Origin of the sequence: Alteromonas sp. MB-3u-76 (assembly GCF_002831605.1) — a bacterium.
Taxonomy (GTDB): Bacteria; Pseudomonadota; Gammaproteobacteria; order Enterobacterales; family Alteromonadaceae; genus Alteromonas; species Alteromonas hispanica.
In genome coordinates this window covers 1,672,471-1,787,813 of record NZ_CP025115.1, presented here as the reverse complement: position 1 = coordinate 1,787,813, position 115,343 = coordinate 1,672,471, and the positions used below count along the sequence as shown (strand labels likewise).

Annotated in this window: 91 protein-coding genes, 1 tRNA gene and 1 pseudogene (2 of these 93 only partly in view); 35 read left to right on the top strand and 58 right to left on the bottom strand. The window is 43.7% G+C overall.

What is annotated here, in order from left to right:
* Together CW735_RS07965 and CW735_RS07960 are read left to right on the top strand one after the other, a co-directional pair.
* Positions 1-694: the 3' portion of a citrate synthase gene (locus tag CW735_RS07965; RefSeq protein ID WP_071979760.1), read on the top strand. Its footprint begins 584 nt before the window's first position; 694 of the gene's 1,278 nt are visible here — the last part of the coding sequence; its start codon lies beyond the left edge, outside the window; it ends in the stop codon at positions 692-694.
* A gap of 88 nt (positions 695-782) precedes the next feature.
* On the top strand, positions 783-1,205 hold the full coding sequence (locus CW735_RS07960) for a DUF3429 domain-containing protein (RefSeq protein ID WP_100971632.1): 423 nt from the start codon (positions 783-785) through the stop codon (positions 1,203-1,205).
* A gap of 163 nt (positions 1,206-1,368) precedes the next feature.
* On the opposite strand, the gene CW735_RS07955 is transcribed toward CW735_RS07960, so the two are convergent.
* On the bottom strand, positions 1,369-2,256 hold the full coding sequence (locus CW735_RS07955) for a pirin family protein (RefSeq protein ID WP_100973211.1): 888 nt from the start codon (positions 2,254-2,256) through the stop codon (positions 1,369-1,371).
* 53 nt (positions 2,257-2,309) lie between these two features.
* Positions 2,310-3,272, bottom strand: coding sequence for a glutathione S-transferase family protein (locus CW735_RS07950; protein WP_071979762.1), 963 nt, complete (start codon positions 3,270-3,272; stop codon positions 2,310-2,312).
* 328 nt (positions 3,273-3,600) lie between these two features.
* Here CW735_RS07950 and tcdA point away from each other — a divergent pair, with 328 nt between their 5' ends.
* Positions 3,601-4,377: a tRNA cyclic N6-threonylcarbamoyladenosine(37) synthase TcdA gene (tcdA, locus tag CW735_RS07945; RefSeq protein WP_100971630.1), complete on the top strand. Its 777-nt coding sequence runs from the start codon at positions 3,601-3,603 to the stop codon at positions 4,375-4,377.
* Between the two features lie 115 nt (positions 4,378-4,492).
* The gene (locus CW735_RS07940) at positions 4,493-4,900 is read left to right on the top strand and encodes a hypothetical protein (protein WP_100971628.1); all 408 of its coding nucleotides are present in this window, start codon (positions 4,493-4,495) and stop codon (positions 4,898-4,900) included.
* A 130-nt stretch (positions 4,901-5,030) separates the two neighbouring features.
* On the opposite strand, the gene CW735_RS07935 is transcribed toward CW735_RS07940, so the two are convergent.
* The gene (locus CW735_RS07935) at positions 5,031-5,564 is read right to left on the bottom strand and encodes a DUF2919 family protein (protein WP_100971626.1); all 534 of its coding nucleotides are present in this window, start codon (positions 5,562-5,564) and stop codon (positions 5,031-5,033) included.
* Between the two features lie 425 nt (positions 5,565-5,989).
* On the opposite strand from CW735_RS07935, the gene rimO reads away from it, so the two are divergent.
* Positions 5,990-7,429, top strand: a complete 1,440-nt coding sequence (rimO, locus tag CW735_RS07925; protein ID WP_071979765.1) for a 30S ribosomal protein S12 methylthiotransferase RimO — start codon at positions 5,990-5,992, stop codon at positions 7,427-7,429.
* A gap of 97 nt (positions 7,430-7,526) precedes the next feature.
* Here the strand turns inward: rimO and CW735_RS07920 are convergent, their stop codons facing one another.
* The 6 genes from CW735_RS07920 to CW735_RS07895 form a co-directional block, all read right to left on the bottom strand.
* On the bottom strand, positions 7,527-8,186 hold the full coding sequence (locus CW735_RS07920) for an SDR family oxidoreductase (protein WP_100971624.1): 660 nt from the start codon (positions 8,184-8,186) through the stop codon (positions 7,527-7,529).
* Positions 8,187-8,340: 154 nt separating this feature from the next.
* Entirely contained in the window at positions 8,341-9,090 is a 750-nt protein-coding gene (gene kdsB / locus CW735_RS07915) for a 3-deoxy-manno-octulosonate cytidylyltransferase (protein WP_100971622.1), read from the bottom strand.
* A gap of 12 nt (positions 9,091-9,102) precedes the next feature.
* Positions 9,103-9,297, bottom strand: a complete 195-nt coding sequence (locus CW735_RS07910; RefSeq protein WP_071979768.1) for a Trm112 family protein — start codon at positions 9,295-9,297, stop codon at positions 9,103-9,105.
* Entirely contained in the window at positions 9,287-10,318 is a 1,032-nt protein-coding gene (gene lpxK, locus CW735_RS07905) for a tetraacyldisaccharide 4'-kinase (RefSeq protein WP_100971620.1), read from the bottom strand. Before lpxK ends, CW735_RS07910 begins: the two co-directional genes overlap by 11 nt.
* On the bottom strand, positions 10,315-12,063 hold the full coding sequence (gene msbA / locus CW735_RS07900) for a lipid A export permease/ATP-binding protein MsbA (RefSeq protein ID WP_100971618.1): 1,749 nt from the start codon (positions 12,061-12,063) through the stop codon (positions 10,315-10,317). Before msbA ends, lpxK begins: the two co-directional genes overlap by 4 nt.
* Before the next feature lie 193 nt (positions 12,064-12,256).
* Entirely contained in the window at positions 12,257-15,103 is a 2,847-nt protein-coding gene (locus CW735_RS07895; RefSeq protein ID WP_100971616.1) for a DNA internalization-related competence protein ComEC/Rec2, read from the bottom strand.
* 249 nt (positions 15,104-15,352) lie between these two features.
* On the opposite strand from CW735_RS07895, the gene CW735_RS07890 reads away from it, so the two are divergent.
* A complete protein-coding gene (locus CW735_RS07890; RefSeq protein ID WP_071979772.1) occupies positions 15,353-15,877 on the top strand; it encodes a DUF2062 domain-containing protein in 525 nt (174 codons plus the stop codon).
* Between the two features lie 192 nt (positions 15,878-16,069).
* Here CW735_RS07890 and ligA read toward each other — a convergent pair whose 3' ends face one another.
* From ligA to smc, 3 genes are all read right to left on the bottom strand, one after another.
* Positions 16,070-18,106, bottom strand: coding sequence for an NAD-dependent DNA ligase LigA (gene ligA / locus CW735_RS07885; protein WP_100971614.1), 2,037 nt, complete (start codon positions 18,104-18,106; stop codon positions 16,070-16,072).
* Positions 18,107-18,279: 173 nt separating this feature from the next.
* Positions 18,280-19,815, bottom strand: a complete 1,536-nt coding sequence (gene zipA / locus CW735_RS07880; RefSeq protein ID WP_100971612.1) for a cell division protein ZipA — start codon at positions 19,813-19,815, stop codon at positions 18,280-18,282.
* 19 nt (positions 19,816-19,834) lie between these two features.
* On the bottom strand, positions 19,835-23,332 hold the full coding sequence (smc, locus tag CW735_RS07875) for a chromosome segregation protein SMC (protein ID WP_071979775.1): 3,498 nt from the start codon (positions 23,330-23,332) through the stop codon (positions 19,835-19,837).
* A 308-nt stretch (positions 23,333-23,640) separates the two neighbouring features.
* Here smc and cysZ point away from each other — a divergent pair, with 308 nt between their 5' ends.
* Complete coding sequence (gene cysZ, locus CW735_RS07870; RefSeq protein WP_071979776.1) at positions 23,641-24,372, top strand: sulfate transporter CysZ; 732 nt, start codon at positions 23,641-23,643, stop codon at positions 24,370-24,372.
* 57 nt (positions 24,373-24,429) lie between these two features.
* Here the strand turns inward: cysZ and CW735_RS07865 are convergent, their stop codons facing one another.
* Both CW735_RS07865 and nlpI read right to left on the bottom strand, forming a co-directional pair.
* Complete coding sequence (locus CW735_RS07865; RefSeq protein ID WP_100971610.1) at positions 24,430-26,139, bottom strand: hypothetical protein; 1,710 nt, start codon at positions 26,137-26,139, stop codon at positions 24,430-24,432.
* A gap of 12 nt (positions 26,140-26,151) precedes the next feature.
* The gene (gene nlpI / locus CW735_RS07860; protein ID WP_071979778.1) at positions 26,152-27,054 is read right to left on the bottom strand and encodes a lipoprotein NlpI; all 903 of its coding nucleotides are present in this window, start codon (positions 27,052-27,054) and stop codon (positions 26,152-26,154) included.
* Positions 27,055-27,188: 134 nt separating this feature from the next.
* On the opposite strand from nlpI, the gene cdd reads away from it, so the two are divergent.
* Entirely contained in the window at positions 27,189-27,596 is a 408-nt protein-coding gene (gene cdd / locus CW735_RS07855) for a cytidine deaminase (RefSeq protein WP_100971608.1), read from the top strand.
* Between the two features lie 17 nt (positions 27,597-27,613).
* Here the strand turns inward: cdd and CW735_RS20005 are convergent, their stop codons facing one another.
* The 3 genes from CW735_RS20005 to CW735_RS07845 all read right to left on the bottom strand — a co-directional run bounded on the left by CW735_RS20005 (position 27,614) and on the right by CW735_RS07845 (position 30,411).
* Entirely contained in the window at positions 27,614-27,745 is a 132-nt protein-coding gene (locus CW735_RS20005) for a hypothetical protein (RefSeq protein WP_269748044.1), read from the bottom strand.
* A gap of 129 nt (positions 27,746-27,874) precedes the next feature.
* Complete coding sequence (gene ggt, locus CW735_RS07850) at positions 27,875-29,632, bottom strand: gamma-glutamyltransferase (RefSeq protein ID WP_100971606.1); 1,758 nt, start codon at positions 29,630-29,632, stop codon at positions 27,875-27,877.
* 14 nt (positions 29,633-29,646) lie between these two features.
* Entirely contained in the window at positions 29,647-30,411 is a 765-nt protein-coding gene (locus tag CW735_RS07845; RefSeq protein ID WP_071979781.1) for an enoyl-CoA hydratase, read from the bottom strand.
* A gap of 114 nt (positions 30,412-30,525) precedes the next feature.
* Here CW735_RS07845 and rrtA point away from each other — a divergent pair, with 114 nt between their 5' ends.
* The 3 genes from rrtA to CW735_RS07830 all read left to right on the top strand — a co-directional run bounded on the left by rrtA (position 30,526) and on the right by CW735_RS07830 (position 32,353).
* Positions 30,526-31,110: a rhombosortase gene (gene rrtA, locus CW735_RS07840; protein WP_100971604.1), complete on the top strand. Its 585-nt coding sequence runs from the start codon at positions 30,526-30,528 to the stop codon at positions 31,108-31,110.
* A 519-nt stretch (positions 31,111-31,629) separates the two neighbouring features.
* Positions 31,630-32,130: a hypothetical protein gene (locus CW735_RS07835; RefSeq protein WP_100971603.1), complete on the top strand. Its 501-nt coding sequence runs from the start codon at positions 31,630-31,632 to the stop codon at positions 32,128-32,130.
* Between the two features lie 19 nt (positions 32,131-32,149).
* Positions 32,150-32,353, top strand: coding sequence for a helix-turn-helix transcriptional regulator (locus CW735_RS07830; protein WP_100971601.1), 204 nt, complete (start codon positions 32,150-32,152; stop codon positions 32,351-32,353).
* Between the two features lie 168 nt (positions 32,354-32,521).
* On the opposite strand, the gene CW735_RS07825 is transcribed toward CW735_RS07830, so the two are convergent.
* Positions 32,522-35,017, bottom strand: a complete 2,496-nt coding sequence (locus tag CW735_RS07825; RefSeq protein ID WP_100973210.1) for a S9 family peptidase — start codon at positions 35,015-35,017, stop codon at positions 32,522-32,524.
* Between the two features lie 456 nt (positions 35,018-35,473).
* Here CW735_RS07825 and CW735_RS07820 point away from each other — a divergent pair, with 456 nt between their 5' ends.
* From CW735_RS07820 to CW735_RS07810, 3 genes are all read left to right on the top strand, one after another.
* Complete coding sequence (locus CW735_RS07820) at positions 35,474-36,508, top strand: IS110 family transposase (protein ID WP_100970735.1); 1,035 nt, start codon at positions 35,474-35,476, stop codon at positions 36,506-36,508.
* Between the two features lie 376 nt (positions 36,509-36,884).
* A complete protein-coding gene (locus tag CW735_RS07815) occupies positions 36,885-37,439 on the top strand; it encodes a glutathione peroxidase (protein ID WP_100971599.1) in 555 nt (184 codons plus the stop codon).
* A 437-nt stretch (positions 37,440-37,876) separates the two neighbouring features.
* Positions 37,877-40,339, top strand: coding sequence for a CHRD domain-containing protein (locus CW735_RS07810; RefSeq protein ID WP_100971597.1), 2,463 nt, complete (start codon positions 37,877-37,879; stop codon positions 40,337-40,339).
* Positions 40,340-40,466: 127 nt separating this feature from the next.
* Here CW735_RS07810 and CW735_RS07805 read toward each other — a convergent pair whose 3' ends face one another.
* Together CW735_RS07805 and CW735_RS07800 are read right to left on the bottom strand one after the other, a co-directional pair.
* Positions 40,467-41,714: a cystathionine gamma-synthase family protein gene (locus tag CW735_RS07805; protein ID WP_100973209.1), complete on the bottom strand. Its 1,248-nt coding sequence runs from the start codon at positions 41,712-41,714 to the stop codon at positions 40,467-40,469.
* Between the two features lie 99 nt (positions 41,715-41,813).
* Positions 41,814-42,452, bottom strand: coding sequence for a 1-acyl-sn-glycerol-3-phosphate acyltransferase (locus tag CW735_RS07800; protein WP_100971595.1), 639 nt, complete (start codon positions 42,450-42,452; stop codon positions 41,814-41,816).
* A gap of 144 nt (positions 42,453-42,596) precedes the next feature.
* Here CW735_RS07800 and CW735_RS07795 point away from each other — a divergent pair, with 144 nt between their 5' ends.
* Together CW735_RS07795 and CW735_RS07790 are read left to right on the top strand one after the other, a co-directional pair.
* Positions 42,597-43,379 carry an NRDE family protein gene (locus tag CW735_RS07795; RefSeq protein ID WP_100973208.1) on the top strand — a complete coding sequence of 261 codons (783 nt, stop codon included), beginning with the start codon at positions 42,597-42,599 and terminating at the stop codon, positions 43,377-43,379.
* A 171-nt stretch (positions 43,380-43,550) separates the two neighbouring features.
* Positions 43,551-44,741: an amino acid aminotransferase gene (locus CW735_RS07790; protein ID WP_071979054.1), complete on the top strand. Its 1,191-nt coding sequence runs from the start codon at positions 43,551-43,553 to the stop codon at positions 44,739-44,741.
* Positions 44,742-45,498: 757 nt separating this feature from the next.
* On the opposite strand, the gene ltrA is transcribed toward CW735_RS07790, so the two are convergent.
* Positions 45,499-46,848: a group II intron reverse transcriptase/maturase gene (gene ltrA / locus CW735_RS07785; protein WP_100970866.1), complete on the bottom strand. Its 1,350-nt coding sequence runs from the start codon at positions 46,846-46,848 to the stop codon at positions 45,499-45,501.
* A 623-nt stretch (positions 46,849-47,471) separates the two neighbouring features.
* A complete protein-coding gene (locus CW735_RS07780) occupies positions 47,472-48,092 on the bottom strand; it encodes a BON domain-containing protein (protein ID WP_100971593.1) in 621 nt (206 codons plus the stop codon).
* Between the two features lie 419 nt (positions 48,093-48,511).
* Here CW735_RS07780 and CW735_RS07775 point away from each other — a divergent pair, with 419 nt between their 5' ends.
* Positions 48,512-49,501: an endonuclease/exonuclease/phosphatase family protein gene (locus CW735_RS07775; protein ID WP_071979902.1), complete on the top strand. Its 990-nt coding sequence runs from the start codon at positions 48,512-48,514 to the stop codon at positions 49,499-49,501.
* A 67-nt stretch (positions 49,502-49,568) separates the two neighbouring features.
* Here CW735_RS07775 and CW735_RS07770 read toward each other — a convergent pair whose 3' ends face one another.
* Positions 49,569-50,108 (bottom strand): hypothetical protein, encoded by a 540-nt coding sequence (locus tag CW735_RS07770; RefSeq protein WP_071979903.1) that lies wholly within the window; start codon positions 50,106-50,108, stop codon positions 49,569-49,571.
* Between the two features lie 528 nt (positions 50,109-50,636).
* Between CW735_RS07770 and CW735_RS07765 the strand changes: the two genes are divergently transcribed.
* Complete coding sequence (locus tag CW735_RS07765) at positions 50,637-51,758, top strand: glycosyltransferase family 2 protein (RefSeq protein ID WP_071979904.1); 1,122 nt, start codon at positions 50,637-50,639, stop codon at positions 51,756-51,758.
* Here the strand turns inward: CW735_RS07765 and CW735_RS07760 are convergent.
* Positions 51,676-52,560, bottom strand: coding sequence for a WYL domain-containing protein (locus tag CW735_RS07760; RefSeq protein WP_071979905.1), 885 nt, complete (start codon positions 52,558-52,560; stop codon positions 51,676-51,678). The two genes, CW735_RS07765 and CW735_RS07760, sit on opposite strands and share 83 nt — an antisense overlap.
* An 83-nt stretch (positions 52,561-52,643) precedes the next feature.
* On the opposite strand from CW735_RS07760, the gene CW735_RS07755 reads away from it, so the two are divergent.
* A complete protein-coding gene (locus tag CW735_RS07755; protein WP_157812624.1) occupies positions 52,644-53,600 on the top strand; it encodes an IS1595 family transposase in 957 nt (318 codons plus the stop codon).
* Positions 53,601-54,046: 446 nt separating this feature from the next.
* Here the strand turns inward: CW735_RS07755 and CW735_RS07750 are convergent, their stop codons facing one another.
* Positions 54,047-54,253 (bottom strand): hypothetical protein, encoded by a 207-nt coding sequence (locus tag CW735_RS07750; protein ID WP_015068459.1) that lies wholly within the window; start codon positions 54,251-54,253, stop codon positions 54,047-54,049.
* On the opposite strand from CW735_RS07750, the gene CW735_RS19545 reads away from it, so the two are divergent.
* Positions 54,254-54,661 (top strand): hypothetical protein, encoded by a 408-nt coding sequence (locus CW735_RS19545; protein ID WP_157812663.1) that lies wholly within the window; start codon positions 54,254-54,256, stop codon positions 54,659-54,661.
* On the opposite strand, the gene CW735_RS07740 is transcribed toward CW735_RS19545, so the two are convergent.
* From CW735_RS07740 to CW735_RS07730, 3 genes are all read right to left on the bottom strand, one after another.
* Positions 54,649-57,255 (bottom strand): M1 family metallopeptidase, encoded by a 2,607-nt coding sequence (locus tag CW735_RS07740; protein WP_442857506.1) that lies wholly within the window; start codon positions 57,253-57,255, stop codon positions 54,649-54,651. The genes CW735_RS19545 and CW735_RS07740 overlap by 13 nt on opposite strands.
* 182 nt (positions 57,256-57,437) lie before the next feature.
* Entirely contained in the window at positions 57,438-59,357 is a 1,920-nt protein-coding gene (locus tag CW735_RS07735) for a methyl-accepting chemotaxis protein (RefSeq protein WP_100971589.1), read from the bottom strand.
* 107 nt (positions 59,358-59,464) lie between these two features.
* Positions 59,465-59,716 (bottom strand): hypothetical protein, encoded by a 252-nt coding sequence (locus tag CW735_RS07730; RefSeq protein ID WP_100971587.1) that lies wholly within the window; start codon positions 59,714-59,716, stop codon positions 59,465-59,467.
* A gap of 193 nt (positions 59,717-59,909) precedes the next feature.
* Here CW735_RS07730 and CW735_RS07725 point away from each other — a divergent pair, with 193 nt between their 5' ends.
* Positions 59,910-60,314: a phosphate ABC transporter substrate-binding protein gene (locus tag CW735_RS07725; RefSeq protein ID WP_100971585.1), complete on the top strand. Its 405-nt coding sequence runs from the start codon at positions 59,910-59,912 to the stop codon at positions 60,312-60,314.
* Positions 60,315-60,454: 140 nt separating this feature from the next.
* Here the strand turns inward: CW735_RS07725 and CW735_RS07720 are convergent, their stop codons facing one another.
* A complete protein-coding gene (locus CW735_RS07720) occupies positions 60,455-61,363 on the bottom strand; it encodes a LysR family transcriptional regulator (protein WP_100971583.1) in 909 nt (302 codons plus the stop codon).
* A 105-nt stretch (positions 61,364-61,468) separates the two neighbouring features.
* Between CW735_RS07720 and CW735_RS07715 the strand changes: the two genes are divergently transcribed.
* From CW735_RS07715 to idi, 4 genes are all read left to right on the top strand, one after another.
* On the top strand, positions 61,469-62,332 hold the full coding sequence (locus CW735_RS07715; RefSeq protein WP_232368389.1) for a type 1 glutamine amidotransferase domain-containing protein: 864 nt from the start codon (positions 61,469-61,471) through the stop codon (positions 62,330-62,332).
* Between the two features lie 17 nt (positions 62,333-62,349).
* Entirely contained in the window at positions 62,350-63,504 is a 1,155-nt protein-coding gene (locus CW735_RS07710) for an iron-containing alcohol dehydrogenase (RefSeq protein ID WP_100971581.1), read from the top strand.
* Positions 63,505-63,750: 246 nt separating this feature from the next.
* Positions 63,751-65,676, top strand: a complete 1,926-nt coding sequence (locus tag CW735_RS07705; protein ID WP_100971579.1) for a putative bifunctional diguanylate cyclase/phosphodiesterase — start codon at positions 63,751-63,753, stop codon at positions 65,674-65,676.
* A 144-nt stretch (positions 65,677-65,820) separates the two neighbouring features.
* Positions 65,821-66,378, top strand: a complete 558-nt coding sequence (gene idi, locus CW735_RS07700; protein WP_100971572.1) for an isopentenyl-diphosphate Delta-isomerase — start codon at positions 65,821-65,823, stop codon at positions 66,376-66,378.
* Between the two features lie 31 nt (positions 66,379-66,409).
* Here the strand turns inward: idi and CW735_RS07695 are convergent, their stop codons facing one another.
* From CW735_RS07695 to CW735_RS07670, 6 genes are all read right to left on the bottom strand, one after another.
* Positions 66,410-67,339, bottom strand: coding sequence for a Brp/Blh family beta-carotene 15,15'-dioxygenase (locus CW735_RS07695; protein WP_100971570.1), 930 nt, complete (start codon positions 67,337-67,339; stop codon positions 66,410-66,412).
* Positions 67,340-68,590, bottom strand: a complete 1,251-nt coding sequence (locus CW735_RS07690; RefSeq protein ID WP_100971567.1) for a lycopene cyclase family protein — start codon at positions 68,588-68,590, stop codon at positions 67,340-67,342.
* A gap of 20 nt (positions 68,591-68,610) precedes the next feature.
* Positions 68,611-69,537 (bottom strand): phytoene/squalene synthase family protein, encoded by a 927-nt coding sequence (locus CW735_RS07685; RefSeq protein WP_100971565.1) that lies wholly within the window; start codon positions 69,535-69,537, stop codon positions 68,611-68,613.
* Entirely contained in the window at positions 69,527-71,086 is a 1,560-nt protein-coding gene (gene crtI / locus CW735_RS07680; protein ID WP_100971563.1) for a phytoene desaturase family protein, read from the bottom strand. The genes CW735_RS07685 and crtI overlap by 11 nt, the downstream gene beginning before the upstream one ends.
* Entirely contained in the window at positions 71,079-71,936 is an 858-nt protein-coding gene (locus CW735_RS07675) for a polyprenyl synthetase family protein (protein WP_157812662.1), read from the bottom strand. Before CW735_RS07675 ends, crtI begins: the two co-directional genes overlap by 8 nt.
* Before the next feature lie 96 nt (positions 71,937-72,032).
* Entirely contained in the window at positions 72,033-72,851 is an 819-nt protein-coding gene (locus CW735_RS07670) for a bacteriorhodopsin-like (protein WP_100971559.1), read from the bottom strand.
* A gap of 201 nt (positions 72,852-73,052) precedes the next feature.
* Here CW735_RS07670 and CW735_RS19540 point away from each other — a divergent pair, with 201 nt between their 5' ends.
* On the top strand, positions 73,053-73,217 hold the full coding sequence (locus CW735_RS19540; protein WP_157812661.1) for a hypothetical protein: 165 nt from the start codon (positions 73,053-73,055) through the stop codon (positions 73,215-73,217).
* A gap of 58 nt (positions 73,218-73,275) precedes the next feature.
* Here the strand turns inward: CW735_RS19540 and CW735_RS07665 are convergent, their stop codons facing one another.
* The 5 genes from CW735_RS07665 to CW735_RS07645 form a co-directional block, all read right to left on the bottom strand.
* Entirely contained in the window at positions 73,276-73,950 is a 675-nt protein-coding gene (locus CW735_RS07665; protein ID WP_100971557.1) for a nitroreductase, read from the bottom strand.
* 168 nt (positions 73,951-74,118) lie between these two features.
* Positions 74,119-76,074 (bottom strand): methyl-accepting chemotaxis protein, encoded by a 1,956-nt coding sequence (locus tag CW735_RS07660; RefSeq protein WP_100971555.1) that lies wholly within the window; start codon positions 76,072-76,074, stop codon positions 74,119-74,121.
* A 397-nt stretch (positions 76,075-76,471) separates the two neighbouring features.
* On the bottom strand, positions 76,472-79,591 hold the full coding sequence (locus CW735_RS07655) for an efflux RND transporter permease subunit (protein ID WP_100971553.1): 3,120 nt from the start codon (positions 79,589-79,591) through the stop codon (positions 76,472-76,474).
* A gap of 11 nt (positions 79,592-79,602) precedes the next feature.
* Entirely contained in the window at positions 79,603-80,922 is a 1,320-nt protein-coding gene (locus CW735_RS07650; RefSeq protein ID WP_100971551.1) for an efflux RND transporter periplasmic adaptor subunit, read from the bottom strand.
* 138 nt (positions 80,923-81,060) lie between these two features.
* Entirely contained in the window at positions 81,061-81,438 is a 378-nt protein-coding gene (locus CW735_RS07645; protein ID WP_100971549.1) for a hypothetical protein, read from the bottom strand.
* A 316-nt stretch (positions 81,439-81,754) separates the two neighbouring features.
* On the opposite strand from CW735_RS07645, the gene CW735_RS07640 reads away from it, so the two are divergent.
* On the top strand, positions 81,755-81,976 hold the full coding sequence (locus CW735_RS07640; protein ID WP_071979910.1) for a hypothetical protein: 222 nt from the start codon (positions 81,755-81,757) through the stop codon (positions 81,974-81,976).
* A gap of 178 nt (positions 81,977-82,154) precedes the next feature.
* Here CW735_RS07640 and CW735_RS07635 read toward each other — a convergent pair whose 3' ends face one another.
* Entirely contained in the window at positions 82,155-82,733 is a 579-nt protein-coding gene (locus tag CW735_RS07635; protein ID WP_100971547.1) for an FMN-dependent NADH-azoreductase, read from the bottom strand.
* A 248-nt stretch (positions 82,734-82,981) separates the two neighbouring features.
* Here CW735_RS07635 and CW735_RS07630 point away from each other — a divergent pair, with 248 nt between their 5' ends.
* Together CW735_RS07630 and CW735_RS07625 are read left to right on the top strand one after the other, a co-directional pair.
* On the top strand, positions 82,982-83,680 hold the full coding sequence (locus CW735_RS07630) for a pirin family protein (protein ID WP_100971545.1): 699 nt from the start codon (positions 82,982-82,984) through the stop codon (positions 83,678-83,680).
* A gap of 450 nt (positions 83,681-84,130) precedes the next feature.
* Complete coding sequence (locus tag CW735_RS07625; protein WP_100971543.1) at positions 84,131-86,524, top strand: fatty acid cis/trans isomerase; 2,394 nt, start codon at positions 84,131-84,133, stop codon at positions 86,522-86,524.
* Here the strand turns inward: CW735_RS07625 and CW735_RS07620 are convergent, their stop codons facing one another.
* The 5 genes from CW735_RS07620 to CW735_RS07600 form a co-directional block, all read right to left on the bottom strand.
* The gene (locus tag CW735_RS07620; protein WP_332310105.1) at positions 86,525-87,622 is read right to left on the bottom strand and encodes a mechanosensitive ion channel family protein; all 1,098 of its coding nucleotides are present in this window, start codon (positions 87,620-87,622) and stop codon (positions 86,525-86,527) included.
* Between the two features lie 189 nt (positions 87,623-87,811).
* On the bottom strand, positions 87,812-90,922 hold the full coding sequence (locus CW735_RS07615) for an efflux RND transporter permease subunit (RefSeq protein WP_100971539.1): 3,111 nt from the start codon (positions 90,920-90,922) through the stop codon (positions 87,812-87,814).
* A 2-nt stretch (positions 90,923-90,924) separates the two neighbouring features.
* Positions 90,925-91,551: an efflux RND transporter periplasmic adaptor subunit gene (locus CW735_RS07610; protein ID WP_157812660.1), complete on the bottom strand. Its 627-nt coding sequence runs from the start codon at positions 91,549-91,551 to the stop codon at positions 90,925-90,927.
* Positions 91,552-91,558: 7 nt separating this feature from the next.
* The gene (gene tnpC / locus CW735_RS07605) at positions 91,559-92,968 is read right to left on the bottom strand and encodes an IS66 family transposase (protein WP_100970864.1); all 1,410 of its coding nucleotides are present in this window, start codon (positions 92,966-92,968) and stop codon (positions 91,559-91,561) included.
* A 96-nt stretch (positions 92,969-93,064) separates the two neighbouring features.
* A complete protein-coding gene (locus CW735_RS07600) occupies positions 93,065-93,709 on the bottom strand; it encodes an efflux RND transporter periplasmic adaptor subunit (protein WP_100971535.1) in 645 nt (214 codons plus the stop codon).
* Positions 93,710-93,969: 260 nt separating this feature from the next.
* On the opposite strand from CW735_RS07600, the gene CW735_RS07595 reads away from it, so the two are divergent.
* On the top strand, positions 93,970-94,644 hold the full coding sequence (locus CW735_RS07595; RefSeq protein ID WP_100971533.1) for a potassium transporter TrkG: 675 nt from the start codon (positions 93,970-93,972) through the stop codon (positions 94,642-94,644).
* Here the strand turns inward: CW735_RS07595 and CW735_RS07590 are convergent.
* The 7 genes from CW735_RS07590 to CW735_RS07560 form a co-directional block, all read right to left on the bottom strand.
* On the bottom strand, positions 94,622-94,882 hold the full coding sequence (locus tag CW735_RS07590; RefSeq protein WP_083595269.1) for a nucleotidyl transferase AbiEii/AbiGii toxin family protein: 261 nt from the start codon (positions 94,880-94,882) through the stop codon (positions 94,622-94,624). The two genes, CW735_RS07595 and CW735_RS07590, sit on opposite strands and share 23 nt — an antisense overlap.
* Entirely contained in the window at positions 94,863-95,267 is a 405-nt protein-coding gene (locus tag CW735_RS07585; protein WP_071979919.1) for a DUF6088 family protein, read from the bottom strand. The genes CW735_RS07590 and CW735_RS07585 overlap by 20 nt, the downstream gene beginning before the upstream one ends.
* 449 nt (positions 95,268-95,716) lie before the next feature.
* Positions 95,717-97,060 (bottom strand): restriction endonuclease subunit S, encoded by a 1,344-nt coding sequence (locus tag CW735_RS07580; RefSeq protein WP_071979920.1) that lies wholly within the window; start codon positions 97,058-97,060, stop codon positions 95,717-95,719.
* On the bottom strand, positions 97,060-98,670 hold the full coding sequence (locus CW735_RS07575; protein ID WP_071979921.1) for a class I SAM-dependent DNA methyltransferase: 1,611 nt from the start codon (positions 98,668-98,670) through the stop codon (positions 97,060-97,062). Before CW735_RS07575 ends, CW735_RS07580 begins: the two co-directional genes overlap by 1 nt.
* A gap of 28 nt (positions 98,671-98,698) precedes the next feature.
* Positions 98,699-99,778, bottom strand: a complete 1,080-nt coding sequence (locus CW735_RS07570; RefSeq protein WP_071979922.1) for a Fic family protein — start codon at positions 99,776-99,778, stop codon at positions 98,699-98,701.
* Between the two features lie 116 nt (positions 99,779-99,894).
* Positions 99,895-103,416, bottom strand: coding sequence for a type I restriction-modification system endonuclease (hsdR, locus tag CW735_RS07565; protein ID WP_071979923.1), 3,522 nt, complete (start codon positions 103,414-103,416; stop codon positions 99,895-99,897).
* 278 nt (positions 103,417-103,694) lie between these two features.
* Positions 103,695-104,651: an IS1595 family transposase gene (locus CW735_RS07560; protein ID WP_157812624.1), complete on the bottom strand. Its 957-nt coding sequence runs from the start codon at positions 104,649-104,651 to the stop codon at positions 103,695-103,697.
* Positions 104,652-105,609: 958 nt separating this feature from the next.
* Here CW735_RS07560 and CW735_RS07555 point away from each other — a divergent pair.
* Positions 105,610-105,819: pseudogene (locus CW735_RS07555) on the top strand (transposase); the annotation flags it as partial.
* A gap of 77 nt (positions 105,820-105,896) precedes the next feature.
* On the opposite strand, the gene CW735_RS07550 reads toward CW735_RS07555, so the two are convergent.
* The 3 genes from CW735_RS07550 to dcd form a co-directional block, all read right to left on the bottom strand.
* Positions 105,897-105,973: transfer RNA gene (locus CW735_RS07550), tRNA-Pro, on the bottom strand.
* Between the two features lie 103 nt (positions 105,974-106,076).
* Complete coding sequence (locus CW735_RS07545) at positions 106,077-107,516, bottom strand: SLC13 family permease (protein ID WP_100971531.1); 1,440 nt, start codon at positions 107,514-107,516, stop codon at positions 106,077-106,079.
* 147 nt (positions 107,517-107,663) lie between these two features.
* Positions 107,664-108,257, bottom strand: coding sequence for a dCTP deaminase (gene dcd, locus CW735_RS07540; protein WP_071979939.1), 594 nt, complete (start codon positions 108,255-108,257; stop codon positions 107,664-107,666).
* Between the two features lie 179 nt (positions 108,258-108,436).
* Between dcd and CW735_RS07535 the strand changes: the two genes are divergently transcribed.
* Complete coding sequence (locus CW735_RS07535; RefSeq protein ID WP_071979940.1) at positions 108,437-109,285, top strand: EamA family transporter; 849 nt, start codon at positions 108,437-108,439, stop codon at positions 109,283-109,285.
* Position 109,286: 1 nt separating this feature from the next.
* Here the strand turns inward: CW735_RS07535 and apbC are convergent, their stop codons facing one another.
* Positions 109,287-110,438: an iron-sulfur cluster carrier protein ApbC gene (gene apbC / locus CW735_RS07530; protein ID WP_100971529.1), complete on the bottom strand. Its 1,152-nt coding sequence runs from the start codon at positions 110,436-110,438 to the stop codon at positions 109,287-109,289.
* Between the two features lie 108 nt (positions 110,439-110,546).
* Between apbC and metG the strand changes: the two genes are divergently transcribed.
* Positions 110,547-112,574 carry a methionine--tRNA ligase gene (gene metG, locus CW735_RS07525; RefSeq protein ID WP_100971527.1) on the top strand — a complete coding sequence of 676 codons (2,028 nt, stop codon included), beginning with the start codon at positions 110,547-110,549 and terminating at the stop codon, positions 112,572-112,574.
* Positions 112,575-112,655: 81 nt separating this feature from the next.
* Here the strand turns inward: metG and CW735_RS07520 are convergent, their stop codons facing one another.
* A complete protein-coding gene (locus CW735_RS07520; protein ID WP_100971525.1) occupies positions 112,656-113,501 on the bottom strand; it encodes a class I SAM-dependent methyltransferase in 846 nt (281 codons plus the stop codon).
* A gap of 85 nt (positions 113,502-113,586) precedes the next feature.
* Here CW735_RS07520 and gloB point away from each other — a divergent pair, with 85 nt between their 5' ends.
* Both gloB and CW735_RS07510 read left to right on the top strand, forming a co-directional pair.
* The gene (gene gloB, locus CW735_RS07515; protein WP_100971523.1) at positions 113,587-114,378 is read left to right on the top strand and encodes a hydroxyacylglutathione hydrolase; all 792 of its coding nucleotides are present in this window, start codon (positions 113,587-113,589) and stop codon (positions 114,376-114,378) included.
* 65 nt (positions 114,379-114,443) lie between these two features.
* Positions 114,444-115,343: the 5' portion of a lytic transglycosylase gene (locus CW735_RS07510; RefSeq protein WP_100971521.1), read on the top strand. It continues 765 nt past the right edge of the window; the window shows 900 of its 1,665 coding nt (coding positions 1-900); the start codon lies at positions 114,444-114,446; the stop codon falls past the right edge of the window.

Below are 115,343 nucleotides of genomic sequence, written 5' to 3'. Positions count from 1 at the left end.
TAACTTCTTAAACATGATGTTCTCTGTACCAGCTGAAGAGTACCAAATCAGTCCTGCTGTTGAACGTGCAATGGACCGTATCTTTACGCTTCATGCTGACCACGAGCAAAATGCTTCTACGTCTACAGTTCGCTTAGCCGGTTCTTCTGGTGCTAACCCTTATGCATGCATCGCAGCTGGTGTTGCATCACTCTGGGGACCTGCGCACGGTGGTGCTAATGAAGCATGCCTTAACATGCTAGAAGAAATTGGTACTGTTGATCGCATTCCTGAGTTTATCGCACGAGCGAAAGACAAGTCTGACCCGTTCCGTTTAATGGGCTTTGGTCATCGTGTTTATAAAAATCACGATCCTCGAGCTACCGTTATGCGTGAGAGCTGTCATGAAGTTCTTAGTGAGTTGAACGTTAAAGATCCTTTGTTAGAAGTAGCAATGGAATTAGAAAAAATAGCGTTGAGCGACCCGTACTTCGCAGAAAAGAAATTGTTCCCTAACGTAGATTTCTACTCTGGTATCGTGCTTAAAGCTATTGGTATTCCAACTAACATGTTTACGTGTATCTTTGCACTTTCTCGCACAGTAGGTTGGATTTCACATTGGCATGAAATGATGAGCGACCCCAAGCAAAAGATTGGTCGTCCTCGTCAGCTTTACACTGGTCACAGCCAAAGAAAATACACACCTATTAAGTAGTTTGAACTAACTGTCTTTTTAGATTGTAAAAATAGCGCCATGTTTGGCGCTATTTTTGTTTACGGCGTATCTTTTGAGAGGAGTATCCATGCCCTATTCTGCCCTTGGCTTAGGTATAGCAGGTTTAATACCGTTTATTGCTATGCCGCTAGCCTATCAACTTAACCTTCTTTCAATATCAGAAAGCGCAACATATTTTGTTCAGTATTCCGCTGTGTTGCTCTCTTTTTTTGGTGGTGTTCACTGGTGGGATGCGATTAGCAATCAGCGATATGATAAACAAATGTACATAGCCATGCTGCCCACTATTGTTGGATGGCTATGCCTAGTGTTTGCAAGTGATGTAAAAGTGCTTGGCGTACTGTCAATAAGCTATGTAGCCGTGTTGCTATACGACAAATTCACCCTAAGTTTGCCAAAAGACCAAATTGTAAGTTATATAGGACTACGAATGGGTTTAACGACCGTAGCGGTAATAAGCCATGCTTGGATGATACTTATACTTTCCTAGTCAGTGGCAACTAATAACAAAAATAGCAACCTAATGACGAGTACCGCTCCTGCACAATGCAGAAGCGGTATTTTTCTTATAGGCGACCATGCTTTAACTTGAAAGCTAGCCGCCCTGTTCTTTAATTTTGTTACCCCAAAAGCTTATTTAAACAGGATTCAGCTTATTTAGTCAGCGAGCCGTTTTTATACGCTTCGAAGGCGTCCATTATCTCCTGCTGTGTGTTCATAACAAACGGTCCATACTGAACTACAGGCTCCTTAATAGGCTCTCCCAAAACAACAATACATTTGCATCCTCTCTTGGCCTCTAATGTTAACGTGGAGTCACCAAGAGGGGCTGGCGATAATACTCCGAGCTCGCCTTTACCAAGTTCATTATTAGTATTTGGTGCCTCGCAATTCACGGTTAAGATACCCTCATAAACATAAATAAAGCCTTCGTGGTTACTTTCTATGTCTATAGATACCGTTGCCGATTTAGAAGTTTCAGGCGCAAGCGCTACATCATAAAACGAAGGAGCAACAGCAGTGGTTTTTACGGGGCCTTTAACACCTTCGAACTCACCTGCAAGTACTTTTACTTTTACTCCTGGCTTTTCTACCTCAGGTACATCTGATGGCGGTATATCCTGATAATTTGGCGGTGACATTTTCTCATGCGACGGCAGGTTTACCCAAAGCTGAAAACCTTTCAGAAGCCCCTCTTCCTGCTCGGGCATTTCTTCATGAATTATTCCTTTGCCGGCATTCATCCATTGAATACCGCCAGCCTCTATAACCCCCTCGTTACCTACCGAATCTTTGTGACGCATTTTGCCAGCCAGCATGTAGGTTACAGTCTGAAATCCTCTATGGGGGTGTGCGGGAAACCCTGATAAGTATTCAGCGGGTTTATCAGAGCCAAAAAAATCTAACATCAGAAAAGGGTCGAGCCTGGGTAGTATAGGCTGACCGATGATACGGGTTAGTGAAACTCCGGCACCATCGCTGGTTGCCACACCCTTTACCCTCTTCGCAATTGACCGTTGGACATTATCAGTTTGTTGCATATCAGAAGCACTTTGAGATTCAATATCTGATTTCATATCGTATACACCCTTATTTATTTGCCAACGTTCTCTCTGCCGTGGGCAGACATCAAATCCTGCGAAGGTCCTACAGGAATAACCTGAGTTGGGTTGATCATTGTATGGCTGTAATAATAGTGACGTTTGATATGGTCAAAGTTTACGGTTTCAGCTATGCCGGGTATTTGGTAAAGCTCTTTCATATAACCGTACAAATTGGGATAGTCGGCTATCTGCTTTTTATTACATTTAAAGTGACCGTGATAGACAGGATCGAAACGAATCAGGGTAGTAAACAGCCGCCAGTCCGCTTCCGTAATCGCCTCTCCTACGAGGTAACGTGAATCAGCTAAGCGAGTTTCAACCACATCAAGTGCATTGAAAACCGCGTTAAATGCTTCTTCGTATGCCTCTTGCGTGGTCGCAAAGCCAGTTTTATACACTCCGTTGTTGATATTGTGGTAAACCAACTCGTTAACGGTATCAATTTCAGTACGGAGAGATTCTGGATAATAGTCATCTGTGTTCCCCGTCAGAGAATTAAAATCACTGTTTAAAATTCGGATGATATCTGCCGACTCATTGTTAACAATGGTGTTGTGCTTAGTATCCCAAAGAATTGGAACCGTAACTCGCGTAGTGATAGTAGAATCAACATGGGTATAGAGTTGGTGAGCAAAGTCGAAATCAAACAGCTTGTCTTTTGTCGAGCCTGGGTAGTTGCCAAACTCCCAGCCCTTATCCAACATTTCAGGATGTACGACAGACACGTCTATATGGGATTCCAGCCCTTTTAGCTTGCGAAATATAAGCGTTCTATGTGCCCACGGACACGCCAAAGATACATAAAGATGATAACGACCACTCTCAGGTTGGAATTTGTCATGGTCTTCGCTAATACGGTCGCGAAATTTACTCGCCTGACGCTCAAATTTACCGCCGCTTTTATCCGTGTCGTACCATTTGTCTTGCCATTTACCGTCTACTAAAAGTCCCATTGCAATACCTTTCTGTGATTTCAGTTTTTAACAGCGTATATTTTTACATGTATTAAGTAGAACGTATGTTGACTTAATACGGATTTATTATTCGAAAAAAGCTCAAATAGAAAGGTAAAAACCAAGCGTATTGCAATATTATATGGCGCAACTTTTTAGTTTTTAGCGTTGGTTAATATTCTACGCAACTTGCAAATTTACGTCGTTTTGCTTATTTTGCTCGGCTTTAAAAGTGGGTGGGGCCAATCATATTGTCTTTAATTGTAATTAACACGTTTGGTTTGCGCTAAAAACACTTTCACGACTAATCTTTATTATTGGAAATAACATGTCTGAAGATCCTCGCCTTGGCGGCATTGTTCGTCTATATGGTGCAGAAAACACAAATGTTCTCGCTAACAGTCACGTTGCCGTTGTCGGCATTGGCGGTGTGGGCAGCTGGACTGCAGAAGCACTGGCCCGCTCGGGCATTGGCACAATTACACTTGTGGATTTAGATGACGTATGTGTCACCAATACTAATCGCCAGATTCACGCATTAGACAATACAGTTGGCGAGCCCAAAGTGGAGGTTATGGCAGCGCGAATTAAGCAAATAAACCCATCGTGCTGTGTAAATATCATCGAAGATTTTGTTACCCCAGACAATACGCCAGAGCTGATCACGAAGAACATGCACATGGTGGTAGACGCTACAGATAGTATTCGCGCCAAAGCGGCGATGATAGCGCATTGTAAACGCAATAAAATTCCTATCGTTACTGTTGGTGGAGCTGGCGGGCAGATAGATCCAACGCAGGTTACTCGCGGCGATTTAGCAAAAGCTACGCAGGATCCTCTGGCCGCAAAGTTACGCAGTGAGCTACGGCGAAATTATAATTTCAGTAAAAACCCAAAACGTCGTTTTGGTGTTGAATGTATATATTCTACAGAGCAGCTTCGTTACCCCCAGCCAGACGGCTCGGTATGTTTCAGTAAATCTGCAATGGAAGGCGGCACCCGTCTTGATTGTGCAGGCGGCTTCGGTGCGGTGGTAACGGTAACCGCTACGTTTGGTATGTTTGCGGCTGCTAGCGTGGTTAATCGATTAACAGGTCAAAAATAAATACGAATTATCAAGTTACGTTACTACGCACAACCTGATATATTTTTCTATTATATGCTTCAAATGATAAGAACATGATACATCCACTAGCTGTATCGTTAATAAGGAGAAAGCTTTGTCACCTGAAGAACTCGAGAAACTCATGGCTGATTGTGCAGCCGACGCTAAAGTAGTCGCATCAACAGAGTTTGACGTTACGCTTGATGACACACCAGAAAGTATTTCGGCAGTCGATGATATCTTACTTAGTTTTATAGACAAATTTCACGATCAGGCGCTGGAAGATGAGGCGGTGTTTACTATCTGTAATATCTTTGGGGCCTATGTAGGTGAGATCCTAAAAGCGCAGCTCGATGGCGAATGGATATATGACCAATCAAATCCACAAGCGCCGGCGGTATTTTTACGCGTTGGAACAAATACCTACGCCCTTGCAGGTATTTGTTACGAGCGCTTAGTGAATGATAGTCAAGTGAGTGTCCATTCATACTATGAGCAAGCGCTGGAAAACCACAAGCACTAACGCAGCGTTAATGAAAACTTATTAGTGAGTTCCTTACAAGGGCGTGCTGGTAAGTTTTCAGATTGTGAGTTAGCGATTTTTATTTAGCTGGTGTGATCTAGCTAGTATTAATTCAAGAATTACAGCTAGTCTATTTTAGCGCATCGTCGAAACTGTTATCCTCACCTTTACTTTGTGTATCCTTTTCATCTTTTCCCACTTCAGGTGTGGCCCAATCTTCGATCATCCACTTAAGATGTCTACTACGGGTAACGACATAAAGTGTTATTGTATAAAGCAATATCTTTAATGCGGTCACCAATTCAAACCCCCAGTGATGATGCATTAGGTAATACATCTGACCTGTCAGCAACACAAGAACCCCAACTTGTATAAAAGGCAGCACAAAATGTCGCCAGCCTAGCCAATTCCGCTTCCAGAGACGCTCTCGTTGGCTTATTAGCACTAAGCTTGTTAGTACAGGTAAACTGGCTACTAGGTTAAGACCAAGCGCTTCTTTTTGTGGATAGAAAAATGCCAGCAACTCTGTGGTTTGTGACCGTGATACCACGGAGAAGATAAACACCAGCCAATCTACGCACAGCAGTAACAATAGGAAATATAACCATGATGGAGCGAGAATGCGTCCCGATTCATCGTAGTGTTTAAGCGGTAGTTTTAGCATTTTTCGTCCGGGTCTTTTGATTTATGTCTTATGGCTTATGGCTTATGGCTTATGGCTTATGGCTTATGGCTTATGGCTTATGGCTTATGGCTTATGGCTTATAAAGTGTTGTGTTTATTTAAGAAGTAATAGCATCACCGAAAGGTTGTGGTTACATACTCGAATATTTCAAATTTGTTGCCCGTGATGAGCTTTCCCGCTTGCGCGTGTTTCATCGCGTTTGATAAAAGAAAGTGGGGTTATTTTCTCAAAAACAAAGCACAAACCTGTGAGAATCTGTTTTCAGTAGTAAAACTGTCGTTAATGCTTAACCTCAGTTTACTAAATTAATTAAATAATGAGGCATTCTGTACTGTGTTATGAAAAGACTTGCTGTATAATTCTCGCCCATTTTAAGCACAGTCATTGGCTAGGTGAAATTTTAGATGACAGTAGAAACGTTTAATCCGAATAAAGTGACCAACAGCACTACAACGCTTGAAACGCCTGTTAAGGTGTTGCAAGAATCAACGCCAAAAAATACCAGTAATGGAAGTCGCATCGGTTTCGTCTCGTTAGGTTGTCCGAAGAACCTAGTTGACTCAGAGCGTATTCTTACACAACTTCGTACTGAAGGTTATGATGTTGTGCCCACATACAACGATGCAGACTTAGTGATTGTAAATACCTGCGGCTTTATCGATGCTGCGGTTGAAGAGTCACTCGATACCATTGGTGAGGCGCTTAAGGAAAATGGTAAAGTTATTGTAACCGGTTGCTTAGGCATTAAAGAAGATGAAATACGTGAGGTTCATCCTAATGTTTTGGCTATCACTGGTCCACACGCTTATGAAACTGTGGTAGAACAAGTACATGAACACCTACCAAAGCCATCCCATAATCCTTTTGCAGACCTTGTACCCGATCACGGTGTGAAATTGACCCCTCGTCATTATGCGTACCTGAAAATATCTGAAGGCTGCAATCACAGATGCACGTTTTGTATTATTCCTTCAATGCGCGGCGACCTTGTAAGCCGTCCTGTAGGTAATGTACTTGACGAAGCAAAGCGCTTGAAAGATGCCGGTGTAAAAGAGCTGCTGGTTATCTCGCAAGATACCAGTGCATACGGTGTGGATGTGAAGCACAGAACTGGCTTTTGGAACGGAATGCCGGTAAAAACACACATGCAGCAACTCTGCGAAAAGCTAGGCGAAATTGGTATTTGGGTACGGTTACATTACGTATATCCCTACCCTCATGTTGATGAGCTTATCCCGCTAATGAATGAGGGAAAAATTCTTCCCTATCTCGACATTCCGTTTCAGCATGCAAACAAGCGTATTCTTCGCCTCATGAAGCGTCCTGGCAGTGCCGAACGTGTACTTGAAAGAGTTAAAAAGTGGCGTGAACAGTGCCCTTCATTGGTAATACGCTCCACGTTTATTGTCGGGTTCCCGGGTGAAACGGAAGAAGAGTTTGAGGAACTACTCGAATTCCTGAGGGAAGCGCAGCTAGATCGCGTAGGCGCTTTTGCATACTCCCCAGTCGAGGGTGCAAGGGCCAATGATCTTCCCGACCCAGTTCCAGAAGACATCAAACAACAGCGTTTGGCTCGTTTTATGGAAGTTCAGGGCGAAATAAGTGCTGCCCGTTTACAAGCACGCATTGGCAATGAATATCAGGTTGTTATCGATTCTGTAGACAGCGAAGGAGCCGTGGGGCGAACCTATGCCGATGCGCCTGAAGTTGACGGCTTAGTGCACCTTAACGGCGTTTACGATGTTAAACCGGGCGAGAGAGTCTGGGCAGAAGTCATTCATGCAAACGAACACGACGTTTGGGCTGTGCTCTCTGAAGACCAAGATGAAGAGCACACTGAATAGAGCTTGCTTAACACAGAAACAAAAATAAGGCGCTTTTAAGCGCCTTATTAATATCAGTTTACCTCTCTCAAACGGTGTAGCTAGATAGCAAAGTTAACTACCAGGGTAAAGTTTCACCGTTGGAATGCACAAACCGCCCAGTTGTCTCAATCGACAGTTCTGCTATTCTTTCAACAAGTCGCTCGGCGCAAGTGGTGGTGTCTATATCGCCCGCACCACCCACCATGTCAGTTTGCACAAACCCTGGGTGTAAAAGCGCTACCGCTATCCCTTTCGGCTTAAGGTCGTTAGCCAGGGAGACGCCAGCTGCATTTAACGCTGCTTTCGACATTCTATACCCATAATAATTGCCTGAGCTATTGTCAGCCATCGATCCCATTCTGCTGGTGATAAGCGCAACCTTGCTACCTGATGCTAGGTTTGGCAGTAGAGTTTGAGTAACGAGAAGCGGGCCAAGAGCATTAACTCTGAATTGATAATCGATGGTATTTGGGTCCCAGTCTTCTATGGACTCTCTACCTAAAACGCCTGCGTTATTGATTAATAGATCAATGTTCACATCAGCAAGAGGCGCTAGTTGTTCCGCAAGCGTGTCTGGTTGCGATACGTCAACGCCACTTATAACGTTCACGCCTGCGCTGTTCAGATCATCACAACTGTTACGACATGTCGCATACACTTTTGCACCCTGAGCTTTGTACTGCTTCGCAAGCGCTAGCCCTATCCCTCTGTTACCGCCAGTAATGACAACATTCATAATAGCTCCTTAAATGTGTATGTGTTTTATATCAGTGATTTGTTTGTGTGTATTTCATCAATGCTGGGGGCATGCCTATCTCTTTGTTTTTTAAGTAAATTTACGTAAATTTAAGTAAAACATTGTTACTAAAAAGCCGCCCCCCTATTTTTCATCAGTTTAATGTTGTGAGTAAACGTTCGAGATCTTCTGGGGTATCGATGCCAATGGGTGGCGATGCGACAGCCTGCTGACAGTGGATGCTGTCGCCATACCACAAGGCTCGCAGTTGCTCTAACGACTCTATTTGCTCTAGCGCGCTTGGTTTATAATTTATGTATTGCTGAATATATCGTGCCCGGTAAGCATAAATACCGATATGACGATGATAAAGCGCCGTATTAGCATCGTTTTTATTTGCCATCATTCTGTCTCGCTCAAAAGGTATAGGCGAGCGAGAGAAGTAGATTGCTTCATCGTTTGTGTTAACTACAACTTTCACAATATTGGGGTTAAACACATCATCTGTTGCGGTTACAGGCGTTGTCAGTGTAGCCATGTCACACTGAGTTGCGTTTGTAAGATTAAGGGCAACCTGACGAATATTTTCAGCGGGTATAAAGGGCTCATCGCCTTGAACGTTCACCACAATGGCATCATCATTCAGCGCCATTTTCTCTACCACTTCGGCAATTCTTTCTGTGCCTGATTGGTGATCGCTTGATGTCATGCATACTGCACTAAAGGCTTTAGCCACTTCTTCAATACGAGCATCGTCAGTTGCCACGATAACGTTTTCTGCACCTGCTTCTGTGGCTCTCTCAACGACATGCTGAATCATGGGCTTACCGTTAATTAATGCTAATGGCTTACCGGGAAAGCGACTAGATCCATATCTTGCCGGAATAATTACTGTAAAAGCCATAATTGTTTTACCTTAGCGAGTCTCGTCTACTTGTTCTAATGACAGGGTTGTAGCCTTGCTCTCAATAAGCACGGGGATGCCTTCTTTAATGTCGTACGCTAAGCGATCGAAACGGCAGACTAACCTTGCATTAGACTCATCTAATACCAGCTTTCCCTTACACACGGGGCATGCTAAAACGTCTAATAGCTTTTTATCAAATGCCATTCTCATTTTCCTTTTCATTGCTTTGAACCGTCAATCCGCAGTTCAACAGCTTATTTGTAATCAGATTGAAAAATTGATTGTCGATGTTTGCTGTTACAGGCAAAAACCAGCAGTCTTTATGTGCAAAAGCCGACACCTTTACCGCATCTTTCTCTGTCATTATGACTGTTTCAGTGGGTATATCGTCAACAGTAAAGTCATGATGGTCGGGAAACGCACGGGCAGAATTGAGCTTTAAACCCAAATTCTCTAGCTGAGAAAAAAAGCGCTGTGGCGAGCCTATTCCCGCAAGTGCACTCACTGCGCTATCACGAAAACTGTCTAAAGTTATCTGTCGTTGCCTATCTGTAACATTGACCAAATTGCCTGGTTCTAAGGACATTAGAAACTGCGCTGCACTCGGTTGAGATAGCTGTGGCATAACTGCGCTGTTGTGTATAAGTGCATCTACAGTACCTAGACGCCATTTCCCCTCACGCAAAGGCCCCATAGGTAATAAAAAACCGCTTCCTACTAACCTATCATCCATTACTATTAATTCAACGTCTCGTGATAAGGCATAGTGCTGTAGACCATCATCGCAAATGATGAGGTCGCTTTGACATTGTTCGACAAGATAGGTTGCACCGCGCACGCGGTTAGGGTCGATGACCACATCGCACCCACTGCGACCGGCCAATAATCGGGGTTCATCACCAACGTGTTTCGCTTCGTCGTTTTCACTTACTTTTCGCGGATAAAAATCTGATTTACCGCCATAACCCCGGCTTAAAATACCAACCTTTACACCTTTATTTTTGTAATATTCGGCGAGTGCCAACACTACGGGAGTTTTGCCATTCCCCCCTACTGATATATTTCCAACGACAATAACGGGAGCGTCTACTTTTACCGATTGTTTAACGCCAAGAGCATACAGCCAACGGCGAAGCGCAGAAATCAGATAGAAAAGCAGGGCAAGTGGAGATAGCAACCACACTAAGGGATGGCCGCTATACCACTTTTTTTCAATATCACTCACTTACTATCACCAAATTGCAAAGCATGTAGTTGGGCGTAGTGCCCCTTTTTAGCCAGCAACTCACTATGGCTGCCCTTTTCAATAATTTTGCCCTGTTCGACCACCATAATGGCATCAGCATTTTCAATGGTTGATAATCTATGGGCCACCACAATACTGGTACAACGTTTTTGCAGTGTTTCCAATGCATCTTGAATGAGTTTCTCAGACTCCGTATCAAGTGCAGATGTTGCCTCGTCCAGAATAAGAATAGGTGCCTCGGCCAAAATAGCTCTGGCAATGGCAATGCGCTGTCGTTGCCCACCCGAGAGCATAAGGCCATTCTCACCTATCACCGTGTCCATGCCATCGGGTAAATTCGCTAAGAACTCGTCTACATGTGCCATTTGGGCGGCATGCTCTATATCTTTGCGAGAAACACTTTCCTTTGCGCCGTAAGCAATATTATTGGCAATACTGTCGTTAAATAGTGTGACATTTTGAGAAACCACTGCAAACTGGGCGCGTAGAGATTTAAGGTCAATACTATTGAGCGCTTTATCATCAAGACGAATTTCTCCTTCTTGAGGCACGTAAAAACGTGTAAGCAGAGAAGAAATTGTAGATTTCCCACTGCCTGAACGGCCTACCAAGGCAATAGACTGACCAGGGTTGGCAGTGAATGACACGTTCGATAAAGCTGGCGTTTGTTTGCCTGGGTAATAAAAAGTGACATCATCAAACTCTAATTTACCTGCTGCACGGTCAAGCTTTTCCGAGCCTGAATCGTCTTCATCTTGCTGGTCGAGTATCTCAAAAATACTCGCACATGCAGCCATCCCTTTCTGAAATTGATTGTTGATGGTGGTGAGCTGTTTCAAAGGCTTTAGTAACATAACCATACAGAACACAACGTTAATAAATACGCCGGCAGTAAGTTGCTCTAACATTCCCGGGGTACTGGCAATAAACAAAACTACCGCCAGTGCAATTGAAGCAATTACCTGAATAGAGGACACACTGAGAATTTGCGTTACCGACAGCTTCATGGTTTGCTGGCGATTATGATTGTTTTTTTGCTTAAACCTGTCCTGCTCTATTTTTTGACCACCAAACATGAGAACCACCTTGTGTCCTCTTACCGCTTGCTCGACTGACGATGTCAAATTGCCCATAGATTGCTGAATGTTTTTACTCACCACTCTAAAACGCTTGCTAACAAACGCGACAATAACGGCAACTAACGGTCCAATGAGAAGAAAAATAAGCGAGAGCTGCCACGAGTAGTAAAACATAACACCTAATAGGCCAATAACGAGAGCCCCCTCTCGTATAAGCGTAAGTAAGGCTTTACCCGACGCGTTAGCCACTTGCTCCGTATCGTAAGTGACCTTACTAATCAAACCACCTACGGCATGATTGTCGTGAAACTCAACGGGTAAATGAATATATTTGTCGAACAATTGCTGTCGCATACGCATAACAACTTGAGCACCAATCCAACTTAGCATGTAGGTACCTAAAAAGTTGAATATACCTCTAAGTAGAAACAGCGGAACTATGGCATACGCTGCTAGTCTTAAATATTCGTGGTCGTTTTTGCCTAGCGATTCATCAATCATAGGCTGAAGTTGTGCAAACACAAACGTATCAACTGCCGAGTAACCTATCATTCCTATGATGGCGAAAACGAAAGGCACTTTGTATGCTTTTAGATAGTTTAAAAAGCGTTTAATTTGAAAATCCGAGGCTTCGGTTTGCTGCATGAATTATGTTCACCCGTCTTAAAATTCGTTGATAAACTCACAAGACTTTGTTGTGTTTTTACTGCGATATATTGTACTCGGTATTATAATAATTCCCTAATTTCACAGGTAATTCGATTAAAATCTCACCTTCCAGCGCTTTAATATTCACAAGGTTTCATTTTTGCTGACACAGTTGAATGTCTGGCATGGCCTACAAATGGGACGGATAGATTGCTTTCAAATACCAACGCTCGTTTAAGTCGAAACGCTGAGACTGAATAACTACATTGTGGTTACAGTAATCGTTTTCAAACCTACTATTCAACCATTTAGACAACATACAGACTGTGGAACTCCCTAACGTCACTTTTATATACCCATGGTAACTCGACAGATAGTAAGGGACACCAAGTGCTTCATAACGCTGTATTACAGGAAGTGCCGGAAACTTCCAGCGGTTCTCAAACCCCTGTGTAATGATTATGGCTTTAGGGTTAACCTGTCTGACAAATACTGACGTAGATGAGGTGTTGCTTCCGTGATGTGGAGCAATAAGGATATCTGCATCTACAGTTAACGTTGGTGCAACTGACTTAAATGATGCATTCGCATCTTCTGCTGACTGATTTGTGGTTGCTGCGTTCACTGTATTTAACAGAGCATATTCAGTGCTTCGCTCAATATCGCCTGGCAATAAAATACTATTAAATGCGTCGCTTATTTTAATCACGCAGGAATGATTATTATCGTTTGTGGAATTACCCGGTAATGGCCATAAAATATCGATGCGTAAGCCTTGCCACTTTTCTGTTTTGCCTTGTTCACAGCCTTCAGTAGGAGAAAACCAAAGAGCACGACTAGCCAGATCTGAATTTGCTACAGTGGCCTTTCCCCCGGCGTGATCGTTATCTTTGTGGGTGTGAAAAACATAATCGATAGATTCAATACCTAACTTGTTCAGCAAGGGTAATAGCACTTCGCTGGCCGTATAAGCTACCCCCCTGTAACTAGCGCCAGAATCAATAACTAAAGCCCTACCTGCTTTTACCACTGCAATTGCGCTGGCCTGCCCCGCGTCTAAAACATGTACATTCCATTGTTTTGGATTACTGGGTACGCGTAGTGTTAAAAGTGGAACAAGAAGTACAATCACCGCTACCTTTTTATAGCGCCAACGTGGGCCAATGAGTAAAAACATAAATGCCAGTGCACAGACCGCTGCTTTAGCATCTAAGTTAATATCTATTGAAGCATTTTCGTAGCGTGCTAAAAATTTCAAAAATTCAATAAGCCACGTCATGACGGTATCTAAGTAACTGAACAGCTTTTCTACCGCTGAAATACAGAATTCAGACACCTCTGAAATTATCGAAGCGTTTCCTGAAGTATCAACCCTATTCTCACCAACTAAATTCATTTTTAACAACGTTAAAATGAGCAGAACAAGCAAAGCAGGCGGCAACAGCAAGGTAATAATGGGTACTGCAATAATATTGGCCAAAAGCCCTACGACAGAAAATGTGCTGAAGAATATAACAGTGACGGGGATCATAAATATGCTTAACAATATTTGTAAGCTAAATAATGTTTTTACAAATGACTGTGTAGATAATCGGAATCTGGCAACTAAGAACCAAATGTAAAGTACAGCACTCACGCTTAAATAAAAGCTTGCACTTAATATGGATAATGGGAATAGCGCTATACTTACCGCTACCATCGCAACTGCAAGGTGAAGAGGCCTGTATGTAAAGCATAACAGTGTCAACACACTGGCTACAGTTAGCAGTACATAAGCTCTTACAACGGGCAACGCTAAGCCGCTTAGCAAAGTGTAAAGACCACAACCTATCCATACGATAGATATAACAAGGTGTCTGTAGTTGATATACGAAGCTAATAGATGCTCTCGCTTGAACAGGCTTTGAGACTTCTTCGTTGAAGCAAACAATGCCGAAAAAGCACTGCTTAGCTGAGCTTTCAAGTAAACGATACAACAGCAGAACAATAAAACATAACCTGCAACTACGCCTAAATGCATGCCTGAAATACTGAATAAATGGCCCGTGCCCGTAACTTGCAAAAGCTCCCAATGTAACGGTGTAAAACCACCTCGAAGCCCTAAAAGAAGCGCTTGCCACCATTGAAGGTTATTGCCCCTTAACTCATTAAGTACTGATGCCATACGCAAGCGAAAGCTGTGACGGTGAGATACATGGGCAAAATAAAGCTTTTTAATGTAACCGGTAACGTGAACATGATCCGCCATAAGATGCTTTTGCTGATTAGCCCCCACCGGATTTTGAGTGCTATAGCTTGGCTTTAGTTTTACCAACGCCAGAAAGATATCGCCATTATGAAGGCAGCTGCTTTCATCAAGCTGATTCAAATCATTTATTGTGGGAGCTGTAAGCCTTCCTTTTTTGCCAGCAAGCCCCTCTATAAAGGTAGACTGAGGTGATTGTTCGGTGTCATTTGGCGCTATAAACTCAACCATATAGCGATGACTTTTTACCTCAGTGAATGTATTGATAGATGTACTGATAGTTGTATTGGGGGAAGTATCGAGGCTTTTTTTATGTACTGGACCTTTAGGGTTGGGTATACAGCCACCGCTTAAAACGCGAGCTTGTAATATGATGTCTTTTTGAATTTTGTCTTTTGGGAGTTGCCAAGCATAGTGGTAATACCCTACACTCGCCTCCATTAAAACGCCCGTCAATGCGCCGCAGGCAACAAGCATGCTCAGGAAAGCGACAGAGCGTCTGCTAAGAGGGAAGAGTCTTAAGGATGAGACCTTGTATAGGTTTCGGTTGAAAGTGTAAAAAGAGGCTTCACTCGCGCACTGACATGGAAATTGTCTTGGTATATGTTCAGGCTTGAGTTTTGTTGTTGGGCTTAACGCAAACCGGTGATAAGTGGCTAGAATGGTAAGCAACAATATCACCAGTGCGATTAGTAAAAAAAGTTCGCTTTTTGAAGGTAAGCGAGGCCAAAAAACCGCACTGATTGCGCCAACGCAAAAACTAAATAGCCAAATTGTGATACGATTTACCATTGATTCACGTAACTATTTTTATCTAGACCTTATTTAGGTAGCTTATTTAGGTAGCTTAGTAGCGTAGACTGCCAAACTTTATTAGGGTTAATAAACTTGCCAGTTTCCGAGTTTGGGTTTAACGAGCTTGGGTTTAATCCTCGAAGGTGTACGTGGCGAAAATTGGCAAAATATTTTTTTCTTTTTTATGATTAACATTGCGAGCTATCATGTTCTTTTTGACTCTTAATTTGAGAAGCATCGAACTCTATGCCTAAGAAATTTATTCGACGCTTTCTGCCAGATCATCAAAGCATCAAGAAAAACAAAGCCCTTAAAGTGTTTGGCCATGTTCTTCATGAGCCGAATTTATGGCATCTAAATCGCCGCTCAGCGTCTGGTGCGTTTGGCATTGGGCTTTTCTTTGCATTCTGGCCGGTGCCATTTCAAATGTGGCTATCTGCGGGTGTTGCTATTCCGTTTAGAGCCAATATCCCCCTGTCAGTTGCTACCGTATGGATAACCAATCCCTTCACTATTCCTCCCATATTCTATGGTGCCTATAAGGTAGGAACTACTGTACTTGGGACCAAACCTGAACACTTTGAATTTCAATTTAGCTGGCAGTGGGTAGTTGAAAGTATCAATACCATAGGGCCTGCGTTTTTGGTGGGATGCGGAATATGTTCAGTGGTTTTTGGATTAGCGGGCTATCTATCGCTTAACTGGATATGGCGCTTTCAGGTAAGAAAGGCGTGGGAACGCAGAAAACACAACCGCATAGATGAGAATTAGAAGAGCGTTAGAAGAGCGTTAACTTCCGCATGCTATATTGCGCTAAGATATGAAAAAGCTAGCGCGCACTGCTCACTAGCTTTTTTTAGAGGCTTAAGACGTTAACGTGCACTCCCTGCAGTTAACGCGCTGCGTGAAATGAGTCAGAATACCCTACACGGGTATTGTTCTATGCTACACCTCATGCTCGTTTTATGCCTCATGCTCGTTCAGAAAAGCTATCAGAGTAGCTTCGTCCCATACATCAACATCAAGTTCTTGAGCTTTCGTCAGTTTAGAGCCTGCTTTTTCACCAGCCACTAAGAAATCGGTGTTTTTCGATACCGAACCTGCAACCTTAGCGCCTAACACCTGAAGACGAGCTTTGGCATCTGAACGCCCCATTTCACTTAATGTGCCCGTAATCACGCAAGTTTGTCCTTTAAGCGGTAAGTTTGCTTCTTCTCTTTTTTCAACCGCAGGCCAATGTATTCCTACCTCTAATAGAGCATTGATTACGTCGGTATTGTGGCTTTCGTTGAAAAAGTTAAAGATATGTTCTGCCACAACATTACCAACATCCTGAACCTCTACTAATGCTTCAAGGGTTGCGGTTTGAATAGCATCTAACGTGGTGAAGTGCATGGCCAAGTTAGCCGCAGTTGCTTCGCCTACTTCACGAATACCTAACGCATAAAGAAATTTTGCCAGTGTCGTTTTTTTAGAGGCTTCCAGTGAATCTAACAGTTTGGTGGCCGACTTTTCTGCCATTCTCTCCAAACCTATTAAGCTACTTAAAGGTAAGGTAAAAAAGTCGGCCGGAGTGTGCACTAAATCAGCATCAACAAGTTGATCGACTAACTTGTCGCCAAGTCCATCGATATCAAAAGCTTTACGAGAGGCAAAGTGCTTAAGCGCTTGTTTCCTTTGTGCTGCACAAATTAAACCACCGGTACACCTTGCCACAGCTTCGTCTTCTAGTTTCTCAACATTTGAATCGCACACTGGGCACTGTTGGGGAAAATTGATTTCAGTTTCACTACCAGTACGGTTCGCTTCAACCACAGAAACCACCTGAGGAATAACATCTCCAGCTCGCCTAATTACAACGGTATCGCCTACCTTTACGCCTAATCGCTCAATCTCGTCTTGGTTGTGTAGCGTAGCGTTTGATACTGTAACACCACCAACAAACACAGGTTCAAGTCTGGCAACCGGCGTAATTGCGCCAGTGCGCCCTACCTGAAACTCTACATCAATCAGTGTTGTGACTTCTTCCTGAGCCGGGAACTTTTGTGCAATTGCCCAGCGCGGTGCTCTGGCGACAAATCCAAGCCTGTTTTGTATAGCAATATCATCTACCTTAAACACCACTCCATCAATGTCGTACGGCAGGGCATCCCGTTTATTAAGAATAAGATTGTAGTATTCCAAACACCCGTTCCCGCCATCGGCAGTGCTGATATCTGGGCATAAGGGAAGCCCCCACGATGCCAGTTTATTAAGGCGCTCACTGTGACTATTTGGCAATTCAAAAGTGTCTGGTTGCACCACGCCTAGAGAATAGGCGTAAAACATGAGTGGCCTTTTTGCGGTAATTTTCGAGTCTAGCTGTCGCAAGCTGCCCGCGGCCGCGTTGCGCGGGTTGGCGAAAACTTTTGCCCCCTTCCCACGCTGACTCTCATTCAGCTTTTCAAACCCATCTCTAGGCATAAACACTTCACCGCGCACTTCAACTCTTTCAGGCCATTGTTCTCCTCGTAAAGACAATGGAATATTAGAAATAGTTCGTACATTGGCAGTTATGTTTTCCCCTACCTGTCCATCGCCTCTTGTTGCAGCACGCACAAGCTCGCCATTTTCGTACAAAATACTCACAGCAAGGCCATCAAGCTTGGGTTCACAACTAAATGAGAGTGATGCAGTGTCTTTAAGGCGATCTTTGAGGCGCTTTTCAAACGCCAATAAAGATGCATCGTCAAACGCGTTGTCTAAAGACAGCATAGGAACTTCGTGTGTCACTTGCTCAAAAGCAGATAGTGCAGCACCGCCTACCTTTTGACTGGGAGAGTTAGCACTTTTCAGTTCTGGGAATTCTTGCTCTAGCGCAATTAATGCCTGCATATCCCTGTCGTACTGGGCATCGGGCACTGACGGGTCGTCAAGAACATAATACTGATAGTTATATTCATTGAGTTGTTTACGTAGCGCTGCCACGTCGTTTTTTGCTTTCTCTAAGGTATTGGACATAGAGTCGAAATCACACCATAAAAATTTGAAATTATTAAAGTAGAGGTAAAATTAGCGTTTACACTTCTGCTTAAATGAAAAAGGACCTGCTGTTCAAGTCCTTGTAAAAATAAATGCTAAATGTCGTTTAGGGCCTTTACCCCTCGACTCAACTACAGCTTAGAAACACTCAATCAGCTTCGAGAGATCATTCTTTTACGCTCAAATTCACGAATTTTCTCAACATACTGCTGCAAGCCTTGTTTGGTAAGCATGCTTCTGCGACCATCGAGAACCTGAGCATTGAACTCATCAGCCAATTTGCGCGCAGCGTTGTGCATCATATTAAAAACCTGATGCGGATCGCCCTCAATAGGTAGGATCATAAATAAAGACACACCCTGAGTATCGAAGTTCTCTAAATTATCTATATCAAAAACGCCTGGTTTGAACATATTGGCAAGACTAAATAAAACGGGTCCTTTGCCATTAGAGTTGACGTGGCGGTGAAAGATATCCTGATCGCCAAACTTGAAACCTAGGGTTAGCAACATGGGTAGCAAGGCAGCGCCCGAGATAGGTGCATCATTAGGTGTTCGAACGTTAAGTACTAATACTTCTTGCGCCGGAGGTTCTGATGAATTGCTGCTCGATGACTCTTTCGAGGCAGATGATGCTTGCGATTCGCTGTCATCAAAATCAATGCGCATCTGATCATCACCAAAGTTTGGCTCTTCACGTTTTCTCGCAGGACTTTTACTACGTCGTGTTTTTGATAAACGCTGTCTACCCTGCGGCTTTTCATCATAGCTTTCATTATTCAACGGGTCGGAAAAGATAGGCTCAACACGTGCTCCAGTATTCTCACCTTCATCTCTTGTCGCGTCTACGTAAAGCGTTGAGGTGGCCTTAGGCACTTCTGAACGAGGTGCACTTTTCATCTGTGCCGTTGTGCTGTTTGCATGAGTATTTGATGATGAAGTTGCATCATGAGAAGACTCATGAGTCGAGGCACTTGTTTCAGATGTGGAGCTTACTGGCAAAGAGCTATCATCTACAGAGCTATCTGCTTGTCCCGAAGTCTCAGCCTGCATGGAACTTTCTGTGTCTTCAGAGGTTTCAGAATCTCTGAGTAAAAAATCGGGTGGCTCGGGAAAGTCAGCAATATTGTCATTTCTTAGCGTTGCTGGTTCAGCTGCGTGACGACTACTGTTTTTTATGTGAGGTTTTGGATTCGTTATTACCGAACCATAGAGCGTAGAACGCTGCTCTTGAGAGTCTGGGTTTTCTTCAGCAGGCGTGGCAATAACGGCGCTGTTTTTCTCGCCATCAGTCGTATCAGTATCTGCGCTGTCTTCCTTTTCGCTCGCGTAAGATGAACCACCATTGGCCAAATAATCACTGGCCAAATGATCACTGGAAAGTGACTGCCTGTTTTCTTCATTGCTGAAGTCGGTAGATGCCTTGTTCTGTTCACTGTCAGAAGCGGGTTCAGAATTTGGACTATCGCCCACTACCCTTACACTGCCAATACCGAGTTCGTCAAAACCACTGTCATCGCGCGACTCTGTATACTCATCGTCATCATTCTCGTCCCACTGACGTGGCTCAAGACGCTGCTTTTCTTCCGGTTTACTGTTGTTTCTTATTTTCCAAATACCATGGGCCAACACGCCTATGATAAAAACAGAACCACCTAACAGTAGAAATAGACGTAATTCATCTTCCATTTAATTCTTTCGCCCTTTGTTATGCTTCTGCGAATGCAACGGCTTCGTCGACATCAACGGCAACCATGCGCGATACACCAGGTTCGGCCATTGTGACACCCGTTAGGTGACTCGCCATTTCCATCGCTATTTTATTATGGGTAATGTAAATAAACTGCACTGTCTCAGACATTTGTGACACCAGATTGCAAAAACGGCCCACGTTAGCATCGTCTAGCGGCGCGTCAACTTCATCGAGTAGACAGAAGGGCGCCGGATTTAATCTGAAAATTGCAAATACCAATGATAAAGCGGTTAATGCTTTTTCTCCACCGCTTAAAAGATGAATTGTACTATTTTTCTTACCCGGTGGACGAGCCATAATGGTCACCCCTGTTTCAAGTAAGTCATCATCTGTAAGCGCAAGATAGGCTGAACCACCGCCAAACACCTTTGGAAAGAGCGTTTTTAAATCTTCGTTTACTTGCTCAAAGGTATTCGAGAAGCGGCTTCGTGTCTCTTTGTCTATTTTTCGGATTGCAGCCTGCAAGGTCTCCAGTGCATTGGTTAAATCTTCATGCTGCTCATCTAAGTGCGATTTGCGTTGAGATTGTGTTTCAAACTCTTCTACCGCAGCAAGGTTTACAGCGCCTAAACGCTGTAAACTCGCTTGTGTTTTCTCTAGCTCTTGCTGCCATTTATTTTCATCGGCGTCTTCAGGAAGTTCGGCAAGAAGTGTTTTTAGCGACTGCTTAGACTCTTGAAGTTGCTCTAATACCGTATTCCCACGTACTCGATGACCCTCTATCTCTATTTTGAGTGTGTCGATGTGCGCCTGTCTAGCCTGAATATCCTTTCCTAAAGCCTGCTGCCCTTTTTCAGCCTCGCGAAGCCATTGTTCTATATCTTCTAGCTGTGCGAGCGCTTCGCTACGCTGGTGCTCTAACTCGTGCTTATTCTCGAGTAGCACCTGAAGCTCTTCATGCTGGGTCTCTTGCGGTGATGTTAACTGTGAAAGCTCGTCGGTAAGTCGAGATGTGGTTTCAACGTACTCTTTCATCTGACTTTCATTTCGACTCACCTGCTCGCTGTACATTTTTTGATGATTATCAAGCTGTTGTTTTTTTAGCGCAAGCTCGTGCTTTTTAGAGGTTAACATTTCTACTTGCGCTCTAAGCTCCACTATACTGAGCTCTTCTCGTTCTCGCCTTTCATTCACATCTGCAAGTGTTTCTTCACACTCTGAAAGCTGCTGTTCATAAAGAGTGAGCGACTCAGAAAGCATCTCTAGCTGGCTCTCTTCCTCCTGCTGAAGAGCTTGCTGCGCTGCCAATTCATCTTGCAGTTTAGTCATTCTCGACTGCTGCTGTTGCTGCTGCATCGCTAACAACGAACGAGCATTTTTACTTTGCTGATACGCACCCTCACACTCTAACAATTCTGATTGATGCTTCTGTATCTCTTGACGTATGTTATTAATCGATAGCTGAGCCATCTCAACCCGCTCTTGGCCTGACAGTTTTGCTTCCTCAAGAGTCTGCATTTCGTTTTCTAATAAAGTTAGCTTATTCGCACGTTGAAGTACTCCGTCTTCAGTTTTACCAGGCTTTAATAACCAATTTTCACCGCACCATAAGCCACTGTGCGACATCGCACTCTTGCCGCTGTCTTTTAATTTGTCTTTGGTTTGGTCACTAAAGAGATCTTCGTCATTTTGAAAGATAAAAATGTCGTTCAAAAAGCTGGGCACTCGCTGATTTTCTGAAAACTCAAGAAGTGCGAAAGCCAACGTTCCAGGCTCTGCCTTATCTGTAAATACAGACTCAGTAAATATCCTCACGCCGCTAGGTAACGCCTCCTGTTGTGAAAACACAGAAGCCACTTCATCCTTTTTAGATAAAAGTGGTTGATTGAGATATTGAAGCACTACCTCAATACAGGGCGCTAACAAGTCTGGAGCGTAAATAGATTGCCACAGCGTTTTCGCCACTTGCTCATTGCTGTCTTGATGAGAAACATAGCGCGATGCATCACTTTGCAGTGCGCTTAATGCGGAATGCGTAGACCTTGCAGCATGAAGTTTTCCGGTTACCTCTTCTAGCTCATTGCGGACTAACTCTAACTCTTCACTGGCTTCAGATTCTGAGGTTGTAAGGTCACTCACTTTTTCTCGAAGCGCAAACACATTCTCTTCTGCCTCTTCAGCTTGCGCATCCAAAATCGCCAATTGCTCTTCAAAGTTCTCATCTTGGGTTTGAGAAAGCTCTTGTTGTATTTCGCTTATTCTTTGAGAGGTGCGCAATTGAACATTCATAAGAGATTGAATTTGGCTGTGGCTCTCTTGCACCTTGCTTTTAATTTGGTTGAATGCAGCTTCTTGCTGCCTTGCAGACGCATTTACATCGCGCAACAGTTGTTCAGCGTCTTCAAAACGCTCTTTCACGCTGTACAGTTCTGCCTCGTTAATTTCAAGCTCGGGCTCTATTTCCAGCAGTGAATCGTGGGATTGCGACAGCAATGTTTGCGCTTCTTGCAACGAGTGCCGTAACAGCTGCTGTTGTTCGTTGATACGGGATATCTCCTGTTCAACTTGTGTTGCTCGCTGTTTGGCATGCAGCGCATTTTGCTCTAAACGAGTGATAGATGTACTGGTGGTGAAAAGGGATTGTTGAATATCATCTACTGTTTGTTTTAGGTCTGATTGCTTTTCTTTATACATGTTGACGCCAGCTTCATCACCCTGCTGACGCGCTATTAACGCCTCCATCTCAGATATTTGAGACGCTTTTTCAGTTTCTAGTTTTTCAATATGCTCACTGTTTTTTAAAAACCGAATTGCAGCAAGCTGCCCTTTTAGTTCTCTTACCTGAGACCGTAGCGCTTTATATCGCGTCGCTGCTGCTGCCTGTCTTTGCAGCTTTTCTAACTGCCGGCCAAGCTCATCGCGCACATCTGTGAGGCGGTCTAAATTATCGAGGGTATGTTTGATGCGGTTTTCAGTTTCACGTCTGCGCTCTTTGTATTTGGAAATTCCCGCGGCTTCTTCAATAAACACCCGCAACTCTTGAGGTTTTGACTCAATAAGACGGGAAATCATACCTTGCTCAATAATGGCGTATGACCGGGGCCCTAACCCTGTTCCTAAGAATAGATCTGTTACGTCACGTCTTCGGCATTTTGTACCATTAAGAAAATAAGTAGATTGCGCTTCCCGTGTTACCAGACGTTTTACAGAGAGTTCGTTATAGTTAGCATACTCTCCAACAATACGCCCGCTCGTGTTGTCGAATATCAATTCAACACTGCACTGACCTACAGGCTTTCTTGTCGTAGAACCGTTAAAAATAACATCGGTCATTGCGTCACCACGCAAATTTTTTGCAGAGCTTTCGCCAAGCACCCATCGAACCGCATCTATGACGTTGGACTTTCCACAACCGTTTGGCCCTACTACTGCGGTCATTTCACCAGGAAAAGGAATAACGGTGGGTTCAACAAAAGATTTAAAGCCAGCAAGCTTTATTTTTTTAAGGCGCACACTCTGCCCTCATATAAACAAGCACAGCAAAACGACAAACAATGGTTTGCGTATTGTTTACACGTTTAGCGAAAATGGGTGGTGAATGAGCGGTTTTCACGTTATTTTTTAATGCAATAGCACACAGTATTGTCTTTTTATTATCTTATCGACTCTACCAAATCATACAGCTTGTAACAATTAACATTTCTGTCTGACCGTGTTGGATAATATGATGATAGTGTTTGGTGTTATATTTGATGTGATTTTTAATATCACGTTTGACAGTGAGAGGTACTGTTTTAACGTAATTTTTTTAAGGAGAGCGAATGAGTGCTGGCGGTGTAAATTATTTTTTCATGGGATTTTCGCTAATAAAGACGAAGGGGCTGAAGCGATTTGTTTTTGTTCCTTTTGCCATAAATCTTATTCTATTTTCAGTGGCTTTTTACTTTTTATTTGGTCAAATTGAGTCAGGTATCGCCTATGTCATCAACTTAGTTCCCGAATGGCTTGGCTGGATTAAAACCGCTATCTCGTTCCTACTTTGGCCTTTGGCTGTAATAAGCGTTTTGCTGATTTTTGCACTTATCTTTGGCACCCTAGCCAACTGGATTGCAGCGCCATTCAACGGCGTATTATCAGAAAAAGTAGAGCGCCACTTAAGCGGACAAGCATTAGGTGATGAAGGGGTAATGGCCCTAATTAAAGACATTCCCCGCACATTGGGCCGTGAAGTAACTAAGCTCGCGTGGTATTTACCTCGTGCAATTGGGTTTCTATTACTTTTCTTTATCTTGCCCGTAATAGGCCAAGTTTTGTGGTTTCTTTTTAACGCTTGGATGATGGCTATTCAATATTGTGACTACCCGTATGATAATCATAAGGTTCCTTTTACCCGGATGCGTCTTCATTTGTCCGAGCATAAAGGCAAAGCCATGAGTTTTGGCATGATGGTAAATATTTTCTCTTTAATCCCCGTAGTGAATTTCATCATTATGCCGGTAGCAATTTGCGGGGCAACGGCAATGTGGGTAAATGAATTAAAAGATGACGCGTAACAGGCGTCATCGTAGATGCGCGAGAACGCAATTATGCGGCTATGCAATTATGAATTATTATTTGGACTGTGACTTAGCAACAAACGCTTCGTAGGTAGCTAGCCAGTAAGCGGCCTCGTTTTGATTACCTTTGTGATGAAACGCCTGAAAAAAGTTCATTGATATAGGGCGCTGAGCCTCTTGCTTTTCCAATTGCTGTTGCCATAACACTAAATAGAGTGGCGGTATTACGCCGGAATCGTGGTGTTCCATAAATGTAATACGCCTACTTGGCTTATAACTTTTCAGCGCCAGCCCTTCACAGGTTTTTGCCTTTGCAACAATTGTATTCGGGTCGATTGCCGACCAGCGAGCAACGGTTTCTATGGGTGAGTAGTAATTGGGGCTATCGATAACCAAATTTGGCGGCGCAAAGTCGCCTATACGCTGTGTATTACACAACTTCGTCGCCATACTTTTTGCTATCGGATACTCATCAGCAAAACCCGCAAAGTGAGCAAGTTCATGCACAAAAACCGAATACGTATCGCCGATATCCAAATACATGACACCGTTTTGCACGTTTGCTTTGCCTTGCTTGGCAACAACAACCGCATGACTGAACTGTCGCTTTTTGGCAATGCTTGCTAAAGGTGTCACGTCGCATCCCAACAAATTCCTATTATTGAAACTGTCGGTACATTTCAGTACGTCTTTTTGAAGCCATACTGGAGGTGCAACACAGAGCGAGAGCGATGCAAGCCTGTCATCGTTATTAAATTTACGATAAAAGCTATCTGCCCTAGTCATAGTGGCTAACGTTGATGCAAAAGGTTGAATTCGCTGTAAACAGCGCCCCTCTTCGCCCCAGTTATACGGTTTAATATTGTTAAGCGCTGTAGGTGAATAGCGCTCTATAATGGCCAATGCATCTTTTGCTTGCGTTTGTCCTAGTTGAGCCGCTTCACTTAGGTATTTTTTAGCCTCGTTAAATTCACCGTCATCCCATAACAAACGGCCATATTTGAACGCGCTCTGCATATCTAAAGAGGCTGTTGCAGCAAGTAAAGGCTTTGCTTTCGCATTTTCATCATGCAGAAGATACCAGTCGGCCAAAGCCGCCTGAGCAGGCACATAGCCCTGCTCTGCCGCACGAATCAACCATTTCTCTCGTTTTTTAGGGTTTTGCGACGACATGGCATAGGCCAATTGCGCCTCAGGCACGTTTCCCTTGGCAGCTAACGCCATGAACTCTTCTGATGTACCGTCACTGCCTTTTTGTTGATAGAGCAACCAGGCCGCATCAGCGTTGTCTAGCGTCACCAATTTTTGCAGCCAATACTCGGTATCTAATGGATAAGCATCGCTTGCGTAATTACGCTCAGCGTTTTGACTAACTTGTTGCTTAGCGACTTCCGTGGTTTCAATATTGTTTGGTAATTCTGGAAACGCTACTGAATCAGCAGAAGCGCTTTCTTTCTCGCTGTGGGCGTTTATCTTCTCTAACGCGGCTACGAGTAATTGTTCTGCGCTGGCATCTGCTTTCACAGCAGAAGGAGCGCTTTGTTGAGAAGCTTCTTGGGAGCTTTCTTCGCGGGCTTGCAGTAATGCGGCACGCCACAATAATGAAAACGCCGCTCGCATGTGATCTGCCTCTACATCCCTCGTGCTTTTTTGGTCCGCACTAGCAAGGATGGCGTTGGCATTAAACACCAGTTGAGGGATGTAGCGGCTTGTATCACCCGCCACAACAAGCAGTGCAAGCACTGCCAAGAATAAACCGCGCATTGTTTAAACGAACTATTCGCTGTCTACCGACACATCGTCGGTTCGCTGACGCAATCGATTTAGCTCTATACGTGCGTATCTATGTTCAACATAGTCATAAACATTGGTGCTCAGCGCTAATTTAAAATAGTTCGAGGCAATGCCTTTATTTCCCCTTTGGCTATGGTACTTACCTAAGTAAAAGTAAGCCTCACACAAACGGTCGGTAAGTGCTTTTTGACTTGCGATACCTTTTAGTAATGAATTAAGTACCGTATTTTCATCAACAACACCTAAAAACAAATCAACAAGTGAAGTAGCCCAGTGTCCGTTGTCTAATAAAGGTCTTATCGACGCTAAATATTCTGCGCCTTGTTGAGGTGATACTTCATAGTTTGCAAAATAAGACCACAGCGCTCTGAACGGGTCTTTTTCGTCTTTTTTAAGAAATACCGCTAAGTCACTGGTAGCCAACTCTGCTCTGCCACCGTAATAAAGCGCTATACCGCGATTCAAAAACGCAAAGTCTAAGTCTGGGTTTATCTCAAGCGTTGAATCAAACGCTTCATACGCCTGAATAAAGTCGTTTTGTTGAATATAGTGAATGCCAATGGAGTTGTACGCCTCTGCGTAGTCTGGCTTTAAGTTTATTGCTTGGCTATAGTCGAACTGCGCTAAGCCATTAAGGCCCACGCTGTCGTACAACATACCGCGCTGAAAATGCAATTCTGCTTTATCTCCGTCAGATAAAGCAGCGCTTGTTAATATCTGATTATATCGAGCAATAGCCATTTGCGAGCGAGGGTTCGCGGGCGCCGGCTCGGCCAGTAGGAGGTTCCCCATTTGACTGCGCTGAGCTTCTGGCTGTGTTTGCGCACAACCGGTTAAAATACAAGCAATTAGGAAAAAAAAGATGAGACTAACGTTTCTGCGCATGGTAAAAAAGCATTCTGTAAAAAAAGAAAAATCCGCTGGTATAAAAAGTACACACCTGGCGCGGCGTTGATGCCGCAACCTTCTCGCATTTAGTGAGAAAAGTAAAGTGTAATAGGCGGGTAACAAAGGTAGCTATGAAGAAAAATAACCTAGAAAAACTGTCACAACTTGCTTTTAACGCACAGCGCTTTTCCCATTCCCCTTACTCTGGTTTTAAAGTTGGTGCCGCTATAGAAACTGACTCTGGTGATATGTTTGCAGGCTGCAACGTAGAAAATGCCGCCTTCCCTTTGGGTCAGTGTGCAGAAGCTTCAGCAATTGGCAGTATGGTTTCTAATGGACACAAGCGTATCGCTCACATCGTTATTGCAAGCCCTAATGAAGGTATGTGCTTTCCCTGCGGCGGCTGTAGACAAAAGATTGCAGAGTTTGCCAGCGATGACACCCCAGTAACCATGATAACCAATACCGGTGAAAGACTTGAAACAACCATTGGCGAACTATTACCCAACGCATTTAGGGCTTACGACTTAGAGAAGTAACCACAAAATGGAAGGGCTTACGGGTTAGGCTTGTTATTGTTGTTGTCGTCTTGGCGCTTATTGAGTTTCATTGCTGCAAAAAAACCAATAAAGAAAACAGCGAAAATGACAACGCCTACCCATATTAAAACGTTCAATAAAAAATCCATGTTACAAGCTTTCCTTTTGCCAAGTTAAATTTTAGTGACACCGTATTTAAAGTATAGAGCAATAAGCCATCTGCGAACCGCTCTATACTTATTTGGATATCGATTAGCTTTTATGTTGAGCTAGCTTCGCTACTTCCCAACTGCAATCCCTTCTCTTCTCGGGTCGGCGCCACCTATCAACTTACCTGATTTGACCTGAATGCCGTGTAACCCACTGTTCAGATCTATCACTTTGACATTATGACCCAACGCCTTGAGCGGCTCTTCTAAACCAATAATGGGGGTGCCTTTCTCGAGCGCTGTGTAATCGTTTCTATTGGTTATTTTAGGAAGATTTATGGCCTCTTGAATATTTAACCCGTAATCCAACATACCAATAAGAGTTTGTGCGACATAACTCACTATTCTTGAACCACCTGGCGAGCCCACCACAATTTCTAATTCGCCTTCTTCATCGAATACCATTGTTGGGCTCATTGCACTGCGAGGACGCTTACCCGGCTCTACCCGGTTAGGAACAGGGAAGCGGTTTTTCGTAGGCGAAAATGAAAAGTCTGTTAGCTGATTATTGAGTAGAAAACCACCTACCATAATGCCCGAACCAAACATGAATTCGATACTTGTTGTCATCGAAACCGCATTACCCTCTTTATCTACAATAGATAAATGAGACGTATTCGGTAATTCCATGGAGGTTCCCATAGCAATCTCTGTTCCCGCATAAGGATTACCGGCTCTTGCACGATGCCAGCGCTCTTCTAAACTTATTCCCTCTGCTCTTCGCTCTAAATAGGCTGTGTTAATCATTGCGGCGAAAGGAAGGTTGGTAAAATCGCTATCGGCAATATACTTTTCTCTGTCAGCGTAGGAGAGCGCGCTTGCTTGAGTATATAAATGCGCAAACTCTGCAGAGTCTAGAGGATATTGACCAATATTTTTGTCTTCTAACATTTTTAAAATTTGAAAAACGTTGACGCCACCAGAACTTGGCGGTGGCATGCCGCAAATACGCTTTTCATGGTATGTACCGCAAACTGGGCTGCGCTTTTTCGCTTCGTAATTAGCTAAGTCGTCTACCGACATTTGCCCTGGATTGATTTCAGCAGAATTAACTGCGGCCACAATCTCTTCGGCAAGTTCGCCTTTAAGAAGATAATCGCTGCCATTTTCAGCAATGCCCTTCAATGTTTTGGCTAGTTTTCTGTTTTTTCGTATTGCCCCCTCTTTCAACGGCATTCCTGCCGGGAAAAAGTAAGTTGCGCTTGCGGGAAACGTTTTTAAACCGGGGTGATAATCGAGAGCGACTAACTTTGCCAGCCGAGGCGATACTTTGAAACCTTCTTGAGCTGTGTTGATGGTGTCGTCAAATAACGTGTTCCATGGCAGCTTCCCAAATTCGCCGTGGGCTAATTCCAAGGCTTTTACCGCTCCAGGTACTCCCACTGACTTGCCACCAACCACTGCATCAATCCACTTCATTGGCTTATTACCCTCAATAAACCAATGTGAATTCACCGCTTTTGGCGCTGCTTCTCTGCCGTCAAAGGTATGCAGCACTTTGTTTTTATTATCCCAATAGAGAATAAATGCTCCACCGCCAATACCCGAAGATTGAGGCTCGACCAATGTCAGCATAGATTGAATTGCTATAGCCGCATCAATTGCGCTTCCGCCCTTTTCAATAATGTTCTTTCCGGCCCAAGAAGCATAAGGGTTTGCTGCAACAACCATGTAGTCATTAGCCTCAAAAGCCTTCTTTTCAACATATCCCGTGGCGGCTTCTGGCTCTCCAACCTCTCGTGCTTGTTTTGCTTGTAACGTCGTAGATAAAACACCGGTAACCGCAAATGCTAATAACGATGTGCGAAAGAAAGAACTGAACCTCAAAATAGTGTTTCCTCTTATTTAAATTTCTCTGGATTGATGGGGCGCTTCTTAAGGAATGCGTCAAATGCCTCTTGCGCTGCAGGCATGGTAAGCGCCTCAAGGAAAATATCAAACTCGGCATTCATCTGCTGAGTCACATCCTCAGCTTCGCCTTTTAAGAGCGCTTTAGTTTGAAGAAGCGCAAAGCTCGGTTTACTAACCAATTTCTCAACAGTAGAGGCCACTGCATGCGCAATGTTTTGCTCATCTACTATCTCAGTAAGAAGGCCAAATTGATAGGCATCGTTAGCGGAAAAAGGCTCACCGAGCATTAACCACTGCGCCGCTTTGATGTGGCCCACCATTTTAGGTAAAAGATAACTTGATGCATATTCAGGAACAAGGCCTAAATTAATGAATGGCAAAACAAATTTACTATCCCGTGTGGCATAAACAAAGTCGCAGTGTAAAAGTAAAGTGGTACCAATACCTACCGCTAGACCATGCACCTGTGCAATAACAGGTACAACACAGGTCATAAGAGATCGCATAAACGCTGCTGTCTCAGGTACCTGAGCACCTTCTTTTTGCGCCGCAAAGTCACTAATATCGTTACCCGCAGTAAAGCAGTCGCCATTACCTTTTATTACAACCGCTTTTGTCACACCATCGTTCTTGATACTTAAAATCGCATCGGCCATGAGTTGATACATCTCACGGGTGAGCGCATTTTTTTTATCCGCTCTGTTAATGGTAATAGTTAGCGTTTGCTGAGCTCTCTCTACTAATATCAAAGACATTTTTTATCCTTTCCTGTCGAGTTTTTATTATTCGGGTAAATATCTGTTTTCACCCGTAGGGTAATTTTCTGTATCATAGCGACCAAACTCAAAATAAAAAAATAACTATCGCTAATGATTTCACTGCCGTTTTCGTTTAAGTACAGTGCAGGCCCTTTAATATTAGCCTTGTGCTCGTTTATTGCCTTCTTCTTTGAACCTCAATCAAGTGATTGGCTAGCTTACGACCGCTACGCTATTCAGGGTTTGGATACGTGGCGCCTTATTACTGGAAATATCGTCCATACAAATGGTTATCACCTTTTGCTAAATATTGTTGGATTAACTCTACTCTGGGCACTACACGGCGAACACTACCTTCCTACTCGATTTTTAAAAGTCTTTGTTTGGTGTTGCCTAGCCACCAGCGCTGGCCTTTATTTCTTTTCAGAAAACCTCATTTGGTATGCGGGTTTATCCGGTGCGTTACACGGTTTATTCGTGTGGGGCGCTTGTATGGACATCAAAGAAAAAATGACATCAGGCTGGCTATTACTTGTAGGCATTGCGATTAAGGTGGGCTACGAACAATACAATGGCAGTAGCGCACAAGTTGCTGAGCTGATTGATGCAAAAGTTGCTGTTGATGCCCATATGTTTGGTGCAGTGGGCGGATTAATTATTTTTCTTCTAATGATAAGTACGGCTAAGCGGGCATAGCCTTTTACAGACTAGTCTTTTACAGCCTAGGCTCTTATAACTTATCTTTTTGTAAGCTTCGCTTTATTACCTACGTTACTCGCCCGCTGTTTACTTAAATACGCGGGCATTCCCTGTTTTACTCACTTTTCAACCTGCCCTTTTCTTACTCCACGCTTTTCCCAATCGTCGTTTTACGCCGGTTACACGATTCGTACTGGCTGTTTTTTTGGCTTAAGACTGACTAAATAGCGGCTAGATCTTGGCCAGAGGTTGATTAAAGAATGGCTCGCTCTTGGAGAGCTAAAGCCGAAATACCGCCTCAATAATTTCTTAAAATTAAAGCTAATTGACCTAATCAGTGAAAAAAAGATTGCCTTTGTGTAACCTTTGGGCATCATTGATACCTAGAGGTTACATTTGGTGCGTTTAGGTATCACACGTAACGTTAAACGCAGTGAGCAAGTAACGGCACTTTCACATCAAATAAAGAGTTCGTCGCAAATACAAAGTTCGTCGTTCAAAAAAAGGATTATAAAAATGGCAAGATCAACAGCAGTACTACCAGAAACGGAACATCAATATTTAACCATTACGGGAAAAATCAGTGTTGTTTTAGCGGTTTTTCTCCTAGCTCAATTGTGTTCAGAAATAGTTACTGGCACTAATTCAGTTGTTAATTGGATTTTGGATTTAACTCTATTCGTAAGCATTATTTTTTGCATAGTGCTGTCAGTAAAGTCGATGAAATTTGCAAAACACATAACGCGCATGGGTTATTGGACACTAAAGTTTACCGATGAGTATGTGGATCATGTTAGTTCATCGAGCCTTCGCGCTACGTGTCACATCATGGTAGTTGGCGCAATTTTTCTCGCTTATAGCGGAGACAGTAGATGGTTTGTTGAACTCATTGCTCCCTTTGGAATTACAGATGCAATTCAGATGTTGCTTGGCTTCGCTGTGGCCACCCATGGCACGTTGATTTTATGGAACCTTCGTGAGGAAGAGCATCGTGTAGAAGATAATTTTGATGAATAGCGTGGCGAGGAAGTGATTGATGAATGAAGATGTAGATAACCACATACACAAACTCAGATTACAGCATAAGATTTCTCAGCAAGAGCTCGCCGACGCCATTGGCGTATCTCGAAAAACCATTAGCACCGTTGAGACCGGACGCTTCACTCCATCGGTGGTCATCGCATTACGAATTGCGGCTTATTTTGCAGTACCTGTAGAGCAAGTATTTGTTCTGAAGTAAGGTCTATTGAAATAAATGTTCTGCCCGAAATAAAGCGCGCTCATAAAAAGGATTTTTGAAAAAGGTGCTCATTGATTATGAGCCCCTTTTGTACGACTAGAACTTTATTTTTAATAGTTCAACGAAAGCCCAACGAATGTTGGGCTTTTTTGTGGATGGTAAATACGACTACAAATTTTCTTCAAATAACTTATAGATCCTACGGTATTCATCTAACCATGAACTTGGCTGAACGAAGCCATGCGGCTCTACAGGATATATTGCAGTCTCAAAGTCTTCTTTTTCTAGTTCAATTAGCCGTTGTACCAAACGAACGGTATCGTGGAAAAAGACGTTGTCATCAACCATAGGCGCATTTATCAGCAGCGGCTTTTCTAACCCTTCTGCAAAATAAATAGGCGAACTGCGCTCATAGGCAATGGGATCCACATCTGGTGTGTTTAGAATATTTGAGGTATACGGCGTATTGTAATGAGCCCAATCGGTAACCGGTCTTAATGCAGCACCAGCGGCAAATAAATCTGGCGCTGTGAACATAGACATAAAGGTTAGGAACCCACCGTATGAACCGCCATATGTGCCGATGCGCTCTCTGTCTACATTAGCATTTTCCACTAAATAGTTGATGCCATCACGTAAATCCTGCACCTCTGGCGTGCCCATTTGACGATAAATCGCCGTTCTCCAATCTCTGCCATACCCGGCAGAAGCACGGTAATCCATATCTAGCACTACATAACCTTGTTGTACCAGCATGCTGTGGAACATGTACTCACGGAAATAGCCCGACCACCCCATATGGGCATTTTGTAAATAGCCTGCGCCATGATTAAACACTACGGCCTTATTTTTCTTAGTGCTGTCGTATCCTTCAGGTAAGTACACGCGAGCATAAATTGGTGCATCGGTATGCGACGACTCTATGGCTACAACGTTAGGCACAGCCCAAGGTAACGAAGCAAACTCTTCGCTCAAACTCGATGTAATTTGCTTTGCTACGGTTGTAGCTTCTGCGGGCTTAACATAAAGCTCGGGCGGACGATTAACTTTACTGTGACTGAGAAGTAGCGTGTCGCCATCTGGGCTTAATGAGTAATCTGTTATGCCATTTAAATTAGTAAGCGTTTCAATTGCTTTTGTTTGCGTATCAACTCGATAAATCTCGTAGATACCTGGATGCTCACTGTTTGCTTTATAATAGATATAATTATCGTCATTGCTGAGAGTGATATCATCAACGATATAATTGCCTTTGGTTAGCGCTACCGGGTTTTTTCCCGGTTTTTGCAAATACACATGAGCGTAACCTGTATGTTCAGATTGATAATACAGCGTTTCACTATTATTTAACCAACCGAAGTCGTTGAAACGATAGTTAACCCAAGCGTCGTCATGAAGGCGGTGTTGACTGTCGAGGGTTATGTCCTCTAAATCTACGGTAGTAATCCAGCGGTCTTTGTTGTCCCATGCCTCCAGCATAACTGCTACAGCATTTCCATTTTTGTGCCAGCGAATAGAAGGCTTTGTCCAATACCAGCTTTGAAACAACTTAATGGGACGGGGCAAGCGGTTCACTTCATAAGTTTCACCGTTTGCCTTTGCATTTTCTGCTTTTACGTCTGCCAACACATCGTCGTTATAGCCTGGTAGATTAAAGTAATTAAGCTCAGATTTTTCGCCGGTTTTTAAATTCAATAGCCATAAATCGTGGCTCTCAGGCTCTGCATCAGCCACTCGCTGTCTTACTGGCTTCGCAGCTATTCGACTGTCTTCTTGAATATAATGCGGCATGATATCGCTATCATCTCTGGTAGGTTTACTTTCAGTGGTGGCTACCACAGCGTAATTACCCGCTGGAGACACACTTATACCCGCAAGGCGATGAGACTTGTCAAAGTAAAAAGGCGAAGGCGCAACAGCTGTATTTACCGAGGCCAGCTGTTTGTTTGCCGCGTCACGGTCTTTTTGGTTTTGCCTTTGCAGCTTGATATATTCGATAAGTGATTGTTGCTCTTCAGCAATATAATCCTTAGCAGGGTTAACCGCTGTTGGAGCGTCGTCGAAAACCCAACTGACCAACTCTTCCCGAGTGCCGTTTTCTAAGTTGATAGCGATAAACTTATTACCACTTGTTGCCATGAGGCGACCATCGGTCATAAACGATAGCGTAGAAAGCGGGTTACCGCCGCGAGTAAGCTGTACCGTTTTACCATTGGTAAATTGCACATAGACACTGTCTTTAAATCTGAAGGCAACAACACCATCGCCTCTCTCAACCCTTTCGTCATAGCGGTATGTGTGCATATCGGCTAGCGGCGCTTTGCTTTCTTTTCCTACGTTATTGCTATCGATAACATACACATCACTGAGAGCGCTGTTCTCGCGCTCTCTTTCAAAGACAATGGCTGAACCATCTACCGACCACCCCATATTGGTGGGCAAGGCTCCTATCCACTGCGGATCGGACATAATTTGTTTTAACGTTATCTCACCGTTTTTCGAAGCGGCAGATGCTGATGCAAGGTTTGTTTGTGGCGTTACCGATTCAACAATGGTGTTAGACGCAGACACCGCAGTCGTTTCATTTTTAGTATTGGTGCTTACGCAACCACCAAGTGCAATTGTTACGCTTGCGGCAATAAGCAAAGAATTATATTTTTTCATTTTTTTCATCATTGTTGTGTGAAACCCACCGGCATTATACGCAAAGGGCTTATAGTGTCGTCAACGTTCGTCTTTAACATATGTGCAACAAACGCAACAATAGCTTACTAGCATATGATGTGTTGACATTTGCTGCGCAAATATCGGCCTGAACGTAAGCACTCAAGTAATAAATAAAATACCAAACCGCATAGATACTTAACCACTCAGCGAGACTTAAAATGTTCGTAATCGCGGCGTGTTACCGCAGGTATAGTGGTTCTACATCAAGGTGACACAACAAAGAGTACGGACATTTTAAACTCGCCCTTCGGGAAGGTCTGGCAAGCTTCCTAGCTTCATTCTGAGTGGGTAATTATCTATGCGGCTTAATGGTATGGACCCTCTCCTCCCATAAAGGCTTCAAATGAGCCAAGATAGAGTTATTCAAATCACTATCAAGAAGAAGAGGGTCACATGAATAAGATAACAATAGGTCTTGATATCGCCAAGTCTGTTTTTCATTTAGTTTTTATGAATCAATCAGGCAGAGTGCTCAGAAAGAAGAAGTTAAGGCGTCACCAGATGTTGTCCTATTTTAGTCATCTGGAGCCAAGCATTGTAGTGATGGAAGCCTGTGGAAGTTGCCATTACTGGTGCAGGGAATTGACGAAAGCCGGGCATGAAGTCAAAGCGATAGCACCGCAATACGTTGTAGCATACCGAAAAGGCAATAAACATGATTACAATGATGCAGAGGCGATAGCCGAGGCTTCACAACGCGAAGGGATGCGATTTGTGCCGTTTAAGTCTCAGGAACAACAAGATGTCCAGCTTATGCATCGGATTAGAGAGCGTATGATAGCGCAGCAAACGGCGTTGAGTAATCAGATAAGAGGCTTGTTGAGCGAATACGGTATTGTGTATGCACGGGGTGTAGCGGCTTTGGTGAAAGAACTGCCTTTTACCCTGGAAGAGGCTGACAATGGATTGAGTATGCTAGCTCGCCGACAGTTTCAAGGCTTACTCAATGATTTGCGGGAACTGCGGGAGCGCATAAAAGAAATGGACAAGGAGTTGAAAGCGTTCTCACAAAGCCAGCCTGTATGCGAGCGTTTAATGAGCATGACAGGAATCGGGCCATTGATTGCTACCGCGTTATATGCAGGCATTGGACAAGGCCAGGCTTTTAATAGCGGCCGACATTTAGCCGCTTGGTTAGGTGTAGTGCCCAAACAACATACAACGGGAGATAACCCGAGGTTGTTAGGTATTAGCAAGCGAGGGAACACGTATTTACGCACCCAGATGATTAACGGAGCCAGAGCCGCCTTGCGCCATATTGGAGATAAAACCGATAACGTGAGTCAGTGGTGTCGGGCATGTTTAGCCCGCATGAGCTTTAACAAGGCGTGCGTCGCACTGGCTAACAAAATGGTAAGAATGGCCTGGGCTATGCTGCATTACCAACAGGATTATCAGCCGGGACTGATAAATAAAGCAGCGGCTTAGCCGATGAAACCCAAACCAAAGTTAAGTAAATAATCTAAAACAGGAAGCCTATCAACATATTGCAAAAAGACAATGTACTGATGATTAACGGTTCATAACCATCTTGTTCAAATCAGTTTATACCAATGGCCTTCGAGGCCGCCGGATTGATGAGACAACAAGGTGCGAACAACCATCAAGGCTAGAAGTCAAATGACTTCATGAAAAAGCCGAATATATGGCAGCAATGAATCACGTTAATAAGTCAACACGGTGTCTTGCAATCGGAGAGGGTCCATATATGGTATTAATGCTCCATTTTGCGTGTAATGCGCGTATAAGGAGTGTGTTACACGCAAGCGAATAATAATTAATTTATGTCAAAGGGTAGAGAAAAATGAATCTAACAAAAATATCAGCGGGCGTTTTTACGGTTGCCGCACTACTTTTTCAGCCAGCAATGGCAAACGAATGTCCTAGCGTTTTGAAATTTATGAAGCGTAAACTTAACTCACAGGAAACGGTCAATTTGTGCGACGAATACGCAGGCAAAGCCGTTCTTGTAGTAAATACTGCAAGCTATTGCGGTTTTACGCCACAGTTTGAAGGACTAGAAGCACTATACAGTGAATATAAAGATGAAGACTTTGTTGTGCTAGGTTTTCCCTCTCACGACTTTAATCAAGAAGCGAAAGATGAAGGTAAAACCGCAGAGTTATGCGAGCTTACTTACGGCGTAAAATTTCCTATGTTTGAACCTACTGCCGTGCGCGGAGAAGATGCCGACCCCATGTATCGTATGCTGAAAGCGGCTACTGGCAAAGAGCCTTCTTGGAACTTTAACAAATACCTAATCGACAAAACGGGAACGAAGATTACCCATTATCCAAGTTCAACAAAACCAACTGATGACAGTTTCGTTGCAGACGTTGAAGCTTTAATTAACGAGTAAGTAGTATTTGCTTCACAGCTTTCGAGCGCGAAGCCCATAAAAAAGCCCCGCTACAAAGGCGGGGCAACAAACACACTCAACTTGGAACACACATTTCAGAAAACAAACTCAATTTCGTTTTCTCTAACTACTGTAATTTAGTCCACTGTTTTTCGACATAGTTCAATCACCGCACCATTTTTTTTACATAAAAAGTGTGACGATACATTGCTAACTGCACATATTAAAAACTCACCCACAAAGCGCAAGGCCAAAAAAACCCCTAAACCACTGATAAAATTGAAAATAAATGAAAAACAACGTACTAAAAACTCAGCAAAACTCGCGGGAATATTAAACTTAAGTATTACAATTCATTAATGTTAATTTCGTTAATGATCTGTGAATAATATGAAGGCGTAAAGTTGAGGGTCTTACATCAATTAGAGGATACACCGATGAGAAGGACCAAAGCTCTCTTAGCTTTTTCAGTTATTCCCCTGTTTTTATTAGGTTGCTCAGATGACGATGACGACGCCGTAGAGCAACCATTACCACCACCTGAATTTGCCAACGTTCGAGTAATACATGCTGCGTCTGATGCGCCCATGGTAAATATCACAGCAAATGATGCGATATTAAACAACTTAGAAAACGTTGATTACCAAGTAGCCTCCTCCAGATTTGAAGTTGAGACTGGAACTTACGATATTGGTGTAACAGGTATTTTACCGGGTGATAATGCAGAAGTTTTACAGGCAGATCTTACGTTAGAAGCAGACACTAATTATGACGTGTTTGCAGTAGGCAACGTAGGCGATAGTTCACTGGCATTATTACCTGTTACCAGCGCAGAAACAGCTGTTGAAGCGGGTAACGCACAAGTACAGATAGTCCACGCCGCATCATTAGCGCCGACAGTTGACGTTTACGTTACTGCACCGGGTACGGATATTACCGCAGAGCAACCTCTTGTAACCGCAGAATTCACCGATTTTACAGGCCTTACGCAGGTTTCGGCTGGTGAATATCAAATCCGCATCACGCCAGCTGGCGAAACTACCGTGGTTTACGATTCTGGCACAGTAGAGCTTACTGATGGCGCAGACTTACTTATCGCGGCTACAAACAACGTTGGTACAGGCGACTCTCCTGTTACATTATTAGTTGCAGATGGCGAAGGTAGCGTTAAGATTTGGGATGCTGCAACACCATCAAACGTTCGCGTTGTGCACGGTATTAGTGACGCGCCAGCAGTGGACGTAATAGCCAACAATGAGATTGTGCTAGTTGATGGAATTCAATTCCCTCGTACTACAGACTATCTATCGGTTGCACCAGGTGATTACCTAATCGACGTGGTAGCTGACGCTGATAACAGTATTGTTGCTGTTGATGATGCCGAACTCGCACTTGAGATCGGTATGTCTTACACCGCAATTGCCAATAACACGCTAGCAGCCCCAGAGTTAGATGTACTTGTAGATATGCCACGCTCTGTTGCAACAGAGGCGAAGGTACGCATTGTTCACTCATCACCAAGTGCGGGTAACGTTGATATTTACGTAACGGCTGACGGTGAAATTGATGCAGTCGAGCCTGCTTTCAGTGATATTGCTTATTCTACTGGAGATTTAGCTGAAACCGGTTATGTAAGCCTGGGAGAAGGCGACTACGTGGTAACCGTAACTCCTACTGGTACAAAAACAGCCGCAATTGAAACCGGTGTGCTTAGTTTAGAAAATGGTAGCATTTATACCGCCATCGCGTTAGACGGCGACATGGAAGGCGACCTTCCTCAATTAGCACTATTAGACGGTTTAGCACCACCGCCACCCGCATTCAATGCAGACATGACCTATAATGTAAGCCTAAGCGGGTCACAAGAAGTACCAGCAGTTGACACAATGTCTACAGCATCTGCAGTGGTTGAGATTGATGAAGACTTACCAGCATTTAGCGTAAGCGTTGATGTATCGGGTTTAACCAACGTAACTGGCGTTCATGTTCACGATGGCGGGCTTGGTATGAATGGGCCCGTAGCCTTTCCTCTTACTGATGCAGGCAATGGAACATACGAACTTGCACAAACTAACATCTCACCAAGTAACTTAGACGCATTAACGAGTGGTGAATGGTATTTAAACGTGCATACAGACGCGAACCCTAGTGGTGAAGTACGTGGACAAATTGTGCCAGATACAACAGCTGTAGTGACTTTTCCACTAAGTGGTAATCAATCTGTTCCTACGGTAGATACCATGGCATCTGGCTCCGGCTATGCTCTGTTTGATACCACTTCAGATTCTGTATACCTTGTTGCCGCGACAACGATAGACAATGCGACCATGGCGCACATCCACAGCGGATTTGCAGGCGAAAACGGAGGCGTTGTTGTAGCGTTAGTAGAAAGCGAAATGACCGCAGGTACGTGGATGACAGAGGGTTATGTTCCACTAGATGAAGCAACCGCGGCGCAATTGCTCTCTGGCGGACATTATGTGAATGTGCACACAGAAGCCAATCCGAGTGGTGAGATCCGCGGCCAAATTACACCAGACAACATTCAGGTATTTGGCATTGTAGCCACCGGTGCTCAGGAAGTTCCAGCTGTTGATACTGCAGCGACTGGCGCAGGTGCATTTACGTTGAATACCACCACAGGTGCGTTGTCAGGTAGCGTTACCATAACCGGTATGACTGCCAACATGGCTCACATTCATGAAGGTGTTGCTGGTGCCAATGGTGCTGTCATTTTAGGTCTTGAAGGTATGGATGGCGTTTGGTCTGTGCCAAGCGGCACAGCGCTTACAGCTGACCAAATGATGACAATGCAGGCGGCTGGCTATTACACAAATTTCCACTCAGATGCATTCCCTTCTGGAGAAATTCGTGGACAAGTAACGCTTGGCTTCGAATAAATTCTAAATAACGGTGAGCAGTCGCCATTGATAGACGACTGGTTTGCAGACACCAAGTAATTAGATAAACAAAAAGGGGCTTATGCCCCTTTTTAGTGTGTATCGATATACCTAAAGTGTTACCAAGTTAGCTCGAAACTGCGTGTAGCGCATTTCTGAAATCAGCAATGAGATCATCGGTGTCTTCAATACCTACTGAGATACGAAGCATATTATCCGATACACCCATCTTCTCACGTTCTTCAGCGGTATTCTCAAAATAAATAGTAGGGGCCACCGGCAACGCCAGTGTTCTATTATCCCCCAAATGCGTGGCACAAATTACTAGCTCCATTTCATTTAAAAAGGAAACGGGGTCGACCCCATCGACCAAATTAAAACTTAAAATAGCGCCATATCCACCCGTTAGCTGTTCGCGCGCCATAAAGTGCTGTGGATGGTCGGCCAGCCCAGGGTAAAACACCTGAGACACACCCGGGTGATTATCTAAAAACGTTGCGAGCTTCAAGGCATTATGTTGGCTACGTTGAATTCTAAGCCCTAACGTTTCCATACCCACAGCAATTGCAGTGGCAGACTCTGGCGCAAGGGTAGCACCTAAGTCGCGCAACCCTTTTTTCTTTATTTGAGTTATTCCCCATTGCGCTTTATCAGCAACCTGGTACGCAGGTTTGATATTACTGTATTTCTCCCAATTAAAATTGCCGGTATCGGTAACCGCACCGCCAAGTACATTTCCGTGACCTGCAATGTATTTGGTTAAAGAACAGAATATAAGAGACGCCTTGAATTCTTTAGCATAACACAGCGGCGGAGGCGTCATGGTATTATCAACCATGAAGAGAATGTGTTTCTCTTCACAAAACTGTCCGATTGCATGGAGGTCTGCAACCTGGGTAACAGGGTTAGCCACCGTTTCAGTATAGACACCTTTGGTATTTGGCTGATACGCCTCTACCACTTGTTCAATATCGGTAACATCTGTATACGTAACGTGAATACCAAAATCTTTTAACGTCTCAAAAAAGCTACGCGTATTGCCAAACAAATATTGACTAACAATAAGGTGGTCACCCGCCTTTAACAGCGCAAACAATGTACTGCTTATTGCCGACATGCCAGTGCTAAAACACAGGGTACCCACTCCACCCTCTAATTCGTTAAGCATATTTTGCAGCGCCGCTACGGAAGGTGAAGAAGAGCGAGAATAGACATGGGCAGCGCGCTTACCCTGAAAGGCGTCGATAATGCCTTGGGCGTCTTTAAACTCAAACAGTACAGAATTTGATGTGCTGGTATGAACGCCGCCATGTTCTGGGGTATTGAGCCTGCGGTCGGCATGGACCTGTCGGGTAGTGAATCCCTGTTTTGTCACGGGTGAAACTCCGGTGTTAAAATTTACTTTGCAGGTCACTCTACCTTGCCTCAGCAAGGCCACAGCAGGTAGTCGCTTTAAAAAACTACTCGTATACTGCTAAAGAGACCGTGTTATGCATTTGTCTGGGTATTTTGGGCAAACATTATCATAAAATGCATAAATTGTTTGCATTTGTTCATCGACGTCCTCGACCTTTTCAATTACTGGCCCAAAACAAATTCTTTTTGTTTTAAAATCTAGCGAAATCAGCTGAATGGGAACGTTAGCCGCTTTGGCGATATGTAAAAAACCCGTTTTCCAGGGAAATATCGCGCTGCGTGTACCTTCTGGCGCTAACGCTAATAAAAGCTCGTCTGCACTTTTAATCTTTTCAACAATACTGGTTACCACGCCATGTGCTTTACTGCGTTTAATAGGAATACCACCTAGTTTTCTCACGATATAACCAAGTGGCTGAACAAAAATGGTGTGTTTGCCAAAAAAATTTAATTTCAATCTTAAGGAAAAAAGCACAAATACGCCGATGAAAAAATCCCAGTTTGATGTATGGGGAGCCACAGCAAGTATCGCTTTTTTTTGATTTATAAAAGCGCCTTCAACACGCCAGCCCCGCTTTGTTAATACAAATGCTGCGAAGGACGACAACCAATGCGGCCACTTTCTCGGAACATGCTTATCTATTTGCATATCACCTATTTCTAAGCCAGCTTTATCATAAGGGTAATTACTATTCATTTTTATTATTCTCATACTGCCCAATATGTTAAGAATAGAGAAAAGTAAATCGCAATTCCATGGTCGTAGCATTCGCACGCGTAAAACGTGAGTATTGTAGTGCAAAGCACTGTTGTGGTTGTGATTAAAGATAAGGGTTTTCTAATGTGTATTTTATTTATTGCACGACACAAACACCCGCAATACCCACTGATTATTGCGGCCAATAGGGACGAGTTTTACGCACGCCCCACCTTACCAGCAGACTATTGGCCAGATGCTCCGTTTTTACTGGGCGGGAAAGATCTTGAGGCAAACGGCACCTGGATGGGAGTAACTCGGGAAGGCAGAATAGCGGCTATTACCAACGTGCGCTCGCCTAATGCAGTTCGTTCTAATGCCGTCTCTCGTGGTGAGTTGGTAACACACTGGCTAAAAAGTAATACATTGGAGAATATCCCCCTTACCTCAGACCAGTATTTAGATGCATTAAAACACTCGCGAAACAACTACAGCGGATACAATTTAGTATTTGGTGATGCCCAATCGCTGTGTGTTTATAACAATGTGAATAATAGCGAGCATAGTATTGATAAAGGCGTATTTGGCCTATCGAATGCCGACATCATTACCCCTTGGCCTAAAGTTACTCAAGGGGTGTCTGCACTAAATCATTACGTTGCGCAGCACAACACTATCAACACAGAAGATTTATTTTCACTGCTAAGACAAGAGAATAAAGCAGAGGATGAAAAATTACCGGATACTGGTATTGGTTATGAGTGGGAAAAAGCGCTTTCTTCCATATTTATCAATATAAAGGAATACGGCACGCGAACCTCTACCATAGTGCTTGTTGACACAAACGGCGAGCTGACCTTTAAAGAACGTTCCTTTTCTGAAGACGGAGAAATTACACAAACTCGAGAGTTTTTATTCACAATTTAACTAGTTTGTAGAATAACTCTTTCGCTGTTTACAAAATTTCATAAAGAAATTGAGATATTTTCTGCGAATAGGTGTCGTTTTTTCTATCATCAATGGCATAATGCGTGCCTGCTATTATTTGCGTATTATTATCTGCAAACCACCATTTGCACACCATAGTGAGGATATATCGTGTTTGAAGTATTACCCTATCTTGCCCCAGATCCAATTCTTGGCCTTTCTGCTGCTTATAAAGAAGACACTAACCCAAATAAAATAGATTTAGGTGTTGGCGTTTATAAAGACGAGCAAGGTAATACCCCTATTCTTTCAAGTGTTGCAAAAGCACAGAAACTGCTGCTAGAGCGTGAAACCAGCAAGACATACATTACGCCTCAGGGTAATCAGGGCTTTATTGATGGCATGTTATCGCTATTACTTGGGAAAAATAGCCCAGTACTTCTTGCAGATCGCGTAGCTGCTGTGCAAGCACCAGGCGGTTGCGGCGCACTTCGTATTCTTTCAGAGCTTTTAGTACGTTGTAACGATAATGCGAAAGTATGGGTAAGTGATCCAACTTGGGCAAACCACATTCCACTTATTGGTTCTGCTGGCCTTGAAATTGAAACCTACCCCTATTTTGATAAAGCCTCTGCTGGCATCCGCTTTGACGCCATGATGGACACGCTTCGCCAAGTTAAAAAAGGCGACATTGTGTTATTGCATGGTTGCTGCCATAACCCAACGGGTGCAGACCTAACTAATGCACAGTGGGACGAAGTATTAGCTGTTGCTAAAGAACGCGAATTTTTACCTTTCATCGACGTAGCGTATTTAGGCTTTGGCGAAGGGTTAGAAGAAGATGCGTACGGTATGCGCCTTTTGGTTGAAAATCTTCCAGAAGTGATTGTTGCTGCTTCATGTTCTAAAAACTTCGGTTTATATCGCGAACGTGTTGGTTTAGCCGCTATTATTACGCAAGACACGGCAACCCGTAAGATAGCTCAAGGGCAAATTCAATCTATTGCACGCGCAATATACTCTATGCCACCAAGCTACGGCGGTGCATTGGTAGACTTAATTTTATCTGACGAAGCCCTTAACAATGAATGGGTGTCTGAGGTTAACGAAATGCGCGACCGCATGAAGACACTACGTGAATTGCTAGTGAAGAATCTTCATGACAATGGCTCGCCTAAAGATTTTAGCTTTGTAAACAACCAAAAAGGCATGTTCTCTTTCTTATGTATTACCCCTGAGCAAGTACGTGAAGTGAGAGAGAAACATAGCGTGTACTTTGTTGATTCAAGCCGCGTAAACATTGCTGGAATCAACAAAAACAATGTTGAAACCTTAGCAAAAGCATTGGTTTCTGTTCTATAGCCCAAGGCTATTTAAGCATAACCGTATAAACTACAGTTTAAGCTAAATGAAAAGCCGCCGCGTTTAACAACGCCGCGGCTTTTTTTTATCCCATCCCCACTCGTCCATAGCTTGACCATACCAAACTAAATGATGCCTATGTGAATTTCACTTGCCACATAGCGCTTTTATAGTTTTGAAAAAAAAGAAACCAGCGTTAAAAACACCAAAAGCACCTGCAACCCGTTTTGGTGTATTTATAACTTGTACAAAAAGCGACAAATCATAATTTACTTTGCGTACTAGTGAGTTATAGTAAAAACAACAATATGGATAAATAAACAAGAATCTCATAATGGTATGTTTAGACAGACCGGATTGGGGTCTAGTAAACTGTTAGGCGTCATTTACTTACCGCATTAAGAAGTAGGTTCAGCTGTGACATTACAGCATCAAGGTTGTTTCACTAGGTTGTCTTTACAGCTTGCTTTTTCGGTAGTTCCAACGACTTTAGCAACGAGCTTTTCATTAACATAGCAACGCCAACATTCAACACTACAAGTTGTCAAAACTCGCTTTTTTATCCAGCATTACCGGTAACATCTGGCATTTCGCACAGGGTTGTTTTATCTTAAATTCAATAATTTAAACACGCGGTCTATTTGGCTAGTGGTGGCAGCAAAGCTGCGTACGTTTCGTTGTACGCCTAATCGGGTAGCCGGAGGTATCTAGCCTCCAGCCCCCACAACACCCTGCATGCGGCTCCGCACAGGGCGTTTCATTTAGGATAGTGAAGCGCAACCCATCCATCACGTAGTGAATAAAGCCCTTCGGATTTTAGGTAATCAAGTGATAATGCTTGATTGATCCCCGGAGATTTTGCACTACGCCATGGCCCTTTGCTGGTGATACCACACGCTACCGCAGCTTGAACATGCACGCCCAGTCTCATTAAGTTTCGTACCTTAGTGCGTGGTTTTCGCCACTGACGCCAGTAAGCCATTCTCACTCTGCGCCGGATCCAGTGATCCAGTTCTACGCAGCGCTGATATCCACTGGCGATACCAAAGTAATTTATCCAGCCTCGTAAATACTGACTGAGTTTAAAGAGTTGGTATTGCATCGATACGCCCCAGTTGCGGTTCGTTAATCGTCGAACCTGTTGCTTAAACTTCATCAGGGTCTTCGGATGCCATTGAATGCGGCCTGCCTTGAAGGTGAATCCAAGGAATTTGCTTTCATTGGTTTTAACGACGTGGCTTTTGGTTGTATTAACAACTAACTTCAAGCGGTGGCACAGGAATCTGCTGATACTGTTGAGCACGCGTTCACCCGAACGGGGCGTCTTTACCAGTATGGTAAAATCGTCCGCATATCGTGCAAATTCGTGACCCCGTTTCTCAAGCTCTTTGTCCAATGGGTCTAGCATGATGTTTGCCAACAGCGGCGATAATGGCCCGCCCTGAGGAACACCTTCTCGACTCTCACTATAAAACTGGTTATCCCCTTTGGTTTTGCAGAGAATCCCAGCTCGTAAGTATCGTTTAATCAGTTTAAGCAGTCGCTTATCTTTCACTTTATAGCCAAGGTAGGTCATGAGTAAATCGTGATTAACGCGGTCAAAGAACTTAGACAGATCAACATCTACGGCAAAACGGCGTCCCGTTTTGATAATGCTGTTTACCTGCTTCACTGCTTGCTGCCCATTTCGATGTGGCCTGAACCCAAAACTATTATCTGAGAAGGTTGGGTCGAAAATAGGCGTAAGGACTTGGGCAATCGCTTGTTGGATAACACGGTCAACGATAGTTGGGATCCCTAATTGACGTTTTCCGCCATCAGGTTTGTCAATCTCAACGCGTTTCACCGGTGAAGGTTGGTATTGGCCTGAGCGAAGCTCAGTCATAACACGTTTCCAGTTTCCGGCGTTTGCCCAAGCGGGGAAGTCATCAATGGTCATGCCATCAATGCCAGCGGCCCCTTTGTTGGCTCGAACCTGCTTCCATGCCGACACAAGATTGGAAGGCTGGAGAAAAAGTTCGAGTAGATCTGCGCTAAAGGCTGGCTGCTCATCAGTACGCTGAGTCACGTCACTACCGGACGGCATTCGTGTGTTCAAGTCTGACAAGGCTCCTCCTTTATTCTAAATGTTTCTTGGCGCGTTGTGCAGCAACTTGGCCGTGTCCCAGCCATTACGCTGGGCATTTGGCTACTATGCCGTCTGCTGACTTCTGCTTTATCACCGCCACAGTTACCTGTAACAGCGCTATCGGTTTGCATCGAATTCGCTCGCAGTGGGTGATGCGTTTCCTCTGCGCCAAGGCACTTGTATACCAGAGCCTTACTGGTATTCACCGATCGCTCTTAGAGCAGATCTCCCCAGATAAGAGCATGGACTGTCTCTGCACTGCTGCATCATTTACGGTGGCCGTTAGATCACATGGTTTCGTTGTCTTGTGCCAACTCACCTTCAGCCTACGCCTCATATGATGTTCTTGTCCATCAGCTCGCAGATTTGCTAGCGGCTTCCTCCAGACTATCTCTCACGATTTAGCCCTTGCCATTCGCTAGTAGTTCGCGTTGAATAACAGTGTGTTAAACAACGGTGATCTTCCTACAGAGGACTTTCACCTCATTAGTTCATGCCCATGCTGGGCGTACACAAATCAGACCAACAAAAAAAGGGGCTAACGCCCCTTTTTGCTGTTTAGATGTATAAGCTCAGATGTACTGGCTCAGACTATCAACCAATTAGTTCATCGCTGTTTCTGTGACTACTGTCAGGTTGTTCTCTACGTCTTTCACGTCAGAAGCATTTTTAGCAATCTCAATCGCTAAGTCTTCTTCAGCGTCAGAGTCAACTGTACCTGTTAAGGTAACGACACCGTTTTCTACATCTACATCGATGTCAAAACCAGAAATGTCGGTATCCATAAGTAACCTTGTTTTTACCACGGTTGCAATTTTAGCATCCGTCAGCTCACTGGCACCTTGCTCGTAGCCCTCTTCCATGTCGTCAGACATTTTAGAGGTCATCGAATCGATATCTCTGTCTTCGATAACGGTAAGTTTGTTATCTACTGACATCACGCCGTCAATGTTGGCGACTAGTTCTTCAGCAAGCTTTTTGTCCACTGAGTTCTCTACTTTACCCGTTAAAATAACGTCGCCGTTTTTAACGTCTGTATTAATGTCAAAGGAATCAAGGTTGCCATTGAACAGCAGCGTAGCTTCAGCCTTGCCATCAATCCATGCGTCTTTGGCGCCTTCTTCCCATGCGTTATCTGTTTGGCTATTTGAGTTCATGTCACCTGCAAAAGCAGCCGTTGACACTGATGTAGCAATAATCATAGATAGTATTGTACGTTTCATAACATTTCTCCTTTGTTGAAACTCAAGTATGAGTAAGCTAGGTTCATGCCAATGCCTTAAGCCATTGATATATTTACTATTCGTCAATAAATTTTGGAAATTTAGATTCGTCTGCCTGAAAACATTGCGTAGCATTCGGCAAAAATTACTGATTCTCATTTAGATTCAATCAACACTGCTTTAATAAAGTCTCTTTTCCGCTAAGTACGACTTGAACAACACATGTCTTTGGAAAAGCAAATTAGATGGCACACCTGTAAGAATTTATTAAGCAGTGCATCTTTTTAGTTAAATAAAGCGTTACGTAAATGAAAGCTTGAATTCGTGACATCAATTACATGTAATATGGTTGTCATCTTTATACCTCTTGCTGATTCATATCAGTAGACTAGAACTCATCAATATATTACGGACAATAAATGGACATTTTTCTTCTATTAATATCGACGTTTTTAATCGCGGTTAGCTTTGTACCCTTATTACCGTCCTCGCACTGGTTAGTGAGAGTGTGGGAATTCCCTCGCTTGCAAATCGCTGTACTCATTATTGCAGCTCTTATCTCTCATGCGTTCTTTACAATTGAAGACTACACATATCTTTCAATAACGCCGTTTCTAATCTATGCACTAGTCACTGGGTTAGTGATAAGTTTGGTATACCAACTTGTTTGGATCCTTCCCTACACTCCCCTTTATCGAACAGATGTTCAACGCAGTAAAACCCCTTCCAAAAAACGCACAATTAGCATACTTTCGAGCAATGTCTTTATGCACAACAGCAACTATCAAAAGCTGCTGGACCATGTAACCGACAAGAGGCCTGATTTTTTGGTTACACTTGAATCAAATGAAAAATGGCAGCGAGCACTTCAGCCATTGGAGAAAGACTATCCTTACACTAAGTTTTGTGCTCTTGAAAATCTCTATGGCATGCATGTGTACAGTAAGTATGAGTTTGAAGAACACCAGTTGCGTTTCTTGGTTGAAGACGATGTACCGTCGGTAAAGGCTATCGTAAGAGTGGATGGTGTTCCTATTACACTGCAGTTTATTCATCCCAAACCCCCAAGCCCGACAGAAAATGAATATGCACGGCCCAGAGACATAGAGTTAAATATTGTGGGCAAGGAAGTGGCTCAGACAACGGGTCCTGTAGTTGTCGCAGGAGACTTAAACGATGTCGCGTGGTCGCCCACCACAAGAAAGTTTAAAAAGGTAAGCGGGCTACTAGACCCCAGAGAAGGTAGAGGATTCTTTAATACGTTCCATGCCCATTACCCTCTTGTTAAATGGCCTCTAGATCACGTTTTTCATTCATCACATTTTAAACTGGTACGTTTAGAGCGACTAAGCGATATTGGCTCAGACCATTATCCTTTGTACACAGAATTGGAATTGGCGTTGGAGTAACGCCTTTTCTCTATAAAAAACTTGCAGAAGTAGAGCCTTAGAAAAGGTAGTTACTTGTATGTGAGTATCATTTTTTTTCTACACACCACATTAAGCTTTTACAGGCATCTTCACGGCGCTTGAAATGCGCTAAACCAATAAGCTTTCCATCTCTTGGCCAAACAGCCTGCTTCAACACGTCGTTATCAGCTTCGGTAAGTTTTTCAGCGCTTAATTGAATTTCGATAGCCTTTTTGTTGGGTTTAATTAGCGTTGGTACCGCATCGACAACGATTGACTTATCCACGCAAATATATTCCCTTTTTACAGGATCACGCACTACACCGATAATATTGTTGTCGCTGATAATGGCCGGCCACCCTTCTGAAATACGGCTTTGTCCAAACATAATTAGCGTAAAAGCGACCAACACAAACAGTGTTAACCCGACAAATTGGTTGCTCAAATCTGGCGCAACAATCACGATGACAGCAACAACAGCCGCAAAGAATATCCAGCCACCAAAAACTCTTCGCATCGCATTGGGAGATATCCCGGAAATAACATCGACTAGTCGCAATGATTGCTTGTCGTAATTTCTAATTTCTACAGAAGACTGAGATGGCACGAGGATAATCACCCTTATAAAAATGGCGCAATGATCAGCATTATTACGCGCTAACCGCTATTTAAGATTGTCTGTCTATCGATAGTATCTGTAAGTGCTAGCTCTAAGTACTAGCTATAAACGCTGGCTATAGATACTGGTTATAACTACTGCCTTTTCTTTTACACGGATAAAAGCAGGGGAACAAGAATAAATAAGTTGTTGAAAAGTAGTTACTTACCTTCGATTTCAAGGTTAGCAAATAAGCCAGCTCTCGCATAGCGTTAATCACTAAATTTGCTCAGTAAAAACGGGGTTACCCTATACCTGCAATATAGACCTGTAATATTTTCCTTTTCTTCTGAAAATATTGTCTACCGGCTTCTTAAAAACTAAACCAAAATACAAATTATCAATAATTTTCAGCTACTTAAGTTATGGAACACCTATTGCTTATCTACTGTTGCAATGGGTTATATAGACGAAAGTATAAGAACTTATTTCGAATCTACTTTTGCTGCAATTCAGTAAATAAAGGGATATTTGTAAATGTGTGCACCAGTTAGCGTGATAACAATAGTGAAAAACAGAACTGATAAGCTCTGTAACCTTGTTAATCAGCTTGAAGCATGCGAAGCAGCGCCAAGCGAGTTACTTATAGTTTGGATGACGCCGCCTTCTGATTTGTCACTAATAAAAAGCGACAAATTCACAATTGAACACAAGTTTGCAAACCAACACGAGTTACCTATCGCAAAGGCGCGAAACAAAGGAATGTTTGAAGCGAAAAACAAAACGCTTTTATACATCAGCGTGGATACTATTTTCTCACCAAAATGTATTGAAGAGGGTCTTAATTCGCTAACTGAGTCATCCATTGTGCGCGCTCCTGTAGAGTTTATTCCCTTATCGGCTTGCGAGTCGCCTTATGAGCATTTATTTTCCGAGCGAAAAGAAAATACTGAAGCCAACCGTAATTCTGTAACAAAGCCAAATAATAATGTGACTACATCGAGTCAAAAGGACGAGAATCATGGAAAATTTAGTAACGATAGCAGTACTTCTGCAATGTTTTTTATTCGTAAGACAGACTTTGAAAAAGCCGGCGGTTTCGATGAAACCTACGACGGCTACGGGCTAAACGACGAAGATTTTTTCACCCAATGCCGCGCGCTTAACTTTTCAATTCACGACCTCTCTTTACCTTCCTATTCTCCAGCACGTGAGACTGCGCAGTGCCCAGTAAACCACCTTCTTGATTTCGTGCATAATGCTCAACTATTTCGTGAAAAATGGGGTTACTACCCGCGTAAAGATATTCTTCAAGCCTATGCGGAAAAGGGACTGATAAATTTAGACTTTGAAGAGAGCGCAATTCGCGTCACCCGATTGCCTTCTGATGACGAGTTAAATGCTGAGTTAAATGTTGACTCAGATGTGGAACGCGATGATGAAAGCGTTCCAAAAAGTAATGTCCCTGCTAAACGCTCGGAGCGTGCCACAAAAAAGCCAAGTAATGCTGAAGTTTCGCTATCGGCCGCTGACACAAGACGAGAGAATAACGCTCTCCCCTCTTACGCGCCAAGCACTATTGGTACTCCGGCTCTTCACGGGTATACCCTGGCGCAATGGCGAGATTATCCGTATTTGCCAAGCTCGCGTGATTTTTAAGCCACAATTGATATTCTCCGGTTCTTAAGCTTGCAAATTTTGTACAATCCACATTCCATCGGCGCAACAAGTACCCAGCCATTGCCGCCCGTACGTTAAGTGTTAGCACCCCTTCTTCCATTGCATAATCAAGCTCAATTGCAGTGGGGTGATTAATATTTTTGGGGTGCGGTACAATTTCTAATGGAATAATTCTCTGCCAAGCTTCATCACTTTCTTTACATTCGTTAGCCTCAGGAGTTTCTTTTAACGTCACCTTGCTAATGCGGGTTAAAACAAAATCACGAAAACTTTGCGACTTGCGGTCGAAAGCGCGAACATGCCAACGCTGGCCGTTATCAACAATACTGTGAGGTACAAGCTCTCTTGCGCCAGAGCCACTGCTTAACGATGTATAAATAACGCTTATTGCTTTGTTATTCACAATGGCTTGCACTACCTTAGCCACAACAAATATGTCAGGAACATTTAAAGACGAAGCACTTTCAACGGGAAAATGAATATCGCCAATGGCATCGAACCCGTCTGATATATCGTTAGCTAGCTTTACAAGCGTGCGCTTTGCATCGTGCTCAAATAGCGGGTTGAAATTTTCCGTTTGAAAGTAGCGTTTTTCCTGTGTTGAATATACTAAATTTTCTGGAGCCAGCTCTTTGTATAACGTGAAATCACGAGAGCCTGCAGACAAGCCTACCTCAAACCGCGTAATAAGATCTTGTCGGTGGATCGCGCCTTTAAATAGCAAACAAAAATCGATGTACGCCAGCCGTTGGCGTTGTGAAAATGAAATAGACTCAAGCATAATGAATATCCAGTGTTTTTTTAGGCTATGTTCTGCTAAATTGTTGCTATACTGTATATGAATACAGTTATTGAGGGTTGATCATGATCCCAGCACAATTTACAAAGCTTATAGCCGAGTTAGAACACTTAACAGATAGTCAAACCCGTTATGTTGAGAAGCTGCTGAAAGGCACTGATAGCGTCTCACAGTTGATAACAGAGCTTGAGGAGCGGATGGTTGAAAACCCTGAATGTCCGCACTGCCATAGCTCACTGATCAATCGGCACGGCAAGGTAAACAAGATGCAGCGTTATCGCTGCAAGAACTGCGGCAAAACCTTTGTAGCGACAACGGCGACACCGCTAGCTCGACTGAGGTACAAAGAGCTTTGGTTAGAATATATTCGCTGTATGCTGGACAGTAAGCCATTGCGTAAATGTGCCGAAGAATGTGGCCTCCACCTTGAAACATCGTTCAGGTGGCGGCACCGATTCTTGGCGCTACCATCAGCACTGAAAGCGAGCAAATTAGAAGGCATTATCGAGGCAGACGAAACACTTTTTCCCTACTCAGAGAAAGGCTCAAAACGGATGACTCGTCAGCCCCGTAAAAGAGGGGTGAAAGCGAAAAAACGAGGGCGTTCAAAGGATGATTGGGTGCCAGTTTTAACGGTCAGAGACCGAGCTAAGAGTACGTATGAAGCCGTTGTGCCAAGTGTTACATCGGAAGCTTTGCATCAGGAGCTAGCAGGAAAATTAGAGAAAGACAGTGTGTTGTGTAGTGATGGCTATAAGCCCTACATAGCTCTTTCTGAGAAAAATGATTTAATACACAAGCGCTTAGATGTGGCAGGAGGAATTAAGGTGATAGATAAAGTCTTTCACATTCAAAATGTTAACGCCTATCACAGCCGTCTGAAAGCGTGGATAAAACGGTTTAACGGAGTAGCCACAAAATACTTGGAACACTACCTGGGTTGGTTCAGGTTTATGGATAATCCAGAAAACCTTAACGAAAACAGGCTCTTTTCGATTCAACAACAGTTAATCCGAACATAGCCTTTTTTTAAACAGTGTGGTTTATTTCAAGCCGCGTGTAAATATAAACTTTACTGTTATATGCCCAAATTTCGGCTTTACTCTCATACTGTAGAAAATATCGAGTAGGGTGAGGCTTGCGCCTCATCCCTCTCACAGAACCGTACGTACGGGCCTCGTATACGGCTCCTGCATACTTCATATCACTTGCTAAGTGACACAATGCTAATTTGCAATCTAGTATCGTGCGCCCTATGGACATCGTTCATTTTCTAACATTGTGGTAACTTTCATTGCAGGGTTTGGCGTTCTAGCACTGAGGCAATCTACCAAATTTGACTACAATTACTTCCCATATACGGCCTGTCTCACCAGACATCACTATTCCTAGCGCACCGATTCGACTTGTCCCGCTGATCTGGCGGCTTGTGTATCAATGATAAAAAAACTCACAACTCATCAGAGTCTTAAAGTCTGCTTCCCCCCTTCGCAATCCATTTAAGCTTTTGGCTAAAATAGATCCTATCAAACACAATGCTGATAGTCGGCTTGGTTTTACCCTCCACACCATTACTGGCTTTCATCGGCCTAGCCTTACTCACTACTACGGGTTCATCTGCCACCTCACACTCGCAACATTCTTGGATCACTCCTTGAACGATACGTCCAACCATTTGATTGGATCTAATGCCAGGCTTCCCCAGTTACTGCACTGGCTCCCTGTTAGAAATTCCACCCTCAAACACAAAACAGGACTGACTGAGTATCGGGCTTCGCGCTATTTTGCACGCTTACCCTCCTGTCTTGCCGAATCAGGTTCACTTGCGTTGTGTACCTCTAACTTCCTATGGCTTCCTTCAGACCCTGCCGTTGGCCAACAACGCCCTTGCCATTCGGATTATCTTCCCCTCAGTCAGGGTGATTCAGGTTTCTTTCAACCTGACGGGTTTGCCAGCTTCGCTGGGCAAACAAAAAAGCACCTAAAAAGGTGCTTAATACTTGGTTTGAGTTTTCTTAGCATTTTAACGCTAGTTAATGTCTTAGCCTGCGCTCAAGTACCCTCAGAATCTCAGCTTTGGTAGCTTGCCAAGAAATTATCGAAATCTTGTTGGAAAGCGTCTTTTAAGCGAAGGCACTGCTGAGATTCATCTTGCATAATCTCTACGCCACGTGACATACCTTCATGCTTGCTCATAATATCAGCGTAAAACGCATTCGCCATGTTCAAGTTTTCAACTGAGCATGTCGATGACACGTACTCGGGCATACTAGAAACATGATAGTCAGGCATTTTTTTCAACAAAGCCTCTTTATTTTCATTAAGCCATTGATAAAGCAAGGTGTGATCGTCTAGGTTTCTGGCCACTCGTGTAACCATGTATAGAGCATTAGCTGGCGTTACATTATCGGTTAGCGCTAAATCTAACATTTTAAAAACCAGCTCTTTATCATCAAAACGCATGGAATAAAGTAGCGTTCGTTTTACGTTAGGCAACTGCGCCTTTTTAAATGCGCCTAACAGGTCAGCAAACCATTTTTCACTATTTTCTTTTGCGCTATTTTTTGTGGCAATAGCGATAGCCGTCGCCGCTATCCCAGATGGAACGCTTGTAGTATCCGCAATGTATTGCTTAGCCAGTTTCTCGCTTTTCTTAACAAGCATCTCGCTATCAGCATACATACCTAGTAATCCATAAAGCTGATTGCGAAGACGCATTACATCTGAAGAGTCGGTATCTTGTTGATTTAGGGTTAAAGCATCTAATAACGGCATGTACGTTTTATTTAACAGGGCCGCATAAGCCTCATCGTTGTTATCATTGACCAAATAATCGAACTCTTGCAGTACCCCAACAGCAGCTATCGTCACCGCCGGGTCGTCATCACCGCTCAACGTATTCAGCACTTTCATTACGCTATCAACCCCTACCTCATCGGCATTTAACAGAGCTTGGTAGTTATACAGCACGTTTTTCTTCTCGCGCTTATTGAGCGCATCAATGTTGGCAAGCAAGTTATCTAGCTGCTTTTGAGGTACTGACCAACGAAAATAACCTGTAGCGTTGTCGTTCGGATACACCCAGTCTGCCTCGGCTAATTGCGGCAGCACAGTCGTTGTTTTATCAATGAAAACAATTTCACTTTTAATCTCATTGTTCACTTGATAAGTCAGTTTAAGGGGAATAGCCCAAGTTTGTTCTTCAACCGATGCCCCTGCATAGTGAAAACGGGACTGAGTCACTTTTCCGCCATCAGTAATGTGAATGACAGGATAGCCTGGTTGCTCTAGATAGGCTTTCATCATTGCACTTAAGTTGAAATCTGAAACGCCATCTAGTGCACGCCAAAGGTCGTCGGCGACGGTATTGCCCCATGAATGGGTTTTCATGTAATTGCGAACGCCTTTACGGAAGTTTTCTGTTCCAATAAGCGACTCAATCATTTGCAGAATAGATTCACCTTTTGAATAGTTAAGACCAAGACCATCCATTACGTCAGGTTGACGCTTCACCACTTTCTTCACCGGCTTAACAGTAGGGCTAGCGTCTGCACCAAAGGCGCCTTCTTGTACTAGCCTATCCGCGTAGTTAAGCTCTGGGTAAAGCTCTTTCATGGTATGACTTGCAGCCCAAGAAGCAAAAGCTTCGTTAAGCCAAAGATCGTCCCACCACGCCATTGTAACTAAATTGCCAAACCACTGATGAGCAAGCTCATGAGCAATAACATTTAACGGTGCAGAGCGCTCAGTAACGCTTGGGTTATCAGCGAGAAGCAGTAAGCTATCGCGGTAGGTTATCAAACCTACGTTTTCCATTGCACCATGAGTAAAGTTGGGTACGGCAACGAAATCCAATTTTTTATACGGATACTTTATGCCAAAGAAATCTTCTAAGGACGCTAAGATTTCAGGCGTGTGCTTTATCACAAATTTGGTTTTATCATCGTAACCTTTAGGGACATAAATACGCCCTGGTACAGATAACCCTTCCATTTCAGTGCTGTCGAACGGCCCTACGGTGTAGGCAATAAGGTAAGTTGGCATAGGTTTGGTTTTTTCAAAGGTAACCGTTTTTACACCATCGCTAACGGTTTCTGTTTCAACTGGCGTGTTCGATACCACCACTTGATGTGCCGGAGCACTGATTGTCATTTGATAAGGAATTTTAAATATTGGCTCATCGAAACTGGGAAATGCCTTTCTTGCGTGCATATCCTCAAATTGGGTAAATATGTAATTGCTATCCTCAAAACGCGATAGGTACATGCCGTCTGATGAGGTATTTACCTTACCTTCAAAGGTAATTTGCAGCGTATACTTACCAGGTTCAATAAGCGTCTCTGCTGCTCCCCAATTAATATCAAAATCGCTTTGCGTAACATCAAGGGAAAGAACTTCATCTCCTTTTATTAAAGCCGCAGATATTATGGACAAGTCGTGTTGGTAAAACCCTACTCTTTTTGTAGGCGTATTCACCGTTACCTCTATGTCTGTGGTGCCTGAATAATTAGGCTTATCGGGGTCTATATCTAGGTGAATACTTTGAAAAGTAGGCGTTACCGAAGAGGGCAAACGATATTCCACGTCTGCTGCTAGGGCTGTATTGCTTAATAAAGCGTTCAGCGCAAACAGATTGAAAATAAGTACCAGTGCAGCGCCGTTTAAGAGCGCAGTCATTCGTTTCATTTTTATTATTCCATGCGTAGAGCAACACGATGATGTGGTGCAACAATTTATTTATTGAGTAGGATAAAGGCGCATTGCGTCTATCGCAATGCGCAGTATGCAAAAGTAACGATGCAAATTGTTACGGCAGGTTTCAAATATGCCGGTATTTTTTTTTGGGGGGGGGGAGATTTTTAAAAACGATAGCGACGAAGCTGAGCCTGCATTTGCCTAATTTGCTCTACCAGTTCATTACAGCTTATTGCAACTTCCTCTGCATAATTACTGTTTGCTTCGCCCACCGCTTTAATACTGTCTACACCTTGTATTACATTCATAGCTACTTGCTTCTGACCTTGTGCAGTCTCAGACGCTTCGTTATTCAACTGCGTTATTCTTGCAACTGCACCTAAGGCCTGCTCAAGAGATGTACCTGCATGTTTTGTCACCTCCAGGGTCTTAAATGCCGTGTCTTTGTTATGGTTCATCTTCGACGCAGCTTCTCTACTTCCTTGCTGTAAGCGTTCAATCATTATTCTTATTTCTTCGGTAGATGACTGGGTTCTACTTGCTAGGGACCGAACCTCATCGGCAACTACAGCAAAGCCACGCCCCTGCTCCCCAGCTCTGGCGGCTTCAATAGCAGCGTTTAGAGCCAACAGATTAGTTTGCTCAGCAATATTTCTTATCACTTCCATCACGCCGCTAATTTCTTCGCTTGCCTGCGCGAGTTCATTGATAACCTTCACCGAGGCGTCTACATCGTTGGCCTGAGCCTGTATATCTTCGATAGTTTGCGCCAGCACACTGACACTGGTTCTGGTGTCCTTATCTGCGGCATTGGCAGCGTCGCTTGAGCTCAGGATCCGTGAGGAAACGCTGTCGGTGTTCTCTTGAAGAAGCGTAATAGCATAGTCTATTTTATCGGTTTCTTCTGAAAGCAAGGATACAGACTCACTTGAACGTTCCGCAGTTGAGTTTAGCCGCTCAGACTTTGTTAGCATTCCCCCTGTGGCGGCATCTACGTTTTGTAATGTCTCCTGCAGCTGACCAAGCAATTGGTTAAACGCCCGTGCCATAGCGCCAAATTCATCGCTGCGCTTTCCTTCAAACCTAAACGTGAGGTCACCTTCTCCAGAGGTTAAATTTGTTACCACGGCAATAAATTCTTCTAGCGGACGGCCGACGATGTATTTTACTAGCAGCCAAATAGTGACAAGCACGCCTGCGCTGGCAACAATTACTTTGAGGATGACTGCAAAAACAGCAGCACTAATTAGCGATGATTTTTCACTTTCTGATGCAACAAGTATAATGTCGTAACCCCATGCATCAAAAGGCACTATAGTCGTAGACCAGTCGTCACTATTATTTAAAGCGGCCTGCACCGTCTTCTCATTCACATGAGAAGAATGCATGCGAATATTGCCTTTACCGTCTCTAAGCGCAACGAACCCCTCTTCCAGTAAGTGGCTCTTTTTTATTGCATCTTCTAACACGTTTAAATCTGCAGAATACCCTACATACCATATTCCAATAACGCGACCTTGTGCATTAAACATAGGCTCATAGCCGGTAAGATAAGGGCTTCCGAGAATGTCGACAGCACCATAATAGGCTTTCTGTTGCTCTATTTGTTTTATGGCTTTTCCGGTAGGGGCGAGTTTGGTACCTATAGCTCTTGCACCGTTTTTAATCACATTGGTGCTAACGCGAATGTAGTCGTCTCCGGTTTTACTAAATAATGTGGCCGTCCCTCCCATTACTTCTGTAAGGCCATCAACCAATGAGAAATTGTTCGCTTGTGCTTGAGAGCCCAAGAACAATTGCTGCGCAGCAGTATTGTTTACCGTTACTGTTCCGCCGTGACTGGGGGCTCCAATTTCAGCTCCCCGCTGCTTGAGTAAAGACATACTGCTTTTCACTTTTTCTAAAACAATTGCGTCGGTAACGGTGAGTATATTCACGAGCCTGTCTGCAGTACTTTGTTTTTGCGACTCTATTTGTTTCAACACGCTGGAGGACGTGGTGACTACAGTAATGATGGCGATCAATAATGCCAATAACGCAATAACAGAACAAATGGCTAGCAAAAATTTCCGCTGTATCGACATGTTTTTCTCACTTATTGGGGCTTTCTAAGAGGGCAACATCCTTTGTTGGTTTTATCCATATACTTAAATTTAGGTAAGTTTTTCAATAGAGCAAATTTTTTTAACATTTACTTCATATTTACTTTGCCCCCAATCATCTTAAGTGCTGGCGCGCCGCGAATAAGTGCATCTCGAGCAAACTGTTGATTGCAGTTAGGACAAATTCCCTCGCTCATTGTGTAGTCCTCTACAATCCTTTCTTTAAAACATTTTACTAACGCTCCCTTTCCGCCTTTTTTATATTTATAAAGTTGTTCTTTGCATTTTGCGCAGTAAATTTGAACCGTTTTTTGTGGCCCCTTTTTACGTGGCTTAGCCATTAACACCTCGCTGTTGGCAAGAGCAGGAATAAAAAAGGAAAATTGCTACCATTGTACAATCGTGCTCAGCCTTTGTTCTCAGTTACAATAATGAGAGTTTAATCTTTTAGCACCGTCTAACCAATGCTGGGCCTTTTATATTTTGGGTCTATACTTAGTTGGGCCTGACCACAATTATTTTAAGGTAATTTCAATGAAGTTTATTATTGCGCTGTGTTTATTTTTATCAGCACCTGTATTTGCGGGCACAGCAATTATCATCAATAGCAGCAATACATCCGGTATTGATCTGGAAATGGTAAAGCGAATCTATCTAGGTAAGGCAAAGGCATTTCCAGACGGCAGCAGAGCGATACCACTGACATTTGAACAAGGCAACGGACTGAGAGATACATTCAACAAAGATGTCCTTGGTAAATCTGAATCTCAATACTCTGCATTTTGGTCAAAACTCGTTTTCACGGGCCGCGGAACGCCCCCTGAGATGATAGCAAGCGAAGAAGAAATGTTGACACTTGTCGCTAATAACCCTAATACCATTGGATTTGTTGATGAAAGCAAAGTCAATGAGACAGTTAAAGTTGTAGGCACCTTCTAGTTGATGTATGTGGCCTCATAGGTAGAGCTTTCTCGATACTTTTTCAGTCATTCCTCAACAAAAAATGCGCAGTGTATTAAATAGCAAACAAATAGCGTTTACTGCTAATACACTGCACACGATATTTTTTACCTTTTCGGTTAGTTAGGATAATCCGCATAATAGTTGATATTAGCAAAGGCCATAATAACGTCCTTTGCGAAATCGACCCTTGGGTTTGATAATGCCCCTTTTTTCCACACCAAATATAGGTCATTTTCAGGTCCATCTGCGCCCAATTGAATAAGCTCCCCCTGCTGAATACCTTCCTTGCATAGGTAGTCTGGCAACACCGAATAACCAATACCTGACTTAACAATTGACGCGATTGCGCGGATATCCGGGCAAATCGCCGCCACTGCCGATTCGCATTTGGCATTAAAAACATCGGCAAAATATCGTCGAATAAGAGGAAGCTGCTCATCGTAGGCTACCACCTTATGGGAATTTAATAGCGAAACGGTAACCTCCCGCTCACCAATCAATTTTCCCTGTACTCTATTCATGACCAAAATAAGCTTTTCTTTATCGAGTTTTTGATATTCATACATTTGAGATGTAGGTTCTGAGGCTGTAATAGCAAGTTCTGCCACATCGGTTTCAAGCAGACCGTAGATATCGGTTTTGTTTCCAGTGTGAATAACCAGGTTTACCCTATCTGCTTGAAGCAGGTTGGCAAGAGTGGGCCCTGCTACCGAACTAAGATATTCAGCAGGTCCAGCTAGATGTAGCGTACCATGGTCTGTAGAAGCTCGACTGCGGATAGAAGCTACTTTTTGCTCTAAAATATCTATATGACTTGCCACTTGAAGCGCTAAATCATCGGCAATAGGTGTTGGCTCAACACCTCGAGCTTTACGAACAAATAGCTCTTTGCCAACAATAGATTCCATAGCTTGAATGTGCGACGTGACTGCAGGTTGTGACATATGCAGCCTTGATGCTGCTCTGGTGATGTTACCACTGCGATAAACTTCAACAAATGTTTTCAACTGGGTGAGGTATGACATAACCGACCTATCAGATTTTTGATGGCTGACACTAAGTTATCTGACTTCTTACACTTATCAAATAGCTTTACTATGTTTGCAAGTTAACACATTGAAGGATTTTCTGTGAAAAAGACATTACCAATACTATTACTCGTGCCCGCTGCATTAACATCGTTAAATGCTTTTGCCCATGGTGAAAATGCGCACACAGACGAAAAAGGTAACGTACTCGTACTGCTGTCTAGCGAAGATACGATGCAGCTCACCAATGGAAAAACAGAGCCTACGGGATATTATTTAAATGAATTCGGTGTACCGGCAAAAGCCTTAGTAGAGGCGGGATATCACCTAGTACTTGCTACGCCAAAAGGCAATGCGCCGTCGGTAGATAAAAAATCTGTGGTACCTCAATACTTTGGTCAAGACGAAGCCTACATGCAGACAATAGAAAACTTTGTCGCTTCCCTTGACGGTATCAACGACACCCTTTCCCTTTCAGAAGTTATAGACGCTGGCCTTGAAGACTATAAAGGGGTTTTCATACCGGGGGGGCATGCTCCACTCATTGATTTAGCTAACAACCCTGAAGTTGGGCAAATATTGAAGCATTTTCATGCCTCTGAAAAACCTACAGCGGCAATATGTCATGGACCAATCGCACTTTTATCTGCGCAAGATGAGCCACAGGCATACAACACAGCAATGAAAACTCAAGGCTCGGCCGACGCCAACAACTGGATTTATGCAGATTATAAAATGACGATATTTTCAGAGGCTGAAGAGGAAGTTTTTGAAAGTTCATTAGAAAACGCCAAGCTTTTATATTATCCGTCAGACGCAATGGCTACGGCCGGCGGCGATATGAAATACAGTAAAATGTGGACGCCGAACGTAGTGGTAGATAGGGAACTGATTACAGGCCAAAACCCTTTCTCTGACAAATTGCTTGCAGAGAAACTTATTGAACAACTAGATGAACAAGACTAATAGGACGATTGATACATATGCTTAATTTTACGTTTAAAAACCAAACTGAAATTCTTTTCGGAAAAGGACAACTTAGCGAAGTTTCGTCTCGTTTACCTAAAAACGCTAAGGTGCTTTTCTTATATGGTGGAGGCTCAATTAAGAAAAACGGTATTTACGATAAAACCATTGACGCTCTTGGAGATGCAGAGGTTGTTGAGTTTAAAGGCGTAGAGCCCAACCCAGAGTTTTCTACTTTAATGAAAGCTGTCGATGTTGCCAGAGACAACCAGGTGAATTTTATATTAGCAGTGGGTGGCGGTAGCGTTATTGATGGCGCAAAGTTCATTGCAGCAGCAGTTAACTTTGCCGGTGATCCTTGGGATATTCTTATTAAAGAGGCGCCGTTTGAAAACCCGTTACCCATAGGAGCAGTGCTTACATTACCCGCAACAGGTTCGGAAAGTAACGGTAATTCTGTTGTGAATCGCAAAGAAACATCGCAAAAGCGCGCATTTTCTTCAGAGACAGTACAGCCAGTATTTGCTGTACTGGATCCAGAATTCACTTACTCATTACCACCCCGTCAGGTGTCTAATGGTGTAGTAGATGCGTTTGTACACGTAATAGAGCAATACCTTACATACCCTGTTAACGCTCCCCTACAAGACCGTTTTGCTGAAGGTATACTGCAAACGTTAGTAGAGGAAGGTCCTAAGTCTTTGGCAACTCCAACAGATTATGACGTAAGAGCTAATGTGATGTGGTCGGCAACCATGGCGCTCAATGGTTTAATAGGTAAGGGCGTACCTCAAGATTGGGGAACTCACATGATTGGCCACGAGCTTACGGCACTTCATGGTTTAGATCACGCCGTGACATTGGCAATCGTATTGCCTTCGCTTATGTACGTTCAGCGCGATAGCAAAAAAGAAAAGCTGCTGCAGTTAGGTGAGCGTGTATTTAACATCACCGAGCAAGATGAAACCAAGGCTATCGATTTAACCATAAAGGCAGTTCAAGACTTCTTTGAAACCATGCAGGTTAAAACTCGACTATCTGACTACGACATCGATAAATCTGCTATTGACGGTTTGGTAGAAAACCTTGAGCGCAATGGACTAACGGCTCTTGGTGAACACGGCGATATCGATTTAACAAAGGCAAGACAAATACTCACACTAGCAGCTTAATGTTGCTCTGCCAGCTTGAGTCTACGGCTTAAGCCTGCGAACTATAAGCCTGCAAGCAGAAAGCCTGCTCGCTGATATTCTGTAAATTGGATTATCAGCGAGCTTTTTTATAATTCGCACTTTAAACTTTTGAGTCTCCCCTTACACGTGGTGAAATCTCTGAGCGTCGCTAAAACCTCACGCCCCTCTTGCTTTTTCTTCATTTACGATTAAATTTATTACTATGAATTAAGAAAAGACACCTTAATGCACCAAGGAAAGGCTTCTCGAAATAAATTGGCATCGAATGTTGCTGAAACTGAGATAAGACGTCGTCGTCTTATCCAGATCTGCTTTGCAGCAAGCTCAGGGCTATTTGCTGCGTTGTTTTTTGCGCGCAACTCAGCATTCTATATTATGTTAATTGGATTTATCGCTTTACTAACCATCTCGTTAATGGCGCTTTATCGGTATAGCAGCACCTGCAATTATCTTTTTCTTGGTACTGTTTCTTCAATACTATTCGCCCTTTGTGCAACGGGTGCAGGTGTATTCGATTTAGCAATGCTCGGGTTACCCGTAGTTATCATTTTTTCTGCGATGCTCGGTAACAAACGTCTATTTTTATCGGTGCTTTCATTGGTATCAATACAATGCTTTGTTTTAGCATGGCTTGAGTTAGGGGGAATAGTCGAGCCCAATACGCCGGTTCTCACATGGTCTCACGTCAGTTTTATATTTATTATTTTCTCTGTTACCGGCTTTAGCGTATATGTTTTAGTGCAAGATATTCGCAAACTTATTGAGTCACTAGAAATTGAAAACGCGAAGACCGAGGAAAGTAAACAGCAAATTCAACATTTAGCCCTACACGACCCTCTTACTAATTTGCCGAACCGCGTGTTAGGAGAGCGACTATTAGTGTCAATGCTCAACGAGCATCAAGCATCGCCAAATAAGCTCGCCATGTTGTTTATCGACCTAGATAATTTCAAACCAATTAACGATGCATTAGGTCATGCCGCCGGTGATGATTTTTTGAAAAAAATATCGCAAACCATTGATCAAAACCTTCAAAAAGGCCAGTGTCTCATACGTTTTGGCGGCGACGAGTTTATTATTCTTGCCCCCAACATGAGCGATAAGAAAGAGGTAGATACGCTTAGCAAGCAAATCATTCGATTATGTTCGACAGAATATAGTATTAATGACGCTAGAGTTGTGGTGTCGGCTTCGATAGGTATAGCTTGCGCTCCAGACGACGGCCTAACCTTTAAACAGTTATGTCGCAAAGCGGACGTCGCTATGTACGAGGCAAAACGCAAAGGCCGCAACCGATTTGAATACTACAATAGTAAACTTGATGAACACAGTGACAGAGTATTTTCCTTACTGCAAAAGTTAAGGCCCGCCATACTTAACAATAAACTTGAGGTGTATTATCAACCCCTTATTGACCTTCACAGTGACACTATTTGCAGTATGGAGGCCCTAGTCAGATGGCCCCAGGAAGATGGAGGCATGATTTTTCCCGATCAGTTTATTCCTGTAGCGGAAAGTAGTGGTTTAATTAATAAACTTGGCGCTTTTGTGCTAGAGGAAGCCTGTCGCTTCTGTGCTCATCAGCACAGCATCGGGAATGACAAATTAACGGTGGCGGTAAACCTGTCTTTTTCTCAGTTCCGCGATAATTCACTGCCCGGTATTGTCGAATCCGTTCTAAAGAAAACCGGATTGGCTGCAAACTTCCTCGAACTAGAACTCACTGAAACTATATTAGCCGATGAGCAGGGCAATATATCTACGCAACTCGAACAATTGAAAAGTTTAGGTGTGCAGTTTGCTATTGATGATTTTGGCACGGGATATTCCAACTTAAATTATTTGCGTTCTTTTAACGCTGGAAAGTTGAAGATAGACAAAATTTTTATTACTACCCTTGGCATCGACGAAAAACACGAAATGTTGGTATCGGCTATTATTAACATGGCAAAGAGCCTTGATATGAAAGTTGTTGCAGAGGGCGTGGAAGGCGATGCTGCAAAGACAAAATTAATCGAGCTTGGATGTGATATTGGGCAAGGTTATCTGTGGTCTAAGCCCATACCGGAGTCTCAATTCAATGAGCTGTTAAAAGTAGAAAAGCAAGCAAACGACCTGCATTTGACATTTGATGAGAGCCCTGCAACATAATGAATTCGCTGGTAGAAGAAAGTTCTTAAACCCTGCCTTTACGCATAAAAAACCTCAAGAGTGATTACGCGCCTTAATAAACATGACAAAGTGAAACCATTACGACTGTATTACGTAACAATAATAAAAGCGTGAGCAGTTAAAATGAGTGAATCAGTAATATTAGTAAATTCGACGGGAAATAAGGTGGGTACCTGCGAAAAGCTCCAGGCTCATCGTCATGGCTTATTACACCTTGCGTTTTCGCTTATGGTTGTCAGGAAAACCGAAAACGGCTTTGAACATTTACTTCAACAAAGGGCCACGGATAAATATCACAGTGGCGGCAAGTGGAGCAATGCCTGTTGCTCTCACCCTCGTGAGGGAGAAAACCTTGATAGTGCGGTTAAACGCAGAGCCTTTGAAGAATTAGGCGTTACGCATTTGTCTAACCCTGAGTACATTGGGGCGATGACGTATAAAGCTGAACTCGATAACGGCCTGACAGAGCACGAGTACGACCATATTTTTGTTCAATACTGCGATAATGATACCTTGCCTCTAGCACCTAACCCTGATGAGGTTTGCGCCACTAGATGGGTAAACGAAAGCGATATACAGGCTGAATTAACACATTCTCCACAACGCTACACTGCTTGGTTTGCCGAACTGCTAGAGAAATTTATTGCAGCTAGAAATGTCAAAGCCCCGAGCAATGCGTAGCGCTCAATGCTCAGCGCCTATTAATTAGCGCCTAGGACGATATTGAGTGAGTCGCATTGCCCGACACATTGCTCAAAAAACGCTCACAAAAATAAGTCAGCATCACATGGGGTACGGTAACGGCGAATAAACCAATAAAAATAAGTGGGTAGTAGTTGGCTAAACCATTTAAGTCAGATAGGTAAATGTGCGCAAAAGCATATAGAACCAGCGTTCCCACCATTGGAAGCAACGTGACAGCTAACAACTCTCGCCACCGCATATCCATCTTATTTTTGATTAAAACAGTGTGATACACCGAGTGAATAACGCAAAAATAAATAGTGAAGTAAATGAGCGGCGGCACTAAGCTAGCACAGGCTAGTAGCATCATCATATTTCCCACTTTCCGCGTTTCTACCTTTCCCTTTAGCCAATAGTAGGAAACTGCCACTGCACAAATGAACGTGACAACTTGCATCATCAATACAATAACGACAGAGTGCCTAGCAGGCACAAATAGCCAACCAAAAACACCTTCTAGTTGCGATGAGTAGAGTAAGGATGGCGCAGTGACAACAATGAGACCAAAACACCATGAAGGTATAGTAAATGTTTGCTGCCAATCATGCCTAAAGTGCGCGGCACCAATAATAAGAAAGGTGACAAGGCACAACGTTGGCATTATTACCCAAGCAGAAAAAGCAGCTACAACAACAAGAGAGTAAACGGTAACTAAACCCGTTAAGCGTCTGCCCGGTTTTCCTTCCCCCCAAGAAACAACACTTTTAAACGCACTTGCCCTGCTTAAGGTTTTAAGCATGATTATGTCTAGCGCACCGTGGGGCATACCCAAAGCAAAGATAACCACAAGCGCTACAAGGCCTATTGTGTTCTCGGATACTTGGGGCGCGGCATACCACAATGCAGTAAACAAAATACTGACTATCGCAAAGTTGTTAAAAAGCTTTTGAGTTTGCATTTAATGCTCAGGGGTGATTAATGCTCTTAAAAATGGGCGCTTGGGCATAGCGTTAATCATTGCCAACATATCCTTGAAAGATGCGCTTTCCGACATAAAGCGTGCAAACGCTCCCGCCTCTATATGTTGAGCCATAGCTGAAAACAATTGCGGAGCACGTGCCATATCATTACGCATTACTTTCAGAAAAACACTGTCTAGTTTTGTATAAAGCGAGGGAACAGCGCTTTTTGTAAAGACTATTTGCTGGCGATGCGTATCTTTTGCGCCTGAATTTTCACAATGTATAGCGTTATTACCTATGACAGCTGCCGCGTATTTTGCCCACCGCTGAATGATCATAAATGCATATCCGGAAGAAGCTCTAATCATATTACCTTTTACGCCTATACTTTCCCAATTGCCCACTTTGACTGGCTTAATACGCGTATCCATGGGCAGTACGCCTTTCTCCCAGCGCTCGATTGTAGTTTCGGTGCTAATATTCGTACCATACTTTCCATCTGCAATAATTTGCTCACATGCTGACTGCATATCAGAGAGACTTTCTTGTCGAGTTGAAAATCGAGTTAACTCTATAAGCGCGCTGTGAGCGTTAAAAGGCAAGATGTAGGTGAACTCAAAACAATGATTATCTGCAACCATGTTTTTCATAAGTGCTGCATTATTGGAGTCGAAGATTGGTGACGCTGAAGTTACCCACGCCCCTGAGAAGTACTGATTGATTATGCTTGTATTAGGTGCCTTGTTGGGTACTTTATTAAGTGCTGCGTCAGGTGCAGTGCACTGCCCTGCACTATCAAAGCCAAGATCCGCCGACACTCGCTTTCCGTTAAGCATTATGGCTACACCTTCTTCATAAGCAGTGTCATCACTATCTAGCTGCTCACAGTCTGTGTTCCAGTGCCACTCAATATTAGAAGTCTTGGTTAATTTGCTTAGTGCATATTGATAAAAATCTTCTGCTTTTATGCAGCAGTATGACTCATCCAAAGATGATGTCTTGTGCTCAAATTCTTCGTCGTCACTGGAGAAGCTCCACGTCAACCAGCGTTTTGCTATGAGCGCACGCAAAGAGTCTGGTAAATTCTGATCTCCCCAGAAGCACCATGTCTTTTGAGTGTCGGGCTTTGGAAGCTTGTCGACAACCAAGATTTTCCCCGTGTACCCCTGCTCTACCAACGCGAGCATGAGCGATGTGCCGGCTAGCCCAGCCCCACGAATAATGATATCTACACGGTCGGCATTCATAGATAGGTAGTCATCAGCGGTTAATCACCGGTAATACTATTTGTAATGCTGTAGGGCTGTAAATCCGAGATTGCTGACTGAAGGGTAGCTAATGGAGGAACAGTTTCTCTTTCGAAATCTGGATAACCACCTCGGAGTAAAATTGACGATGCAATAAACACTTTTTTTGAAAGCTTTACGTGAGTTCTGCCGTGCCAATATGCATATTTATGATGCTTCGCTAATTTCACGCCAATTTCTCGGTAGACAGATGCAGCAATCGCAATAGCGGTTCGGCTTTTCTTAGGTAGATAAGTTAACCCCTGCCAACCGCTGCAATAATACGACTCGCTGAGTGTAAGCAGTCGTTTTACTGCTTCTACCACTTTGTTTTGAGTCGCCTCACTGTTTTTTACTATTTCTTGCGCACTGACATCGCACCACTGGCGGGGAATATAGCGACGTCCCATGACTGCGTCTTCAAAAACGTCTCTAGCGATATTGGTGAGTTGCATAGCTATGCCAAGGTTAGTGGCATGAGGTAAGCCTTCCTCGTAAGCCCCTAAAATTGGACACATCATTAAGCCAACAACCCCTGCTACGCGGTACGCATACCTGATGAGATCATACTCTGTTTCAAATTCTACGGTGTAGAGATCTTGCTTTACCCCTTCGATAAGCTGAATGGGCAAGGTGGAGGAAAACCCCAACTCTTGCTGTAGCAGCAAAAAGTCTGAAGTATTAGAGCAAATATGGGTGCCCGACTCTAATGCGTTTTGAATGTTATTAAGTTCCACTTTTGCTTGGGCTTTATCGCTACTTTCATCAGCAATGTCGTCAATCCATCGGCAAAACGCATAAAGCCTAGCGGCCTGAGCTAATTTGTCCTCAGGTAAAAAATAGCCCGCGAAACGAAAAGACTTCCCGTGCTTGGCTAAGGTTGCTAGTGCTACTTCACTATTTGACATTTACACTCTCGCTTTGCAGTTCAGGCGAGGTGGATAACGAAGGACGGTGTGTGGAATGACTCTTGCGCTTTACAGGGTGTGTTGCCACCTCTGGTACTAGTCGTTCAACTACCTTTGCCGAGGAAAGCACACCGGGGAGACCTGCTCCGGGATGAGTCCCCGCGCCACATAAGTAAAGGTTGTCGATACCCTCACTTTTGTTGTGAAATCTAAACCATGCAGACTGAGTTAAAGTTGGAGCAATTGAGAAACCTGCTCCTTGTACGCTAAGGTAATCCTCTGAGAATTCTTGCGGCGTCATATCAAACTGTTCAACCACACATTCGCTTAGCCCAGGCATAATTGACGACTCGAGGGCTTGAATAATTTTGTTGGCGTATTCTTCGCGAATGTCATCCCACTGAGTCCCAGCAGAAAGGTTAGGAACAGGTGATAGAACATAAAAGCTGTCACATCCCTCCGGAGCCATGCTGGGATCTGTGGCTGTTGGTCTATGCAAATATAACGAGAAGTCATCTGCCAACTCTTTTTTGTTAAAAATATCATCAAGCAACGATTCGTAGCGCTTTCCTAGCCAGATGGTGTGATGGGCAATATCTTCAAACTTTTTGGTGGTGCCAAAATACAAAACATACAGACCCATAGAGAGTTTCGCGTGTTTTGTCTTAATTCTGGCCGACAATTTTTGGTCTTCTTTTTTTATCAATTTAGAATAAAGGTATTTCGGATCGATGTTTGATACCAGTGTATCGCAACTTATTTCACCTGAATCGCAATGCACTTTGGTCGCTTTTTTATTTTCCGTCTCAATGCTCGTGATGGTGGTATTTAGTTGAATGTTGATACCCTCTTCTTCCATCAACTTTCCTAAAGCTTGTACTAGCGCTCCCGTACCCCCCATTGCGAAATGAATGGCCCATTTTCGCTCAAGAAAGTGGATAAGGTTATAAATGCAGGTGGTATCAAAGGGGTTCCCGCCAACAAGAAGCGGTTGTATGGAAAACGCTTGGCGCAGCTTTTCACTTTTTAAGTGCTCGCAAACTAACTGCCATACATTTCGATAGCAACGAAGTTTGGCAAGATTGGGGATCTGCTCAACCATGCTGGAGAGCGAATGGAAAGGTTTATCTGCTAACTGACTAAAACCAATGTCGAAGATAGCTTCAGATTCTTTGAGTAGTTCGAGGTAGCCATTTTCGTCTTCAGGGCAGATGCGCCTTATTTCTTGCAGCGTATATTCCAATGTGCCGCCGTAGTTGAATGTATCACCGTCAGGGTAAGCAAACTTATACCAAGGCTCTACAGGCACGATATCGATGTAGTCTTCTATGCGCTTGTCGAAAAGCTCAAACAGTTCTTCGAATAAGAAAGGGGCGGTAATCACAGTGGGACCGGCATCAAAAACAAAACCATTTCTACGGAAAACGCGAGCACGTCCACCTAGTTCGCTTTGCCTGTCCACTAACGTAACATCGTACCCCTTAGCTTTCATACGCAATGCTGACGCAATGCCACCGAATCCGGCACCAATCACTACGGCTTTATTCATTTTGGCTCCTACAAACTGCCTTAAAAAGCTGCTGGCAAGCTTCAATAGCTGATGCGCCGCAATTTGCGGGAAGCTCTTTAAGCTCTAACTCGCAGCGCTTCAACAAGTATTGCGCTCGTGTTTTTGACAATTCGATAGCTTGGCTGTGATCAGATTCTCGCGCTAGCAAATTAACAATATTCAGCTGACCGTTCGCTAAATCTGCGCGCCAATCATTCATGTCGTCGGCTATTTGATAGGCTATGGCAAACTGTCGAATAGCTTCGCTCGCTCGCTCCACTTCACTTTCATAATTTGCTGCAATTAATGGCAGCGCTAAGGAGAGCTGCAGCAAAGGTCCAGATTTTTCAGCTGCAATCAGCTCAAAATCGGACAGCGACTTACACTGCTGGTGTATGTCTTTGCACTGACCTTCAATGGTTTTCGACACACTGTTGCTCACGCATCGAAGTAATGCAGGAAGTTTATTTATTTCATCAATACCGCTAAGTGCACCGTATGCTTTAGAGAGCATAAGATCGCCTGCACACAGCGCTATATCTTTTCCAAACCGGCTCCAAACAGAAGCCCTGCCACGACGCTCCGCATCGTTGTCTTGTAAATCATCATGCACTAACGATGCGTTGTGAAGAAGTTCAACACAACAGGATAAAGAAAGTGCCATTTTTTCATTTAGCATCAACGCATTGCTTGCATCTAAACAAAGTTTCGCCCTAGTTCGAGAGCCTCCGCTTTGTAGGTGATAACACGCTGCTGTGTTTTCTGAAACGGATAAAAACAGCGCTTTTTCTAACGCTTCCATCATCCGCGTATTAATTTTGCTGGTGCTTTTTACTTTGCTTTTGTTCATTTTCACACCCTCGGCCGTTATTTATTATGCTAAGTCGCTCCTTAACTGCATATAACGATAAGCACCAGCTTCTCATGAAGCTGGTGCTTTATCCTCTTAGCTTTTCAGTTTTGCATCACTTTCGTTAGTAGCTGCATACCAAATTAAGAGACCAAATGCGATCTTATTCACTACGTCAGCAAGGTTGTAAACAATGTTAAGTGTATCTGCATCTGCAGCACCCACCATATAACCAAGTACGTAACCAATTGGGTAAATAGCCCAACCTACTGTTACTACCCAACGCATTGCACCGTAAGCATATTTCACTGCATCGCTAGCGTTTGCTTCTGCGGCTTTACCTGCTTCGCCTAGGAATACTTCATACAGGATGAAGAACCAACCTAGCATGCCAATAACAAAACCAACTGTTAGGTTCATATAGCCAGCTTCACCGAGATAACCCGGTACTAGCATTACCAATGTACCGATAAGTAGACGCCAGAAGATACCTGCAGACGCTACGCCAATGGCACGCAATATTAGGTAAAACTCAATCATAAGTAATGGCACAGTTAATAGCCAATCTATATACCTATAAACGGTTGGTGTTTCACCCGTGGCTACCCATACATCTCTCATGTAGAAGTAATGCACGGCAGCGATGAAAGTAACCAGCGCCGATACCGTTAATGATGTTTTCCATTTTGCAGTTACGCCCTGAGTTTCCCACAAGAAAAACACAGTAGACGCCATCAACGCCATAGAAATTAACCAGAAGGAAATCCCAACAAAATCATCGGGTTGCAAGTTTGCCGCTGCATGAGCCATGCCTGGAGTCAAAAGCATTAAACCGCCGGTTGCGAGCAGTTTTGTTTTGGTTCCTAGTCGACCCACGTTTTTACACATATCTGATATGGAGCTAAAGTTTTTCATATTTTTTCTCTCACATTCATCACTTGTTTAAAGTTAACGTCGAGCATTTTAACAATTACTTAACGTACCTTTGATTAATCAGTAACGAGGGTTTAGGATCAGAATATAAATAAGAATTGTGCGAATGTTAAAAAACATTAATAAAAGTTATACTGTAGGTTAACTTTTTAAACTTTAGACACTTAAGAAAGCGAAATAGATATGAAACTACTGAAATTGGGCGTTGCTGCGGCGATTATCGTTTCGCTCATATCATTGGCATGGTATTTCGTGCGACAGGGGCAGTTTTTGTTGGTGGGAGCACCGACTGCCCTATTACTTATCATTGTGTTCGTCATGATTTTAAGACAAGAACAAGCAGATTGAGCCTTGTCGAACTCATGCCTGTTAACCAACGTGGCCGTCTTGGCTAACAAACTGGACGTTATTCAAAGCCGTGATAGGTAACGAAATCTTTGTTATCTGCTCGGGTTGAACGTACTGCGTTGGCAGGAAAATCAGGGTCTGGGTAGCCGAGCGCAATACAAATCATTATTGCCTCGTCATCTGGGATGTTCGCGTGTTTGTGAACCACATCAGATTGCATGATGCCTTGCCCGTTAATAACGCAACCCAACCCAAGGTCCCAGGCAGCTAAAACAATACCATAGGCTAGTGAGCCTAGACCAAACTGCGTGATCCCAGCAGGCTCTAGCTCTTTATCGTAAGTCAATACTAATGACACTGGCGCATCGAACTGACGGAAACCTCGCATCATCCATTCCATGCGCTTTTCTTTGTCTTCACGAGTGATCCCCATAACATCAAAAAGCTGAACTGCCACATCAATTTGGCGCTGACGATGTATGCCCTGGTAATCTTCTTTGTATGGAAAATCTCGCTTGTGAGGTTTCCCCGCCAGCGTGTTTTCAGTGTTGCCCTCTCGAATTTTATCTAACACATCCCCAGTGACTACATGAATTTTCCATGTTTGTGTGTTGTAGGAGGATGGTGCCCACTTAGCCGCGTCAATAATAGCCTCTACAGTAGATTTAGATACTGGCTGGTTTGTAAAGCCGCGAACACTTTTTCTCGACGCAGCAAATTCTGCAAAATTCATAGCACTCCAGATTAACTAATTGGTTACATATAATTAACCTAGAGTAAACGGTTAGTATGGTTTGGTGCAATACTGCAAACAGGCATAAACAATTGATTGTTTTTATACATATCTATGCCTGATTTATTGAACTCGCTATGTTATTAACCCGCCATTTAAAAAACACTTCTACAGCTTAAATTGCCCTACTAAGTCGTTGAGATCGTCTGATAATGACAGCAAGTTATCGGCATTAGTAGATAGCCCCTGCGACGCTTTACTCACGTCTGATGTCGATGCTTGCATGCCGACAATGTTTTTACTAATTTCTTCAGATACCTGATATTGCTGCTCTGCGGCAGTAGCAATTTGGGTAATCTGATTCATTATCTGCTGAACCAGCGCACCTATTTTTTCAAAGGTTTCACTTGCCTCGTTTGACTGCGTAGTTGCTTGCTCTGATTGTTCTAGACTGGTGGTCATTTTAGAAGACACAAACTGCGTTCTTTCTACAAGCTTGTTAAGCATGGTGTCAATTTCTTCTGTGGCTCCGTGAGAGCGCTGCGCAAGCGTTCTTACTTCATCGGCGACCACAGCAAACCCTCTACCTTGCTCTCCCGCACGGGCCGACTCAATGGCTGCATTTAACGCCAGTAAGTTGGTTTGTTCTGCTATACCTCGAATAACATTCAAGATTTTATTAATATTTTCGCTCTCGTTTTCAAGTTCCTCCGTTGCCGAAGAGGCTTCGCGCATCAGCGTCATCAACTGCTCTACTTGAACCACGGTGTCCTTAATAATTGAGCGACCACTTTGACTGGCACTGTCAGTTTGTTCAGTTGCATCTTGCGTGGATACACAACTACGCGCCACTTCTTGCGCCGCTGCAGCCATTTGATTTGTGGCCGTTGCAGTATGCTCAATAGACTGCTCTTGCTTTTCGCTTGCTTGATTAAGCGATTGGGCAACCGCTTTAAAGTCTTGGGATGAACTGTGTAAGATTTGGGCCTGCGCTTTAATTTGGCCTATAAGTTCACCAATCGAGTTCATAAACTGATTGAAATAGTTAGCAAGTTCACCAATCTCATCTCGCGTTTTTACGTCTAAGCGCTGGGTTAAATCACCTTTGCCGTCTGCAATGCCTTTCAGGCTTCGGCTGATATGAAGAATGGGAGCAACAATTTTATTGGCAAGCAGAACGCCAAGCACGCTACATAATACAAGCATTACAATAAGTACAATCATCATGGTGGTAACTATGTTTCTAGCCGGCGCTTCAATGTCAGAGCTTTCAATGACACCAACAAACTGCCACTTCAGGTTAGGTGAGCGATATTTAGTTACCGTCACCTCGCCATTTTTGGTATCTACAGAAAACGTTTTATCACTTTCAGTCTTCAGCGCCTTGTAAAGGGCCAGATTTTGCAATTCACTTATATTTTTAAAGTTATTGGTTTTATTTCGTGGATCAGCAAGCACAACGCCATTTTCATCCACTAAAATGACATAGCCCGACTCACCTATTTTCACATCATTCACCAACCGAGTCAGCGTATCGAGGGTGACATCGATAGACTGAACGCCAATTACACTGCCATTATTAGCGGTAATTGTGGTGGCAATAGAAATCATGGGGCCGCCCGATATTCCCTGATAAGGCGAAGTAATAATGGCCTCACCGCCTGCTTGCTTAGCCTGCTCATACCAAGGCCGTTTGCGCGGGTCATAATTTGTCATTGGCTCTGCGGGATATTGAATGAATCCGCCAGACTCTGTGCCCATATATACATTCAGTAAATTGGGATGCTTTTCTCGAAACTGCCCGTGAAAATCGTAAATTGCCTTTTCAACTGCGCCGTTAGATCTCGGCGTCATATCAGCAGAGCGGTTGATGTAATTCGTGATTGGGGTATTGGCAGCGGCTTTAACACGCTCATCATCGGCCAAATAACGAACGTGCTCTTTCATTCCTTCAAAAAATAGCTCAAATGCATTATCGATTTGCTTTATTTCTTGAGAAGCACTATTGACGAAGTAGTTACGAGATTGTGTAAAGGTTTGTACCGTGGTGGTGACCACCAAAACAATGATGGGAACCGTAACGGCGACTAAAAATGCGGTTATAAGCTTACTTCGAATATTCATCAAAAACTTCTCTTTACTTTAACGTTCTTACAGAATGACCTCAGAGGGCGTCATTTTTATCTTATCGACTTTTTTACCTTATCAGTAAAGACATGTTTTCGTAAGCGCGGATCACTTTTTATCAGTAAAGGTGCGTCATTAAAAATGGAAATCGAGCTAAAAATGGAAAGAGAACTGAAAAAGATAACCGGTGGAAGATAAAAAATAAAAAAAGCGGTAAGGCAATGATTACCTTACCGCTCCCATACATTGTTTATCCCGCTTTATCGCAATGTATTTTGTCGCAATTTATTCGGCTTAATTGAAGACTGCGTTTTATTAATGCGGCGCACTCACCTTCTAGAATTGCCGAGTATAAAAATCAAAGTGAAACTAAGCTCTAATTTTACTAATAGCGCTATGCACTTTTTCTTTTCAACAACCCTTTCATATCTCTACCATACCGCCTGAAATAACTCTTAATGTCTTCTAGAATTAAATAGTTCAGCGGAACAATGAATAGCGTTATTAATGTGGCGAACAAAATACCAAAACCAAGACTTACCGCCATCGGTATTAGGAACTGTGCTTGAGTCGACTTTTCAAACAACAAAGGCATTAGCCCGGCAAAGGTGGTTAACGATGTTAACAACACAGGCCTAAATCGACGGCCGCCGGCATCATAGACAGCTTTTTTGATTGCCTCTCCCTCTTTGCGCTTTTGATTAATATAATCAACTAACACCAAAGAATCGTTCACTACCACACCAGAAAGAGCCAACATTCCCATAAAGCTAAGCAGAGTTAAGTCCATTCCCATAATCCAATGGCCTATTACCGCACCCACCAAGCCAAATGGAATAACAGACATAACGATAAAAGGCTGGGAGTAAGATTTAAACGGAATAGCTAACAAGATATAAATGAGTATTGCCAGCCCAATACCGCCGACAATGAGCCCTTGAGATGACTCTTGCTGATCCCGCGCTTCCCCTGCCATTTCAAACGTAACACCGGGGTATTGCCCTAGCTGCTGTGAAAGCCAGTCGTTAAGTTCTGACTGAACGAGCGTAAGATCACCATTTTTCTTATCGAAATCGGCGGTAACCGACAGCGTGCGCTGCCTGTCTACCCGTAAAATGCTGTCGGGGCTAAAGCCAGGAATTACGTCGGCAACCTGCCAAAGCGGAACTTCTTGATTTGGGCCTATGCGGATCATCATTTGCTCTAATGTCTCAATAGACTGGCGCGCCTGCAGCGGATAACGCACCATTACGCGCACTTCTTCCCTACCGCGCTGAATGCGCTGAATTTCAAAGCCAAACACAGCTTGCCTTACTTGTCTGGCAACGGTGTTCAAATCCAGTCCAAGTAATCTTGCTTCAGGCTTAAGCTCAAGCTGCAGTTCTTCCTTACCATCAGACAAAGAATCTTCAATATCAAAGACGGCTGCATACTCTGCCATTTTTGTCTTTAACTTCTCTCCTAACGCATTAAGCGCATTTGTGTCTCTACCTTTAAGCTCTATATCTACCGCGGCGCCACCCCAGCCGCCTATTTCGGCACGATAGTTTAGCTGCTCTGCTCCAGCAATCTGTCCAACACGTTTACGCCATTCGTTAACGACTTCTCTGGTTGAAACATCCACGGTACGCTTCTCAGGTGGCACTAAATCTATTTGTACTCGTCCTGTAGTAGAGTTTCGTCCACCGCTTACTGAATAAATATTGCGAATAACCGACTCACCGGTGTCTTCATCTAAATACTCTTCACGAAGCGCTTGGGCGTGCCCGGTGATAGATTTCACAATGCGGTCTGTGCTTTCAAACGCCGTCCCTGCCGGCATCACTAAGGTAGCTGTTGCCACCTCGCTTTGCACCCGAGGGAAGAATACAAACTTAGTTTGTCCGCTAGCAATAGAACCAATAATGATGATGAGAGTGGAAAACATTAACATCCACGATGCGTAGCGCCACTTCATAGCGCGGGCCAATAAAGGTTGATACACACGCTCAATAAGTGTTTCAAGAGATTTAGCTATTTTCTTTTGGATTTGAGAAAGTTTTGACGCTGGCTTGTCTCCGCGAGGTTTCACATGCTTTAGGTGAGCGGGCAAAATAAACTTCGATTCAATTAGAGAAAACAGCAATACGGGAATGATGACAAGAGGAATAGCCGCGTACCAACTTCCTCTACCGGTTTGAAACGCTAGAGGTAAAAAGGCTGCTGCGGTGGTTAAAATACCAAAAGTCACAGGCACTGCCACTTCCTGCGTACCTTTAATAGCTGCGTCCAGAGGGTTCTCGCCCCGCTCTAAGTGAGCATACACATTTTCTCCGGTTACAATAGCGTCGTCGACCACTATGCCCAGTACCAAAATAAAGGCAAACAAACTCATTAGGTTTAGGGTTACATCGAACACAGGCATAAGGAGAAATGCGCCCATAAAACTCATGGGAATACCCAAGCAAACCCAAAACGCCACTGAAGGACGCAAAAATAGCGCTAACAGCGTAATCACGAGTAGCGCACCTTGCCATGCACTAGTGGAAAGTGTGGCTAAGCGGGCTTTAATTGGCTCACTTCTATCACGCCAAAAATCTAAGCTTAACCCTTCTGGCATTTGAGTCTGCTTAGCCAGCACGTAGTCTTTTACTGCCTGTGTAACTTCAATAATGCTTTCATCACCGGTGCGAAATACTTCCACTTCCACAGCGGGCATACCGTTGAACCTTGTTTTTAGTGGTGTCTCTTCAAAAGCATCCACAATATTGGCAATGTCACCAAGTTTTAGCATGGTCCCATCTTGCGTGGTAACAATGGGAATGTTGGCATATTCACTTGCATTGTAGGCCTGCCCCCTACTACGTATAAATATGTCACCGCCCTCAGTCTTCAAATTACCTGCAGACACATCAGTAGCATTTTGGCGAATAACCGTAGCTACCTGCTCAAGGGTGAGGTCGTATTTTCTAAGCGCAAGCTCCTGAATTTCTATTGAAATCTCAAACGGCAGCGTACCTCCAACTTCAACTTGAGACACTTGACTAAGGGCTGCCAACTCATCGCGCACGGTGTCGGCTTGACGTCGTAACGTTACAGGGTCATATTCACCGTAGAGCACAACACCAATTGCGTCTCTTCGCCACTGTGGCACTTGAATAAGTAGGTTTTCGGCATCGACAGGAAAATTATTGATTGCGTCGACTTTAATTTTTACATCATCAAGCAACTCTCGTACGTTGTACCCTTCCTCTACCTCAATGGTGACAGAAGCGCTGCCTTCACTGCTTGAAGAATTGAGTTCGCGGATCCCTTCTAAATCCTGAACCGCCTCTTCAATACGAATAGTAATGCCCTCTTCAACTTCTTGTGGTGATGCGCCCGGTAACGACATAGACACTCGTACGCTGCGCTGCTCAAACTCAGGAAATAAATCCACCGGAATATGATTCGAGACTACATAAAGACCCGATATAAGGATTACGGCAAGTAAGATATTTGCCGCTACATCATTTTTAGCAAACCATGCAATCATGTCAGCAACTCCTACTGTGCTTTGCTGTTTTTCGCATTTTCAGCATTATTAGCCTGAAGCGATTTCTGAGCAGCTGATGACTCTGGCAAACTATCGGCTAGCGATTTTACCTTTGTACCATCGGGAATATTAGCGGTAGGGGTAAGTATTAGCTTATCGTTAGGCGTTAAAACGTTCGCACTATTATTCGGCATTTGTTGCGGTGATGCCGACACAATTACGTTTTTATCATCTGTCCAAAGTGGCGTTACAGGTCGCTTGCGTAGCGTTCCGTCGTCCACCACACTCACCATGTTACTTTGTGATACCGCTTGTCTGGGTATAACGAACACGTCGTTAAGTTTTTGACCTTCTACACGGGCACTTAAAAACTGACCAACTCTAAGAGCCGGTCGCTGCTGCGTTGCCTCAAAAGGCGCTTCTACTTGAGCAACAAGAAACAGCATTCGAGTTGTTGGGTCAAACGCCCCTTCACTTCTCACAATTTCACCATCCCACTGATAAGTTTTGGTGCCAAGATCACCATACAATTTAACTCGGGGATTCGAAGCATTAGGTGCAGTATTTTCACCTAAATAAAAATATTCTAACTCGGCTGTTTTAATTGGCAGCCTGACTTCGACAACATCAGTACTATAAATAGACGCTATTGTTTGTGAGGGTGAAACCACCTGCCCTACATCTACAGACTGACTTAACACCATGCCATCAAAGGGCGCTTTAATTACTGTGCGCTCGAGATTTAACTTTGCCCCCATCAGCCTTGCTTCAGCAGCCCGAAGCGCTGCTTCTGCAGCTGCCACTTGCGGCTTACGTAAAGCAAGAAGTTTGGCAGCTTCACCTGATGGTTGTTTATTCCATTGCTGAGCAGAAAAATCGGCTTCGGCCAATTCTTGAAGATAAACGACGTTGGCATCGGCAACCGCAGATTTGGCGATATCAACTTCAATTTGAAAGTCGCGATCTTCCAATCTAACAAGCACGTCACCTTTTTTAAATGAGCCGCCAGCTCTAATATTTGGAGCAACCGACACTACACGCCCTGACACGTCTGCTACTAATTCGGTTTGAGTAAGGGGTTGAGCGGTGCCATAAGATTCAATCCACACTTCATAATCTTCAACAGTAAGGTCCATAACATCAACCGCTACTGTAGGCGCAGACTGGCTCCCTCCCCACTTTCTTGCCTCGGGCTTGCTTGCAAACATAGCTTTTACTACCAATGCAGCGATAATCAGAATGACTATGGATACACCGGCATGAATTATCCATGGCGCCTTTTTATTAAAGATTTTTTGTTCATTGTTATAGTTATTGTCAGGGTTGACCATTCTTCTCTCCGCGCGGCAGACGCTTTACTGCAATTGTAAACACGCGAAGAATACGTTGTTTTGTGGAGGAAGGACTATACAAAGCGACAAAAAGTCGAAAATTGAGGTTTAACATTAAGAGCACATCGTATTAACAGGTTATAGAACGCCTGAAAGCCAGTGCTTTATTTTTTCTTCATCTTTATCAATCATAAACGGCATGGTGAGATTTGAAGGCCTATGCGGGGAACCTGCGTGAACAAATATACTGTTTTCGACAATACCCACCGCTTTGCAGCCGGCCTGCTGAAAAGCCAAGTATCCCGCCATCATTTCGCCAATCGCATCATGAGTAATGCCCGCAGTTTCGGTGGGACGTTGAAAAAGCACCCACTCACTTAGATGAGCCGTTAAAGACAGTACATCTCGAGTTAACTCGCGCACGCCATGTAAATTAAACCCTTCGGAATAATCACAAAAGACCGTGTTTTGACTTAAAGACAAGGAATATAAGCCGTGTGCGCTGGATGTAACCATGTTTTCGCTGGTGTACGTTAGTTAGACTTAAGTATATTCTCAGTTTATTTATAACACCAAATTAAATAAAGAGTAATAATTCGAACACTTTGACGAAAAGTAAGTGAAAGCGCGGCAAAAGGATTATTTCTTATCGGTTTGCAAATGGAATCTGTAGGTGAATAAAATTTATTCGGTACATCGTTATGTCGTAAACCCATTCTCAGAGCTAATTCATTTACGACTCCTCGGTTAACATAATGTAACGCACAAAAAGTGAACATAATACTTTCTTTGAGAGAAACAACCATGGTCTACCCAATAAACGGAGAAAGTTATGTTGATGACATATGTGAGCTATGCCGTAATCGCTGGTGGTATTTTCATTTTAAGCTCGTTTTTTTCCCAAAAGCTTTTAGCGAAGTCGAAAGCTAGGAAAGGTGAAATGCAAGGTGGAAGGAAGCTTGTAGCCTTTTTAGCGGGTGCAGGTGTGGTTACATTATTGGGTGCTGCAACAGCTGCTGCAGCAGTCCATACTTCTACAGGCTTTATATTGTAGGGGCAATGGATCGTAAAAACTGCGGTTTCTAAGAGCTTTGGTTTTTAGGAATTGTGGGCAGCCTAGTAGCGTTTATCTTTAGTAAGGCCAACGCTGGCCTCACTAAAGATGCTAGTGCAGGCTTAATTTCAAAAAGCCCAACTGCTAACGAACACCTATTTGAAGGTTGAAGGCAAAACTAAAACTTAAATTCACTAATTGCTTGTTTAGCCGCATTCATTCGTTCTTCACCGTCTGGCATAGCTAAGCCCTCAGCATAGATAAACGAAATGTCCGTAAGACCAATCAGACCGAAGAAATCCTTTAGATGCTGAGATTGGGTGTCTTTTTGTGTGCCTTCATATATACCGCCTCGCGCGGCAACTACTATTATCTTCTTGTTTTCTAACAATCCAACAGGTCCGTTTTCTGTGTATTGAAAAGTAACGCCAGCACGTGCGATACGATCTACCCATGCTTTGAACGTAGAGGGAACACCAAAATTGTACATAGGCATAGCAATTACAACAGTGTCGCTTGCTTTAAGTTCATCGATTAACGTGTCAGAAAAACTAGCCAGCTCTTGATTATTACTATCAGGTGCCCACGATGCCATCTCAGCTTGTGTTAAATGCGGTAGTGCGTCGGCAGCCAAGTCCCTTTCCACTATATTGGCAGACTTTTCTTCCTTCAATTTTGCTACAAGCAAATTACCAAGAATGTTGGAATTACCCTTGTTGCCGTTCAGCGATGACTTAATAAATAAAACGTTACTCATTATTGTTCCCTCTTACAGTTGATTAGTATTAGTGAATGCTTGGGATGATTATTCAATGACTCGGCGATAAATAAAATTGAAAAAAATAACACCAACCATTCCACTAAAACGAATATTCAATAAAAATAGCACCGCTTATTCACCAAAATCATTCTAATAAAAAGAATATTTAAACCTTTTTAAAATAATTTTGCTGTGTTCCATAAAGCAATAACATAGCGGCACAAGGTAAAACCAAAAGGTTAAACATGAAATACATTAGAAAATCAGCAGAACGGGGCAGTGCTAGCTTTGGTTGGCTCAACAGCAAGCACAGTTTTTCTTTTGGGCGTTATTACGACCCTAAACACATGGGTATATCGGTGTTACGGGTGATAAACGAAGACGTTGTAATGCCTGGACACGGTTTTGGTAAGCACGGACACCGTGACATGGAGATTGTGTCGTATGTGATAGAGGGCGCACTTAAACACGAAGATAGCGAGGGAAATAGTTATATAGTTCCCGCTGGTGATGTACAGCGTATGAGTGCAGGAAAAGGGGTTATGCATAGTGAGTTTAATGCTTCAGACAATGAACACGTAAAGTTTCTACAGATATGGATTACCCCCTCAAGCAAGGGTATTGCGCCAAGCTATGAGCAAACCACGATTAAGCAGGCAGGCCCGCTTACTCCCCTAGTAACACCCCAGGGAAACGGCGGCTCACTGTCAATACATCAAGATGCCAGTATACATCGTCTTGTGTTGGAGGCTGGGCAGTCTTTAACATTAGAAGCATCAAGAACTGGCTATCTGCATCTTATTAGTGGTTCAGCTACTGTGAATTACCAGCATTTTAATCATCGTTTTGAATCAGGCGATGCATTTGCGTCTACCGCAAATGAAACTTATCAGGTGGTTGCTGAAAGTGCCCTAGAGGCTCTGTGGTTTGATTTACCGGTTTGATTTAGCAAAATTGCACAGCGTAACTCAACCCGGTGACGTTGTTAGCTGCGGTGGATATAAAAAGAAAGCGTTCACGATTGCTGATGGTAGAAGAGCTCGACATTTGCGCTTTAAATCTTTTATTTTCTACCGCCTACACGTTGGCTCAGGTATAGTTGTAAATTAGTTAGAGCTAATTAACAGACTTACTTGCTCCCAGCTTGCTGCTATTCGATGTCACATTTTGTCGGTGTTATATTTTTGGTGTTTAATTTTGAAAGTATTCTTTGAAAGTACTTTTTGATAGTACCTTCTGATAGTACCCTAGATGCAACTTAGTAAGAAGTTGGCCTCTTTTTCAGCTGAAACAAGCTTGTAAAACAGGTTTATGGTATTAAGTATCATTCAGGCTTTAGGTGAAACAGCCAATATCAACATTGATAGCAACACCACTAATAAGAGAATTTCTGCATGAATAAATGGGTTACCTCCATTTCGTTTATCCTCGCCCTTTCAGTAGGCTCAGGTTTGTACCATTACTTTCAAACACCGTTAAAAGCAAAGTCGCTACCCATTTCAGCCCCCAAAGCAAGTGAAATAGTTGACTACCACAGCCAAGTAAAACCTGTTTTAGCGCAACGCTGTGTGGTATGCCACGCCTGCTACGATGCTCCGTGCCAGCTTAAAATGGGCTCTTTTTCAGGCATTGAACGTGGCGCAAACAAAGCGCGTGTTTACGATGGTGAACGATTGGTAGAGGCGAACCTAACCCGCTTGTTTGAAGACGGCCACACTCTGACACAGTGGCGAGACAAAGACTTTTTCCCGGTAGTTTCAGACTCACCTAAGGAAACGTCAGAGAACTTTTCTTCCAAAGAGTATCAATCCTCTGCTAAAGATAATTTGTCCTCGAGCGTAATAGCTCACTTGCTTCAATTAAAACAAGACAACCGTGCCGAGACAGAAGGCACGACGCCCTCACAGCTTAACAAAGAAAAATACCCTCTAAATATCAATAGATCATATCAGTGCCCTACCATTGACGACATTGGTACCTATAAACAAGATTACCCGCTTTGGGGAATGCCCTATGCACTTCCGGCGATAAATGAAAAAGAAAATACGCTTATATTAAATTGGATTGCACAAGGTGCGAGAGGAAATGACGACATTGTATTAACAAACGCTCACCTGAAAAAAATTGAGGAATGGGAACGCTTCTTAAATGCCGATGATTTAAAATCGCAGTTAATGAGCCGGTATTTGTTCGAGCACCTTTTTCTAGTGCACTTGCATTTTAGTGCTGAACAACCAACGCAATTCTTTAAGTTAGTGCGTTCATCTACAGCTCCGGGCACCCCAGTAGAGGGTATTTTTACCCGCCGCCCCTTTGACGAACCAGATGTTGAGCGAGTCTATTATCGTTTAGTGCCTGAAAAGCAAACTATGGTGCACAAATCACACATGCCCGTGTTGCTTAACGAACAGCGCATGAAAAAATGGCAACGATGGTTTTTAAACAACAACTACGCAGTTACTGAGTTACCTTCATATAAACCTAAAGAGGCATCTAACCCCTTTATTACTTTTGCGCAAATTCCTATAAATGCGCGCTACAAGTACATGCTAGATGAAGCTCAAAATACCATCATGCAATTTATTAAAGGCCCCGTTTGTCGTGGTCAAATGGCACTCAATGTAATTAATGACCATTTTTGGGTGGTGTTTTCCGAGCCTGAGCTGGATCTTGTTCAAAATAACGGAGAGTTTATTCAGCAAGCGTTACAAAATATAGAGCTTCCGGCTGAAGAACAGAGCAATGCGTTGCCCACAGCATGGATGAACTATGCGGCCATGGAACGAGAGTATTTAACGGCTAAATCTAACTTCATTGACACTCAAATAAAAAACAAGTTGAGCATAGACTTAGATTTATTGTGGGATGGTGAAAATAACAATGAAAACTTGGCGCTCACCATTTTCAGGCATAACGACGCTGCAAGTGTAGTAAAGGGGCTTGTTGGAGAAACACCCCAAACGGCTTGGGTGTTAACCTACCCCTTGTTCGAACGAATTCATTATTTGCTGGTAGCAGGATACGATGTTTACGGCAACGTTGGCCACCAGCTAAATAGCAGAATGTACATGGACTTTTTACGCATGGAAGGCGAGTTTAACTTCTTATCATTTCTTCCTAACAAAACTAGAGAAGAGGTAAGAAGCAAGTGGTACAGAGGTTCTGTAAGCGAAGTTGAAGAGTTTGTTTACAAGGGCAACACGTCGGATATAAAAACCGATATCGAATATCAAACAAAAGCCCCTTACCAAGAACTGCTCAATAAAATTAAAGCTAAATTTGACGATACGTTGAGCAGCCGCCATAGCTTAGAAAATGGATTTAATTCAAAAGAAGCAATAAACAGTTTTAAGCGTATTAATGCTATGCAGGGAACAAATGTATCACTACTGCCGGAATCGACCATAGTGCGTGTTTTTGATAAAGACAGCAATTCAGAACACTTCTACACCATGCTTAGACATAGCGCTCACACCAACATCTCCCATTTATTTAATGAAGAAGATAGAAGGCTGCCGGAAGAAGATACAGTAACTATTGCAAGCGGGTTTATGACATCTCACCCCAATGCGTTTTTACAAATTGAACTGTCCGAGCTACCAAACTTCGCCAACCGCATCAATAAAATGGGGTCAGAACCGGATTATGCTGCACTTCTAGACGCCTACGGCGTGAGGCGCACAAACCCAAAATTTTGGGAATACGCCGACAACATGCATGAGTACTTTAAACGCAACTACCCTGTTGAGTTTGGCTATCTAGACTTTAATAGGCTAGAAAACAGATAGTTAAAGAATATTCTCTCCCGCCTCTGGGTCTCTTGAGTTGCGTGCCTGTTCTCTAATCTCATGGGCTTCAGAGGTCACATCATCACCTTCAGAGGGGGTTATAGCAGCTGATGATTCTTCATATTCATCGCTGCTTGGCTGTTGAGCACTAATAGACTCTTTCGAGCCATTTAAATTATGTTGAGGTTGTACGTTTTTCACCTCTAAACCTTGAGGAAATATCCGCTCTCTTGCGTCATCTGGCATGCTAATATTGGCATCCATAAAGGCTTGGGTAATATTGCGCATCAGTACTGAGGCCATTTTAAGCACGCTCGTTTCTTCTACATTTACCCAGAAATAAACCTTCACGTTGTAGGCTGACGCCCCAAGTGTATCAATTAGGATTTGGGGCTCAGGATCTTTTAGTACGTTTTGATGTGCTGCAATAACGTGCTGAGCAATACTCTGGGCTTGCTGAATATCGGCATCGTAACCTACCCCTATAACGAATTTGCCACGCATAAGTGGGTTGGCCGTAAGATTTTTAATAACGCCTTTGTAAATTGTGGCATTAGGAATTTGAATATGATTGCCATCGAAATCGACCAAGGTGGTTGCTCGTGCTGTGACCTTTTGAATAATGCCAGTAAACTCGTTTATCTGAACAATGTCGCCAATGCGAAACGGGCGCTGTATTGTTAACAGCAAACTTGAAATAAAGTTTTCTGCAATATCCCTAAAGGCAAAGCCTAGAATAAGCCCTACAACCCCGGTACCACTGACTACAGCAATAGCGAAACCGGTAAGCCCGGCAAGAAATAAGAAAAGATAAATACCAAGCAATATAAGAACAATACTAATACTTCGCTGAATAACCGAACGCAGAAGTGGTGATGTTGTTGTGCGTGTTACTGGCTTTATGAGCAGTTTTGCAGCATGAGGCGCGAGAACAATAAACACCGCCATAACAATAATTCCCAAGCCTAACCCTGGCAGGCGAAACAAAAAACTCTCCCACAGTTGGGCAAGCAATGATTGAGCATTAGACAGACTGGTAATTGCTCCACTCCCGGGATGAGATTGAACCTGAGTAAACACCGTGAAAAACCATTTCATTTGTGACAGCGTTGCAAACATAACCTTAATCCTTGGTGCATTGCCTGCTAAAAAGCAGCGGCATTGTGAAGAGTTAAGCACTGCATCAGCTTTTTATGCAGCACCAGTGAAAAGTGACACGGCGAAATTGACGCAGCGAAATTGGCGTAGCGAAATTGGCGTAGCCACATTAACAGAGCAACATTACCCCTACTTGTCGCTGCCCCCGACTTTATAGGCAAACTTTCGCACCCAAAAGAATAAAAAGGGCGCAAAAAACACAACACAAACAGTGGTCATAGAAATACCGCCTAGCACGCCTATGCTTATAGCATTTTGTGCGCCAGAACCTGGCCCTGAAGCAAATGCCAACGGCATCACCCCTAAGATAAAAGTCAACGATGTCATAATAATAGGGCGAAAGCGTTGTTTTGCGGCGTCAAGTGCGGCATCAAATGCGTTAGCGCCTTCTTTGTAATTGCGCTGTGCAAACTCCACAATCAATATTGCATTTTTAGCAGCTAGCCCCATGGTCATTAGCAAGCCTACCTGAAAGTAAACATCGTTTGACTGCCCCGTTAACCACGTCGCCAACACCGCTCCACAAATACCAAGAGGCACCACCAGTATGATAGCCAGCGGAATAGCCAAACTTTCATATAGCGCAGCCAATATCATAAACACAACAGCAACGGTAATACTGTAAAGCAGTAGTGTTTGGTTACCACTTTCCTTTTCTTCATATGACAGACCGGTCCAAGCAATATCGAAACCATCGGGCAATGACTGTGCAATACGCTCTAGCTCTGCCAGCGCTTGCCCCGAACTTACCCCTGGAGGTGTTGAGCCCTGAATTTCTCTAGACGCAATGCCATTAAAGCGAGTGAGCTTTGAAGGCCCGAAAGACCAATTACCAGCCGCTATTTGACTAAGCTTTACCATAGTTCCGGCACTGTTGCGTACATACCAATCATCTATGTCTTTTGGCAGCATGCGATATTGCTGCTCGGCCTGAACGTAAACCCGTTTTATACGACCACTATCAATAAAGTCATTAACATAACGACCTCCCAAAGCAACGCTTAAGGTTTGATTTACCGTTGAAATTGGCACACCAAGTGCGAGGGCCTTCGGGGTATCTATATCTAAATTATATTGCGGATTATCAGCCAGCCCATTAAAGCGCACTTGAGTTAGCATTGGGCTGCTATTCGCTTCTGATAATAGCTGCTGAGTAGCCTTCTTCATCGCTTCATGCCCTGCCCCTTCGCGATCTATTAGCTGAAGTTGAAACCCACTTGCATTCCCTAATGCACTAACAGGAGGCGGAACGAGAGGAATAATCATGGCATCTTTCACTGGCGCCAGCGCTTTCGCCGCTTTCTGCTTAATATTGAAAACACTGTTTGCTTCGCCACGCTGCTCCCAGTCTTTCATCTTAACAAACGCTATTCCCACGTTTTGTGCTTGGCCTGCAAAGCTAAAGCCCGCTGCCGTGAATAGTCCATCTACAGCACCGTTGCTGCCGTCCAAATAAAAGTCTTCAACTTTAGCCATTTTTTCTCGTGTTTGTTGAAGTGTTGAACCAGGCGGACCGGTAACCAAAGTAAACATTCTACCTTGGTCTTCTTGCGGTAAAAATGATGTTGGTATGCGTAAAAAGACCCATGCACCTGCAGCAACAAGTAAAACGAACACCCCAGGCAATATCAGCTTATTGTTGATTAACTTTTCTAGCAGCTGGCCTTGCGCATTTTTAACACCATCGAACCCTTTGTTGAACTTATGTAGCAAGCCGCCCTGTTTCTTTTTATCACTAGACTGCAAGAAAAGCCCGCATAGCGAGGGGGAAAGCGTAAGCGCAATAAACAAGGAAATCTCCATAGCGACAGATATAGTAATAGCGAACTGTCGATAAATAACGCCCACCGAGCCACTGAATAACGCCATGGGTAAAAATACTGCCCAAATAACAACGGTTGTGCCAACCAAAGCCGATGATATTTCAGCCATGGCTTTTTTCACGGCTTCTTTAGGGGTTAGTTCGCTGTCTTCTTCCAGCTTTCTTTCCGCATTTTCAGTAACCACAATGGCATCATCTACCAACATGCCTATAGCAAGCACCAACGCAAACATAGTAAGCACATTGATTGAGTAACCAAATAACAGCAGAAAACTTAGGGTGCCGAGCAAAACGATGGGAATGGCTACCGCAGGAATAAGAGTAGCCCGAAAGGTTTGCAAAAAGATATAAATCACCAGCACCACCAGCACTACGGCAATACCCAGGGTTTCTAATACGTTAAAAATTGAGGCTCGGATAAAAGGCGAAGTATCTACTGGGTAGGCTATTTCAAGGTCTTCAGGAATAATTGTTTTAAATTCATCAATTCGTGCTTTTAGCGCTTCTATAGTGGCAAGCGCATTGGCTGAAGGCGACAATTCTATGGCAATACCCGACGCAGGTTTTCGATTCCAACGCCCAAGTACGCGGTAGCTTTCTGCTCCCACCTCAACGCGAGCAACGTCACCTAAAGTTAAATTTGCCCCACTTGTGTTTGAGCGAAGCAAAATTTGTTTAAACTCCTCAGGGGTAGTAAGTAACGATTGCGCCGTAATAGTAGCATTAAGTTGTTGACCTTCAACGGAAGGTGCGCCACCTATTTCACCGGTCGCTAACTGCACGTTTTGCTGTTCTATGGCATCAATGACATCAAGCGCGGTGATGTTGTAATTATTCATGGCATTGGGATTAATCCATATCCGCATGGCATGTTCTGGGCCAAAGGTTTGTATTTGCCCAACGCCATTAATTCGGCTTAGCGGTTCTTCAAGATTAGAAACCAAAAAATCTGAAATTTCATTCCGATTCATTTTTCCGCTTTTGGAAAAGAAACTCACTAGCAGTGCATAGCTGTTGCCCGCCTTCTCAACCGACACGCCCAATTGCTGCACAATAGGAGGTAAGGCAGACTGAGCCTGAGACACTTTATTTTGAGTTTGAACCTGTGCAATGTCTGGGTCTGTGCCGGGTTCGAAGGTAAGTGTAATTGACGCAGTTCCGGCCGACGAACTTTGCGACTGAATGTAGCGCAAGTTATCTATGCCAGTAAGACTTTTTTCAATAACCTGGGTAACGGTTACTTCTAGCGTTTCAGCCGAGGCCCCCGGATAGTTTGCTGAAATAGATACTTTGGGCGGTGCAATGTTCGGATATTGTTCAAGGGGTAAGCTGAGCATTGAAAATACTCCGCTACCCATAATCAATAGCGCGATAACACAGGTAAATATGGGGCGATTAATAAAGAAGCGTGAAAACATAATTAGTCCTGCTCCCCATTCGTTTCTTTTTTACCCTGCATTTCGGCTTTTTGGCCTTGCGTTTCTTCTTGCCTATTTGCATTGAGACGTTCCGGTTTTACCGGCTGACCCTCTTGAAGCATCATAGTGCCTTCAACAATAAGCTGTTCTCCCTTATTCAACCCCTTTTTTACTATCCATTTGTTTTCAAATGCGCTACCAGTAGTAACTTCTCGCTTACGCGCTTTATTATCGCTATCTATCAACCAAACGTGCTTAGCGCCTTTTGCGCTCATTTTTACGCTTTTTTGAGGAACAATAACAACCTTGTTAGCCCCGTCGTCTTGAATTGCACCACGGACAAAAAGCCCAGGGAGCAATACGTTATCGGGGTTTGGAAATACGGCACGCAGCCTAATAGTACCGGTTTGATTATCTACCGCTAAATCTGCTGTCTGAAGCTTTCCCTCATGTGTATAGGGCTCATCCGAGTCTAAAAATAACGTTACGGTTTCGCTGCTTTCATTTTCTCTGATTCCAGAGTTAATAAGCTGTGTGTACATCTGTTGCTGATCGTTTGCCGACAAGGACAAATCGACATAAACAGGATCTAGTTGGCGAATAGTGGCAAGTGGCTGGTAACCGTTCACCAGGGCCCTATTGACAGGCAACTTTAAAGTCTTTGAGCAGAGGATAGGTGGTTTTATTCAGCGTCGCAGCAAGTATTGCCCGGATCCATTTCAGAGGATTCAACTTTTGTTTTCGGCAGGTTTCAACAATGGTCAGGATGCGCTGTCTGAACAGTTCGCCCCGATGTGACCACACGCCATAGCTGCCTTTTCGCCACAGTACATAGCTACGCAATGAGCGTTCTGCTTCATTATTGGTCAGGGGCACGCCTTCATTCTTGAGGAATACCCAGCACATATCATCGTGTTTCAGCAGCAGTTTACACCGGTTCTGATACCGGGGAGTCACACAACGTCTTGATGCCAGTTCGAGTTGTTGTCGCCATGCGATGCGTAGCTTTTCCATTCGGTCCCGGTATCGCTTTTCACTTAGCTTGTTACTTTCATACCGGTGTTGCAGCCGGAACAACAGGCGGATGAGCCTGACCAATACTGTACCGTAGATTTTATTCGTGCCCCAGCTTTCCGCCAGCGCATTCATATTTCTTAAGATATGCGCCCAACATAGTTGACGATGGTCAGCATCAATATAGTGATAACCGGCATACTGGTCAGTCACAACAATGTTTTCTGGATTATCGCCCAGTAATTTCTTCGCTGCCCAGGCTCCGCGTGAGAAGTGGGTCATGAAGCATGATAACTCTGCTGTGCAGACCTGCCACATCCAACGGTTTTCGTTGCCACGCTGATGACGGGTTTCATCGCAGTGTACCACCGCCTCAGTGCGCATCATCTCTTTGATATCCTGATACGCTGGCGTCAGCACTGAACTAACCCGGCCCTGCGCTTCAGAGATAGCACCGCGACTGAACGATAAGCCGAAGTTCTGTTCGAGCTGTTGCTGGATTTTACTGATACTCTGGTGAAACTGACCGGACTGCATTGCCACATAGGCCAGCAGGTTATTGCCCATCTGTCCCTGATTCACGTTGTCAGGTAGCGTTGCTTTTACCGTTTTACTGCACTGACAACAATGGCCCTGATGCAACTGATGTTCGACTACAGAGAATGCCTGGCTGGGAATATCAAATACCTGATGCCGACGATAAGGGGAATCATTGATAGCAATGTCACCACCGCAAGCACAAGTATCGTCGGGATAATAGGTGCGCGTCTCATCAACGGTATCGGCCAGCATCCGCTTACTACCTTTATGGCCGGATTGCGCACCGCGCTTACGGCCCGTCGGCTTTTTAGCTGGCGCAGATGAAGCTACACTCGGACCATTAGAAGATGGCGGGCGCGATGAATTACGACTGTTCTGATTCAGTCGGTCTTCGAGGTCATTTAGCCTGTCCCAGAGTGCTTGAATAACCAATTTTGCATCATCTAAGTTATCGACTGCGGGCGGCTTTGATAGCTGTTTTTTACGTGGCATGAAGTCACTTTGACAGACTGGGGGGATCAATCAATAGGATCCAAGAGATCACTGAAAATAAATATATTTAGCTGTCAATAGGGCCCTGCTGAACGGTTACAGTGGCTGTTCCTGTTGCTGCGAGACCAGCGCGCCCTTTGTTACATTAGAGGGGCTGATAAAACCAGTTATGGGTGCGTACACTTTGGTGTAAGCTAAATTTATTCTGGCTGTTTTCAGTTGCGCCTGCGCTTGTGCAAGCGAGGCTTCGGCCTGAGTTAACTCTGTTTCTGCATCGTCAAACGCTTGCTGGCTGAGAACGTCTGAGGCCGCTAAACTATCGTAGCGATTCACCACCGATTGGGCGTTTTCCACCCTTGCCTGCGCATTATTGTAACTTGCTTGCGCCGACTCAAAATCAGCTTGATACCGATTAGGCTCTATTTGATAGAGTTGCTCGCCCTCTTCTACTATGGAGCCTTCTGTGAACATGCGCTTTTGTACAATACCACTAACCTGCGGTCTTACTTCAGCCACTTGAAATGGAACAACCCGGCCTGGAATCTTATTAACAATGGGCGTTGATTGAAAAGAAATCTCAATATAGCCCACTGGAGCAGCAGGTGTTCTTTTAGAACTTTCAATCGATGAGGAATTGGATGAAGATGGCTTTGACGATTTTTTATCGTCACTACAACCCTGTACCAAAAACAGAAGAGAAAGCGATATTACTACCGCTAGAACACCGACACGTTTATTCATTTTTCCATGCTCTTTATTTGATGATATCAAAAGGACGAAGACGTTTAATCCATTAGGTTGTTTATCGCGTCAGCGAAAATAATCTATCGCGATGTTTTGGGAATAATAGGCAGATAACAACCAAAACTCGCAAATTGCTACGAATTCCAAAGGCAATAAAGATCAAACTAAATATACGGCACTCTGATCTTTTACCCTTTCAGTAGTCTAACTATGGTTGTAAAAATAAATTCAAAAGCCTGCAATTTAGCAATCAGATTGTGAGGAAAATAAACCTGAATAGTGCAAATAAAAAAATTAATAACTCTGTATTTTCAAAGTCACCTACTGTGTTACTTGTGTATGGTTATTTATTTTTTCTGGTAATCGCATTTTTGCTCCTCAACCTGCCTTTCGCAAAAACGGCGCAGATAGATTGGCTAGACACACTGTTTATGGCCACCTCAGCGGTTTCCACTACAGGACTTATCACAGCTCAACCTGGCTCAGATTATTCCTTTTTTGGGCAGCTAGTAACATTGTTAATTATTCAGATAGGCGGTATTGGATATATGACATTTGGCTCGTTCATCCTCATTGCGTTAAAAGCGAAAATGTCGAAAGATTCCCTTAAAAAAGGCTTACAGGTAAACAAAAGAGAATTTGCGTTCCCAAAAGAATTTAAGCCAAGTGAATTTGTAAAAAAGGTAATTCTTTTTACTCTTATCGTAGAATTTACTGGCGCTTTATTTCTGTCTTATATATTCATTCAAAGCGGTGAAAATATGCCGATTTGGTCGGCTATTTTTCACAGCGTAAGCGCATTTTGCACTGCCGGATTTAGCCTTATGACAAATAGTTTTCAATACTATCGGGGTGATTTGGCAGTGAATGCCATTATCTCTACTCTGTCTTTACTCGGTGTCATAGGCTTTATCGTGATGGTAGATTATTAAATACCTTGTTGGGAACCAGCTTAATATCGATATCTTCCGACATGCGATACGTTTTTATATCAGACTTGGCAAGTGCAGTGCCGCCCGTGAATACCAACTGGTGGTGTTCGAATTCGATTATCGATAGGTGCCTTAATAATTGGACAACATAGTAGTCCTTTTCGACAATTGCCGGGTTGCCTAGCCCTATGGCGTCGGCAACATCGACAAATAGCGAGCTATCGAGCTTCGTTGACACGCTGCTTACCTACGGTAATTTTACGGGTAAAGCGTGGATCGGTTGGAACAATTTTAACACTAGCTGGAATTTGCGTACTCTGGCCTGAAAAGTTCATGTTCGACAAATCATCGAACTTGTAGTCTACATCTAATCTTTCCATAGCTTCTATTAGTACACCATCAGCACCCGCAGCATTATCCGGCATTAATTTACCTGTAATGCGATTGACTCTGGCACGGGCATAAAGCCCGTAACCTATCTTCATCAACAAGCCTTCACGAGCAAGATTTCTAAGGCCTCGACCTACTTGGTCGTAGTCAGCTATATCTTTAAAATCAGAGCGCAAAAAAACAGAACGCTTAGAACGCTTGACTCTTGTCTTTATTCTGTCTTGTATCGTCATCTGCCCCCCCTATGCACATTGAATATATAATAGGCAAAAATACGACATTTTTCAACCGCAAAAATACGACACTAAGATGACGCAAAAACACGACACAAAAATAAAATAATTAACAATTAAAATAAATAGTTATGTGATTCCAAATACAGAAAATATATCACCGCGCAGACGGATGAAATCGCATGTACGTCTCATTCAACTTGCTCTGCACAATATGCGTGTATAAGTGCGCAGTAGAAAGGGCTGCATGGCACAGATATGCCTGAACCTGGCGAGGATTAGCACCATTGCTAAGCATGTGTGTTGCAGCTCAATGACGAAACACTCTATAGTGAGGGACTAAAAGCCGTATGCATACAAAGTTACTTAGTCATCGGCATCCTCAAAATTAAAGGTCTGATCTTTCAATCCTTTGTACTGCCCTTCCAAAGTTAGCGACAGCAAACGCATCAGGATTTTTTCCTTACACTACTTTTTTTAGCCGGCTTTAGCGCCTCACGTTCTGCCTTAATCTTTGCTAGCAAAGCTTCAGCACTGTTTTCTCCGCTGATTAGTTCAGGGTTGGCGGCTCGCCAGTCTGTAGTAAGTTCTCCGCGAAATGCCTTGGCTAAAATGGATTGGGTGAGGTTATTCACTCTATCGAGTGCGACATTGGCTCTTTGTTCGATGCGGTCAGCAAAAGCAAAGAGTTCCTCAACTCGGCGGATGATTTCGGTTTGTTCGTTTTGGGTTGGTACTGGTATTGGGTAACTACGAATGTCCTTCATATTTACCCTGGGTACAGTGCTACCTATCGTCATTTGCCTTACAATCGATAAGATTTTGTCTGAGTTCAAGACAATTGTTAGAAACTTAGAATTAATTTCCGAACCAGCACGAATCAAAACCATTCTTTGACCAAGGCAAAGTTCAGTATCAGAAGGAATTTGGCAAGCAATACCAACCGTACCCTCTCGGCTGTAAAGAATATCGCCAGGTTCAGGTTTTAGGCGTTTAATTCTTTCAGCGAACACTTCCTCACTCACAAAGCCCTGTTCAGATAAATCAAGATAAAATGGATTAAATGCTGTGGTCTTTACGCAATACTTACCTAAAGCACTCCATTTTGGAGTTGAATGCGGGCAGTCAACAACATTATCAGCGACATCATTCAACTTCATTTCTATCCACTCTGCTGGCTTCTCCCGCCACTCCTGTGTCAACTTGCCGCTGACGGCGGCGGCGAGGACGGATTGTCGGAAGGTTTTTAGGATTTCGGGGATGCGTTCGAGGCGAGCTTTGGTGATTTCCACCTGAGCCAGCAGTGCGTCGAGTTTGTCGGCGATGACTTTTTGTTCCTCTGGAGGTGGTAGTGGAAATTCTAATGATTTAAGAACGTCTAAACGAATACCTTTAACCGTAGTGCCCGTTCCAAGTTCTTCAATCTTACGTGAAATCGACCTGTACCAATCAATAAGGTATTCGCGATTGACACCACTAGCAGGAAACAAGGCTTTCAGATCCTGATTGATAGCAGAATCGAAATTTGCAACAATAATTTTCCCTAGACTCATTCTAGTCGCAACAATAGGTGTTCCAGAAGGAATCACATTAGTGCTGCTGTTCTTAACAGCTTCTTCCGAAATGTGATCAACAGTATCGTGCAGGATATTTCTGTTCATATCCTTTACACTCATCCACGGAATGTTACCTTCATAATAGCTTTGGATTGATTTACTTGGTGTTCCACCCCCTACTATCGAAAGCAGAATTTCACCAAGTTCAGTTTGTTTCCAAGATGCAGGGATAGTCATCAGCTTGCACCTTCCAGAGCTACCAATAACGCATCAATTTCGATAAGCGCAGCTTCCAGCTCACCTTTAGCTTCTCGAGCTAATACATCCGGCTCAGGTAAATCCGCCGCATCAACACTGTCTTTATCTTTAAGCCAAGAAATATCCAATGAATCGCCTTTTGTTTCGCGAATCCATTCACGGCTAAAGCAGCGCCATCGAGAATGCGCAAGGCGGTCATCAATCCCCTGGTTTTCTTCCACCACCTCTTTGTCTACTTCAATCTCTTGTGCACCAAAGCTGTACTCACCTTCTTTGCGTTGGCTTGTGCCATCAGATAAGTCGCCATATACTTTTTCGAAAGCGCCCAAATGTGGATCTGTACCAAATTCTTCTTTCGCAAATCCTAGATCCGACTCACCAAACGGGGTGCGTTTACCAAAGCCAGGCATATTGGTTCGCAGGTCATACACCCACACATTTTCTGTACAGTTTTCTTCCTGGTGTTTGTCTTTTTCTGAACCTTTAGTAAAAAACAGTACGTTGGTTTTTACGCCTTGGGCATAAAAAATACCCGTTGGCAGGCGTAAAATAGTATGTAGATTGCACTTATCCATTAGGTCACGGCGAACATCGGTACCTACGCCCGCTTCGAACAGTACGTTATCCGGCAGCACTACGGCCGCCCGGCCACCAGGTTTTAAGTTGCGATAAATATGCTGTAAAAACGCAAGTTGTTTGTTGGTGGTTTTGTAGGTTAGATCGTCTCTGGTATTGGATGCTTCACCACCTTTACTGGTACCGAAAGGCGGATTTGCTAAAATAATGTCAGCTTGTTTTAACTCCTTTCCTGCATCACCTAATGCATTTCCTAAATGCACAACGCCCTCTTCGTCGCCTTCCATTCCGTGCAGTAAGCAATTCATTAACGCTAAGCGCCTTGTATTGGGTACTAATTCCACGCCAACAAACGCTTTGTTTTTCTGGAACGCTGCGTCTTTAGCGGAAAGCTCAAGATAGTCATCGGTTTGTTCACGCATATACTGGTCGGCAGCAACTAAGAATCCTGCTGTGCCTACCGCTGGGTCTTGTATCACCTCGCCAACTTGCGGCTTAATGCAGCGCACCATACAGTTGATTAGCGCGCGAGGTGTGAAGTATTGCCCTGCCCCGGATTTCGTTTCCGATGCGTTCTTTTCCAACAATCCCTCATACAAATCGCCTAGCCCGTCTTTTTGGGCGCTAAACCAATCAATATGGTCGAGGGTTTTTATCATTTGTTCTAGATGGCGTGGTTCACGCAGTCGAGTTTGTGCATCGGCGTAGATTGCACTGATAAGCGGGTCTTCGTGCACAATATTGCCGTCTGAATCTTTACCTGTTGATAGGCTTAATAGAATGCGTTTGTAGTCGTTTAGCAGGTTAATACCCGACTTTTCGTTGATGTCTGTCCAACGACAACCTTGTGGTAGAGGATGGCGTTTTAATACGCCTGCTTCAGTGTTCTCATGCACCATTTTAATAAATAACAGCAGTACCAGTTCGGTTACATAATCTGAATAATTGATGCCGTCGTCGCGTAGTACGTCGCAGAGGTTCCAGAGTTTTTGAACGATTTCGTTATTTGTCATGTGTGTCTCTTAATTAATAATTTGGTTCTTAACTGTGTGCTATCAGTACTTTGCACAACGGCTCATTAATGTAGTAGTTGGCGCGGCCAATTTTTTGTTTGGTTAAAAAGCCGTGTTCTACTAGTTGCTCTAAATATTTAGTGGCGGTTATTCGCGTTACCCCTAGCTCATCAATAATAAAATCGATTTTGGTATAGGGGTGATGAAACAGGTTATTGAGTAAATCCTGGCTATAAATTTTGGGTAGTTGTTCACGAATACCGTGTTTCACATCGGTCATCAGGCTTTTCATCTCGGTAATGAGTGAGATAGTGTTTTGTGCTGTGTCGATAACCCCATCAAGCATAAAGGCTATCCAAGGTTCCCAGTTACCAGTAACACGCACAGCCTGCAAATTATTATAGTAATCTGCTTTGTGCTGAATAATAAAACGGCTTAAATACAGTACCGGCAGGTTAAGCAAGTCTTTAATCACCAGGTACAAAATATTCAGGATCCGCCCTGTGCGGCCATTGCCGTCGTAAAATGGATGAATGCTTTCAAACTGATGATGGATGATGGCCATTTTTACCAGCGGATCTGCATCGCATAACTCATCGTTATTAATAAACTGCACCAGGTTATCCATTAGCGCGGTTATTTCGTCTGCATGTTGTGGCGGGGTATACACTACCTCCCCCGTACGGGCATTTTTTAAATCAGTACCGGGTAGCTTGCGTAAGCCAGCGTTGTTGTGCTCCAGGTTTTGCTGGATGGCAAGAATATCACTTAAGCGAATGAGTTTACTTTGCCGTGCTGTTTGAAAGCCCAACTTTAATGCTACCGCGTAATCCTGCACTTCTTTGGTTGCAGGGCTAGTAATGGCTTCTTCAAATAAGTTGGCTTTATAAAGCTCGTCATGCGTGGTTACAATGTTTTCCACTTCCGAGCTGTCTTTTGCTTCCTGTAAGGCAAGCGTATTGATTAGTATTGCTTCATTGGGAATGCTGGCGGCAACACCCTTTAATTCGGCCAGATATCGGTGAGCTTCAGCCACCTTTTTGAGTACTGCGCGGGTTTCCCACTGCTCTATATTATCAAGTGGTAACAATGGGATAGATGCAGTCATGATTAATATAATGTCCTTTTTATACATGTAAAACTGTATATGTATAGATTTTGCAAAAAATTATACATGTACTTTATAACATGTATAGTTTTTCTGTTTACTTATACATATAAAGTTTATGCACTTTGGGAAGGCCAAATTGCATCACTCAGTTCATCCAGTATTGTATCCAGCTGGTTACCCAGTACTTTATCCAGCTGCTTTGCTCCGCCCTGCTCTGCAAATCGGCTGTTTACGAATTCTCTATCTATGATTACTTCGTGAACCAGTTGTTTTGCCAGGCGCTCAAGCCATTTGCGCTGTGCGGGTAACCAGTTATGACTTTCATATATTCGCAACATAGCCTGTGCAACACGTTGCTCAAAGGGTAACAATGGCTCGCCGAATGCTGCTCGGCGAATATGGCCAATGATGCTTGCTGCAATATCTTGGTTAGTTTGGTTACGCACCGCACTTTGGAGTTTTGCTTCTGAGTATCCCGCACCATCAAGCAATAGCTTAATTTCTTTTAGTTGATCGCGAGTCAGATCTCGGGGTTTATTCACCACTACAGCAAGGGCTGCACTTTGGTTAAGCTGCTCTTTTATAAACTGGTTAAAGCTGTCCAAGTAATCTTCTGGCTTTTGATGTACACCGTAGCTTTGGGTGCGTTCTCTTATTTCATCATGATGCTCAGAAATTATAGGCTGGCGTTCACTGCCCAGTAGCTCATTCACTTCTGCTAACTGGTTTATCAGACCGCTATGTTTTGTTATGAAGGCCGCGGCCTGCTTAGGGCCAAGCTCATGTAAATGTTTATGCAAGCTTTTGGGCTCAACGCCCCATAAACCTTGTAATTCATCCAGTTTTTGCTTAAGTGCGGGTTTGCTTTCAGCTTTTTTACCGGCTTTTCGCATTACGCGCATCACTTTTTGGCTAAGTTGACTTAGCACTACATCGGCATGGCTCTGCTCTGGCGCATCACCAGGCGCATTCAACGCGCGTTCCAATTGTTGCGGATTAGTGATTTCGTGTACCAATTGTTCCAACGTAATATTGGGATCTTTAACCAATGGCTTCATGGTATTAACATCGGCCAACGCGGCATAAATATCCACCGGGTCATAAATTCGAAATACCGTTTTACCAATGTCATCACAGCGGCGGGTAGCACGGCCAATCATTTGCTCATACAAAATCCGTGATTTAACCCGCCGCATAAAAACGAGGTTACAAATTTTGGGAACATCGATACCGGTGGTTAGCAGGTCTACAGTAATAGCAATATTTGGATAGCGCTCGTTTTTATACTGTCGAATGAGCTGTTCTACTTTGTCGCTTTGCCCGGTGATTTTAACGACTGCCGCTTGGTTATATTCACCGTTATAAAGGTCTTTAAACGCTTCGTCTAAAAGTCGCTTTACCATATCGGCATGCAAATCGGTTGCGCAGAAAATCAGAGTTTTTTCATCCCCGAACGGATCGAGTTCTTGAACTAGTTGCTGACAAATCACTTTGTTGAAGTTTTCATTAATTACTTTGCGATTAAAAGCTTCCACTTCAAAATTAAGTTCATCGTCTAGCTCTGCGCTTTGTACTTCACCAGTTTGGGTATTAATGGCACTAACTTCATCTCCTTTGGCAAATTTAATCCCGTTTTGCGTGAGTAAGGTTTCGTATCGAATTGGCGGTTCGTGATCTATTAGCCAGTCATCCGCTACCGCTTCCCGGTATGAATAGGTATAAACAGGTTTGCCAAAAATTTCACTGGTGTGTTTCGCTGGCGTCGCAGTTAAGCCAATTTTGACGGCATCAAAATAGTCGAGCACCCGGCGGTAACTGGAAAGATACTGACTCGCATCCCGCGTAGCGATTTCGCCTTCGGTCATTTCCTGGTCGAGCGTATACCCTCTGTGGGCTTCATCAATAATAATACAATCAAACTGGTCTAACGGTGGCGGGTTGTCGCTCATAAATATGCGCTTTACCATGGCTTGTACGGTTGCAACCTGCACACGCGTTTCAGCCTCAGCAGCCATATCTCCCAGCTCTGAAACATTATAGATTTTAGATAAGGTATGATTTTGTTCTAGTGGTGCTTCGTTAAAAGCATCAATGGCTTGCTGACCAAGTGCGGTGCGATCTACCAAAAATAGAATACGCTTAAATCGCTCAGCCTTTAGAAACCGGTACATCAAACCAATGATGGTGCGCGTTTTACCGGTTCCTGTTGCCATAGCTAACAGCGCCGTGCGTACTTCTTTCGCTAGCGTATTTTCAACCGCAATAATGGCTTTTTGCTGATAATCGCGAACTTTTAAATAGCCGAATGGCTCAGTTTTTAGTTTTTTCTCAGCCTCTTCTTTACTGCGTTTGAGTTTGTCAATTAAGCCTTCTGGCGTATGAAACTTAGGGAGTGCACGTTTAGTATTGGCAGGTTCGCGCACATCCCGAAACCAGGTTCCAGACTGTTCGGCCAGTTGGGGAACGTAAGGGCGACCATTGCAAGAATAAACAAACGGGATTTTATAATGGCTTTCTTGTTCATCAGGCCAGGCAATTGTTAAACCTGCTAATTCCCATGCGCCCAGCATAGGAGGTGAAACACTAAAACCTTTGCTATATCGTTCTGCTTGCGAAATTTTTCCTGCAACGTTGGTGTTTTCTTTCTTCGCCTCAACCACGGCCATGGGCGTTAAACCGTAAAACAGTACATAGTCTGCTCTACCTTTTTCGCCATTATGCTCGGTAGGCCATTCGGCAATCGCGATATTACTGCCTTTTTCTGGTCGAGCCCCACTTTTATAAGTAAGCGCTTCGCTATCGGCTGTCCAACCCGCTTCTAACAGTTGCTGATCGATTAAAATGCGGGTTAGCGCTTCATCCAACACTATGTGTTGCGTTGCCGCCTGTGTGTTTTTGTTTATCTGATTGCGTTGGGCAGTTTGCGTTTTCTCATCAGCCGCCGCTAACTGAGCTTGAAGTGCCTTTATCTTTGTTTCGTAATCCTTACGTTGAGCTTGTAAGGCATCTTCATGTTCAGACGCTTGCTTCGCCAAAGACCGAGATTCCTCGTCCATTGCCATTGCCAATGCTTCATATTCTGCTTTTTCTTTGGCTACGAGCTCATGAAGTTGATTGCTGGAATCCAAGTTAACATTGGCTTGTTCTAAATCACTTTTTAACTTTGCAATTTCAGACTGTAACTGACGTAACTGTTCGCTGGGGTCTGCAGGTGGAATAAAGGGGCCAGGTTTAAATTGAACCCCTGATTTTCCGAAAGACTGGTGAAACCATATGGCTAGTTTACGTGCAACCACTAAACCATTCATGGCTTCTTTGTGCTGAGTTCTGAATGTATGGATTGCTTTATTACCTTCCATTCTAAGAGTATGGAATAACTCTCTGACTACCGGCTCTAGCTGTAACTCACGGTTAATTTTGTAGATCAGATCAGCCTGGGAAGTCTTATCGTCAAACTCAATTCCAACCAATGCTGCAATGTGCTGTGCCAGCGCTTCACCCAGTTGCCTAAGCTTCATTAATGTTGTGTTGGGATCGCTCGAGAAGGCTTTTTCAGCAGAGGAGGCAATTTCCACTAAAAGTGAATCATGCTCTTGTAGAAACCCAAAGTTACTTTGCTGGATAGAGGATGCCATGTTTAAGAAACTCCATTTCACCTTGCCGCTGGTTCAATCAGAACTCAGTAGTACTTTTTTATTCTGTGTGTATTGCAAAGAATAGACTACCACAAATACTTAATTTCACTATACTTTAGTAGTGAGTATAAAACCATAAAACTACAGAACCGGTGCGTTGAATTACTTTTTTTGAATCCTTGGTTTAACCACTTAGAAATAAATATGAATTCGTACGGTCGAAGCCATTTAATTAGAACGTTACGCACATCAACCGACTTTTTAAATATAATTATTGGCTATGTTCGGATTAACTGTTGTTGAATCGAAAAGAGCCTGTTTTCGTTAAGGTTTTCTGGATTATCCATAAACCTGAACCAACCCAGGTAGTGTTCCAAGTATTTTGTGGCTACTCCGTTAAACCGTTTTATCCACGCTTTCAGACGGCTGTGATAGGCGTTAACATTTTGAATGTGAAAGACTTTATCTATCACCTTAATTCCTCCTGCCACATCTAAGCGCTTGTGTATTAAATCATTTTTCTCAGAAAGAGCTATGTAGGGCTTATAGCCATCACTACACAACACACTGTCTTTCTCTAATTTTCCTGCTAGCTCCTGATGCAAAGCTTCCGATGTAACACTTGGCACAACGGCTTCATACGTACTCTTAGCTCGGTCTCTGACCGTTAAAACTGGCACCCAATCATCCTTTGAACGCCCTCGTTTTTTCGCTTTCACCCCTCTTTTACGGGGCTGACGAGTCATCCGTTTTGAGCCTTTCTCTGAGTAGGGAAAAAGTGTTTCGTCTGCCTCGATAATGCCTTCTAATTTGCTCGCTTTCAGTGCTGATGGTAGCGCCAAGAATCGGTGCCGCCACCTGAACGATGTTTCAAGGTGGAGGCCACATTCTTCGGCACATTTACGCAATGGCTTACTGTCCAGCATACAGCGAATATATTCTAACCAAAGCTCTTTGTACCTCAGTCGAGCTAGCGGTGTCGCCGTTGTCGCTACAAAGGTTTTGCCGCAGTTCTTGCAGCGATAACGCTGCATCTTGTTTACCTTGCCGTGCCGATTGATCAGTGAGCTATGGCAGTGCGGACATTCAGGGTTTTCAACCATCCGCTCCTCAAGCTCTGTTATCAACTGTGAGACGCTATCAGTGCCTTTCAGCAGCTTCTCAACATAACGGGTTTGACTATCTGTTAAGTGTTCTAACTCGGCTATAAGCTTTGTAAATTGTGCTGGGATCATGATCAACCCTCAATAACTGTATTCATATACAGTATAGCAACAATTTAGCAGAACATAGCCTAATTATTAAACATGAATACATAGAGAATCATCGCTTTTCTCTGAACAATTCATGCAATGATGGAGGGTAAATTACACGTGGGGCCTATGACCTCACACCCTCTTTTGTCTGCACTTCAACGGACATTCCGTTTCAACAAAATTCATCCGATGCCGCCGCCGGTCGTGCCACCCGACGGCGGGCTGCAGACCTTTCGTCTGTCACTGGGGTGACAATCTCTCTATCAGCGCTTGGGAGCGCTTCTCCTGCACAAAAGAATGTAGCTCTGAGCTAGAGCGCTGAATGCGCGGCTAATGAACGTTACATTACAATAAAAATAAACTTAATTTTCAATAGCTTAAAATAAAAACAAGAAAAATTACTTCTGTTCCAAGTCAGTGAAATTAACTCTTTAACCCGAGATGCATTGTGGCAATGCTTATCTATTGTGACATCTGATCCCCCGTTTATGGGGTAGAGCCGACATCTGACAAGTTAACTGTGACGCTTTTCGTGTCCGGCTATTTGTTTGCGATTTCATTAATTGTTGCAGGGAAATCCTTTTTAAGAGCAGACCAGACCCTCATAACCAGAACACTCCGTTTTGTCTTTTCAGCACTATCGTTTACTACACTTTTAGCTAGTGTTGGAAATGTCCTCTTGTTTAGTAAATATTTACTTTCAAGCTATATCAATACTGGTAAACCATTGAACATTTACAAAGAGTTTTGCATAGCAACACTGAATAACGCTTCGCCGAGATTGATGTGGAATAAAGGATTAAAAGCCTGTGGTATTCGCCATCGTAATAGCTATCAAACAAGACACACGTTTTGCACTACGGCTTTGCAATCGGAAGCGAAGATACACTGGGTGAGTCAGTAATTAGGCCATGCGTCTGCAATGATGACTTTTCCACTTCGTGCACTGGCCAAAACCTTAACTTCGTGGTTGTAACCTATCATCGCCATGTGGCGCTTTACACGAAACAACGGGATCACTGAAGGCTTCCACAACAAAATGGAAATGATATCAAGAAGAGCGTATGGTTTTAGAAACTTTGAAAACTATAGAATGAGAGTGATGACCCATTGTGGGTGGGATGGTGTTATCAATCGTGTAAGGTGAATGCTGATCCCCCGTTTATGGGGTAGAGCCAAAATAGCAAATTGGAATTGAATGGGAAGGCTGGGGAGCAGAGAAGTTGGTCGGTGTGAGAGGATTTGAACCTCCGACCCCTGACACCCCATGACAGTGCGCTACCAAGCTGCGCCACACACCGACCGAAAGAGCGTGTAAGTCTACTCAAATTAATCAACAATGCAACGACATTTAGCAATTAAGGCACTCAAGCGCTTAATTGCTAACCAGTTCTTTGAAATTACCTATGCAAGGGTGACATAACAAACGCCTGTCACCACTATAGCAACAATGACGTTGAGTACTATTCCTTCTCTGGCCATGGTTTTTATATCAAACTTTTCTGTTGAATAAGCAATCGCGTTTGGCGCAGTTGCCACAGGTAACATAAAAGCACAGCTTGCGCTAATAGCAGCGGGGATCATAAGTAGTTTTGGATCTACACCAACGGCTATTCCAGCTGCGGCTAATATGGGCATGAGCAGAGTTGATGTGGCGGTGTTAGACGTTATTTCAGTCAAAAACGTAACGAATAAACATATGCCCAATATCAGCAGGATTACCGGCAAAGTTGAAAGACCGGTTAACCACGTCCCCATTAACACGCTCAACCCAGATGCAGTGAAGGCTTTAGCAATACAGATACCTCCAGCAAATAGCAGTAACATTCCCCAAGGAATATCGTTTGCGGTTTTCCAGTTTAACAACTTATCTCGGTTGCCTTTTGCATCAGGCTTTCCATCATCATTACCGCTATTGGTTAAGAACATAGCGGCAACGCCTGCAACCGCAATTGTGCTGTCACTTATAGTGGTTACACCTAGCCATGCTGTCCAAAATGGGCGAAATATCCACGCCATGGCTACGGTACCAAATATGGCTAGCACGCGTTTCTCCGCTCTCGACCATGTGCCTGGAACGGGTAAATCTATATTGCCCACTACGCTTATTCCTCGGGCTAGCCATAATGCCATGATAGGTACGGCCAAAATAACGATAGGGATACCGGTTTTCATCCAATCTAAAAAGCTGTATTCAATACCCTGAGTTTCTTCATAAACACTCATAAAGATGATGTTCGGTGGAGTTCCTATAGGCGTGCCTACCCCGCCTACGCTAGCAGCGTAGGCAATACCCAAAATTAGGGCAACACCAAAACGAGGATTATCTACCGCGTTGATAATGGCGATAGCCATGGGTAACATCATCAGTATGGTAGCAGTATTACTTATCCACATACTAAGAACCGCCGTGGTTAGCATAAAACCCAATATCAACTTTATCGGGCTGCCGCTACCCGTAAGACGAAGCATATAGATGGCAAAACGTTTGTGCAGATTTGCTCGCTCTAATGCTTTAGACAGCATAAATGCCGCCATCAGCAAAATAATAACGTGACTGCCTAGAGCAGAAGCGGCCTCACTATGAGAAAGCACACCAAACAGAGGAAACAGCGCAAAAGGCAATAAGGAGGTAGCTGGAATAGGAAGCGCTTCGGTAACCCATAAAATGGCAACAAACAAAGTGATAGCGGCAGTGAAAATTATTTCACTGGGCTGCCCTACAAACCACAATGCGAGTCCACTCGCACAAGCGACTAAGAACGCGATGCCTATTATCAAGTTTTTTGATGTGGACGTTGTTTGAGGTGAGTTATTTTTATTTGTTTGAGGCGTAGTGTCCATTGCGCTTCCCAGTTACTCGTCGTATTTATTATTGATTTTATTTACTTATATAAGTACTACCAGTAATTGAAGGGAAACGCACTACCTAATCACCGCTTTGAAGGTTGAAAGTATTTCTCTCGTGTTTTGTTGGTAATGCCTTTGCTGCTACTTGCGTTGCTCATCGGATGAAATACGGCTTGCAATAGCACCATCTTGGCCTTTGTATTTTGCGTCCACTCTGGCGTTATAAGGTTTCTCTGCCGGACTTGATAGCACTTCAAAGCTGATAGCCCCAATCTTCATGCCCGGACGAAGTGCCAATGGCAACTTTCCACTGTTATAAAATTCCAACACAATGTTCCCCGACCAACCTGGGTCGATTCTATGGGCAGTTACGTGCACCATTAAACCTAGGCGAGCTAGCGAAGAGCGACCATCTAACCAACCCACGATGTTGTCTGGCAGGGTTACCGACTCTAAAGTAACAGCAAGGGCTAACTCTTTAGGATGAAGGAAAAAGGCTTTACCCTCTTCAAGCTCAATTTCATCACTCATAACATGGTCGAGCGCTTCTTGAACTTCAACTTTCGGGCCGCTTAAATCAATGAAAGGCGCTTGATGCTCTTCAAACACCCTAAACTTGTTACCTAAACGAATATCTACCGTTACACCGCTTATCTGGTCGTAGCTTGGTGTGGGTTCTATTTTAATTTTGCCGTCTTGCAGGTATTGATTAATATCGCGGTCACACAAACGCATGATGGTTTCCTCATTTCATTTGGCGGCTATTATGCGTATGTCAGGCAGTCCAATCAACTGCTAGAAGGCTTGTTTTATGCGGTTTTAACAATCTTATTTTTTTAACTCTGAAATCAATTAGTCAGTTGCCATCTTTATTGCATTAGCTATCATTGCTTTTTATCTCTCCGTCATTTTTTATGTCAGCCATTAATCGACAATATCTTATCGCTGTAATCTGTGTGCTTGTTGCAATGATCACCATTCAATCAGGCGCATCACTGGCGAAGCAGCTTTTTCAGCAAGTAGGTGTATTAGGCACAATTACTTACAGAGTGGGCTTTGCTGCCATTATGCTCTGCTTGGTGTTTAAGCCTTGGCGCAATAAACCTGAACAGCTACCATCCGTTGTTGTTTATGGCTTGTGTTTAGGGGGAATGAACACTGCATTTTATTTCGCCATCGAGCGTATTCCTATTGGCATAGCTGTTGCGCTTGAATTTGTCGGGCCTCTGATGGTTGCAATATTTTCATCTAAAAATAGAGTAGATTTGTTGTGGGCATTTATGGCGATAATTGGTCTTGTATTGTTACTACCCGACTTAAGAGCCACCGACGGGCTTGATCCACTGGGCTTTATTCTGGCACTAGGGGCGGGAGCCTGCTGGGCAGGTTATATTTTATTCGGTAAAAGAACAGGTGAAAGTGGTTCTTCGGGAGCAATCGTTGCTTTGGGCATGCTAGTGGCCGCCGTTGCAATAGTGCCATTTGGTATTGCTATTCACTTTGATGAATTAATGAATGTAGCACTTATTCCCACTGGAATAGGTATTGCTCTTTTATCAAGTGCTTTACCCTACAGTTTAGAAATGATTGCGCTTAGAAAAATGCCATCTCAAAGTTTTAGTATATTAATGAGTGTAGAGCCTGCCATTGCTGCACTAGCCGGCTTTATTATACTTGGCGAGCTATTAACCCTGTGGCACTGGCTCGCCATTGCATTGGTAATAAGTGCGTCTATTGGCACTGCAGCAACACCAAAAAGCTAAGTTAGCTACCCACAACCCCTATTGGGTCGCCTTTTATATGCTTATTACTGTTTTCTCTTGGTGATAGCGTAAATGCCAACTGCATAGAAATAGCCCTCGCAGCCTCTTGATAACTGGCCGCTATAGGGCTCTCAGGCGCGCCAATCAGCAATGGGGTTCCGGCATCGCCGTGCTCTCTAATGTGAATATCTAAGGGGAGCTGCCCTAACAGCGGTAAACCATGCCGCTCGGCAAGTTGTTCACCACCGTCTCTAGAAAACACATAGTCTTTGGTACCACATGCACGGCACTGGTAATAACTCATATTTTCCACTAACCCAAGCACAGGCACGTCGACTTTTTCAAACATGCTAATGCCCTTTTGAGCATCGGCTAAGGCTAAATCTTGTGGCGTGGTAACGATCACCGCTGCCGTAAGCGGAACTTGCTGGGCCATAGTTAATTGAATGTCACCTGTGCCTGGTGGCATATCAACTATTAAATAATCCAGTACAGGCCATAGGGTTTCGTTTAATAGTTGCGTAAGCGCTCTACTTGCCATAGGGCCCCGCCATACTGCGGCGTCGTCTTGAGGCACTAAATACCCGATAGAGTTGGCCACTAACCCGTGTGCCTCCAACGGCTGCATGTGCTTATTGTCTTCACTTTCTGGATGATCGTTGGTGTTACCTAACATAATAGGAATAGAAGGCCCGTAAATATCGGCATCTAGAATACCCACTCTGGCACCTTCTTTCATAAGTGCAAAGGAAAGATTGATACTGGTTGTCGACTTCCCTACCCCACCTTTGCCGCTAGCCACAGCGATAATATTCTTGATATTCGTAATGGGTGGCAGCTTGGTGTGTTGGCTAGTAATTTGTGTTGTAAATACAAGCTGAGAACTGTGAAACTCGCTCTTTAATTGGCTCTTTAATTCACTAAGCACTACGTCTTTGAGATGAGCTAGCTGGCTATTCATACAAAAAGGCAGTGTTACTTGCACTATTTGACTTTTATCGCTGCTACCAGCATCGCGTGCACTGGCATTACTGCGGCTATCTTCTATACTGCTACACCACAGAAGTGCCTCATCAGTGCTTATACTAAAATAGTTGGCTAAAATAGCAGCAACCTTTTGGGCAACTGGCTCGGCTTTACGAGAAAAGAACATAAATTGCCTTACAACCTGTAGAATTGTTTTAATTACGTAATGCAAAAAACGCGGTTTTCCGCTAGTATTTGCTGCCATTTTGAAACGCAAAGAATCAATAACGTCATTATGTCAGAAAAACGCCGAATTCTGGTAACCAGTGCGTTGCCATACGCAAATGGCTCTATTCATTTAGGGCACTTGCTTGAACACATTCAAACAGACATCTGGACTCGTTTTCAGCGCCTTCGCGGAAACGAATGTTACAGTGTTTGTGCCGATGATGCACATGGCACACCGGTTATGCTTAAAGCGCAAGAGCTAGGTATAACGCCAGAAGAAATGGTTGCCCGGACTCGTGCAGAACACCACCAAGACCTCATTGATTTTCACGTAGATTACGACAACTACTATGTAACCCATTCGCCAGAAAACAAGGCATTTTGTGAAGAAATCTATTCTCGCCTTGATAATGCCGGTTACATTAGCAAACGTGTTATCAACCAGCTTTTCGACCCTGAAAAAGAGATGTTTCTGCCAGATCGTTTTGTAAAGGGTACCTGCCCAAGCTGCGGTGCAGAAGACCAAAACGGTGATAGCTGTGATGTATGTGGTGCTACTTATAGCCCAACAGAAGTGAAAAACCCACGAAGCGTAGTATCTGGTGCTACACCAGTACTTAAAGAGTCTGAGCATTTCTTTTTCGACTTACCCAAGTTTGAAGACATGTTGAAAACGTGGATCCGGTCTGGCGCGCTGCAAGAAGAAATGGCGAACAAACTACAAGAGTGGTTCACAGAAGGTCTTCAGCAATGGGATATCAGCCGCGATGCTCCGTACTTTGGCTTTGAAATTCCCGGCGCTCCCAACAAGTTTTTCTACGTTTGGGTAGACGCTCCCGTTGGCTATATGGCCAGCTTTAAAAACTTCTGCGACCAAAACAGCCTAGAGTTTGATGATTTCTGGAAGGCTGACTCTACCGCTGAGCTTTACCACTTTATTGGTAAAGACATTACGTATTTCCACTGCCTGTTTTGGCCTGCCATGTTGGAAGGCGCCGGATACCGTAAGCCTACTGGGGTGAATATCCACGGGTTCGTTACGGTAAATGGTGCAAAAATGTCGAAGTCTCGCGGTACCTTTATAAAAGGTCGTACTTACTTAGACCACTTAAATCCAGAGTACCTGCGTTATTACTTCGCGTCTAAATTAGGCGATGGTGTTACGGATATCGATCTTAACTTCACTGACTTCGCTCAGAAAGTAAATTCAGACCTAGTGGGTAAGGTTGTTAACATTGCGAGCCGTTGTGCTAGCTTTATTACCAAGCGTTTCGACGGCAAACTATCAGACAACGTCATTGATCCAGAGTTAATAGCCGAATTCCAAAATGCTGCAGATGGCATCGCTGACTTATTTGAAAAGCGTCGCTATCACCAAGCTATACGCGAGATTATGGCACTAGCAGACAAAGCGAATCAGTTTATTGATAACAACGCTCCTTGGGTAACAATAAAAGACGAAACCAAACAGCAATTTACCCACGACGTATGCTCATTGGGTATCAATATGTTCCGCTTGTTGGTGATTTACCTTAAGCCAGTTTTACCTGTTTTGGCTGAGAAAGCGGAAACCTTCTTAAACGATGAGTTTAGCTGGGAGTCGCTACAAACATTGCTTAAAGGGCACGCTATCAATAAATTTAAACCTATGATGCAACGGGTAGAAATGGAGAAAATAGACGCTATGGTTGACGATTCAAAAGAAAGTTTAGCTCCTCAGCAGCCTGCTGTTGCACCTGATAGCCCGCTAGCAAAAGATCCTATTAGCGAGACTATCTCGTTTGAAGATTTTGCAAAAGTCGACCTTCGTATTGCGCGCATCGCCAATGCTGAACATGTTGAAAAAGCAGATAAACTACTGCGCTTAGAGCTAGATTTGGGCGGCGAAACCAAGCAGGTATTTGCTGGCATTAAATCAGCCTATGCGCCAGAAGCTTTAATTGGCAAACATACCGTAATGGTTGCCAACCTAGCGCCGCGCAAAATGCGCTTTGGTTTAAGTGAAGGCATGGTACTTGCCGCCGGACCTGGTGGTGACGAGCTCTATATTCTAGAGCCTCATGAAGGCGCGAAACCAGGCATGCGTGTGAAGTAGACAAAAAAAGCGATTAGAAGCGAGTTTGCGTATCTAAAAACGCAAATCCAAGGCCATGTTTAGCTAGTTGTTACACAGCTGCTAAACGTGGCCTTTTTGTTTTTGAGAGGTAGTGCGAGCACTGGCCCCCATTGTGGAAAACTGCGGTTTAATAGCCCGTTTGGGCCTTATCGCAGTCATAGGAAACACCCGTTTTTTAGCCAGAATGACATAAACGGCGCTACACCAAGGCAAATATGAAGATAAATAATGTTGAACCTTAGCGGCTCCCTCCCAGCGCTGCTGAAAGAAAAGCGTTGAAAACATAATTTGCCGTTGTTCTATTACTTCAAACCCTAAAAGGTGAAGCCAATCTTTTATGCGGTATGAAGAGAAAAAGCGGGCATCGTGTAAAATATTGTCACGTTTTACCGGTAAGTATTTAGCCACGCCGGCTAAGCTAAGTGGGTTGAATCCACTAATAATAACATGACCGTCTTGCGTAATTACCCTATCCACCTCTCTTAATATTTCGTGTGGATCTTGTGCAAAATCTAATTCGTTAGCAAGCAGCAACCCATCAACACTGTTTTCTGAAAACGGTAACTTATGGGCTTGCCCTATAACAAAGTTCTCATTACGCGGCTCATTGCGTGTTGTATTAGGTTCATTGCCAGCACCATCATTGGGCTCACTGCCTCGCTTTTCATGTTTGACACGTTCGCTGCTGGTAAAATCTGGCGTATGGTTAATTTGGTGATGAATGGGGCTTTCCGATAATTGGATCTGGGCACTTAAATTACCCACTTTTACAAAGTGATAGCCAAATATTCGCTGGGCATAATCGTTACACACGGTTTCTACTGCACGTTTTATATTGTCGCCCGCGGGAAACTCGTCCCAGCTACCAGGATAGCGTGGTGGCTTTGCTCTAAACGCCGTCTTCATTATCACTGCACACGCTCTTTGGTTGCTCTGTTAACCACATGCCCCTATAGTAACGCATAATTATAGCTAAACAAGCAGGTGTATTATGCGTTCCGACACATTGCCTAAGGGTATAAGCATTCACCCTATTCCCGCTTTTAACGATAACTATATTTGGTGTATTAACGATGATAAGCATGCGGTAGTTGTCGATCCTGGCGACGCTACGCCAGTTTTGTCTTACTTGAGAGAAAACGCTTTAAAATTAGCTGCTGTATTAATAACCCACCATCACTACGATCATACCGGTGGTATTGCTAAGCTTGCGTCGGCAGTAAAAGAATTACCCATTATTGGGCCTCGAGGCGGTCACATAAAGGGCTTAACAAAAACAGTGGCGCAAGGTGATACCGTCGCCTTACCTGTTATTGATATGTCGCTTCAAGTATTGGAAGTGCCCGGACACACACTGGATCATATCGCCTTTTTCGGCCATGGTGCCCTGTTTTGTGGCGACACTTTGTTTTCAGCCGGATGCGGCCGACTTTTCGAAGGCTCGCCAGAGCAAATGCTGCATTCAATGAATAAACTTAAACGCCTACCCGACAGCACGAAAATTTACTGCGCACATGAATACACCCAAGCCAATGTGAACTTTGCGCTAGCGGCAGAGCCAGACAATAACGACCTTAAAAATTACGCCTTGTGGGTAAAAGAAAAGCGCGAACACAATGAGTGTACTCTGCCAGGTGTACTTGGTGAGCAAAAAAAGATAAACCCTTTTTTACGTTCCCATGAGCCTAGTGTAAAAGATGCGGCAGAAGCTTTCACAAGCACATCGCTTAGCGATGATGTAGCCGTTTTCGCCGCGGTTAGGCGTTGGAAAGATGAGTTTTAGTGAAAATAGTTACTGTTTCGCGTACTATGGCGCGTTTGCAGTGCTTAAAGAGGTTTCTTCATAATATGCAGTCGAAGTTGTTCCCGTTTGCGCCAATCATACTGGCGTTAGGGCTTTCAGGTTGTCAATTAACCGAAAACGAAAGCGAAAAATTGGCCGTCGAGGAAAATGAGAAAGCCGCGCTTGAGGCCTGTTCCGAAACCTATTTAGGCGAAGAAGAGATTGCCGATTGTGAAATTGCTCGAGACGGCGTGATTGATGTTATCCACCCAAAGGACGACATTCTTGAAGAAACCGCTGAAATCACAGAGCCAGAAAATGTAGCAGTAGCCCCAGTGATCACCGACGTTTGGCAACGCGCTAGCAACAGCTTTTCACTTCACATTCCCGACGACAATCGTGTAACGGCTCAACGAGATTGGTACTTAAAACACCCAGAATACATGGCCCGCGTAGTGAAGCGCGCAAAGCCGTTCTTGTATTATATTGTTGAAGAAATTGAAAAGCGCAACATGCCTATGGAGTTGGTGCTGCTACCTATTGTGGAAAGCGCCTTCGACCCTTTCGCGTATTCTCATGGCCGCGCCGCAGGCATGTGGCAGTTTATTCCTAGTACAGGTAAACGCTTTGGCATGCCGCAAAATTGGTGGTACGACGGCAGGCGCGACGTAATAGCCTCTACTCAAGGTGCTCTTGATTACCTCACCTATTTAAACGAAATGTTTGATGGTGACTGGTTACACGCACTTGCCGCTTACAACAGTGGTGAAGGTCGAGTTATGCGATCAATTCGCGCCAATAAACGCGCAGGCAAGCCAACGGATTTTTGGCATTTAGGCCTGCCAAGAGAAACCCGAGCCTATGTACCGAAACTGCTGGCTCTTGCCGACATTTTGAAAAACAAAAAGACCTTCGATTTCTCCTGGCCTGAAGTTGAAAATATTGCGGTTATTGAAGTGGTAGAT

Coding starts and splice junctions, on each gene's coding strand:
- CW735_RS07960 (WP_100971632.1), top strand. CDS start 783: ATGCCCTATTCTGCCCTTGGCTTAGGTATAGCAGGTTTAATACCGTTT.
- CW735_RS07955 (WP_100973211.1), bottom strand. CDS start 2,256: ATGCAACAAACTGATAATGTCCAACGGTCAATTGCGAAGAGGGTAAAG.
- CW735_RS07950 (WP_071979762.1), bottom strand. CDS start 3,272: ATGGGACTTTTAGTAGACGGTAAATGGCAAGACAAATGGTACGACACG.
- tcdA (WP_100971630.1), top strand. CDS start 3,601: ATGTCTGAAGATCCTCGCCTTGGCGGCATTGTTCGTCTATATGGTGCA.
- CW735_RS07935 (WP_100971626.1), bottom strand. CDS start 5,564: ATGCTAAAACTACCGCTTAAACACTACGATGAATCGGGACGCATTCTC.
- rimO (WP_071979765.1), top strand. CDS start 5,990: ATGACAGTAGAAACGTTTAATCCGAATAAAGTGACCAACAGCACTACA.
- CW735_RS07920 (WP_100971624.1), bottom strand. CDS start 8,186: ATGAATGTTGTCATTACTGGCGGTAACAGAGGGATAGGGCTAGCGCTT.
- kdsB (WP_100971622.1), bottom strand. CDS start 9,090: ATGGCTTTTACAGTAATTATTCCGGCAAGATATGGATCTAGTCGCTTT.
- CW735_RS07910 (WP_071979768.1), bottom strand. CDS start 9,297: ATGGCATTTGATAAAAAGCTATTAGACGTTTTAGCATGCCCCGTGTGT.
- msbA (WP_100971618.1), bottom strand. CDS start 12,063: ATGCAGCAAACCGAAGCCTCGGATTTTCAAATTAAACGCTTTTTAAAC.
- CW735_RS07895 (WP_100971616.1), bottom strand. CDS start 15,103: ATGGTAAATCGTATCACAATTTGGCTATTTAGTTTTTGCGTTGGCGCA.
- CW735_RS07890 (WP_071979772.1), top strand. CDS start 15,353: ATGCCTAAGAAATTTATTCGACGCTTTCTGCCAGATCATCAAAGCATC.
- ligA (WP_100971614.1), bottom strand. CDS start 18,106: ATGTCCAATACCTTAGAGAAAGCAAAAAACGACGTGGCAGCGCTACGT.
- zipA (WP_100971612.1), bottom strand. CDS start 19,815: ATGGAAGATGAATTACGTCTATTTCTACTGTTAGGTGGTTCTGTTTTT.
- cysZ (WP_071979776.1), top strand. CDS start 23,641: ATGAGTGCTGGCGGTGTAAATTATTTTTTCATGGGATTTTCGCTAATA.
- CW735_RS07865 (WP_100971610.1), bottom strand. CDS start 26,139: ATGCGCGGTTTATTCTTGGCAGTGCTTGCACTGCTTGTTGTGGCGGGT.
- nlpI (WP_071979778.1), bottom strand. CDS start 27,054: ATGCGCAGAAACGTTAGTCTCATCTTTTTTTTCCTAATTGCTTGTATT.
- cdd (WP_100971608.1), top strand. CDS start 27,189: ATGAAGAAAAATAACCTAGAAAAACTGTCACAACTTGCTTTTAACGCA.
- CW735_RS20005 (WP_269748044.1), bottom strand. CDS start 27,745: ATGGATTTTTTATTGAACGTTTTAATATGGGTAGGCGTTGTCATTTTC.
- CW735_RS07845 (WP_071979781.1), bottom strand. CDS start 30,411: ATGTCTTTGATATTAGTAGAGAGAGCTCAGCAAACGCTAACTATTACC.
- rrtA (WP_100971604.1), top strand. CDS start 30,526: ATGATTTCACTGCCGTTTTCGTTTAAGTACAGTGCAGGCCCTTTAATA.
- CW735_RS07835 (WP_100971603.1), top strand. CDS start 31,630: ATGGCAAGATCAACAGCAGTACTACCAGAAACGGAACATCAATATTTA.
- CW735_RS07830 (WP_100971601.1), top strand. CDS start 32,150: ATGAATGAAGATGTAGATAACCACATACACAAACTCAGATTACAGCAT.
- CW735_RS07825 (WP_100973210.1), bottom strand. CDS start 35,017: ATGAAAAAATATAATTCTTTGCTTATTGCCGCAAGCGTAACAATTGCA.
- CW735_RS07820 (WP_100970735.1), top strand. CDS start 35,474: ATGAATAAGATAACAATAGGTCTTGATATCGCCAAGTCTGTTTTTCAT.
- CW735_RS07815 (WP_100971599.1), top strand. CDS start 36,885: ATGAATCTAACAAAAATATCAGCGGGCGTTTTTACGGTTGCCGCACTA.
- CW735_RS07810 (WP_100971597.1), top strand. CDS start 37,877: ATGAGAAGGACCAAAGCTCTCTTAGCTTTTTCAGTTATTCCCCTGTTT.
- CW735_RS07800 (WP_100971595.1), bottom strand. CDS start 42,452: ATGAATAGTAATTACCCTTATGATAAAGCTGGCTTAGAAATAGGTGAT.
- CW735_RS07795 (WP_100973208.1), top strand. CDS start 42,597: ATGTGTATTTTATTTATTGCACGACACAAACACCCGCAATACCCACTG.
- CW735_RS07780 (WP_100971593.1), bottom strand. CDS start 48,092: ATGAAACGTACAATACTATCTATGATTATTGCTACATCAGTGTCAACG.
- CW735_RS07775 (WP_071979902.1), top strand. CDS start 48,512: ATGGACATTTTTCTTCTATTAATATCGACGTTTTTAATCGCGGTTAGC.
- CW735_RS07765 (WP_071979904.1), top strand. CDS start 50,637: ATGTGTGCACCAGTTAGCGTGATAACAATAGTGAAAAACAGAACTGAT.
- CW735_RS07760 (WP_071979905.1), bottom strand. CDS start 52,560: ATGCTTGAGTCTATTTCATTTTCACAACGCCAACGGCTGGCGTACATC.
- CW735_RS07755 (WP_157812624.1), top strand. CDS start 52,644: ATGATCCCAGCACAATTTACAAAGCTTATAGCCGAGTTAGAACACTTA.
- CW735_RS07750 (WP_015068459.1), bottom strand. CDS start 54,253: ATGGTTGGACGTATCGTTCAAGGAGTGATCCAAGAATGTTGCGAGTGT.
- CW735_RS07740 (WP_442857506.1), bottom strand. CDS start 57,255: ATGACTGCGCTCTTAAACGGCGCTGCACTGGTACTTATTTTCAATCTG.
- CW735_RS07735 (WP_100971589.1), bottom strand. CDS start 59,357: ATGTCGATACAGCGGAAATTTTTGCTAGCCATTTGTTCTGTTATTGCG.
- CW735_RS07730 (WP_100971587.1), bottom strand. CDS start 59,716: ATGGCTAAGCCACGTAAAAAGGGGCCACAAAAAACGGTTCAAATTTAC.
- CW735_RS07725 (WP_100971585.1), top strand. CDS start 59,910: ATGAAGTTTATTATTGCGCTGTGTTTATTTTTATCAGCACCTGTATTT.
- CW735_RS07720 (WP_100971583.1), bottom strand. CDS start 61,363: ATGTCATACCTCACCCAGTTGAAAACATTTGTTGAAGTTTATCGCAGT.
- CW735_RS07710 (WP_100971581.1), top strand. CDS start 62,350: ATGCTTAATTTTACGTTTAAAAACCAAACTGAAATTCTTTTCGGAAAA.
- CW735_RS07705 (WP_100971579.1), top strand. CDS start 63,751: ATGCACCAAGGAAAGGCTTCTCGAAATAAATTGGCATCGAATGTTGCT.
- idi (WP_100971572.1), top strand. CDS start 65,821: ATGAGTGAATCAGTAATATTAGTAAATTCGACGGGAAATAAGGTGGGT.
- CW735_RS07695 (WP_100971570.1), bottom strand. CDS start 67,339: ATGCAAACTCAAAAGCTTTTTAACAACTTTGCGATAGTCAGTATTTTG.
- CW735_RS07690 (WP_100971567.1), bottom strand. CDS start 68,590: ATGAATGCCGACCGTGTAGATATCATTATTCGTGGGGCTGGGCTAGCC.
- CW735_RS07685 (WP_100971565.1), bottom strand. CDS start 69,537: ATGTCAAATAGTGAAGTAGCACTAGCAACCTTAGCCAAGCACGGGAAG.
- crtI (WP_100971563.1), bottom strand. CDS start 71,086: ATGAATAAAGCCGTAGTGATTGGTGCCGGATTCGGTGGCATTGCGTCA.
- CW735_RS07675 (WP_157812662.1), bottom strand. CDS start 71,936: ATGAACAAAAGCAAAGTAAAAAGCACCAGCAAAATTAATACGCGGATG.
- CW735_RS07670 (WP_100971559.1), bottom strand. CDS start 72,851: ATGAAAAACTTTAGCTCCATATCAGATATGTGTAAAAACGTGGGTCGA.
- CW735_RS19540 (WP_157812661.1), top strand. CDS start 73,053: ATGAAACTACTGAAATTGGGCGTTGCTGCGGCGATTATCGTTTCGCTC.
- CW735_RS07665 (WP_100971557.1), bottom strand. CDS start 73,950: ATGAATTTTGCAGAATTTGCTGCGTCGAGAAAAAGTGTTCGCGGCTTT.
- CW735_RS07660 (WP_100971555.1), bottom strand. CDS start 76,074: ATGAATATTCGAAGTAAGCTTATAACCGCATTTTTAGTCGCCGTTACG.
- CW735_RS07655 (WP_100971553.1), bottom strand. CDS start 79,591: ATGATTGCATGGTTTGCTAAAAATGATGTAGCGGCAAATATCTTACTT.
- CW735_RS07650 (WP_100971551.1), bottom strand. CDS start 80,922: ATGGTCAACCCTGACAATAACTATAACAATGAACAAAAAATCTTTAAT.
- CW735_RS07645 (WP_100971549.1), bottom strand. CDS start 81,438: ATGGTTACATCCAGCGCACACGGCTTATATTCCTTGTCTTTAAGTCAA.
- CW735_RS07640 (WP_071979910.1), top strand. CDS start 81,755: ATGTTGATGACATATGTGAGCTATGCCGTAATCGCTGGTGGTATTTTC.
- CW735_RS07635 (WP_100971547.1), bottom strand. CDS start 82,733: ATGAGTAACGTTTTATTTATTAAGTCATCGCTGAACGGCAACAAGGGT.
- CW735_RS07630 (WP_100971545.1), top strand. CDS start 82,982: ATGAAATACATTAGAAAATCAGCAGAACGGGGCAGTGCTAGCTTTGGT.
- CW735_RS07625 (WP_100971543.1), top strand. CDS start 84,131: ATGAATAAATGGGTTACCTCCATTTCGTTTATCCTCGCCCTTTCAGTA.
- CW735_RS07620 (WP_332310105.1), bottom strand. CDS start 87,622: ATGAAATGGTTTTTCACGGTGTTTACTCAGGTTCAATCTCATCCCGGG.
- CW735_RS07615 (WP_100971539.1), bottom strand. CDS start 90,922: ATGTTTTCACGCTTCTTTATTAATCGCCCCATATTTACCTGTGTTATC.
- tnpC (WP_100970864.1), bottom strand. CDS start 92,968: ATGCCACGTAAAAAACAGCTATCAAAGCCGCCCGCAGTCGATAACTTA.
- CW735_RS07600 (WP_100971535.1), bottom strand. CDS start 93,709: ATGAATAAACGTGTCGGTGTTCTAGCGGTAGTAATATCGCTTTCTCTT.
- CW735_RS07585 (WP_071979919.1), bottom strand. CDS start 95,267: ATGACGATACAAGACAGAATAAAGACAAGAGTCAAGCGTTCTAAGCGT.
- CW735_RS07580 (WP_071979920.1), bottom strand. CDS start 97,060: ATGACTATCCCTGCATCTTGGAAACAAACTGAACTTGGTGAAATTCTG.
- CW735_RS07575 (WP_071979921.1), bottom strand. CDS start 98,670: ATGACAAATAACGAAATCGTTCAAAAACTCTGGAACCTCTGCGACGTA.
- CW735_RS07570 (WP_071979922.1), bottom strand. CDS start 99,778: ATGACTGCATCTATCCCATTGTTACCACTTGATAATATAGAGCAGTGG.
- hsdR (WP_071979923.1), bottom strand. CDS start 103,416: ATGGCATCCTCTATCCAGCAAAGTAACTTTGGGTTTCTACAAGAGCAT.
- CW735_RS07560 (WP_157812624.1), bottom strand. CDS start 104,651: ATGATCCCAGCACAATTTACAAAGCTTATAGCCGAGTTAGAACACTTA.
- CW735_RS07545 (WP_100971531.1), bottom strand. CDS start 107,516: ATGGACACTACGCCTCAAACAAATAAAAATAACTCACCTCAAACAACG.
- dcd (WP_071979939.1), bottom strand. CDS start 108,257: ATGCGTTTGTGTGACCGCGATATTAATCAATACCTGCAAGACGGCAAA.
- CW735_RS07535 (WP_071979940.1), top strand. CDS start 108,437: ATGTCAGCCATTAATCGACAATATCTTATCGCTGTAATCTGTGTGCTT.
- apbC (WP_100971529.1), bottom strand. CDS start 110,438: ATGTTCTTTTCTCGTAAAGCCGAGCCAGTTGCCCAAAAGGTTGCTGCT.
- metG (WP_100971527.1), top strand. CDS start 110,547: ATGTCAGAAAAACGCCGAATTCTGGTAACCAGTGCGTTGCCATACGCA.
- CW735_RS07520 (WP_100971525.1), bottom strand. CDS start 113,501: ATGAAGACGGCGTTTAGAGCAAAGCCACCACGCTATCCTGGTAGCTGG.
- gloB (WP_100971523.1), top strand. CDS start 113,587: ATGCGTTCCGACACATTGCCTAAGGGTATAAGCATTCACCCTATTCCC.